The organism is Sulfurimonas sp. HSL3-7, assembly GCF_039645985.1.
Classification (GTDB): Bacteria; Campylobacterota; Campylobacteria; order Campylobacterales; family Sulfurimonadaceae; genus Sulfonitrofixus; species Sulfonitrofixus jiaomeiensis.
In genome coordinates this window covers 1259069-1373114 of record NZ_CP147919.1, presented here as the reverse complement: position 1 = coordinate 1373114, position 114046 = coordinate 1259069, and the positions used below count along the sequence as shown (strand labels likewise).

The 114046-nt window shown below is 49.4% G+C and carries 119 protein-coding genes; 46 read left to right on the top strand and 73 right to left on the bottom strand.

The window, feature by feature from the left end; translation table 11 throughout:
• Positions 1 to 220 precede the first annotated feature (220 nt).
• Positions 221 to 682, top strand: a complete 462-nt coding sequence (locus tag WCY20_RS06925) for an iron-sulfur cluster assembly scaffold protein (protein WP_345978093.1) — start codon at positions 221 to 223, stop codon at positions 680 to 682.
• Positions 675 to 1484, top strand: a complete 810-nt coding sequence (locus WCY20_RS06920; protein ID WP_345978092.1) for an iron-binding protein — start codon at positions 675 to 677, stop codon at positions 1482 to 1484. The genes WCY20_RS06925 and WCY20_RS06920 overlap by 8 nt, the downstream gene beginning before the upstream one ends.
• Positions 1485 to 1570: 86 nt before the next feature.
• Here WCY20_RS06920 and WCY20_RS06915 read toward each other — a convergent pair whose 3' ends face one another.
• The 9 genes from WCY20_RS06915 to WCY20_RS06875 form a co-directional block, all read right to left on the bottom strand.
• On the bottom strand, positions 1571 to 2125 hold the full coding sequence (locus WCY20_RS06915; protein ID WP_345978090.1) for a methyltransferase domain-containing protein: 555 nt from the start codon (positions 2123 to 2125) through the stop codon (positions 1571 to 1573).
• A 162-nt stretch (positions 2126 to 2287) separates the two neighbouring features.
• A complete protein-coding gene (locus WCY20_RS06910) occupies positions 2288 to 2710 on the bottom strand; it encodes a hypothetical protein (protein WP_345978089.1) in 423 nt (140 codons plus the stop codon).
• Positions 2711 to 2984: 274 nt separating this feature from the next.
• Positions 2985 to 3677, bottom strand: coding sequence for a class I SAM-dependent methyltransferase (locus WCY20_RS06905; protein WP_345978088.1), 693 nt, complete (start codon positions 3675 to 3677; stop codon positions 2985 to 2987).
• Positions 3664 to 4284, bottom strand: coding sequence for an ATP phosphoribosyltransferase (hisG, locus tag WCY20_RS06900; protein WP_345978086.1), 621 nt, complete (start codon positions 4282 to 4284; stop codon positions 3664 to 3666). The genes WCY20_RS06905 and hisG overlap by 14 nt, the downstream gene beginning before the upstream one ends.
• Complete coding sequence (locus tag WCY20_RS06895) at positions 4278 to 4889, bottom strand: type III pantothenate kinase (protein ID WP_345978084.1); 612 nt, start codon at positions 4887 to 4889, stop codon at positions 4278 to 4280. The genes hisG and WCY20_RS06895 overlap by 7 nt, the downstream gene beginning before the upstream one ends.
• Positions 4886 to 5206, bottom strand: coding sequence for a hypothetical protein (locus WCY20_RS06890; RefSeq protein ID WP_345978082.1), 321 nt, complete (start codon positions 5204 to 5206; stop codon positions 4886 to 4888). The genes WCY20_RS06895 and WCY20_RS06890 overlap by 4 nt, the downstream gene beginning before the upstream one ends.
• Positions 5207 to 5427: 221 nt before the next feature.
• Positions 5428 to 6243, bottom strand: a complete 816-nt coding sequence (locus WCY20_RS06885) for a tyrosine-type recombinase/integrase (protein WP_345978080.1) — start codon at positions 6241 to 6243, stop codon at positions 5428 to 5430.
• A 3-nt stretch (positions 6244 to 6246) separates the two neighbouring features.
• A complete protein-coding gene (locus WCY20_RS06880; protein ID WP_345978078.1) occupies positions 6247 to 7239 on the bottom strand; it encodes a hypothetical protein in 993 nt (330 codons plus the stop codon).
• A 2-nt stretch (positions 7240 to 7241) separates the two neighbouring features.
• Entirely contained in the window at positions 7242 to 7814 is a 573-nt protein-coding gene (locus WCY20_RS06875) for a hypothetical protein (protein WP_345978076.1), read from the bottom strand.
• Positions 7815 to 7956: 142 nt separating this feature from the next.
• On the opposite strand from WCY20_RS06875, the gene gatC reads away from it, so the two are divergent.
• The 3 genes from gatC (at position 7957) to WCY20_RS06860 (ending at position 9784) form a co-directional block, all read left to right on the top strand.
• Positions 7957 to 8247, top strand: a complete 291-nt coding sequence (gene gatC, locus WCY20_RS06870; RefSeq protein ID WP_345978075.1) for an Asp-tRNA(Asn)/Glu-tRNA(Gln) amidotransferase subunit GatC — start codon at positions 7957 to 7959, stop codon at positions 8245 to 8247.
• A 3-nt stretch (positions 8248 to 8250) separates the two neighbouring features.
• Positions 8251 to 8592 carry a Spx/MgsR family RNA polymerase-binding regulatory protein gene (locus tag WCY20_RS06865; RefSeq protein ID WP_345978073.1) on the top strand — a complete coding sequence of 114 codons (342 nt, stop codon included), beginning with the start codon at positions 8251 to 8253 and terminating at the stop codon, positions 8590 to 8592.
• A 115-nt stretch (positions 8593 to 8707) separates the two neighbouring features.
• Positions 8708 to 9784 carry a type IV pilus twitching motility protein PilT gene (locus tag WCY20_RS06860; protein WP_345978071.1) on the top strand — a complete coding sequence of 359 codons (1077 nt, stop codon included), beginning with the start codon at positions 8708 to 8710 and terminating at the stop codon, positions 9782 to 9784.
• Positions 9785 to 9804: 20 nt separating this feature from the next.
• Here the strand turns inward: WCY20_RS06860 and WCY20_RS06855 are convergent, their stop codons facing one another.
• On the bottom strand, positions 9805 to 10095 hold the full coding sequence (locus WCY20_RS06855) for a DUF3293 domain-containing protein (protein ID WP_345978229.1): 291 nt from the start codon (positions 10093 to 10095) through the stop codon (positions 9805 to 9807).
• Between the two features lie 130 nt (positions 10096 to 10225).
• Entirely contained in the window at positions 10226 to 11578 is a 1353-nt protein-coding gene (locus WCY20_RS06850) for a 3-deoxy-7-phosphoheptulonate synthase class II (RefSeq protein ID WP_345978227.1), read from the bottom strand.
• A 201-nt stretch (positions 11579 to 11779) separates the two neighbouring features.
• Between WCY20_RS06850 and WCY20_RS06845 the strand changes: the two genes are divergently transcribed.
• From WCY20_RS06845 to WCY20_RS06795, 11 genes are all read left to right on the top strand, one after another.
• Positions 11780 to 12445 carry a CvpA family protein gene (locus WCY20_RS06845; protein WP_345978069.1) on the top strand — a complete coding sequence of 222 codons (666 nt, stop codon included), beginning with the start codon at positions 11780 to 11782 and terminating at the stop codon, positions 12443 to 12445.
• 2 nt (positions 12446 to 12447) lie between these two features.
• On the top strand, positions 12448 to 12927 hold the full coding sequence (locus tag WCY20_RS06840; RefSeq protein ID WP_345978067.1) for a Fur family transcriptional regulator: 480 nt from the start codon (positions 12448 to 12450) through the stop codon (positions 12925 to 12927).
• A gap of 20 nt (positions 12928 to 12947) precedes the next feature.
• A complete protein-coding gene (gene lysS / locus WCY20_RS06835; RefSeq protein ID WP_345978065.1) occupies positions 12948 to 14468 on the top strand; it encodes a lysine--tRNA ligase in 1521 nt (506 codons plus the stop codon).
• Positions 14469 to 14522: 54 nt separating this feature from the next.
• Entirely contained in the window at positions 14523 to 15770 is a 1248-nt protein-coding gene (locus WCY20_RS06830) for a serine hydroxymethyltransferase (protein WP_345978063.1), read from the top strand.
• Positions 15770 to 16273 (top strand): DUF1882 domain-containing protein, encoded by a 504-nt coding sequence (locus WCY20_RS06825; RefSeq protein WP_345978061.1) that lies wholly within the window; start codon positions 15770 to 15772, stop codon positions 16271 to 16273. The genes WCY20_RS06830 and WCY20_RS06825 overlap by 1 nt, the downstream gene beginning before the upstream one ends.
• 3 nt (positions 16274 to 16276) lie before the next feature.
• On the top strand, positions 16277 to 17089 hold the full coding sequence (locus WCY20_RS06820; RefSeq protein ID WP_345978059.1) for an SPOR domain-containing protein: 813 nt from the start codon (positions 16277 to 16279) through the stop codon (positions 17087 to 17089).
• A 9-nt stretch (positions 17090 to 17098) separates the two neighbouring features.
• Entirely contained in the window at positions 17099 to 18511 is a 1413-nt protein-coding gene (locus tag WCY20_RS06815) for an anthranilate synthase component I family protein (RefSeq protein ID WP_345978058.1), read from the top strand.
• The gene (locus WCY20_RS06810; protein WP_345978057.1) at positions 18508 to 19299 is read left to right on the top strand and encodes a shikimate dehydrogenase; all 792 of its coding nucleotides are present in this window, start codon (positions 18508 to 18510) and stop codon (positions 19297 to 19299) included. The genes WCY20_RS06815 and WCY20_RS06810 overlap by 4 nt, the downstream gene beginning before the upstream one ends.
• 66 nt (positions 19300 to 19365) lie before the next feature.
• The gene (locus WCY20_RS06805; protein WP_345978055.1) at positions 19366 to 20367 is read left to right on the top strand and encodes an MraY family glycosyltransferase; all 1002 of its coding nucleotides are present in this window, start codon (positions 19366 to 19368) and stop codon (positions 20365 to 20367) included.
• 45 nt (positions 20368 to 20412) lie between these two features.
• On the top strand, positions 20413 to 21117 hold the full coding sequence (locus WCY20_RS06800) for a DNA alkylation repair protein (protein ID WP_345978054.1): 705 nt from the start codon (positions 20413 to 20415) through the stop codon (positions 21115 to 21117).
• A 118-nt stretch (positions 21118 to 21235) separates the two neighbouring features.
• Entirely contained in the window at positions 21236 to 22012 is a 777-nt protein-coding gene (locus WCY20_RS06795; protein ID WP_345978053.1) for an exodeoxyribonuclease III, read from the top strand.
• Between the two features lie 26 nt (positions 22013 to 22038).
• Here WCY20_RS06795 and WCY20_RS06790 read toward each other — a convergent pair whose 3' ends face one another.
• The 8 genes from WCY20_RS06790 to WCY20_RS06755 all read right to left on the bottom strand — a co-directional run bounded on the left by WCY20_RS06790 (position 22039) and on the right by WCY20_RS06755 (position 31720).
• Positions 22039 to 23118 (bottom strand): HAMP domain-containing sensor histidine kinase, encoded by a 1080-nt coding sequence (locus WCY20_RS06790; protein WP_345978052.1) that lies wholly within the window; start codon positions 23116 to 23118, stop codon positions 22039 to 22041.
• 411 nt (positions 23119 to 23529) lie between these two features.
• The gene (mog, locus tag WCY20_RS06785; protein ID WP_345978051.1) at positions 23530 to 24063 is read right to left on the bottom strand and encodes a molybdopterin adenylyltransferase; all 534 of its coding nucleotides are present in this window, start codon (positions 24061 to 24063) and stop codon (positions 23530 to 23532) included.
• Complete coding sequence (gene bioV, locus WCY20_RS06780; protein ID WP_345978050.1) at positions 24056 to 24574, bottom strand: pimelyl-ACP methyl ester esterase BioV; 519 nt, start codon at positions 24572 to 24574, stop codon at positions 24056 to 24058. Before bioV ends, mog begins: the two co-directional genes overlap by 8 nt.
• Entirely contained in the window at positions 24564 to 26210 is a 1647-nt protein-coding gene (locus WCY20_RS06775; protein ID WP_345978048.1) for an AAA family ATPase, read from the bottom strand. The genes bioV and WCY20_RS06775 overlap by 11 nt, the downstream gene beginning before the upstream one ends.
• Positions 26197 to 27447, bottom strand: coding sequence for a tRNA (N(6)-L-threonylcarbamoyladenosine(37)-C(2))-methylthiotransferase MtaB (gene mtaB, locus WCY20_RS06770; protein WP_345978046.1), 1251 nt, complete (start codon positions 27445 to 27447; stop codon positions 26197 to 26199). The genes WCY20_RS06775 and mtaB overlap by 14 nt, the downstream gene beginning before the upstream one ends.
• Entirely contained in the window at positions 27447 to 29153 is a 1707-nt protein-coding gene (locus tag WCY20_RS06765) for a mechanosensitive ion channel domain-containing protein (RefSeq protein WP_345978045.1), read from the bottom strand. The genes mtaB and WCY20_RS06765 overlap by 1 nt, the downstream gene beginning before the upstream one ends.
• On the bottom strand, positions 29140 to 30189 hold the full coding sequence (gene aroB, locus WCY20_RS06760) for a 3-dehydroquinate synthase (protein ID WP_345978043.1): 1050 nt from the start codon (positions 30187 to 30189) through the stop codon (positions 29140 to 29142). Before aroB ends, WCY20_RS06765 begins: the two co-directional genes overlap by 14 nt.
• Before the next feature lie 124 nt (positions 30190 to 30313).
• Positions 30314 to 31720 carry a TrkA C-terminal domain-containing protein gene (locus tag WCY20_RS06755; protein WP_345978042.1) on the bottom strand — a complete coding sequence of 469 codons (1407 nt, stop codon included), beginning with the start codon at positions 31718 to 31720 and terminating at the stop codon, positions 30314 to 30316.
• A 100-nt stretch (positions 31721 to 31820) separates the two neighbouring features.
• Here WCY20_RS06755 and tgt point away from each other — a divergent pair, with 100 nt between their 5' ends.
• The 5 genes from tgt (at position 31821) to WCY20_RS06730 (ending at position 36498) form a co-directional block, all read left to right on the top strand.
• Positions 31821 to 32939, top strand: a complete 1119-nt coding sequence (gene tgt / locus WCY20_RS06750; RefSeq protein WP_345978041.1) for a tRNA guanosine(34) transglycosylase Tgt — start codon at positions 31821 to 31823, stop codon at positions 32937 to 32939.
• Positions 32940 to 32946: 7 nt separating this feature from the next.
• Positions 32947 to 33729: a pyridoxine 5'-phosphate synthase gene (locus tag WCY20_RS06745; protein WP_345978225.1), complete on the top strand. Its 783-nt coding sequence runs from the start codon at positions 32947 to 32949 to the stop codon at positions 33727 to 33729.
• Complete coding sequence (gene pdxA, locus WCY20_RS06740) at positions 33717 to 34643, top strand: 4-hydroxythreonine-4-phosphate dehydrogenase (RefSeq protein ID WP_345978039.1); 927 nt, start codon at positions 33717 to 33719, stop codon at positions 34641 to 34643. The genes WCY20_RS06745 and pdxA overlap by 13 nt, the downstream gene beginning before the upstream one ends.
• A gap of 106 nt (positions 34644 to 34749) precedes the next feature.
• Entirely contained in the window at positions 34750 to 34962 is a 213-nt protein-coding gene (locus WCY20_RS06735) for a hypothetical protein (RefSeq protein WP_345978038.1), read from the top strand.
• 141 nt (positions 34963 to 35103) lie between these two features.
• Positions 35104 to 36498, top strand: coding sequence for a Do family serine endopeptidase (locus WCY20_RS06730; protein ID WP_345978037.1), 1395 nt, complete (start codon positions 35104 to 35106; stop codon positions 36496 to 36498).
• A 155-nt stretch (positions 36499 to 36653) separates the two neighbouring features.
• On the opposite strand, the gene WCY20_RS06725 is transcribed toward WCY20_RS06730, so the two are convergent.
• The 3 genes from WCY20_RS06725 to WCY20_RS06715 are packed head-to-tail and all read right to left on the bottom strand — an operon-like array spanning position 36654 to position 38365.
• On the bottom strand, positions 36654 to 37142 hold the full coding sequence (locus tag WCY20_RS06725) for a phage holin family protein (protein WP_345978036.1): 489 nt from the start codon (positions 37140 to 37142) through the stop codon (positions 36654 to 36656).
• Positions 37143 to 37151: 9 nt separating this feature from the next.
• Positions 37152 to 37430 (bottom strand): hypothetical protein, encoded by a 279-nt coding sequence (locus tag WCY20_RS06720; protein WP_345978035.1) that lies wholly within the window; start codon positions 37428 to 37430, stop codon positions 37152 to 37154.
• A 26-nt stretch (positions 37431 to 37456) separates the two neighbouring features.
• A complete protein-coding gene (locus WCY20_RS06715; protein WP_345978034.1) occupies positions 37457 to 38365 on the bottom strand; it encodes a patatin-like phospholipase family protein in 909 nt (302 codons plus the stop codon).
• A 213-nt stretch (positions 38366 to 38578) separates the two neighbouring features.
• Here WCY20_RS06715 and WCY20_RS06710 point away from each other — a divergent pair, with 213 nt between their 5' ends.
• Positions 38579 to 39475 (top strand): D-hexose-6-phosphate mutarotase, encoded by an 897-nt coding sequence (locus WCY20_RS06710; protein ID WP_345978033.1) that lies wholly within the window; start codon positions 38579 to 38581, stop codon positions 39473 to 39475.
• A gap of 12 nt (positions 39476 to 39487) precedes the next feature.
• Here the strand turns inward: WCY20_RS06710 and WCY20_RS06705 are convergent, their stop codons facing one another.
• The 3 genes from WCY20_RS06705 to WCY20_RS06695 are packed head-to-tail and all read right to left on the bottom strand — an operon-like array spanning position 39488 to position 41204.
• Complete coding sequence (locus WCY20_RS06705) at positions 39488 to 40024, bottom strand: YaeQ family protein (protein WP_345978032.1); 537 nt, start codon at positions 40022 to 40024, stop codon at positions 39488 to 39490.
• A 38-nt stretch (positions 40025 to 40062) separates the two neighbouring features.
• Positions 40063 to 40281, bottom strand: coding sequence for a hypothetical protein (locus WCY20_RS06700; RefSeq protein ID WP_345978030.1), 219 nt, complete (start codon positions 40279 to 40281; stop codon positions 40063 to 40065).
• 8 nt (positions 40282 to 40289) lie between these two features.
• Positions 40290 to 41204 (bottom strand): DUF234 domain-containing protein, encoded by a 915-nt coding sequence (locus tag WCY20_RS06695; protein ID WP_345978028.1) that lies wholly within the window; start codon positions 41202 to 41204, stop codon positions 40290 to 40292.
• Positions 41205 to 41479: 275 nt separating this feature from the next.
• Between WCY20_RS06695 and WCY20_RS06690 the strand changes: the two genes are divergently transcribed.
• A complete protein-coding gene (locus WCY20_RS06690) occupies positions 41480 to 44662 on the top strand; it encodes a glycoside hydrolase family 15 protein (RefSeq protein ID WP_345978026.1) in 3183 nt (1060 codons plus the stop codon).
• 41 nt (positions 44663 to 44703) lie between these two features.
• Positions 44704 to 45684 carry a glucokinase gene (gene glk / locus WCY20_RS06685; protein WP_345978025.1) on the top strand — a complete coding sequence of 327 codons (981 nt, stop codon included), beginning with the start codon at positions 44704 to 44706 and terminating at the stop codon, positions 45682 to 45684.
• 42 nt (positions 45685 to 45726) lie between these two features.
• Here the strand turns inward: glk and WCY20_RS06680 are convergent, their stop codons facing one another.
• Positions 45727 to 46536: a ribonuclease H gene (locus WCY20_RS06680; protein ID WP_345978023.1), complete on the bottom strand. Its 810-nt coding sequence runs from the start codon at positions 46534 to 46536 to the stop codon at positions 45727 to 45729.
• A 116-nt stretch (positions 46537 to 46652) separates the two neighbouring features.
• On the opposite strand from WCY20_RS06680, the gene WCY20_RS06675 reads away from it, so the two are divergent.
• From WCY20_RS06675 to WCY20_RS06665, 3 genes are all read left to right on the top strand, one after another.
• The gene (locus WCY20_RS06675) at positions 46653 to 47414 is read left to right on the top strand and encodes a 2OG-Fe(II) oxygenase (RefSeq protein ID WP_345978022.1); all 762 of its coding nucleotides are present in this window, start codon (positions 46653 to 46655) and stop codon (positions 47412 to 47414) included.
• A gap of 109 nt (positions 47415 to 47523) precedes the next feature.
• Positions 47524 to 47892, top strand: a complete 369-nt coding sequence (locus WCY20_RS06670; protein WP_345978020.1) for a DUF2237 domain-containing protein — start codon at positions 47524 to 47526, stop codon at positions 47890 to 47892.
• A gap of 23 nt (positions 47893 to 47915) precedes the next feature.
• Positions 47916 to 48194, top strand: coding sequence for a GNAT family N-acetyltransferase (locus WCY20_RS06665; RefSeq protein WP_345978018.1), 279 nt, complete (start codon positions 47916 to 47918; stop codon positions 48192 to 48194).
• Positions 48195 to 48234: 40 nt separating this feature from the next.
• Here WCY20_RS06665 and WCY20_RS06660 read toward each other — a convergent pair whose 3' ends face one another.
• Entirely contained in the window at positions 48235 to 48510 is a 276-nt protein-coding gene (locus WCY20_RS06660; RefSeq protein ID WP_345978016.1) for a hypothetical protein, read from the bottom strand.
• A gap of 179 nt (positions 48511 to 48689) precedes the next feature.
• A complete protein-coding gene (locus WCY20_RS06655; RefSeq protein WP_345978015.1) occupies positions 48690 to 50123 on the bottom strand; it encodes a sensor domain-containing diguanylate cyclase in 1434 nt (477 codons plus the stop codon).
• 407 nt (positions 50124 to 50530) lie between these two features.
• Between WCY20_RS06655 and ppk2 the strand changes: the two genes are divergently transcribed.
• Positions 50531 to 51460: a polyphosphate kinase 2 gene (ppk2, locus tag WCY20_RS06650; protein WP_345978013.1), complete on the top strand. Its 930-nt coding sequence runs from the start codon at positions 50531 to 50533 to the stop codon at positions 51458 to 51460.
• A 54-nt stretch (positions 51461 to 51514) separates the two neighbouring features.
• Positions 51515 to 52090 (top strand): hypothetical protein, encoded by a 576-nt coding sequence (locus tag WCY20_RS06645; RefSeq protein WP_345978011.1) that lies wholly within the window; start codon positions 51515 to 51517, stop codon positions 52088 to 52090.
• Positions 52091 to 52143: 53 nt separating this feature from the next.
• Here WCY20_RS06645 and WCY20_RS06640 read toward each other — a convergent pair whose 3' ends face one another.
• Complete coding sequence (locus WCY20_RS06640; protein WP_345978010.1) at positions 52144 to 53550, bottom strand: sensor domain-containing diguanylate cyclase; 1407 nt, start codon at positions 53548 to 53550, stop codon at positions 52144 to 52146.
• 288 nt (positions 53551 to 53838) lie between these two features.
• Between WCY20_RS06640 and WCY20_RS06635 the strand changes: the two genes are divergently transcribed.
• The 5 genes from WCY20_RS06635 (at position 53839) to WCY20_RS06615 (ending at position 56437) form a co-directional block, all read left to right on the top strand.
• A complete protein-coding gene (locus tag WCY20_RS06635; RefSeq protein WP_345978008.1) occupies positions 53839 to 54873 on the top strand; it encodes a transglutaminase-like domain-containing protein in 1035 nt (344 codons plus the stop codon).
• Entirely contained in the window at positions 54870 to 55178 is a 309-nt protein-coding gene (locus tag WCY20_RS06630; protein ID WP_345978006.1) for a hypothetical protein, read from the top strand. The genes WCY20_RS06635 and WCY20_RS06630 overlap by 4 nt, the downstream gene beginning before the upstream one ends.
• A complete protein-coding gene (locus WCY20_RS06625; RefSeq protein WP_345978005.1) occupies positions 55175 to 55453 on the top strand; it encodes a heavy metal-associated domain-containing protein in 279 nt (92 codons plus the stop codon). The genes WCY20_RS06630 and WCY20_RS06625 overlap by 4 nt, the downstream gene beginning before the upstream one ends.
• A gap of 85 nt (positions 55454 to 55538) precedes the next feature.
• Entirely contained in the window at positions 55539 to 55676 is a 138-nt protein-coding gene (locus tag WCY20_RS06620; protein ID WP_345978003.1) for a hypothetical protein, read from the top strand.
• Between the two features lie 374 nt (positions 55677 to 56050).
• The gene (locus tag WCY20_RS06615; RefSeq protein ID WP_345978001.1) at positions 56051 to 56437 is read left to right on the top strand and encodes a cupin domain-containing protein; all 387 of its coding nucleotides are present in this window, start codon (positions 56051 to 56053) and stop codon (positions 56435 to 56437) included.
• Positions 56438 to 56496: 59 nt separating this feature from the next.
• Here WCY20_RS06615 and WCY20_RS06610 read toward each other — a convergent pair whose 3' ends face one another.
• Positions 56497 to 57054: a hypothetical protein gene (locus WCY20_RS06610; RefSeq protein WP_345978000.1), complete on the bottom strand. Its 558-nt coding sequence runs from the start codon at positions 57052 to 57054 to the stop codon at positions 56497 to 56499.
• Between the two features lie 183 nt (positions 57055 to 57237).
• On the opposite strand from WCY20_RS06610, the gene WCY20_RS06605 reads away from it, so the two are divergent.
• Entirely contained in the window at positions 57238 to 57372 is a 135-nt protein-coding gene (locus WCY20_RS06605) for a hypothetical protein (RefSeq protein WP_345977999.1), read from the top strand.
• 133 nt (positions 57373 to 57505) lie between these two features.
• Here the strand turns inward: WCY20_RS06605 and WCY20_RS06600 are convergent, their stop codons facing one another.
• From WCY20_RS06600 to WCY20_RS06565, 8 genes are all read right to left on the bottom strand, one after another.
• The gene (locus WCY20_RS06600) at positions 57506 to 58993 is read right to left on the bottom strand and encodes a DUF2779 domain-containing protein (RefSeq protein ID WP_345978224.1); all 1488 of its coding nucleotides are present in this window, start codon (positions 58991 to 58993) and stop codon (positions 57506 to 57508) included.
• 111 nt (positions 58994 to 59104) lie between these two features.
• Positions 59105 to 59377 carry a hypothetical protein gene (locus tag WCY20_RS06595; RefSeq protein WP_345977997.1) on the bottom strand — a complete coding sequence of 91 codons (273 nt, stop codon included), beginning with the start codon at positions 59375 to 59377 and terminating at the stop codon, positions 59105 to 59107.
• A gap of 129 nt (positions 59378 to 59506) precedes the next feature.
• Positions 59507 to 59950, bottom strand: a complete 444-nt coding sequence (locus WCY20_RS06590; protein ID WP_345977995.1) for a carboxymuconolactone decarboxylase family protein — start codon at positions 59948 to 59950, stop codon at positions 59507 to 59509.
• A gap of 581 nt (positions 59951 to 60531) precedes the next feature.
• Positions 60532 to 61941 (bottom strand): HEPN domain-containing protein, encoded by a 1410-nt coding sequence (locus WCY20_RS06585; protein WP_345977993.1) that lies wholly within the window; start codon positions 61939 to 61941, stop codon positions 60532 to 60534.
• 96 nt (positions 61942 to 62037) lie between these two features.
• Positions 62038 to 62661: a DUF4145 domain-containing protein gene (locus tag WCY20_RS06580; protein ID WP_345977991.1), complete on the bottom strand. Its 624-nt coding sequence runs from the start codon at positions 62659 to 62661 to the stop codon at positions 62038 to 62040.
• Between the two features lie 91 nt (positions 62662 to 62752).
• A complete protein-coding gene (locus WCY20_RS06575; RefSeq protein WP_345977990.1) occupies positions 62753 to 63370 on the bottom strand; it encodes a hypothetical protein in 618 nt (205 codons plus the stop codon).
• An 84-nt stretch (positions 63371 to 63454) separates the two neighbouring features.
• Positions 63455 to 63844, bottom strand: a complete 390-nt coding sequence (locus tag WCY20_RS06570) for a hypothetical protein (protein ID WP_345977989.1) — start codon at positions 63842 to 63844, stop codon at positions 63455 to 63457.
• A gap of 71 nt (positions 63845 to 63915) precedes the next feature.
• Positions 63916 to 64284, bottom strand: coding sequence for a hypothetical protein (locus WCY20_RS06565; protein ID WP_345977988.1), 369 nt, complete (start codon positions 64282 to 64284; stop codon positions 63916 to 63918).
• Between the two features lie 90 nt (positions 64285 to 64374).
• On the opposite strand from WCY20_RS06565, the gene WCY20_RS06560 reads away from it, so the two are divergent.
• Complete coding sequence (locus WCY20_RS06560; protein ID WP_345977986.1) at positions 64375 to 64521, top strand: hypothetical protein; 147 nt, start codon at positions 64375 to 64377, stop codon at positions 64519 to 64521.
• A gap of 128 nt (positions 64522 to 64649) precedes the next feature.
• Here WCY20_RS06560 and WCY20_RS06555 read toward each other — a convergent pair whose 3' ends face one another.
• The 6 genes from WCY20_RS06555 to WCY20_RS06530 all read right to left on the bottom strand — a co-directional run bounded on the left by WCY20_RS06555 (position 64650) and on the right by WCY20_RS06530 (position 70249).
• Entirely contained in the window at positions 64650 to 64967 is a 318-nt protein-coding gene (locus WCY20_RS06555; RefSeq protein ID WP_345977985.1) for a hypothetical protein, read from the bottom strand.
• The gene (locus WCY20_RS06550; RefSeq protein ID WP_345977983.1) at positions 64960 to 65355 is read right to left on the bottom strand and encodes a hypothetical protein; all 396 of its coding nucleotides are present in this window, start codon (positions 65353 to 65355) and stop codon (positions 64960 to 64962) included. The genes WCY20_RS06555 and WCY20_RS06550 overlap by 8 nt, the downstream gene beginning before the upstream one ends.
• Positions 65356 to 65655: 300 nt before the next feature.
• Positions 65656 to 66084: a fumarylacetoacetate hydrolase family protein gene (locus WCY20_RS06545; protein ID WP_345977981.1), complete on the bottom strand. Its 429-nt coding sequence runs from the start codon at positions 66082 to 66084 to the stop codon at positions 65656 to 65658.
• A 27-nt stretch (positions 66085 to 66111) separates the two neighbouring features.
• Positions 66112 to 68481 carry an SMC family ATPase gene (locus WCY20_RS06540; protein ID WP_345977979.1) on the bottom strand — a complete coding sequence of 790 codons (2370 nt, stop codon included), beginning with the start codon at positions 68479 to 68481 and terminating at the stop codon, positions 66112 to 66114.
• Positions 68465 to 69586, bottom strand: a complete 1122-nt coding sequence (locus tag WCY20_RS06535; protein ID WP_345977978.1) for a DNA repair exonuclease — start codon at positions 69584 to 69586, stop codon at positions 68465 to 68467. Before WCY20_RS06535 ends, WCY20_RS06540 begins: the two co-directional genes overlap by 17 nt.
• A 159-nt stretch (positions 69587 to 69745) precedes the next feature.
• Entirely contained in the window at positions 69746 to 70249 is a 504-nt protein-coding gene (locus tag WCY20_RS06530; RefSeq protein ID WP_345977976.1) for a hypothetical protein, read from the bottom strand.
• Positions 70250 to 70576: 327 nt separating this feature from the next.
• On the opposite strand from WCY20_RS06530, the gene WCY20_RS06525 reads away from it, so the two are divergent.
• Positions 70577 to 71368 carry an alpha/beta fold hydrolase gene (locus WCY20_RS06525; RefSeq protein ID WP_345977974.1) on the top strand — a complete coding sequence of 264 codons (792 nt, stop codon included), beginning with the start codon at positions 70577 to 70579 and terminating at the stop codon, positions 71366 to 71368.
• A gap of 64 nt (positions 71369 to 71432) precedes the next feature.
• Here WCY20_RS06525 and WCY20_RS06520 read toward each other — a convergent pair whose 3' ends face one another.
• Entirely contained in the window at positions 71433 to 72041 is a 609-nt protein-coding gene (locus WCY20_RS06520; protein WP_345977973.1) for a fumarylacetoacetate hydrolase family protein, read from the bottom strand.
• A 156-nt stretch (positions 72042 to 72197) separates the two neighbouring features.
• On the bottom strand, positions 72198 to 73073 hold the full coding sequence (locus WCY20_RS06515; protein ID WP_345977971.1) for an AraC family transcriptional regulator: 876 nt from the start codon (positions 73071 to 73073) through the stop codon (positions 72198 to 72200).
• 97 nt (positions 73074 to 73170) lie between these two features.
• Between WCY20_RS06515 and WCY20_RS06510 the strand changes: the two genes are divergently transcribed.
• Complete coding sequence (locus tag WCY20_RS06510) at positions 73171 to 74286, top strand: PLP-dependent aminotransferase family protein (protein WP_345977970.1); 1116 nt, start codon at positions 73171 to 73173, stop codon at positions 74284 to 74286.
• 47 nt (positions 74287 to 74333) lie between these two features.
• Complete coding sequence (locus tag WCY20_RS06505; protein WP_345977968.1) at positions 74334 to 74828, top strand: hypothetical protein; 495 nt, start codon at positions 74334 to 74336, stop codon at positions 74826 to 74828.
• A 219-nt stretch (positions 74829 to 75047) separates the two neighbouring features.
• On the opposite strand, the gene WCY20_RS06500 is transcribed toward WCY20_RS06505, so the two are convergent.
• The 11 genes from WCY20_RS06500 to WCY20_RS06450 all read right to left on the bottom strand — a co-directional run bounded on the left by WCY20_RS06500 (position 75048) and on the right by WCY20_RS06450 (position 86236).
• Positions 75048 to 75647: a hypothetical protein gene (locus tag WCY20_RS06500; RefSeq protein WP_345977967.1), complete on the bottom strand. Its 600-nt coding sequence runs from the start codon at positions 75645 to 75647 to the stop codon at positions 75048 to 75050.
• A 94-nt stretch (positions 75648 to 75741) separates the two neighbouring features.
• The gene (locus WCY20_RS06495; RefSeq protein ID WP_345977966.1) at positions 75742 to 76440 is read right to left on the bottom strand and encodes an LrgB family protein; all 699 of its coding nucleotides are present in this window, start codon (positions 76438 to 76440) and stop codon (positions 75742 to 75744) included.
• On the bottom strand, positions 76437 to 76823 hold the full coding sequence (locus WCY20_RS06490) for a CidA/LrgA family protein (RefSeq protein WP_345977964.1): 387 nt from the start codon (positions 76821 to 76823) through the stop codon (positions 76437 to 76439). Before WCY20_RS06490 ends, WCY20_RS06495 begins: the two co-directional genes overlap by 4 nt.
• A 39-nt stretch (positions 76824 to 76862) precedes the next feature.
• Complete coding sequence (locus tag WCY20_RS06485) at positions 76863 to 78530, bottom strand: GGDEF domain-containing protein (RefSeq protein WP_345977962.1); 1668 nt, start codon at positions 78528 to 78530, stop codon at positions 76863 to 76865.
• Positions 78531 to 78634: 104 nt separating this feature from the next.
• Entirely contained in the window at positions 78635 to 79810 is a 1176-nt protein-coding gene (locus tag WCY20_RS06480) for a hypothetical protein (RefSeq protein ID WP_345977960.1), read from the bottom strand.
• The gene (locus WCY20_RS06475) at positions 79800 to 80471 is read right to left on the bottom strand and encodes an ABC transporter ATP-binding protein (RefSeq protein ID WP_345977958.1); all 672 of its coding nucleotides are present in this window, start codon (positions 80469 to 80471) and stop codon (positions 79800 to 79802) included. The genes WCY20_RS06480 and WCY20_RS06475 overlap by 11 nt, the downstream gene beginning before the upstream one ends.
• Positions 80468 to 81679 carry an FtsX-like permease family protein gene (locus tag WCY20_RS06470; RefSeq protein ID WP_345977957.1) on the bottom strand — a complete coding sequence of 404 codons (1212 nt, stop codon included), beginning with the start codon at positions 81677 to 81679 and terminating at the stop codon, positions 80468 to 80470. Before WCY20_RS06470 ends, WCY20_RS06475 begins: the two co-directional genes overlap by 4 nt.
• Positions 81672 to 82889 carry an FtsX-like permease family protein gene (locus WCY20_RS06465; RefSeq protein ID WP_345977955.1) on the bottom strand — a complete coding sequence of 406 codons (1218 nt, stop codon included), beginning with the start codon at positions 82887 to 82889 and terminating at the stop codon, positions 81672 to 81674. The genes WCY20_RS06470 and WCY20_RS06465 overlap by 8 nt, the downstream gene beginning before the upstream one ends.
• On the bottom strand, positions 82889 to 83617 hold the full coding sequence (locus WCY20_RS06460) for an outer membrane lipoprotein-sorting protein (protein ID WP_345977953.1): 729 nt from the start codon (positions 83615 to 83617) through the stop codon (positions 82889 to 82891). Before WCY20_RS06460 ends, WCY20_RS06465 begins: the two co-directional genes overlap by 1 nt.
• Before the next feature lie 79 nt (positions 83618 to 83696).
• Positions 83697 to 85607 (bottom strand): LapD/MoxY N-terminal periplasmic domain-containing protein, encoded by a 1911-nt coding sequence (locus WCY20_RS06455; protein ID WP_345977952.1) that lies wholly within the window; start codon positions 85605 to 85607, stop codon positions 83697 to 83699.
• Positions 85604 to 86236 carry a transglutaminase-like cysteine peptidase gene (locus WCY20_RS06450; protein WP_345977950.1) on the bottom strand — a complete coding sequence of 211 codons (633 nt, stop codon included), beginning with the start codon at positions 86234 to 86236 and terminating at the stop codon, positions 85604 to 85606. Before WCY20_RS06450 ends, WCY20_RS06455 begins: the two co-directional genes overlap by 4 nt.
• Positions 86237 to 86414: 178 nt before the next feature.
• Here WCY20_RS06450 and WCY20_RS06445 point away from each other — a divergent pair, with 178 nt between their 5' ends.
• The 3 genes from WCY20_RS06445 (at position 86415) to WCY20_RS06435 (ending at position 95051) form a co-directional block, all read left to right on the top strand.
• A complete protein-coding gene (locus tag WCY20_RS06445; RefSeq protein WP_345977949.1) occupies positions 86415 to 92495 on the top strand; it encodes an Ig-like domain-containing protein in 6081 nt (2026 codons plus the stop codon).
• A gap of 480 nt (positions 92496 to 92975) precedes the next feature.
• The gene (locus WCY20_RS06440) at positions 92976 to 93296 is read left to right on the top strand and encodes a hypothetical protein (RefSeq protein ID WP_345977947.1); all 321 of its coding nucleotides are present in this window, start codon (positions 92976 to 92978) and stop codon (positions 93294 to 93296) included.
• A gap of 243 nt (positions 93297 to 93539) precedes the next feature.
• Positions 93540 to 95051 carry a cache domain-containing protein gene (locus tag WCY20_RS06435; protein WP_345977945.1) on the top strand — a complete coding sequence of 504 codons (1512 nt, stop codon included), beginning with the start codon at positions 93540 to 93542 and terminating at the stop codon, positions 95049 to 95051.
• An 88-nt stretch (positions 95052 to 95139) separates the two neighbouring features.
• Here WCY20_RS06435 and WCY20_RS06430 read toward each other — a convergent pair whose 3' ends face one another.
• The 4 genes from WCY20_RS06430 to WCY20_RS06415 are packed head-to-tail and all read right to left on the bottom strand — an operon-like array spanning position 95140 to position 101078.
• Positions 95140 to 95694, bottom strand: coding sequence for a response regulator transcription factor (locus tag WCY20_RS06430; RefSeq protein ID WP_345977944.1), 555 nt, complete (start codon positions 95692 to 95694; stop codon positions 95140 to 95142).
• Positions 95691 to 97025 (bottom strand): HlyD family type I secretion periplasmic adaptor subunit, encoded by a 1335-nt coding sequence (locus WCY20_RS06425; RefSeq protein ID WP_345977943.1) that lies wholly within the window; start codon positions 97023 to 97025, stop codon positions 95691 to 95693. The genes WCY20_RS06430 and WCY20_RS06425 overlap by 4 nt, the downstream gene beginning before the upstream one ends.
• Complete coding sequence (locus WCY20_RS06420; protein WP_345977941.1) at positions 97018 to 99165, bottom strand: type I secretion system permease/ATPase; 2148 nt, start codon at positions 99163 to 99165, stop codon at positions 97018 to 97020. Before WCY20_RS06420 ends, WCY20_RS06425 begins: the two co-directional genes overlap by 8 nt.
• A gap of 2 nt (positions 99166 to 99167) precedes the next feature.
• Entirely contained in the window at positions 99168 to 101078 is a 1911-nt protein-coding gene (locus WCY20_RS06415) for a TolC family outer membrane protein (RefSeq protein ID WP_345977939.1), read from the bottom strand.
• 235 nt (positions 101079 to 101313) lie between these two features.
• Between WCY20_RS06415 and WCY20_RS06410 the strand changes: the two genes are divergently transcribed.
• From WCY20_RS06410 to WCY20_RS06400, 3 genes are all read left to right on the top strand, one after another.
• Complete coding sequence (locus tag WCY20_RS06410; protein ID WP_345977937.1) at positions 101314 to 101721, top strand: tetratricopeptide repeat protein; 408 nt, start codon at positions 101314 to 101316, stop codon at positions 101719 to 101721.
• Positions 101722 to 101814: 93 nt separating this feature from the next.
• A complete protein-coding gene (locus WCY20_RS06405; RefSeq protein WP_345977935.1) occupies positions 101815 to 102027 on the top strand; it encodes a hypothetical protein in 213 nt (70 codons plus the stop codon).
• Between the two features lie 9 nt (positions 102028 to 102036).
• Positions 102037 to 102264 (top strand): hypothetical protein, encoded by a 228-nt coding sequence (locus tag WCY20_RS06400; protein ID WP_345977933.1) that lies wholly within the window; start codon positions 102037 to 102039, stop codon positions 102262 to 102264.
• 160 nt (positions 102265 to 102424) lie between these two features.
• Here the strand turns inward: WCY20_RS06400 and WCY20_RS06395 are convergent, their stop codons facing one another.
• The 6 genes from WCY20_RS06395 to WCY20_RS06370 are packed head-to-tail and all read right to left on the bottom strand — an operon-like array spanning position 102425 to position 105729.
• Positions 102425 to 103105, bottom strand: coding sequence for a tRNA-uridine aminocarboxypropyltransferase (locus WCY20_RS06395; RefSeq protein WP_345977931.1), 681 nt, complete (start codon positions 103103 to 103105; stop codon positions 102425 to 102427).
• Between the two features lie 13 nt (positions 103106 to 103118).
• On the bottom strand, positions 103119 to 103583 hold the full coding sequence (locus WCY20_RS06390; protein WP_345977930.1) for a GyrI-like domain-containing protein: 465 nt from the start codon (positions 103581 to 103583) through the stop codon (positions 103119 to 103121).
• 44 nt (positions 103584 to 103627) lie between these two features.
• On the bottom strand, positions 103628 to 104065 hold the full coding sequence (locus WCY20_RS06385; protein ID WP_345977928.1) for a hypothetical protein: 438 nt from the start codon (positions 104063 to 104065) through the stop codon (positions 103628 to 103630).
• A gap of 3 nt (positions 104066 to 104068) precedes the next feature.
• Entirely contained in the window at positions 104069 to 104704 is a 636-nt protein-coding gene (locus tag WCY20_RS06380; RefSeq protein ID WP_345977927.1) for a hypothetical protein, read from the bottom strand.
• On the bottom strand, positions 104662 to 105261 hold the full coding sequence (locus WCY20_RS06375; protein ID WP_345977925.1) for a hypothetical protein: 600 nt from the start codon (positions 105259 to 105261) through the stop codon (positions 104662 to 104664). Before WCY20_RS06375 ends, WCY20_RS06380 begins: the two co-directional genes overlap by 43 nt.
• Positions 105262 to 105273: 12 nt before the next feature.
• Complete coding sequence (locus tag WCY20_RS06370) at positions 105274 to 105729, bottom strand: hypothetical protein (RefSeq protein ID WP_345977923.1); 456 nt, start codon at positions 105727 to 105729, stop codon at positions 105274 to 105276.
• A 446-nt stretch (positions 105730 to 106175) separates the two neighbouring features.
• Between WCY20_RS06370 and WCY20_RS06365 the strand changes: the two genes are divergently transcribed.
• Complete coding sequence (locus WCY20_RS06365) at positions 106176 to 106463, top strand: hypothetical protein (protein WP_345977921.1); 288 nt, start codon at positions 106176 to 106178, stop codon at positions 106461 to 106463.
• A 25-nt stretch (positions 106464 to 106488) separates the two neighbouring features.
• On the opposite strand, the gene WCY20_RS06360 is transcribed toward WCY20_RS06365, so the two are convergent.
• The 6 genes from WCY20_RS06360 to WCY20_RS06335 form a co-directional block, all read right to left on the bottom strand.
• The gene (locus WCY20_RS06360; protein ID WP_345977919.1) at positions 106489 to 109539 is read right to left on the bottom strand and encodes a hypothetical protein; all 3051 of its coding nucleotides are present in this window, start codon (positions 109537 to 109539) and stop codon (positions 106489 to 106491) included.
• Positions 109540 to 109676: 137 nt separating this feature from the next.
• Positions 109677 to 110435 carry a phosphatase PAP2 family protein gene (locus WCY20_RS06355; RefSeq protein ID WP_345977917.1) on the bottom strand — a complete coding sequence of 253 codons (759 nt, stop codon included), beginning with the start codon at positions 110433 to 110435 and terminating at the stop codon, positions 109677 to 109679.
• 286 nt (positions 110436 to 110721) lie between these two features.
• Entirely contained in the window at positions 110722 to 111252 is a 531-nt protein-coding gene (locus WCY20_RS06350) for a hypothetical protein (protein WP_345977915.1), read from the bottom strand.
• A 90-nt stretch (positions 111253 to 111342) separates the two neighbouring features.
• Positions 111343 to 112908 (bottom strand): SulP family inorganic anion transporter, encoded by a 1566-nt coding sequence (locus tag WCY20_RS06345; protein WP_345977913.1) that lies wholly within the window; start codon positions 112906 to 112908, stop codon positions 111343 to 111345.
• Entirely contained in the window at positions 112898 to 113551 is a 654-nt protein-coding gene (locus WCY20_RS06340; RefSeq protein ID WP_345977911.1) for a carbonic anhydrase, read from the bottom strand. The genes WCY20_RS06345 and WCY20_RS06340 overlap by 11 nt, the downstream gene beginning before the upstream one ends.
• A gap of 163 nt (positions 113552 to 113714) precedes the next feature.
• Positions 113715 to 113987 (bottom strand): hypothetical protein, encoded by a 273-nt coding sequence (locus WCY20_RS06335; RefSeq protein WP_345977910.1) that lies wholly within the window; start codon positions 113985 to 113987, stop codon positions 113715 to 113717.
• Positions 113988 to 114046 lie beyond the last annotated feature (59 nt).

Here is a 114046-nt window from a genome sequence, read left to right as displayed (position 1 = left end):
CTGCAGTAACGATTGACTTTGTGTTTCTCATCTCCTCAGGACGTGAAACCATATTCTTACAATCCGGATTATATCGTTGATCATGAACTTTTTCTTCTCCATAGTTCGACAGAGCTTTTCCAATTTACACTATAAATCGCCTTCTCCGTGCAGATGTGAAAGATATGTGCTAAATTACTAGTAAAATCTAGTAAAATATGGGGATAATAAAGGAAAACATATGGAAAATATTGAAGTACCGGAAGGAATGAACCCCGAAGTATTAAAACATCTGATGGATCCTCAGAATTACGGTAAGCTGGACGATGCAAACGGCATCGGTGTGGCTCATGATGAGAAGACCGGTGAGTTCGTCATTTTCTACATCAAGACCGACAATGACGCCATCAACGATGTCCGATTTGCGACCAACGGCTGCCAGGACACCGTTGTCGTGGGTTCAATGTTTACCGAGATCATCAAAGGCAAAAGTATCGAAGACGGGAAAAAAGCGATCGCACTGCTTGAGCAGAAGATCGGCATTGTGACGCCGCAGCAGCGCATCTGTGCCGAAATGGTCTTTAACGCATTTATCGCCTCGCTCATTAATTTGGAAAACCTCAAACGTGGCGAAAAAGAAGAGATGCATGTCATCAACAGCGAAGAGAGCTGCGAGATTGAAGCAAAGGATGAGAATGAATAAGCTCTACCAGGTAAAACACGAACTGTGGCTCGATATATTGTTTGCCTCATTTGCTGTCGAAAACAGGGAGATCAAAGAGCGCCTCTATGACTTTTCGATGATCGCCTTTCGTCATATGAAATGGCTGGGGGAGTCTCTTCTTGAAAAGGGTGACGATTACAACTATGACCGTTCAAAGACACTGCACAAGAGAGAAAGCAACTTTGAGATCTTTCAATACCTTATCCGGGAGATCAAAGCGGCCCAGGAAGTTTATGAACCCGGCGTCCTGACGGCAAGGATCATCACCGATGAGAACTATCTCATCCAGTACCTTGCCTCTCTGCTCGAAAACAGTGAAAATGATGCCAGAGTCACCGCTTTCGACATGCACCGCACAATGCCTAGTAAGAACCTTGACGCCGTGCAGACCGATGCACTGACCATCTTCCTGTTCGAAGAGTCCTACAAAGAGTATGAACTTATTCTGGTCTATGCCTATATGCAGGCACGTACCGGCGAACTGCTCCATTTCAATGTTTTCCAGGATCTGATTGATGAATCGCATTTCCACCTCAAATCATTCGGGAATATGATGGCGCAGATGGGCATCCTGGCCCTGCCCCGCGAACTGCATGAGATGACCTACAAGGTCACCGACATAGAGAAGTTTGTGATTAACGGTATCCAGGAGGAGGAGAACGCGAAAGAGGAGTGCCGTGCCTTGGCCGAAGCCGTCAATGACACGGAACTTTCACAGTTTTTTGACTTCATCAATTATCAGGAAAACTACCATATTGAGTTGATGAAGAAGCTGCTGTAAAGTAGGCGTTTCACAGCCACTCTTCATTATGAACAGGCTCGAAGATCCCCCTTTACAGAGACAACGATTGTCTGTCTGAGCGATTACTATCTTTTTCTGGCCACGAGAGAAGCGATCTTCACTTTCTCGCCGCTGAGATTGATATCATCTTTTTCTTCATAATAGATAATATCAAGACCGATAAAGGTGTGCAGCAGCTCATTTTTGCGCAGTACAAAGTCCAGGTTCGACGGCTGATGATACGCTTCGCCGTGGGCCACTATAAAGGTCTCGAAGAGGAGCAGACCGCCCTCTTTCAGCGCCTCCTTGATCTGCGGAAAATGACGTCGGTCAAGATAATTGCAATTGACGATAAGGTCATAGGTGTTATAGTCAAGTCTATAGGTATCGAGATCAGTGTCGATCTTGTTGATCGTTGCCATGTTTTTTATTTTAGAGAGGGCATAGTCCGAATAGTCAACGGCATCGACCACAAACCCTTTTTCTGCAAGATAATGGGTATTGCGTCCTGTACCGGCTGCAATATCCAAGGCCCGGCCTACCGTTGCTAAAGGGAGGTATTTTTCAACGATCTTCGCTACTTTGTCCGGCATAGGCATTGTCGTGTACTTCTCATTCCATCTGGATTTGTCTTCTAGCATAAATATCCTTGTTGATAATGGCCAAGATTTTAGCGAAATAGAGACAATTGAATTATTATAGGAAGAGTATCAACCTCTAACAAAAAAGATTTTGCAGAAGATACACACTAAAAGAGTTAAACAGCAGAACATAGGGGGTGTCCTGCTGCAAGTGCGATGGAATTATTCGGCGCCTTCACCAAAGGTGTTGTAGATATATTCCGCCATCTTCTCGTCAGAGACCTTCCCTTCACGCTCTTCGATGTTTTTTAGATTCTCTCTCATGACAGAGTCGTAATAGTGACTCTCAAAACCTTTGCTTCTGAGGTCGACCAGCTTATCAACCAGCTCCTCTTTGGTCAATGTATTCAACGCAGGACCGTAAATGTTTGTCTTCTCTTGCGAAGCGATACCGTGTGTTCCGGCTTCTTCGGATTTAACACCGGGTTCCTCTTTGATCTGCGGGACGCCGTTTGCAGTGGCGCCGTGGCAGTTGGCACAACGGTTTACGTAGATATCCCCCATCTCCTGGGTTGTTTGGGCAGAACAGACGTTTGACACCACCAAAGACGCAATACCGATCATGAATAAACTTGCTTTTTTCATTTCTAACTCCTAAACTTAAATATAATTCATCATATCACGTTATATTTAAAAAAAATCTTATTTTAAATTATATAAATGACTTATATATCACAACCATTATATTTAACAGGAGATGAAAATTTTTATCTGCGGATGTCAGGAATTGAAACTGATGCTGCAGATCAGCTGTTGTAAATTAGATATGTAAGGTCTGATCAGAACAATGGATTGAAGGTGAAATGGCTGAATGTCTTTCGACACTCAGGCTGTAAATGCCATAAGAGGAGAACGTCTCTTACGACTCGTTCGAGAAGATCAAAAGTGCCTTATCATCTCTGTCGTAAAGCGATATTTTCTCATGCTTAATGAGCTTCAGGGCCCGTTTGCGCCGGAAAAACGAGAGCGGATGAAAGTACTGGGTAATCATCTGCTGCTCTTTGGTGTAGCATTCACCCTCGCCCTTTTCAAAATAGGTGAAGATCGTACGCAGTTCATCTTCGTCAAATACGGCATCGACACTCAGAAAGCCATGTTCGTCTTCGGCGTTCATCGTACCCTCGGCAACCGCACTGAAACCGTATTTTGTGTTGATGTCGGCGATAAACAGCCCTTTTGGCTTCAGTACCTTGGCGACATTGTCCAAAAAGGTCTCGAGTTCTTCGGTGTTCATAAAGTTCAGGACATCAAAGACGGCGACAGCCGCATCGTACTGCCCTTTTTCATCGGCGACATCGATGCATTCCGCATTCAGCCCCTTGGCTTTCGCCTCTGCGACCATCACTTCGCTCAGGTCGATCCCCTTCGCCTCGATATTGTCAAAAGCGAGCTGTTCCATCAAACCGCCCCGGCCGCAGCCGATGTCGAGGACCGATTTTACGCCGTAGGCCTCAAGTGTCTGCGCGTAGGAGTCGTGCAGAAACTGGGTGGACTCTTCGATGCCGAGGAGATGCTCTACACGGGCGTACAGTTCGAGATCATTTCGTTTCATTGACAACGTCGTTGATCTTTTCGTAAATATCAAGGATCTCTGATTTTTTCTCAAAGAAACTGTTTTTGTTGGCGATGAGATAGGTCGAAGACTCCATGATCTCTTCGACCACTTCAAGGCCGTTCTGCTTCATGGTCGTTCCGGTTTCGACGATATCGACGATCATGTCGGCAAGCCCGACCAGCGGCGCGAGCTCAATGGAGCCGTAGAGCTTGATCACGTCTGCGGCAATCGCGCGCTCCGCAAAATAGCGCTTGGTAATATTGACCATCTTGGTAGCGACTTTTATCTCTGCCTTGGTAAGGTCAAGTTTCTCGCCCTTACGCATGCCGATAGCCACCTTGCAGACTCCGCGGCGAAGGTCCAGCAGGCGAATAACATCCAGTCCCTGCTCTTCAAGCGTATCAAGCCCTACCACGCCGATATCGGCCGCCTGATGGTAGACATACGTCGCGACGTCCTGGTTGCGCACCAATAAAAAACGAAAGTTCGGTGTTTCTAAGATCAATTTACGATCATCAAAGGCAAACGACTCACCAAAAATCGTCTCAAATATCTCCAGTGTCTCTTGTGCGATGCGCCCTTTAGGCAGTGCAACTGTTAACATCTCATCTCCATCATCTTTTTCATCCCCTTAAACAGCAGTTGTTCATCAACAACCGCCCCAGGAAATATTTTTGCCAACTTTTCGGCATCCCCGCCTGTCAGATAGATCATCTTGTTATGGCGCGTCACTTCGCTGTAGAGCGTGCGAAGAACCCCATAACTGATTGCATCCCGGGAATTTTTCGGCATTTTATCCAAATCAAGCTCAAAATTGAGACTGTAGTCCAGTCTCGGGGAAATATTGGCATAGCTCTCTCGCATCGCCGCAAGACCTGGATAGATGAAACCGCCCTCGAATCTGCCTTCATTCACCAGGTCGACGGTGATGGCGCTTCCAGCGTCAATGACCAGCCCCTCTTCTATCGCTTCACAGGCCATAATACGGTCAACACCCATCGTCTCATAGTAGCTATCCCAATCAATGCAGCTGCGCATATCATGCCAATTGGAGAGTGCGGACAATTTTTTATCCGCCGTAGGGTTGACACTGATATAGTAGACCTCTTCCTTAACGGATGCCGGATCGAACTCCTCCGCCAATACTTTGAATGCATTCTCCCCCTCTAAAAAGTGGTACGAGGTGTTGCCGATATCGCAAAATATCAAATTATTTTCCATTTGGCTTCGCCGAAGGCTTTTTTAGCTTTGGAACAGAGCGGCGCATCGATGATCAATATCCTGTATTTGTAGTTATGCCCGCTGTATGTCACCAGTTTTTGATAGATCTCTTCAAATTTGGCCACATCTTTCATCAACAGACGGCTCTTCTGCGAGACCATAAAAAGTGCTGTATGGTAGCCGTTCATGTCGGTCGCCGAGAAGATGCGGATCTTATTGCGCACATTCAACTCTTTTGGCTGGATCTCGATGAGCTGTTTATAGAGCTTGCCTTTGGACTGCAATTGATCGATCAATGCTTTCATATACTCTCTTTTTGGAATTTCGTGAATCTGAAGCACGTAGTATTACCCTTGAAATCTTTAGAAATTGTGTTGTTATTGTAGTGGATTTTGGGTGAGTTTTGGGTTAGTCAGGTCCTGCCGTACTTTTTCGGCTGGTTTATGGCAGGGATCTGCACGTCTGCTGTCGCTCAGATTTGCTTCTTTGTCTATTGCGTGTTGCGAAAATACGGCGGTAAAAGGGCTCATGCCATCGGATGATGTTTCAAAACGGTCTCTTGGAGGTTCTGTTTCTGTATATGGGTATAGACCTGTGTTGTCAAGAGCGAGGAGTGACCCAAAAGCTCCTGGACGACACGAAGATCCGCACCGCCCAAAATCAGTGCAGTTGCATAGGAGTGACGCAGGACATGGGGCGAGACACCGAGATATTTTTTGGTGATTTTGAAAGCAGAGACGCGGCTTAACCCGCTCGCGGTGTAATTGAGCCAGATCTGCTCTTTTTCAAAGGGCACCTCCTGAAGATAGATCTGCAAAAGTCCCAGCGCCTCTTTTGCCACGGGAATAAGTCGCTCTTTTTCTCCCTTGCCGTGGCGTACCCGCAGCCAGTTGCCGTCAATATCTTCACGGCGCATATTCAAACACTCGCTGATACGCATTCCGGTAGCGTAGAGAAAGAGGATCAATGCCGCATCGCGTTTACCTATCCATGTCGTCTGATCGATACTGCTTATACCGCTTCGTATCTGCTCATAGCTCAAAAACTTAGGAAGATTTTTCGGGATTTTTGCGAGTTTTATCTTTTGGCGATCCGCTACGAACTCACTTCGGAAACAGAAATCGAAAAAGGCGTTGATGGCGGAGAGTTTGCGGTTAAGCGTCCGTTTGTTCTCATACGCAGAGAGTGCATTCAAGGTGCCGGCGGTATCGAGAGCGATCAGCGGTTTTTTTGTCAACTCTTCGATCTGAAGAAGATCGCTTTTATACGCTTCACAACTCTTTTTCGAAAGGGCTTTCGTGACTTGAATATACTCTAGAAAAGCCTCAAGTTCGTTTGACATCGATCACTCGACAGGATAGACCACATCGTTGATATAAAAGGCTTTGTTTCCGACATAGACAAAACCGTCATCGATGTTAAGCTCATATACATTTGATTCGGTAAGATCTTTGCTGAGTTCGATGATGTAGCCCTGTTTTTCAAGCAGGTAGAGTTTATCATCCGTCAAGATCATGCCCAGAAAGTGTGCAAAAGGATATTTCCGTTTCGCTTTCAGCTGAAGCGACGGCGTAAGCGCTATGACCTCACCCTCTTTCGTATTGATCCAGATACCATCATTGCTGAAAATAATATCACGCATCTCATACTTCTCACGACGTTCTTTTTCACTCAATGAAAAGAGACGGTACCCAGTTGCGGCCACCATGACATTGTCGATGACATTGAAATAGATGATATTGTTGAAATTATCTTCGGAGCTGACCAACATCGAACGAAGCACCTGTTTGGTGTCGGAGTTGATAATAACGACCTTGCCGTCAAGTGTCAGATAAAGCACAAGCTCGTTGAGAAAATAAGGATTGACAATACGGGTATCGACGGCTACCGGGGCATTGCCGCTCTCTTTAAAGACCAGCTCTTTTGTTGAGAGTCTGTAGAGTGCCATCTCATTCGTAGCAAACAGAACAGCGATTTTGTCGCCTTTGACGGTAGCACCGGCGATCGTCTTTTTAAGCTCAAGGCGTATTTGTCTGCTTTTGTCATCAATACGCTGCAGCAGAAGCTCGCCGTTGACTTTTGAGGCGATTATCCAGCCGTCACTTTGGCCTATATAGCCATATCCCTCCGGCAGATAGTACTCCTGGAGCCCCTCTTTTGTCAATATCTGACCATTTTCCAAAACGGCACCGTCCGCAGTGGTCCGGACAATCGTCTCTTCCAAAAACGACGACTTCTCCCAGTCACCTTTAACTACTTCGGGCGTATAGTACTCTTTGTTGCTGCATCCGCTGAAGATGACAAGGGCTATAAAAATAAGAGAAGAATAGGCTTTCACTCTTACTTCACCCCGTAATGTGCAAGAGACTGTGCTGATTCGTAGAGAGGCGAGTTGATGTCGATCATGGAGAGCTTTTCTTTAGCTGATGTCACATCCCCTTTTTCCAGTAATAAGACAGCGGCATCGATCAGGGCCAGATCCTTCAGCAGTGCACCGCTCTTTTGCGCATAGTTCTGTAAACCATCGGTGTCTTCTTCGATGGCAGCGAGTTCATATGAAGCCAGGTCGGCGACCGCAAGCGCATCAGAGCTTTGAAGTGTACGGAGCGCTTCCTTATCTTTTGATTTCATCGCTTTTGACAACGACCATACATCGAATAATTTTGGATTAAGTGTTTTTAACTGCTCTTGCGCCGTCTGATCATCGGGATCCGCCATTAAAACATTAAAAGCGGCATTGGATTGATCGATCTTGTTCTGTGTGTAGATATCATAAGCCGAACCGGTACCGATGGCCAAAACTGCAGCCGTTATAAGGCCGATCAGAGGTTTTTTATATTTTTTAACAAAACGTTCTGTCTGAACCGCTTTTTCAAAAAACTGCTCTTCACTGTTGAGCTCGTTTTTAACCATTTCTATATTTTCTTTTAAACTCACTAGTATCATCCTCGTTTAAATTGATGTTATATTATCCAATGCTATATTAAACAGCCCTAATCAGCCCTATAAATAAGCTTTTTTTGTTAGAATAAAGAAAAACAATTCAGGAAAAAATATGCAAGTAGATGACGCACTATTAAAACGTCTGGAAAAACTCTCGTTTTTAACGGTAGCAGATGACAAACGAGAAGAGATAATCGCCCAGCTTAGCGGTATTGTTGATTTTGTTGACAACCTTTCGGAACTTGACACGCAGAATGTTGACGACAACTTTGCGATGACAAATAACGGTACGCTCTTACGTGTGGACAAGCCCTCATGTGACGCAAGCATCAATGACGACATTTTGGAGCATGCGCCGCAAAGCGAAGAGCACTTCTTTGTCGTGCCGAAGATCATCGAGTAGATCATGGTCAAACTCTATGGGATTAAAAACTGTGACAGCGTCAAAAAGGCGGTCAAGTTTTTAAAAGCAAACGAAATTGCTTATGAGCTCATTGATTTTAAAGCAGATCCTGTTGATTGCGCCATTGTCAAGCCTTGGCTTGAGCAGGTGGAGATGAAAACACTGTTCAACACCAGAGGTACGACCTACCGGACACTAAAGTTGAAAGAGTTGAACCTAAATGAAGAAGAGCAGCTTATGTGGCTCTGCAAAGAGAATCTGCTTATCAAACGGCCGGTTCTTGATTATGACGGCAAAATCATGGTCGGATTCGACCAAAAAAGCTATGAAAAGATGTTCGCATAAGCAACTTTTCTATGAAATTAATTTATTTCATAAAGATTTATAATACAATATACAGAGATGAGACCGGTTTCCCAAAAATACCGCTACAGTCTCTAGCATAATCAGGAGTGACTTTATGAGTCAAGCATTAGATATTAGAAAATTATTAAAAAGTGTTGTTGCCTATAAAGCATCGGATCTTCACCTTGTCTCGCGTTCTGAACCTCAGATTCGTATTGACGGCCGTTTGGTCGCACTGAACCTGCCGACGCTCGACGGCAAGATGATCGAAGATATGGCCTACTCACTGTTGACCGAAAAGCAGAAAAAAGAGTTTGAAGAGCATGGCGAACTTGACTTTGCGATCATGCTGCCGGAGATCGGGCGTTTCCGTGCCAACTACTATAAAACGTTAGAAGATCTTGCCTGTGCCTTCCGTATCATTCCTATCGATATTCCGAGTCTTGATGACCTTAACGCAAATCCTGCATTTAAAAAGATCATTCAACGCGAAAAAGGTCTGATCCTTGTCACTGGTCCGACCGGTTCCGGTAAATCGACCACACTGGCGGCGATGCTCAACGAGATCAATGAGACGGAGAACAGACACATCATTACCGTTGAAGACCCGGTCGAGTTCATTCATAACAATAAAAAAAGTCTCTTCTCCCAACGTAATGTCGGTAATGACACCAAAAGTTTCGCCATAGCTCTCAAATATGCGATGCGTCAGGATCCCGATGTCATCCTCATCGGGGAGATGCGTGACCAGGAGACAATCGGTGCAGCATTGACCGCAGCGGAGACAGGTCACCTTGTATTTGGGACACTTCACACCAACTCGGCACCGCAGACGATCAACCGTATTATCGATGTTTTCCCAGGCGAAGTGCAGCCACAAATACGGGCGCAGCTCTCAACATCACTGGTTGCCGTTATTGCGCAGGCGCTGCTGCCGAAGATCGGCGGGGGGCGTATCGCTTCACAGGAATTTATGCTGACAAACCCTGCAATTGCCAACCTTATCCGTGAAGACAAGGTCCACCAGGTCTATTCACAAATGCAATTGAATCAGTCAGAGACCGGTATGGTGACACAGACGCAGCAACTTGTCGAATTTGTACAGAAACGGATTGTAACCAGAAACATAGCTGTCGCTTATTCCAACCGTGCGGATGAGCTTATCCGTATTCTTGAATCTTCCGGGTTATAAACCCAAAGGGCTCATGGGCCCTACCCTTTCCTCTTTTTCTCAACAACCACATTTTTCTCTTCACATGATATATAGCTCAGTGTATAACCTGAATTATAAAAAATCGAATACTGGCTGTATTTTCTGCCAATATCTATGGCATCTTCAAGCGTGATGTCATATACCAGGTAACCCTCTTCACAATGTTCCTCCAGACACCCCCTGGCATCTAAAATCTCGTAATCACTATATAAATCGCTATATAACTTCTGATTCAGCAGCCTGTTCTCTTCTCTTTGCAATTGTTGATTGTGCGGATTGTGTGCTGTAATAATGGCAAATGCTCTGTCAAATAAAAGAGTGTCATTGAAATTTATCAGAAAAAAGGAGAAGGTATTGTACGGGAGAGTTCTACCTCGTAGACATTACGAAGATAGATCTCAGCATAAGAAGGTATCGCTATTAGTGTGTTGCCTCTTTCATTGTGTCTGCGATCAGGAAAGCAAGCTCAAGCGACTGGTCCGCATTGAGGCGCGGGTCACAATGCGTGTGGTAACGTGAAGAGAGGTCTTCATCCGTCACCTGGAACGTTCCGCCGATACACTCCGTAACATCTTTACCCGTCATCTCAAGGTGTACACCGCCGGCGTGCGTTCCCTCGGCTTTATGGACCTGGAAGAATTGTTTCATCTCAGAGAGCACATCATCGACAGGACGCGTCTTATAGTTACTGCTAGATTTGATGGTATTTCCATGCATCGGATCACATGACCAGACCACTTTTTGTCCCTCTTTCTCAACAGCACGGATCAATGCAGGAAGGTGATCCGCAACTTTATCAGCCCCCATTCGGACAATAACATTGAGACGTCCTGCCTCATTTTCAGGATTGAGGATACTGATCATCTTGACCAATTCGTCCGGATCCATCGAAGGGCCAGCTTTGACGCCGATAGGGTTGTTGATGCCGCGCATAAATTCGATGTGCGCACCGTCAAGTTGACGTGTACGGTCACCGATCCATAGCATGTGTGCGGAGACATCATACCAGTCACCTGTCAGGGAATCCTGACGTGTAAATGCCTCTTCATATGGGAGAAGAAGCGCTTCATGCGATGTATAGAAATCCGTCTCTCTGAGTGTACGGTAGGTATTTGATGTCACACCGCAAGCTTCCATGAACTCCAACGATTGCGAAATGCGTGATGCCAACTCTTCATATTTTGACGTCATCTCACCCTGATTTGTAAAGTCAAGGTTCCATTTATGTACCTGATGAAGATCAGCCAGACCACCGCTTGCAAAAGCACGAAGAAGGTTCAGTGTTGCTGTCGACTGGTTGTAGGCCCGGATCATACGATTTGGATCCGGTACACGTGCTTCGGCTGTGAACTCGACACCGTTGATGATGTCACCGCGGTAGCTCGGCAGGGTCACATCGCCGATTGTCTCGGTATCGGAAGAGCGCGGTTTCGCGAACTGACCGCCCATGCGGCCGACTTTGACAACCGGCAAACCGCCTGCAAAAGTCATCACAACCGCCATCTGCATCATCACTTTGAATGTATCACGAATGTTTGTGGCGCTGAATTCCGAGAAACTTTCGGCACAGTCGCCGCCCTGAAGCAGGAACGCCTTGCCGTTGGCGACCTCTCCCAGCTGTTTTTTGAGATTTCGCGCTTCTCCTGCAAATACAAGCGGAGGATAAGAGCTCAATTCTTTCTCAACACGCTTCAGCGCCTCCAAGTCAGGATATATCGGCTGTTGTGTTATTGGTTTTTCTCTCCAACTTGATGGTGTCCAGATACTCATAATATAACCTTGATATTCAATATATTAGTACACTATAATATAGCGCCTCGAATTTTAAAAGAATTATATTACTCAAAAGTTACTAAAAACCCTCTGATTCTGTGAAGTCAACCTGTTTTTATGGCTTGATAAACAGTCTCATTATCTAATTTACAGTTTTGAGCGATATAATACGCGCAAATTAACTACAAAAGACACATCGCCATGGAACTTAATTATTTTGACTTAGTTGTCGGCATCATCATCTTGCTCCTTGGTCTCAAAGGGATCATAAACGGTTTTTTCAAAGAACTTTTCGGTCTTATCGGAATAATAGGCGGGATCTTTGTCGCTTCCCGTTTGGGCGACAGTGTCGGCGGGCTGATCAGCGACACCATTTTCAAATTCGAATCGCAGGCCGCAATAACTTTTGTAGGCTTCATCACAACCTTGATCATTTTTTGGGCGGTGATGATCATTTTAGGCATGCTCTTTACCAAACTTTCCAAGGCAAGCGGTCTCGGTCCTGTAGACAAGGTATTCGGATTTATCGTCGGCAGCGGTAAATTCTTTCTGATCGGCGCCGTCATCGCATATGCCGTCTACAGCATTCAGGCCGTCCGCGTCAATCTTGAACCGATGATGAAGAACAGCCTTCTTTTTCCTGCCATGGTCGCAACAGGCAGCATTATCATGCATATCGATCCTGCAGAGGTCGGCAGCGACATCAACGATACAATAAACGAGGGTGTCCAAACGGCGCAGGAACAGATCGATGAAGCCAAAAAGAGTGTGACGGAACAAGTCGATGAGACACTTGATGAAAGCGCAAAAAAAATCAAACAGAGCGTTAAACAACATATCGAAGATAATATTTCCAAAGGAGAATAGAGATGCCGTCTGAATTTACAGAACGTACCGTTGAGTACGATAAACTCCTGACCGACTTTAAAGCCCTTCTTAAAGAGAAAGCGCTTAAGTTCACCAATCAGCGCGAAAAAATCCTCGAGACCCTTTACTACTCTCAGGAACATCTTACGCCGGAGGCTTTGCATCAGCTTATTAAAGAAAAATACCCTGAGCTCAATGCAGGTATCGCAACAATCTATAGAACCCTTTCCATGCTCGAAGAGAACAATATCGTCTCATCCCTCTCTTTCGGCGTACAAGGCAAAAAATATGAACTCGGCGCTAAAGACCATCATGACCATATGATCTGTACCCGTTGCGGCGAGATCACCGAATTTGTCGACGAAGTGATCGAAGAGCGCCAGCATAAAATAGCAGAGAGCCACGGGTTTAAAATGGAAGACCACTCCATGCAGATCTACGGTATCTGTAAAAAATGTCGAGAAAAATCAGATAATAAATAGAGAAGATCCAGGAGAACTCGTTGAATTTAGAAAACAAATATATACAGCAGCGTATTGAAAAAGCCGACACGCTTCGTGAACTCGGCATCAACCCTTATGACAATGAAAGCAAACGTAACACGACGATGGCGCAATACATCGACGTCAACAGCGATGTCGCCGACATGGAAGATCGACGTGACGAAAAACGTACTTTTACCGTGGCCGGGCGCATCAAGTTTTTCCGTATTATGGGTAAAGCCAGCTTTTTAAAGATCGAAGATGAAAGCGGTATGCTGCAGATCTACGTTGCACGGGACAACCTTCCTGAAGGCTTTTACAACAACGTCTTTAAAAAGAACTTCGAGGTCGGTGACATCATCGAAGTGAGCGGTTACCCTTTTGTGACCAATCAGGGCGAACTCTCTCTGCATGTATCGACGCTTAAACTCTTGACCAAAGCGGTATCCCCGCTGCCTGAAAAGTTTCACGGTATTACCGATAAAGAGCTTCGCTACCGTCAGCGCTACCTTGACCTGATCATGAATGCCGAAGTGCGCCGTACCTTTCATATACGGTCAAAAGTCATCTCGCTGACGCGCCGTTTCTTCGAAGAGAAAGGTTTTCTTGAGGTCGAAACGCCGATGATGCACCCTATCGCAGGCGGGGCCAATGCCAAGCCGTTTGTGACGCATCATAATGCACTCAGTATCGACCGGTACCTTCGTATTGCTCCGGAACTCTATCTCAAACGCCTAATCGTCGGCGGTTTTGAAGCGGTCTTTGAGATCAACCGTAACTTTAGAAACGAAGGGATGGACGCCACACACAATCCGGAGTTCACCTCTATTGAATTCTACTGGGCTTATAAAACCTACAAAGACCTTATCGCGGTCACAAAAGAGTACATCGCCTACCTGTTTGACCATCTGAATCTGCCGACTGTCCTTCCGTATGGAGAGATCGAAGTCGATTACGCAGACTTCAGAGAGATACCTCTGATCGATTCGCTTTCGGAGATCGGCGGCGTTCCAAAAGAGATCGTCAATGACAAAGAGAAGATCATCGCCTACCTTAAAAAGCACAATGTCGAGGTGAACGAGGCGATGAACCTTGGTCAGCTTCAAGGCGAACTTTTTGATGAGTATGTTGAAGAGAAACTGATCAACCCTACTTTCATTACGATGTATCCTGTCGAAATCTCGCCGCTTGCACGCCGTAATAATGAAAACCCGGCATTGACAGACCGTTTTGAGCTCTTCATCGCCGGCCGCGAGATCGCAAATGCCTTCTCTGAGCTTAACGATCCGCTCGACCAGCTGGCGCGTTTCGAAGGGCAGATGGCGGCCAAAGAGAGCGGCGGTGATGAAGAAGCCCATGAGATGGATGCAGACTTTATCAATGCCCTCTCTTACGGTATGGCGCCGACTGCAGGTCAGGGCATCGGTATGGACCGTCTCGTGATGCTTCTTACGAATGAGCACTCCATCCGTGATGTTCTGCTCTTCCCAGCGATGAAACCACTTCAAACAGAAACGGAAAAAGAAGAAAACGAGTTATAACGCGGAACAAGGACATTTTTCTTGCGCCTAACAAACCAATAAAAAGGAACAAAAATGAGTTTTTTACAAGAATTTGACAATGAGATCTACGCTTTTTGCGAAAAAGAGCTTGAACGCCAGACCGATCACCTTGAGATGATCGCGTCAGAGAACTTTACACTGCCGGCAGTAATGGAAGCGATGGGTTCGGTCTTTACGAACAAGTACGCTGAGGGTTACCCGGGAAAACGCTACTATGGTGGCTGTGAGTATGCTGACGGTGTTGAGCAGCTTGCGATCGACCGTGCCTGCAAACTTTTCAACTGTAAGTTTGCGAATGTCCAGCCTCACGCCGGTTCACAGGCCAATGGTGCCGTCTATGCTGCGCTTCTTAAAGCAGGTGATAAGATCCTGGGTATGGACCTTTCACACGGCGGGCACCTGACACACGGTTCAAAGCCATCATTCTCGGGTAAAAACTACTCCAGTTTTACCTACGGTGTCGAACTGGACGGCCGTATCAATTACGAGCGTGTTATGGACATTGCCAAGATCACGCAGCCAAAGATCATTGTCTGTGGTGCTTCTGCTTACGCTCGTGAGATCGACTTCAAAAAGTTCCGTGAGATCGCTGACGAAGTCGGTGCGATCCTTTTTGCCGATATCGCACACATTGCCGGTCTTGTCGCTGCCGGTGAACACCCTAGCCCGTTCCCTTATGCGGATGTTGTGACAACAACGACGCACAAAACATTGGCCGGACCTCGCGGCGGTATGATTTTGACCAATGACGAGGAGATTGCCAAGAAGGTCAACTCTGCAATCTTCCCTGGTCTTCAGGGCGGTCCGCTTGTCCACGTCATGGCGGCCAAAGCGGTCGGTTTCAAATACAATCTTTCACCGGAATGGAAAGAGTATGCTGTCCAGGTTAAAAAGAATGCGGCAGTACTTGCTGATGTCCTTATGAAACGCGGTTACGATGTCGTCTCCGGCGGTACAGACAACCACCTGGTCCTCGTATCGTTTTTAAACAAAGAGTTTTCAGGTAAAGATGCGGATGCGGCACTCGGTAATGCCGGCATCACTGTCAACAAAAACACGGTTCCGGGTGAAACCCGCTCGCCGTTCGTCACATCGGGTATCCGTATCGGTTCTGCGGCACTGACCTCACGCGGTATGAAAGAGAAAGAGTTCGAACTCATTGCCGAACGCATCTGCGATGTTCTTGACAACATCAATGATACGGCGAAACATGCAGCGATCAAAGAAGAGCTTAAAGCGCTGGCACAAAACTTCGTAATCTACAACCAAGCAACTTACTAATGTCCAGTGTGATCTCGCCGTCATTTGCGTTGATTCGAGATCACTACTGGCTCAAACACCCCATTGTCATTGAAAAGATCACGTTTGAAGGCCGCACCTTCTTAAGCAAGTACGAACGTATCGATGCATATCTCAGCGATGAACTGATCCAAAAACATCTCGACAGAAAAATCACGATCGCAACCACAATTCCAAGCGACGCAAACTATTTTGTCATCGATTATAACGGCAGCGAAAAAGAGCTTTTTTACCACAGGGCCGTTAGGATCCTGCGCAGTCAAGGGCTCAATGAGTTTGCAGCCTACGAAAGCAAAACACCTTCCCATCTCCATCTCTATATCGCTTGTGACAACATTTCAGCTCTGAAAAGAGAAGAACTTGGTAAAATAATTTCCGATAAATTGGAAGAAAAGCTCCAAAAGCAGTGGCGTATCTTTCCAAATTCCGCCCTGCCGGAAGCCTATAATATTTTAAATTTGCCATACAATCTCTTTAAAGGTTAACTGATGGAAGAAAAAAACGAGCTCAACGACATTATTCTTAACAAAAGCAGTAAGAGCAACCGTACAAAAAAGGTTCTGCTTACCATTGCGACTTTCTCTATTGTCTTGATCATTGTTGTGGTCATTATGAATCGTTTTACAGCCAAAACAGAGATGTCACTGCCGCATGCGCCAGAAACTGCCAAAGTGGCTCAAGTGGCTGCAGAAGATGTTATTGTAGAACCGGTCTATGAAGCGCCTACCCCAGATGAAGAGAATGCAACTGCCGAAGCGCCGTCAGCTGAGGATGAGACAGTAACGCAGCAGACGGCTGACCAAGCACTTCTCAGTCAGGAAACAGTACCTGTGAAACAAAAAGAGGTGCAAAGCGTCGAAGTCTTTGAAGAACCGCAGATCATTAAAGAGCCTGAATATGTCAAAAGCGCTTCGCCAAAAACAGAGACAAAACCGGCAGCCAAACGAGTAACAAAAGTCGTTCAGACAAAAAAAGAGCCGACCGCAGCCGAAAAACGTCCTTCCGGGAAGTATGACCCGAAAAGCAAACGTGTTCTCAAGACAAAACAAGCCGCAGCCGCTGAGACGGGCAGCTATTTCATCCAGGTAGGTTCTTTTGCCAAATCTTCACCATCACAAGCATTTCTAGACAAGATAACAAATCGCGGTTACACCTACAATATGTTCCATCAATCGAGCAGTAACGGCAAAACCCTGACCAAGGTCCTTATTGGACCGTTTAAGACCGAAGCAGCGGCACGTGAAGCATTGCCTGTCATAAGAAAACGTGTGATGCCAACGGCATTTTTAATCAAACTCTAAAGGGTTATTGTGATCAAAACACAACATTTCATGATCGATCAGTTTGCACCTATCGCGGTGTATGAAAAACTTAAAGAACGTTTCAGCGATGAGATCAGTTTTCTCTTCGAGAGTGCCGGCGGTTCCGAAGGAAATTACTCTATCATCATCATTGGCGCTCGTGAACGTCTGCAGTACAAAGACAATATAACAATGTACACTGATGCGACAGGTTCAGCCGAAATTGTTGCGGAGACCCCTTTCGAGTTTTTAAAAGCATACTATAAGAAAATCGATACCGAGCAATACAAACAGTATGTAAAAGAGCTTGGAATCGGTTACGTAGACGGTTTTATAGGGTACATCGGCTACGATATGGTCAAGGTTTTCGAACCTGTTCTCGCCAGCTATATGGATGCGCTTGAAGATACCATGCATATACCGGATCTTGACCTGGTTCTGCCGAAAATGGTAGCCGTCTATTCGCATAAGACCCATCAGATCACCCTCTTGAGCATGGTTGATGGATTTGACAAGCACTTTGATGAGATTGAGGCTGATCTGAAATCATTGTATCACTATACGCCGCTAAAGCCTTTGGAAGGAAACGATGAAGGCAGCTTCGCTTTCGACAAAGAACAGTTTTTCAATATGGTCGCAAAATCCAAAGAGATGATCAAAAGCGGTGATGTTTTTCAAATTCTGATGACCAACCGTTTTACACAGAACGTGAAGGTTGATCCCTTCTCGTTTTACCGGATCTTGAGAACCAAAAACCCTTCTCCCTATATGTTTCTGATGGAGTTTGAAGCGTTCAGCATTGTCGGTTCCTCTCCGGAAGTGATGGTCCGTCTTACTGAAGGGGAGTTGCTGCTTCGGCCTATTGCGGGTACGCGAAAGCGCGGCAGGACAAAAGAGCTTGACAAAGCGATGGAGGACGAACTGCTTGCCGATCCAAAAGAGCTGGCTGAACACCTCATGCTGATCGACCTTGGACGCAACGACGTCGGCCGTGTTGCAAAAACCGGCAGCGTCAAGGTTGAGGATATGATGCATATCGAACGCTATTCGCATGTTATGCACATCGTTACCGATGTGGTTGCCCAACTGCGTGACGATAAGGACATGTTCGATCTATTTGCCGCCACTTTTACCGCAGGAACAATGACCGGCGCACCAAAGATCCGTGCCATGGAGCTTATCGCTGAATTCGAAGGGTTAAAACGCGGTTTTTACAGCGGTGCCATCGGTTACTTTGGATTTGACGGCAATATGGACACCGCTATTACGATCCGCACCGCACTCGTCAAGCCTGGGCAGGTGATCCTGCAGGCAGGTGCCGGTATAGTTGCCGACTCTGTTGCTGAAATGGAGTATCTGGAGGTCCATAACAAGCTGGGTGCACTGGTAAGTTCGCTGAGAGACCTGAGAGATCCGCAGTGAAGCTCTTTGCCATCTTCGGCGATCCGGTAGCGCATTCGCGTTCGCCGCTTATGCATAACCATGTTTTCAACTCCCTGGGTTTTAAGGGATGTTACACAAGAGTGCATCTTAAAGATGGCAGCAAGCTCAAAGAGACCTTTTTCGCTTTGGGGCTGAGTGGTGCCAATATTACGGTTCCGCACAAAGAGGCGGCCTACAAGGCATGTGACGAGATACGCGGTTTCGCCGGCAAGGTCGGTGTCGTCAACACCATTGTCAATGAAAACGGCAGGCTGATCGGCTACAACACCGATGCCGACGGCTTCATCTACGCCATAAAGCCCTTCGGCAAGATCAACAGCGTTCTGGTTCTGGGTGCGGGGGGCACCTCCAAAGCGCTCTCAACACGTTTCAAAGACGAAGGCATGAAGGTGACGGTGCTCAACCGCTCTGCAGGCCGTCTCGAAGAGTTTAAAGCACACGGTTTTAACACGGCGACATGGGACAGCATCGAGATCAAGCCGTATGATCTCATTGTTAACACCACTTCTGCCGGACTGGAAGACGACAATCTTCCTGCCCCGATAGAAATATTAAAGCCCCTGCTCCAGCAAGCCTCATTCTCAGCCGATGCCATCTACGGGAAGGAGACCCCCTTCCTTAAGCTGTCCAAAGAGCTGGGCATCACCACCAAAGACGGCGCCGATATGCTGCTGGGACAAGGTGTACTTGCCAACAACTTCTTTACAGAGGGCCTCTATGATCTCGAAGCGATCGAACACTACATGAAAGAGAGCTTTCTCTTTTAGTCGTTTCTCTTTTTATTACCGTACCAAGTTAGAATTAATTTATATGAATAAGATATAATCAATATTATGAGTTTAACTGTATATGCGGCAACATTTTTGCTCACTCTGCTATTCATCTATCTTCTGATGCGCAATGCTGAAAAATTGGGACTATTGGATATCCCTAATGAACGCAGTGTTCATCAAAACCCCATACCGAGAGGAGCGGGAATCGGTTTTGTCTCAGCCGTTCTTATCGCCTCTCTGGTTTTTAATTTTTCGCATTTCGTCGAATACTATTATATCTATCTCTCTATATTCATCATTTTTATCGTCGGTGCAATTGATGACAAGCGGGGCGTTACACCGAAAATAAAGTTCCTCTTCATTTTTTTTGCGACAACTATTCTCTATCTGAACGATATCCAGGTATCGTCGCTGGGTAGTTATCTTGGGTATGAGGTCATGCTTCCCCTTATATTAATACTGCCGTTTACTTTTTTTGCGATCGCAGGGTTTACGAATGCTTTTAACCTTCTTGACGGCCTGGATGGCCTCGCAGGGGCTGTCGGCTTGGTCATGCTGGGCGCTTTTTTGGCCATCGGCCTTCTTCACCATGACACGTTGATAATTACGCTCTCTTCATTATTTATCATCGCTGTTTTTACTTTTTTGCTTTTTAACTGGCATCCGGCGATGATATTTATGGGCGACAGCGGTTCATTGACACTTGGGTTTGTTATCTCAATACTGAGTATCCAATCCCTCTCCTATCTGACTCCGGCAGCCGTCCTCTTTATCATCGCCTTGCCGATATTGGACACCTTCATTGTCATGACACGCAGGATCCAACGTGGGATATCACCCTTCCATGCAGACAGGAACCACATGCACCATTTTCTCTATAAAGCCAAGATGGATGTCAAGTTTACGGTTATTTTGATCGTCTATGTTCAAATCGCTTTTTCGATTATCGGGTATCAGTTGAACCAGACGGATAACTTCTTGAACCTTATACTTTTCGGCATACTTTTTTATATCTTTTTAAACCTTCTGGACCAGCGGATCAAGCACCGCCATAAAAGTTAAACACACCATTACTGGTAAATCTGCATCGCTGTTGAGAGGTAAGATATGGAATACCAGGAGATAATCGACCATCTGTATCGTTTGGCGGATCCCAAAACAGCCGAGCAGTCTCAACGGTTCTTTAAAACCGCAGAGGGCGAGTACGGCTTCGGTGACAAGTTCCTTGGAATACGGGTCCCTCTCATCCGTCAAGCGGTCAAGAAGTATGAAACGGCACCGTTTCATACTATAGAAAAACTTTTAATGTCGGCGTATCATGAGGTCCGCCTCTTTGCATTACTCCTGCTGGTCTTTCGCTTTTCGAAAAGCAGTGCAGCTGAACAGGAAGCGATCTATCATCTCTATCTTAACAACACGCGCTACGTAAACAGCTGGGATCTGGTCGACAGTTCGGCCCCTTACATTGTCGGTGTTTTTCTGTATACCAGGGAGAGAGCCGTCTTATACGAACTTGCACGGTCCGACCTGCTTTGGGAACGCAGGATAGCAATTATGGCCACCTTCCACTTCATCCAACATGATCAGTTCACCGATACACTTCGAATCGCCAAGCTGTTGCTCAACGACCCCGAAGAGCTGATCCACAAAGCTGTCGGCTGGATGCTTAGAGAGGTCGGGAAAAGGGATCTGGCCGCCGAAACCGCATTTTTGCAAGAGAACTATCATAAGATGCCCAGAACAATGCTGCGCTACGCCATCGAAAAGTTCAGCATTGAAGAACGCTCAAACTATATGCAGGGAAAGATATAAGCGTTAAAGTGCCCGCATATATCTTTAAAACAGCAGTAACAACAGAGGTAACTGTTCGAATAAGATTGATGATAGTTTCAGAGTGTAAAATACGCCTAACAAAACATCAGGACGACCTATGGCAGAGAGTATCGAGATCATATCATGGAACGTAAACGGAATACGTGCCGTTGCAAACAAGGATGCACTCAAGTGGATCGATGAACGTCAGCCTGACATCTTATGTCTCCAAGAGATCAAAGCACTTCCGGAACAGATTCCAAGCGATCTTTTTGAACTAGAATACACGGCACTGAATGTCAACAGCGCCGAAAGAAAAGGGTACTCGGGTACAGCGACCTTCTCACTCATGGAACCCGAATATACGCATAACAGGCATAATATCGATCTTGAACGTGAAGGACGCATCGTCGAGCAGGACTATGGCGATTTTGTGCTTTTTAATGTCTACTTTCCAAACGGGCAGAAAGACGAAGAGCGTCTTGCACTGAAGATGAAGTTTTATGACGACTTTCTGGCGCACTGCAATGCGCTACGCGACGAAGGAAAATCGGTCATCATCTGCGGCGATGTCAACACCGCGCACAGAGAGATCGACCTTAAAAATCCCAAGGCAAATGCAAAAACTTCGGGATTCCTTCCTCAAGAGCGTGCCTGGATCGACAGGCTGATCGACAACGGCTACATCGATACATTCCGCTACGTCCACGGCGATAAAGAGGATGAGTACAGCTGGTGGTCATACCGTTCAGGCGCACGAACCAAAAATGTGGGATGGCGCATCGACTACTTCTTTATATCGGATGATCTGGCCGAACTCCTGGAAGACGCCTTCATACTTCAGGAGATCACCGGCTCCGATCACTGCCCTGTCGGTATCCGTCTGGCCCTATAATTTTTTATATAATCTGGGAATAATTCCTAGCTTTTCGGTAGCCTGATACGAAAGCATGCCCCTTCGTCGTCATTTCTAAAGCTCAACTCGCCGCCACAATGTTCTTCAATGATCTTCTTGCTCATATAAAGCCCCAAGCCGGTTCCTTTATCCTGCGGTTTTGAACTGAAGTAGGCATCAAATATGTATTCCGTCAGCTCTGCCGGGACCCCACCGCCGTTGTCGCATACCTCTAGAAAGATGTTCATCTCATCGTTAAATGTATGAATCCTGATCTGAGGAGTGCTTACAGCTTTTTCAGCGATAACATCTTCCGCATTTTTCAACAAGTTCAATAGTACCTGCTTAAGTTCATTAGGATAACTGTAAAAAAGTTCACTGCTTTGAAGATTGGTATGGAGCGTGATATTGTTGTCTTCAATATGCTCTTTTATGATCCTTAGCGTTGCCGTGACCACCTCGTCAAATGAGGTACGTTCCTTTGCCCTTGTTATTTTAAAAAAGTCTCTAAAGTCATCAATAGTTGCGGAGAGGTGCTGTGTCATCGTATTGATAGTATCAAGGTTCTTTTGACATGAACTGTAGTCTATCGTGTCAAGATGGATCTTAAGATCCATCTCGGTTGCTGCTGTAGACATAATATGCAGCGGCTGACGCCACTGATGCGCGATCATGCCGACCATTTCACCAACCTGTGCCAGACGGGCCTGGTGCATGAGCTGTGTATCTTTTTCAATATTTTTTGCCACTTCGCTTTTTACCCGTTCTTCCAATGCGCGGTTAAACTCTTTAAGTTCTATACTAAGTTCAATCATCCTCTTTATTTTTCTAAAGTAGGTGTGACCGCTTAAAACCAATATGATCATTGCAACAATCGTCACAAAGGCGATAATGGTGTGCACTTCACCCCCGTAGTAGAGAAATGAACTGCTTAACATCAGCAGGATCGTTACGCTATAAGTAAAAAAAGCATGAAAGACCGATCCAAGGGGTAACGTGGCTCCCCCTGACAAGGTCAATAAAACAGCCATGGTAAAAAAGCTGTAGAGAACCGGTGCGTAGATAAGTGTCAACCAGCTGGTCAACCCCCAAAAAAATGCTGTCATGAATAATGAAAGAATATAGTATTTAAGAAACCTTGCTTTCAATGGGTCATTTTTTTTCGTATAAAACTCAAGTTTCTGCGCCAACAGGATACGGGTTATCATCACTATCGATTGGGCGACATACCACAAAAGAAGAATTGGCATCGGAATATAGTGGTACATGACTGCACAAAAAAGAGTAAAACTCAGAAAATTTCCTAACGGCACACCCTTTTTCATCCCACCTGTCATCATATAGATAAGCTCTGGATAATATTCTAACGATTGAAACTTTGCTGATGTCTCGACAGTGTGCATACAAAAAGACCTTTATGGTTAATACAACAAGTATACAATAGAAAGCGTCTAAAAAAATTATAAATTGTTATAAAAGAGGGAATTAATCTCTCGCGGGAGAGATTAAAGGGGAAATCATTTGTTTTTTGGACGGAAGGCCTTGATGACGTTCTCATTGCACTCAAGGTAAGGACCTTCGATCAAGTCGATGCAGTACGGCACAGCCGGAAAAACAGCATCCAGACACTCACGGATCGATTTCGGTTTACCCGGCAGGTTGATGATGAGCGATTTACCGCGTATACCAGCTGTCTGACGCGAAAGAATCGCCGTCGGGACATACTGCAGTGAGACCTGGCGCATCAATTCGCCGAAGCCCGGCATCATCTTTTCACAGACATTCTCCGTTGCCTCCGGTGTAACGTCACGCAGGGCCGGGCCTGTTCCGCCTGTCGTTACGACAAGGCAGCAGCCTGCTGCATCGCACAGCTCTTTCATCGTCTCTTCAATCTTGCTCTGTTCATCGGGAATGCATCGGTATTCGATCTCAAATTCACTGCTTAGATACGCTTTCATCGTTTCCTGAATCGCCATCCCCGAAATATCCTCATAGATGCCGGCGCTGGCTCTGTCTGAAGCGGTAATAACACCGATCTTAATCTCACTCATACTCTTCTCCTTGTAAAAAATGGTTCGCACCTTTGATCAGATAGACCGTCGCAAAGGGCACAAAAAAGGCATAGGCTGCCTCAACATCGGTTATTCTGTCTTCACTGCCCAGGTAGACCTCTATTTTTGTCCCTCTGGCGGCAACAGAGCGCAGTTCATCATGTTTCCACTCATAACTCAACAGTTCGTCAAGCTCCTCATAACAGTGCTGTGAAAAGAGGACATCCTGCACGCCATGCGGTAGAAAACAGTTCTTTGTAAAATTGGCGATGTAGGCATCACTGCTCTTTTGATAGCCCATGCGCTGTAAGCGTTTGAACTTCTCGCTTTTGCTTTGAAAAAATGCTGGCGAGATGAGCTGCAGGGTATCGATGCGTTTCTCGCTTTTCAAGGTCTCCTTGAACGCTTTGATCGCACCGTAGCTGAAACCGCTGCGTGCATAGGGGCCCTCAGCCAAAAACGCATCAAAAAAATGCGACTCCCCCTGAAGTGCGAAACCGTTATAGTACATCTGCCATCAACTCACCGATTTGATCTTTTGTAATGGACTCTTTACGCATCAGCACCTCTTCGATCGAGATCAGAGCAGGCTCAAACTGGGAGAGACGGCTTTTTGCATCCTGATACAGGCTGTCGAGAATCGCGACATCTTCTTGTTCCGAAGCGACAACACCATTTCCCATGCCGTATAGGTCGACCATCTCCAATGCCATTTTTTTTGCCTGCTTGAGGTCATTCTGCACATTGCTGGCATGCTCATTAAAATGAATATCACAGGCAGCCATACCGCCAAGCAGAACTTTGATATGTGCCTCGATCTCGCTTTGTATCATCGGTGCGTCTATCTGCGGTTTGATCGTCTCCGAGGAGAGCATCACTTTCTCAAAAGGCAGTCCGTATGCATACGCCAAAGCTGCTTTACCTGCTAAATAGCGGGCTCTGAACTGTTTTTGCTGCTTTGATAGAATGGAGAGCTTCTTTTTCCCGTAAGCCACCTTGTCCTTGACGGCATAGAAATGATCCATCTTCACCTGCATTTCATGCTCGCGAAGTGCCATCAACGCAGCCTCATTGACAAGTGCAGCAAGCGAAGCGCCGTTAAAACCGACACTCATTTGAACGATCTCATCCACATTGAGACTGTGCGGCACTTTCGAGAGGTAGGTATTGATGATCGCTTTACGCTCTACCGGTGTCGGCAGTTCCACAAATATGCGTCTGTCGAAACGTCCGGCACGAAGGAGTGCCGCATCCAGAACATCGATCTTATTGGTGGCAGCGACAACGATCACGCCGCTGCTGTCTTCAAAACCGTCCATCTCGGTGAGCAGCTGGTTCAATGTCGCTTCGCGCTCATCGGAACGGTTGCCGTCGCGTTCTTTGCCGACAGCATCGATCTCATCGATAAAGATGATAGAGGGGGAGTTGTTTTTGGCTGCGCTGAAAAGTTCATGCACGCGTTTTGCTCCCATGCCGACATAGATCTGTACAAAAGAGGCCGCACTCTGGTAATAGAAGGGCACCCCCGCCTCCGCGGCAACCGCTTTGGCAATCATCGTTTTGCCGACACCGGGAGGACCGACCAACAGTACCCCTCTCGGCATACGCGCACCGAAGGATTTAAACCGTGACGGATTGCGCAGAAACTCGATGATCTCCTGGAGTTCCTGTTTGACATCAGCTATACCACCTATATCGTCAAAGGTGACATCCGACTCTACCGGTGTGATGACCTGGCTGCTCTCATCCTTGTTCTGAAGTGATGCGAACGGCATGGCTTCGCCCTCTTCGCCGTGCTGTTGTTTCATCCAATAGCGTCCGGCATACGAAAGCAGTCCCAGAACGATAAGAACAAAAACGATGTATACAAGATAAGAGCTCTCTTTGTCCACTTCGACAGCATAGCTTTCCAGCAATTCCGGCGAAACCTGCGTCAATGCAATACGGTAGAGGCCTGTCGGTGTCTTGATGTAAAAATAACCGTCACTCTGAACGATATGCTCTATCTTCTGCTCTGCAATCAGCGATTTGACCTGTTGCAGAGAGGCTTCCTGCGACGTGTCACGCAAAACCGCGAAAGCGACCAGTATAATGATAATAGCGGCAGAGGCAATCAGAATTATACGGTTTTTTTTAGAATCGAGCATAGTTCCCATCCTTTTCGACCCGATACTCCTCTACATTCAGCCAATTGCCGACAAGATCCTGCGTCGACTCGATGATTACCTTGTTAAAAAACTGGTCAAGCCCGTGGAAGCGGCCCTCTTTCTCACTCTCAATCAGTACCTCCAGCGGCAGATGTGCAAACTCTTTTCTGAAGGCAAGGTTGTTTGCGTCAACCAGATCTGTCAACTCTTTTAGACGTTTCTTGGCCACCGCGCCGTTGACTTCGCCTTTCATCGTCGCAGACGGTGTCCCGTCACGTTTGGAGTAGGTAAAGGCATGGACATGGGTAAGCGGGAGACGTTTAAGGTTTTGCATCGCCTCCTGCCAAAGGGCCTCCGTTTCACCGGGATGACCGACAATAAAGTCAGTCCCCAACGCATACCCTTTTTCCCGCAGACGCTGAAAAAGGGCTATATCGCTTTCAAATTTGTTACGGCGGTTCATGATCTTGAGCATGGCCGGCGACGTGTGCTGCAGTGCAATATGAAGGTGCTTTTCAAGCCATGGCTCATCCAAAAGCTCTTCAAAGGCATCGGTGATCTGTATCGGTTCAAGCGAACCCAGGCGGATACGGCGTACACCCCGTATCTGACTCATCTTTTTAAGCAGCGAGGCCAAGGAGCGCTCTTCTCTGTGGCCGTATGAACCGACATTGGTCCCCGTCAGGATAAACTCCCCGAAACCGTTGATCGCCAGCGTTGTGACCTGTTCCAGTATCTTGGCCTCATCCATCGAGCGCGAATCCCCGCGTACATAAGGAATAATACAGTACGAGCAGCGGAAATCACACCCTTCCTGTATCTTGATAAAAGCTCTGGACTTGCCCACAAACTCCTCGACGATCGTATCATCGACAAAGTTCAGATCGCCGAGTTCGTAGAAGCGCTCTTTCTCTTTTAGCAATGTGTTGATCCTGGTCTTCTCCGACTGGCCGAAAACACCGAAGACCTTTTTGTTCTCGAAAAGCGACTCCCCTTTGGTATGCGCACCGCATCCTGTCAGATAGACCTCTGCTCTGGAGCTCTTTTCAATACTGTTGATGTAGCCGCGCACACCGACATCGGCACTGTTGGTCACCGTACAGGAGTTGACGATAATAATATCGGCTTCCGCCTCGTTCTCCGTAATATCAAAATCTTCCAGATTGCTCATCATTACCTGGGAATCAAAAAGATTGGTACGGCAGCCGAAGGTCTTTACATAAACTTTTTTCTTCATCAGATAACCTCATTTTCATTGCTGCCCGGCAGCTGTGGCATTTTTCGCTTGTTCATCGTAAGATTGAGCTGTTGCGTAGGGTAGGCGATCGTAATGTCATCTTCCTGGTTGAACATATCGATGATCTCGGTAGAGATCGTACTGCGCAGTGTCAGCGTCGCATAGGCGTTGGTAAGGTACCAGACACTGACGTTAAGCCCGTTAGGCTCGATAAACGAAAAGATACGCGGCTCGACATTGGTATTTTTAAGGCTGTATTTATGGCGCAGTTTATTGAGCTGTTTACGGGTGATGTCCGTGTAGCCTTTGGAATACTTGCGCGCCGCCTCTTTAGCGATCTGCATCGCTTTTCTGTGGTTGGAATCAAAGGTGATCGTAATATCGATCCCGTCCCAGACCGTCTTGAGCGAATCATGCGAATAACTGGCGATCATCCGGGTAAAGACATAGTTGTTCGGTACGAAGATGATCCGCCCTGCCCGTCTGTTGACATCATACGTCGTCAAGGTAATATCTTCGAGCAGTGTCATTCTTAGCAGGGAGATATCCATGACATCACCCACATACTGCATTCCGTCCATATCGACACGGATCCTGTCGCCGACATGGATCGATCCGCCAAGGACGATCACCAGCCATCCGAGCATCGACATAAACCAGTCCTTCATCGCAATGGCGATACCCGCAGAGGCAAACCCGAGCACGGTGACGAGGTAGGAGACATTCTCGATGTAGTTAAAGAGCAGAATGATCATGATAAGTATAAAGTTACCGAAATTGATCACCTTGTTGGCCATGTAAAAACGGTCGTTTTCCGTAATGTACTTTTTACTCATCATCTTCAGGAAGATAGAGAGCCCGAACAAGAAAAGGATGATCAGACCGATCTTGGTGAGTTTGTAAAGCTGCATCTCGATCTGTTTGTTCACCTTGACTTCGATCTCGTCGATGCGTTTATCATAGATGTTCGCGGTGATCTCCAAGATCTCTCTTGCGTTCGTAAATTTGTCAAGACGCTTGATCGTGTCGCTCAGGGCACTTGCATAATCGCCGTTTTCGTGTATAGCGATGAGACTGTTCAAGATCTCTTTTTTCTTCTCCAGCAGGGAGATAACCTCATTGAGTTCTGTGCCGCGCTTGTTGTAGTCGGCATAGATCTCCTCGAGATGTTTGATAAAAGAAACGGCCGTAAAAATATCGACAGGATTCGAAAGTACCGGAATCTCTTCGATCTCTTCGGGCTGCAGCAGCGCTGCAAAAGCACTTTCACCCTGTTGTTTCTTCAGCAGCTCAAACTGCTGTGAGAGAATCTTCTCTTTGCTGTTAAGGTCTTCCAGTAGCTCTTCGTCATGCGCACTTTTATGACGCTTGCCTGTCAGTTCCTTGATCTCGTCTTGGAGGTTAATGAGGTCTTCACGCACCTGTGCGTAAGCGATATGAGAACTGTAGCTCTTTACCCAGATGTTGTCTTTTGCTAAAAGGTCATCGACTCTCCTGAGCTCTTCCGACTGTTCGGCGATGCTCTCGAGCCTCTTTTCTTGGATAAGACGTTCGTTCTCGGCAATCGATGATTGGATCAGCAGCTCCTGGGCAACGCTGTCGTCATCGCTGCTGTTGCTGTCAACCTCCACTGCTTCGGGCGCTGCCAAAAGTGCTGTCTGCAGCAAGAGAACAGCAAAACAAAGTCGTAGATTAATTAACCGCATAACGCTCCAGTACCTTTTTAATCGTTGACGCATCGATGGCATCGGTGATCTCTACCCCGCCCAGAGATCTTGGAATAATGAACGTTATCGCCGAATCCGCACTCTTTTTATCCAGATAAAATGTCTCGTAAAAACGGTCAACATCTTTGATCGTATAGCTGACCGGCAGATCATAACGCTCCAACAATGTTTTGACACGCTGTGCTTCGTCGCTGCTCATCCATCCGAGTTCAACAGCCGTATCATTGGCCATGACCATCCCGATCGCGACAGCTTCACCATGCAGGAAACCGGTGTAGTCGGTCTCGTTTTCGATCACATGCCCGAAGGTATGACCATAGTTCAGCGCGGCACGAAGCCCTCTCTCTTTTTCATCCTTGGCCACAACCCGGGCTTTGGTCATAACCGACTTTGCGACAGCTTCAGCCAACTGTTTCTCATCACCCAGGTCCGCGGACTCCAACCATGCAAAAAAGTCGGCATCGAAGCAGACAGCCATCTTGATGACTTCAGCAACACCCGCGGCAAACTCACGCTTTGGCAGAGTCTTCAAAAACGAGGCATCGGCGTACACCGCTTTGGGCTGATGGAAAGCCCCCACCAGGTTCTTCCCGTATTTGTTGTTGAAACCTGTCTTGCCGCCGACACTTGCATCGACCTGAGCCAACAGTGTCGTCGGTATCTGAATAAAATCGATACCGCGCTGGTAGATACTGGCGGCGAAGCCGGTCATGTCTCCGATCACTCCTCCGCCAAAGGCGATCAGAAGCGAGTTCCGGTTAAAACGCGCTTCAAACATCCCATCCAGGATCATCTCGATGCTCTGCCAGTTTTTGTACTGTTCACCGTCAGGCACAGTGATGATGTGCAGCTCTTTTGCATTGATCTTTGAGGTTAAATATTCCAGATGAAACGCGGAGACGGTCGGGTTTGTCACAACAGCAACTTTGGTGTCAAAACTGAGCTGAGAAAGCGGGTCAATGATCACTTGATAGGAGAGATCGATCTCTTTTTTGAGGTTGATATCGATGGTCATTTAATGGTCCATTATCTTTATAAATTATAATAAAGATAATACTTTACACCAACTTAAAAAACAGTGAATAAACGGCCTCTGAAAAAAGCTTTTTCCTAAAGTGAAGCAATGTGGAGGCAAGGCCTTAGATCTTGATCGGAATAAAAAGCTGATGATAGCTGTTGAGCTTGTGATAAAGCGACTCGATGTCCGTAGAGAAAAGTGTCGAACCTTTCGCCTGCAATACATTCTCGGTGAAAGGGATACAGTGCAAAAAGTTCTCCCGTCTGGAGAGCTTTCGTATCGGATTGTCGTGATGGAAATTGACATGAATATTTTTGGAGAAGATAGCCGAAAGATTGCGATAATGCTCGACGATCTCATCTTGTTCACTGCTCTCTTCACTTTCATTTTTCAGCAGTTCAAGGTTGTACCCCATCTGCGAGGAGAGGTCAAAAACGGTTGTTGATATCTTTTCAAGGTCCTTATTGTCATTTAGGATCAGCACCGTATCACGGATCTTGGCAACGGAACGTTTTGCCAATGAGAGGATCGGCACATTGGCATCAAAAAGGATCTCCCGCATTTTATCTTTCGCAAACATCTTCGATGAGACCATGATCAAACCGATATCATAGTTTTTGACATCGTTTAAAACGACATCGTCGATATAGCTCTCTTTATAATCCACATCAACAATCACGCGTTCATCACGTTTCTCTTTAATCTTTGTCAAAATCCCGATATCACCCGGATTGCAGACCTTGATGACAAGACGGTTTTTAAAGTATGCATGGACTGCAATCGCTTTCTCCACCAGATGAAGTATCTCTTTTTTGTCCTCTTTAAGCATGTCGACAAAAAGATAGAGATTCGTTCCGAAGGGTTGAGGGAACTGTCCAATTTCACGTTTGATCGCACGGTAGACCGAATTCAATACAGCCGGATCACCGACCAGAAGAAGCTGATCGTTGGGATGGATCATACGCCGTTCTTCAGGCAACAGCAGTTTTCCGTCTCGGTAGATGCCGACGATGCGCCAGTTGTTCTGTTCAATGACACCGATATGACGGTAGACGAAAGAGCTGCCAAACGGTACCAGCACCTCCATGATCTCCCCTTCACCTAGACCGACATTCTGTGCGATGACCGGTACATTAGGCAGGTAGTCGAACATATGCGAGGCAAGGATCTCGTTGGTGTTGACCTGGACAATATTGGAGTCTTCGAGTTTCAAGGCCCAGTGATCGATGACAATGATGCGCAGCTGTTTCTTGGAGATGCGGATATTGGCGATGGTGTTCTCGATGTCCGTAGGGTTTTTCATCGCGATGAAGACCTGGCTGAACTCCATTTTCAACACATTCGAGAGTTTGTAGAGACTTGTCGGATCAAATTCAAAAAATTTAAAACGGGATACCGGCGCATTTTCAAACACTACCGCTTTAGGCTGAATGACATAGTAGATATTGTCTTTGGTAAACGTATCAATAGCCCGCTGGATAAAATGGCGTCCAATCGTACTGTCGCTGATTATCAAGATCTTTTTCATGCGCACCGTGCCCTTTTTTTTCTGATGTGATTGTAGCATATTGCGGGAGCTTGGAAGGAATGTGCTAAAATCACACACTTTATTTTATTTTTGGAGACCCATGGAATTCACCCTTGAAGCCCAAAGCGGTAAGGCGCGTGCCTGTACCATCAAAACAGCACACTCTACAATTACCACGCCGGTTTTTATGCCCGTAGGTACATTAGGTTCTGTTAAAGCACTCGATATGGCGGACATGCATGATCTGCTCGGTGCCGAGATCATTCTAGCCAACACCTACCATATGTATCTCCGTCCTGGAGACGAGACGGTCCACAAGATGGGCAAACTGCATAAATTCACCACCTACCCCAAAAGCTTCCTGACCGACAGCGGCGGGTTTCAGGCCTTCAGTCTCAGCGACATTTCCAAAGCCGACGCCAACGGGATCGAGTTCCGAAGCCATATCGACGGATCCAAACACTATTTTACCCCTGAGAAAGTCATCGACATCCAGCACAACCTCGGTTCGGACATTATGATGATTCTCGACGACCTTGTGGCACTTCCCGCAACGCAGGAACGCATCAAACTCTCTATCGAACGCACAACGGAGTGGGCCAAACAGTCGATCAAATACTTCCGCGAAAAACAGCAAGAAGGGACCGGCTCCGATCAGAACATCTTTGCCATCATCCAGGGCGGTACCGATAAGGCCTTCCGTACCAAATCGGCAACGGAACTGTGCACCCTGGACTATGACGGCTTTGCCATCGGCGGTCTCTCTGTCGGTGAAACCAACGAGGATATGTATGATACGGTCGAGCATACGGTGCAGTATATGCCCGAAGATAAACCGCGCTATCTTATGGGTGTAGGAACACCTGAAGACCTGGTTGAAAACGTCGAACGCGGCATCGACATGTTCGACTGCGTCATGCCGACGCGCAATGCACGCAACGGCACCCTCTTCACCTCGTTCGGCCGCATCAACATCAGGGGAGCAAAATTCAAAGAGGACGCAGCGCCGATCGATCCTGAATGTGATTGTATGACCTGCAAGCGCTATTCGCGTGCCTATATGAACCACCTTTTCCGTTCCCGCGAGATCACCTTTTTTCGTCTTGCGACGATTCACAACCTGCACTACTATCTCACGCTGATGAAGCAGATGCGACAGGCTATTTTAGAGGACAGGTTTCAGGCGTTCAAGGAGGATTTCTATGCCAAACGCAGTTAAGGAACCGATGACACTCGGTGTCAACATCGACCATATCGCCGTCTTGCGCGAAGCACGCAAGATCAACGATCCCGACCCGTTAATGGCGCTTGGCATCTGTGCACAGAACGGGGCGGACCAGATCACCATCCACCTGCGTGAAGACCGCCGCCATATCCATGACAACGACGCCAAAAAGATCATCGCCTCCTCGCCGGTACCGGTCAACCTGGAGTGTTCTATCAATCCCGATATCATCGACATCGTCTGCAAGCTTAAGCCTCACCGCGCCACATTGGTACCCGAGAACCGTGCCGAAGTGACCACCGAAGGCGGTCTGGATGTCATCGGCAAAAGCGATGCCATCAGTGACGCGATTGAGCGTCTGCATGATGCCCAGATCGAGGTCTCCCTCTTTATCGATCCCGCGATCAACGCTGTTGAACAGAGTCATGCCCTCGATGCCGACATGGTCGAGCTGCATACCGGCCACTATGCCAATATCTACGCGATGCTCTACTCCTCTCTTCCCTATTCCCATCATGCCATTGAGGAGCTCGACCTGCCCCGTGACGAGTTAAAATCCAAACTTCAGGAAGCACTCGATGCCATCAAGACAAGTGCATCGCATGCCAGGTCCATACAGCTTGCCGTTGCCGCCGGACACGGCCTTAATTATCAGAATGTCAAGGCGATGGTCGATATCGACACCATTACCGAACTCAATATCGGCCAAAGCATCGTCGCCCGTTCGGTCTTTAGCGGTCTTGCCTCTGCCGTCAAAGAGATGAAAGCACTATGTCAACGCTAACAAGACCTCGCATCGCTGTCAGTGTGGGAGACATCAACGGTGTCGGCATCGAGATTGCACTCAAAGCGCATGAAGAGATCTCAAAAACAGTTCAACCGATCTACTGTATCAACAGAGCCTTGCTTTTAAAAGCCGCAAAACTTTTAAACATGACCATACCGGATGATTTTGAACTCGAAGAGGTGGGCGGGGATATCGATATTGAACCCGGTGTTGTCTCCGAGCGTTCCGGCGAGTTCAGCTACCACTCGTTCCTCAAGGCCGTTGATCTTGCCAAAGAGAAAAAAGTGGACGCTGTCGTCACCCTTCCTATCCATAAAGAGGCGTGGTCACTCGCCGGTATCAAGTACAAAGGCCACACCGATATGCTTCGCGATATCTTTGATCGCGATGCCATCATGATGCTGGGCTGTTCCAAACTCTATGTCGCTCTTTTCACCGAGCACATCCCGCTGCAAGCGGTTGCCAGTTCAGTGACACTTGAGCGTCTCGTCACTTTCCTGGAAGATTTTCATCGCGCCATAGGCGATCAAAAAGTGGCCGTACTCGGTCTTAATCCCCATGCAGGTGACAACGGCGTTTTGGGCAGCGAAGAGACGATCATCTCCGAAGCTATCAAAACGATCAATGTCGCATTGGGAAAAGAGCTCTTCATCGGCCCTCTCGTTCCGGACATTGCATTTACACCGCATTCCAGAGCACAGTACACCTACTTTATAGCGATGTACCACGACCAGGGTCTGGCCCCGCTCAAGGCGCTCTACTTTGACGAAAGTGTCAATATTTCACTCAACCTTCCGATCATCCGTACATCGGTCGATCACGGCACTGCATTTGACATTGCCTATCAAAACCACGCCAATACCCTCAGCTATATCAATGCTATCAACGCTGCCGTCGGACTTTTAAAGTAGTCTTCCGCCTCTTCCACACCGCCTTATAGATATTATATTTTGTGATATCTATGTGACGTCTTTGCTCTATAATAGTATAAATAAATATTATCTTTAGGAATTGACGATGCACAATACACTGGAGTGCGTAACCTATCTGGTTAAAGTGCAACATTCTGTTTTGATCAACAACAAAGAGTGCTGTTACGACGAAATCATCGCGCAGTGCACCGATTTTGACAAAGCCATGAATCTTGCGAATTCGATGAACGGAAAGATAGAAAAACATATTGAGCCGATGAACAATATATTCGAAGAGCCCTGGGAAAGTTATAGCTAAAAGATCTCCTTTTCTGCTCGTTTGCTCTGCACGTTTTATCTCTCTTGACTGTCTGTTAACCCTCCGTTTAACATCAATTTACGTCTTATTTACCTAGAAGATTTATACTTTGTACGTATAATAAAACATTAAAGGTTTACTATGAAAAAAAGTATATTACTTTCAACTGTTTTAACACTGGCACTGAGTGCATCATCCATCACTTTTAACGACGCGCCTGAGGTGACGGTGCGTACGATGCCTGCAAGCAAACAAACTATTCTGTCTTACAATGACGCGATCAAAGAAGCAACGGCCTCTATCGTCTTTATCTCGACCAAAGAAAATACGGCAAGCCAAAGCCCGCAAATACACCCTTTTTTTGAGCAGTTCTTCGGGCAAGGTAGAATTCCAAGAGAGTTCCAGCCGCGTCAGGGACTGGGTTCCGGCGTCATTATCTCGAGTGACGGCTACATTGTTACCAACAATCATGTCATCGACAACGCTGATGAGATTTCGGTAAGTATCAGCGGCGACTCGACCGAGTATGCGGCAAAGGTCATTGGCAAAGACCCGAAATCCGACCTTGCCGTCATCAAGATAGAGACAAAAAAAGAGCTTCATGCCATCTTGATGGGCCACTCCGACACGCTTGAGATCGGCGATGTCGTCTTTGCGATCGGCAACCCTTTCGGTGTCGGACAGAGTGTGACACAGGGGATCATCTCTGCCCAGCATAAGGACAGTGTCGGTATTAATGAGTATGAGAACTTCATCCAGACCGATGCGCCCATCAATCCCGGAAACTCCGGTGGCGCTTTGGTAGACAGCCGGGGCGCTCTCATCGGCATCAACTCTGCCATCATGACCAGAAGCGGCGGCAACAACGGCATCGGTTTTGCCATCGAGGTCGATATGGTGCGAAACATCACCAAACAGCTGATAGAGAGCGGCTCAATAGCCAGAGGGTATCTCGGTGTCTCTATCGCCAACCTCAATAAAGAGTTGCGCAAACTCTACAAAAGTTCCAAAGGGGCAATGATCGTACAGATATCGCCTGACTCACCGGCAGAAAAAGCCGGTTTGCAGCGTGGCGATCTGATCACTGAAATCGACCAGAAGAGCGTTGAAAGTGCAGCCGCCTTGAAAAATATCATAGGAGAATATAAACCGGACACGACGATAACTGTTGTATTTGAAAGAGATGGAAAGGTCAAAACACTCGAGCTCAAACTGGGCGATCTCAGTACAGATCAGCTATATGCCCAGGCAGACACATCACTTCTTGAGGGGGTACAGTTGAGCAACCTTGATGCGCAAACGCGTTACAGCTACCGTATCGCAGATGATATAGAAGGGGTCTTGATCACAGAGGTCGACGTATCGAGTGAAGCGTATGATCAAAATCTACGCCGCGGCGATGTCATCGTCCAGATCGAGAAACATCTCACCCCTGACATCGCGGCGCTAAGCAAGGTACTTAAAAAATACAAAGACAAATACAAGCGCCTCTATATCAATCGCGGCGGACGTATCTTTGTAACCGTTATTAAGTAGGGCCTAACTGCTATCTTTCGACTTTATATCTCAAGGCCCGGCATCCAAAAGTCAAATGCGATCGCCAAAGCGGCATCCGGGCAAAAGTGCACAGAAGGTCTCTGCGTTACGCCTGTCGGCCGACGCAGCCGTCAGTATCAAACTGCTTGACAGCTTTATTGCTTATTTTTTTTTCGTGCTTCAAAGACCATCTCGACAATTGGGAAAATCGACTTAAGTGCTGAGAAGTCCCTGTTAAAAACAGAGCTGATACCGCTGCTCACTTTTGAAAAGCTGTTTCGTATCTCCAAAGCCTCTAGCCTGATCTCTTCAAAATCTTCGGACAGCTCGCTCAAGGCGTAATCACGGATCTCATTGATCGCATCAGCTTCGGCGCCGATCTCCTGTCGCGATGCAAAAACCAAAAAGAGAATGGCAATGACCAGATCAACACCCGACAGTATCAAGGCGGCATGAAAAGGCGACTGTGTCTCCGTCAGATAGAAATAGGCAGCTATATTGACCATTACCAGCGTCGCCAAAATGGCGAGTACGGCGACCGTTACCAGGAGCACCTGACGTCCTGTACGACGCATCTCAAGCTTTAAGAGTGCCTTTTCGCTGCGTACCAGAAGGTTGATCTTCTTCGTTACATCTTTGTTCATCCGACTACCCTACTTCGATAGAAAGATGCGCCCGAAAAGCGCACCCGCAGCGAATATCGCGACAGCCGTTACCGGCGACATGTTCTCATAATCCTCTTTGATCCGCTCCGTTATCTCATGCATTTTGTCATTAAGCTCATCTTCGATCTTGTGCACCCCGTCAACCAGAGCATCAAGTGTTTCATCTTCTTCCAACTCTTGCTGATTGTTTTGAGCGTCCTCTTTTTTGAGGCGTTCGACCTCTTCACGGAGATATTTGATCTCCTCTTCCATGCTCATCTTTGCCATACTTTTTTCCTCCTGCTCCAATTTTATTATACTACATCCGGCAACTGATCTGTCAGCACAAGTGCTTTTACACCCGATCCTGCCGTCCCGCCGTTCAACCTCTTGCCGCAGATCCGGTAGCCGTATTCGATGATCTCGTTTGCGCGGTTGAACTCCATCATACCGCAAAGGTTGCGCGGAATCTCGATCACCATATCCGGCGGATAGGCAGCGAGTTTCATGCGGGCTATCGTCCCCTGCATCGCTTCTATCGACTGGCTGACGATCTCATACATGCCGTACTCCTGCATAATCGTATCGGGTATCGCTATGTTCTGCAAATACTCTTTGATACGGGCTGAAACCGAGCGGTCTATCTCTTTCTTCGGCGGAAAGAGATTCGGCTCTATATCACCCCCAAGGTTGACGGCGATCGTCAGGTCGGTGTTGTCGTCAAAGGTAGGGGCGATGGGGACAGGATTGAGCACCCCGCCGTCGATCAACAGCCGTCCGATATGCTGATGCGGGGTAAAGAAAAGCGGTATCGAGATAGAGGCGCGGACGGCATGCATCAGCGAACCTCTGTTGATCCAGATCTCTTTCTCCTCTTTGACGTCCGAAGCAACCGCCGTGAACTTGATCGGAAGCTCCTCGATCAACGGATCACCGACAAGCTCTCTCATCTTCTCCATCAGGGTCTCACCCGAAACCAGGCCGCCCGATCCCTTGAGGTCAAGCAGTTTTAGCATGTCCAGGGTGTCGATCTTGCGCAGCCATTCGGTGTAGTTGTCCAGCTTGCCGGCAGCATAAAAACCGCCGACCAGTGCCCCCATCGAACAGCCCGAAACCGATTCGATCTTATAACCGTGCTCTTCAAGACATTTGATCACGCCGATATGTGCCATACCTCTTGCACCGCCGCTCCCCAAGACCAGCGAGACTGTTTTTTGTTTCATCGTATACCTTGTTTCTCATCTCTGAATATCGTTGTTTGCTTATAGGGAGGCATTGTGAAATAAAATATCAAACAAAAGTGATACTTCTTGACAATTCACTGTGATCTCTGTCTCTATAATCCGGGTTATTATATCTTCTTTCATTGTCTCTTCTCTTATTCATAAGCACATCTTATTATGAAAAAGACTACAATTTTTATAAAAGGAGTGCCTATGCCAATATCGAAAGAGTACCGTCTGCATGAGATCCCTGATAACCTCTACTTTTATAAGACAGAGAACGGGCTGATCAAGATCGTTATCGACAATGAATATGCTGAAGCTGAGATCTATCTGCACGGTGCGAATTTGACCCATTTTCAGCCCAAAGGCGAAGAGGCGGTCATCTTTAACGGTAAGAAGACGATCTTCGCTGCCTCCAAAACGGTTCATGCCGGCATACCGATCTGCTGGCCTTGGTTTGGCCCACACCCGACGGAGAGTACCAAACCCCAACACGGCTTTGCCCGTGACATGCTCTGGCAGCTCAAAAATACTCGCGTGCTCGGGAGCGGGGAGACGGAGGTCGTCCTCACTCTTATAGAGAATGCACAGAGCCTGGAGTTATGGCCCCACTCTTTCGAGCTTGAACTCACCTTCACCATCGGCAGAAACCTTAGCGTCTCGCACAAGACAACCAACACCTCGAAATTGCCGTTCACGCTTACGCAGGCACTCCACAGCTACTTCTTTATCGGTGACATCGAGTCGGCCGAGGTAAGAGGCGTCGAGGGGACCCCTTTTGTGGACTACGTCGATGGCAGAAAAGAGAAGACAGAAACAGCCTCGCTTCACGTCAGCCGCACGGTCAACCGCGTCTACATCCCGACCCAAGCCACCTGCAGGATCATTGATCCGCTGCTTAAACGCACGATCATCATCGAAAAAGAGGGGAGCGACTCCACCACGATCTGGAACCCATGGCAGGAGAGCGGCATTCATGATCTGCCGGGCGACGCCTACAGGAAGTTCCTCTGCATCGAGACGACCAATGCCCTCTCCGATGCGAAGAGCCTGCAGCCCGGCGAATCCTGTATGATCACACAGAAGGTCTCGGTACAAAAACACTAGCGCCTATAAAGCCTAGGCCTCTTTCCAGACCTCTTCTCTGACTGTCACACAGTTTTCATCGTCCATCAGCGTCAGCTCGCCGTCGCTGATATTGCACTGCAGCCGCATGGTCCGCTGTGAAAGAGCCTCGATGTCGCCTTCGATAGCCAGATGGATGACCGAAAGGTTCTTAAAGCGTCTGAGTGCCTTCTCCGCCTGTTTCCACCACGCCAGAGCGCTCCCCTCCTGATAGGTATAGATCACCACCTTTTCGGAACGCCCGCACGCTTTTCGGATGCGTTTCTCGTCAGGCTGGCCGAGGTCGATCCAGAGATCTATCGCACCGTCCAGCGCCTTGAGCCAGAGGTCAGGCTCGTCCTCCTGCGCGATCCCCTTGCAGAAGGTCAGCCCCTCGTCGGCATTGAGCACGAAAGCTGCCAGCCGGACCATCAGACGCAGGTCGTTTTCAGAGGGGTGCTTGGCCAGAGTCAGCTCATGCTCGGCGTAATAGTGCCTGTCCATATCGGCAATGTTGAGCGAAGCCTTATATATTGTTGCGTTGGCAGCCATCCGATTCCTTGTCGTGGGTAAAGTAATATCTGTTCATCTCAGAGGTCGACCCCGTCCCAGAACTCGTCAAATCCGAGATCGGTCATCGGATCTTTTTCGGAGAGCTTCTGTTCGAGCAGCTTCTTCTCCTCTTTTTCGAAATAGTCGTTGAGCGCTTCGCGCAGCATTGTCGACGGGTCTTTCTGCAAAAGCTCGCCGTAGGCGTTAAGCTTTTCGACGGTCTCGCTGTCCAGCACAAAAGTAATATCGTTGTTCACAGCTGCCTCTAGTACTTCTTGTTGGTATTGACCAGAAGGTCTTTTTTGCCCAGCTCTTCGACAAGGATCCGCAGGTTTTTCAGCGTAAAGAGTCTGACCCCCTCACCCTTCTCTTTTTTCAGCTCGTTTGAAAAGCCGCTTTTGGAGAAGATGAGATAGATGTCGGGGTGCAGCTCCGCTTTGGAACACTGTTCCCTGAGCTTTGTCAGTTCGCTCTTTTTGGCCTTTGATTTGGCGTACCTGCAGCTACCCGCAACGATCCTGCCCGACTTTGTCCTTGCCAGGATATCGATCTCGCCGTTTTTGTCCCAGTAGGAGCCGATCTTCTCTATCGGGTCCTCTTTGAAACTCTTTTTGACAAGCTCCATCACAAGACGCGCATAAATATGGTCGGAGAACTCATGCTGCAGGTGGCTCCAGCGCTCTTTGACCTCGCTGAAGTCTCCCTCTCTGACACCCTTGTAATACGGCGAGACGGCAGAGAACCAGAAACGCATGAAAGGTAGGGTAAATAGAAATTTGTCTGCGACCACCTCCTGCTCGTCAATCGGCTGTTCCTGCGATCTCTCGCGCACAAGCAGGCCGTTGTCGACCAGGAACTTTATGGACGCTTCACCTTCTTCTCTCTCAACACCGGCCCGTTTGAAGGCGGAGAATTCGCGCCGGTCGCCGACGGCTAGCGCGCTGAGCACCGCGTGATGCGTCTTGTTGCTCTGCGTGATCTTCGCAAGGTCGCCGTGGATATAGCGGTAGTTGTTCAACACCTTCTCTTCGATCAGCTCCTCCAAAGGCCTGCTGAGATCGACACTCCAACCCATACCGCCGAATACAGCAAAATATTCGATGGCCTGTTCAAGATCGGCAGCATTGTTTTGAAAACAGAAAGAGCGGAATTGTTCGAGAAGTGTCGGGTATTTTGACATGAAGATAAGACCTTGCTTTATTTTCAACATTATAGCCTAATAGAGCTGCCTCTCTAAATAATTCTGGCTGTATAATCCGGGCCAAAACATGTTGCATTATGAACAACGAACGCAACAGAGACAAATTGATTGAATTTTAGACATTGCGCGTTAAAATTTGCCGATTTTCCCTGTAAAATAGTATAAAACGTTTGATGTAGTATCGATACTCTTTGTAAAAGTGTTCCCGTTATATTCCTGTTCTCAAAAACAGGCAGCTGTAAAGGCACAAACAGATGAATCAAGAACGACACGCTTCGCTTGAACACCATTTTCGTTCGGTTGACAAGATCATCCTCTCCCGACAGGACCCCGTAACAGGACTGCTGCCTGCAAGCACGGCTGTCAATGCCCATGGCGACTATACCGATGCCTGGGTCAGAGACAATGTCTACAGCATACTGAGTGTCTGGGGCCTGGCATTGGCGTACCGCAGACACAACCCCGATCATTATCGCAGCTATCTGCTCTCTCAAAGTGTTGTCAAACTGATGCGGGGACTGCTCAATGCCATGATGCGCCAGGCGGACCGCATCGAAGCCTTTAAAGTTTCGCTCGATCCTACTGATGCCCTGCATGCAAAATACGGTACCGGTACCGGTCTGGCCGTGGTCGGCGATGATGAGTGGGGCCATCTGCAGCTCGATGCCACCTCGCTCTATCTGCTGATGATCGCGCAGATGACCGCTTCGGGTCTGCGTCTCATCTACACCATGGATGAGGTCGATTTTGTACAGAACCTGGTGCACTACATCAGCCGCACCTACTGTACGCCCGACTTCGGTATCTGGGAGCGGGGAAACAAGATCAACCACGGTACGACGGAGATCAACAGCAGCTCGGTAGGTATGGCAAAAGCGGCGCTTGAGGCCATGGACGGTTTTAACCTCTTTGGCAGTGTGGCAAGCCAGAAAGCGGTGATCCATGTCGTTTCCAGCGATATAGCCCGGTCGCGTTTTACACTGCAGGGGCTCCTGCCGCGTGAATCCAACTCCAAAGAGACCGATGCAGCGCTTCTGAGCATCATCGGCTACCCGGGCTATGCGGTCGAAGATGAAAAACTGGTAGCGCGGACTAGAAACAAGATCATCAAGAAACTTGCCGGGCGTTACGGCTGCAAACGCTTTTTGCTCGACGGTCACCAGAGCAGCATCGAAGACAGTACGCGCCTGCATTACGAAGCTTCGGAACTGCGCGAGTTTGAACATATCGAATCGGAGTGGCCGCTCTTTTTCACCTACCTGCTGCTCGATGCCCTGATGCGCGAAGAGTCCGAGGAGATCATACAGTGGCAGGAAAGGCTTAAACCCCTGTTTGTCGAACAGGATGGCGAGCAGCTTCTTCCGGAGCTCTACATCGTTCCCAAAGAGCAGATTGAGGCAGAAAAACTGGATCCGGGAAGCCAGACGCGGATCCCCAATGAAAACCTGCCGCTGGTCTGGGCACAGAGTCTTTATATGCTCTCCGAGATGATCCTTGAAGGACTGCTCCATCCCAACGACATTGATCCGCTTCACCGCCGTAAACGCATCGGCCACAAACGCACCACCCGTCCTCTGGTCTCTTTGCTGGCAGAGAACGATACGGTCAAACAGCGACTGCTTGACCTCGGGATCAACAGCGAAACAATCGAAGAGGTCCAACCGGTGAGGATCATGCATGCCTCCGAGCTTTCCAGGGTGCATACGCTGTTGGGTAAAAACGAAAAACTTGCATTAAGCGGCCGCCCCCTGCTGGTTACGCGTACCGTCACAACGGCACGTTTTCACCTGCTCGAAGGCGAAGAGACCGTTTTTCTCCCCTACTATTTCAATCCGCAGGGATTTTATTTCAGCTACGACAACAAACTGCTGGCTGAACAGTTTCACACCTCTTTAAAATTCCTTGCAAGCCATTGGGACCAGCCGGGCCGGCCCATTATGCCGTTTCTTGTACGTGAAGATATGCTCACGGAGAGTGAACGTGATGTCATACTCCCCCTATTGCACGATATTCAGAACGGTACCTGCGGTTCGGTACCGGTCAAAACCGGTCGGATGCGGCATTTACTGCGGACGGCGGATGCCGAACGTATCGACTATCTTCACGATTTCGAACTCAAGGCGTTCCAACCGCAATCCGCCAGCCGGTCAGTTTTCACCTCTTTCGAAGCAGGTAGTCTGGATGTGCCGTTGACACCGCAGCAGATCCAGCAGCTTGAGAGCAAAGACGATAATGCCTTGATCCGGGTGCTGCAAGAGAGCGATAATCGTCAACGCAGCGCGAACGCACTCGGCCTGTTATGGCAGCGTAACGGTAGCGACTTTACGATCCCATCCGCAGAGACAAACAAAACGCTCTCCACTATTGCGCAGCATCAATATGAGGCGGCGGCGGCCTGCCATGATTGGGCTGTGGTGCGTCATATAGCGAATATTACCGGAAAGTACGATGACAGGCTGGAGGATGCCCTGCTTGATATCGTTATCCGCCAAAAGCGTCTGGCGGTCGGACGGGCATATTCCGAAAAAGCCACCTTTTCCAAACCTCATGACAGCGCTTATATCGTCAAGACCATAGATGCATACTGCGGTCACAATGTCTCCGAGAGCGTGCTGACGCAGGAGATCATACTGCATCTGGGCCATCTTATCCGAACCGAACCTGAACTCTTTACGAACATGCTGACGCTTCGCATCTGGTATTTCGTTCAGCTGCTGGTGGGTCAGATCAACCGCAAGAGAAATCTATCCATGGGCGATGCCTACGAACTGCTTCTGGGTTTGGCTCCGCATGATATTTACGATCACCTCCGCTCCATACTCAGCTCTTTTGCACGGGAGGTCACCCGCCTGGGCGACCAGGAGAACCTTCATGTTTCGGGCGTAGATAGTCTTGATGCCATTCGATCGGTCCCGCCTTCGAACGAACTTTCCAAGTCCGATGACTGGGGCCTCTGGCGCCACTCTGCGGGGATGATAAGCCGTCTCTCCCCGCTCTTCTATCAGGACATATGGCACATGCTGCAGCAATGCAGGGGACTCGTTATCGGCGACAAATACAATGTGCAAAGCCGCATCGGGTCGGAACATACGCTGGCGTCAACTGCAGGCGAGCAAAACTTTGAACGTCAGATCGAGGCACTGCTGCAGAGTATTGACACGCCGGATTACCGTCAGTTGAATATCGAAGCGCTTGAGAGTCTCTCGAGACTCCTCAAACAAAATCCGGACATCAACGTCGACGATGATATCATCCTTGATGTCCTCATAGGGCATGCGGTAAGAATAGCCTGGGAAAAGCACTATGGGGCAGAACATTACGATGAAAAACGCGGACAGGCCTGGGAAACGTTTTACAGGCTCTCTCCGCAGGAGACGGACACGGTCTTTATCGAGGCATTTATGTATCTGCTGACACCGCATCAGCGTACGGCCTAAACATTTAGATAAACTTCTTTCATTAACAAAGGGGAAGCAGTATGATACTAGCGGGCGATATAGGCGGCACCAAGACAAACCTGGCACTCTTCGAATGGGTTGATGACACCCTGGCGGTCAAAGCGCAGCAGCAGTTCGCCAGCCGTAATTTTTCGAGTCTTAATGAGGTCATTTCCGCATTTATACGCCAGAACGCCATGCCGCCGGTCGATGCGGCCTGTTTCGGCATCGCCGGTCCGGTGATCAACGGCTGCTGCCGTACGACCAACCTGCCTTGGGAGATAACCGCTTCGGGGCTTCAGCAGCACCTCGGCATCGACAAAGTACGTCTGATAAACGATCTTGAAGCGACGGCCTACGGCATGCTCTACCTTCCTGATAGCCAGTTTGCGGAGCTAAACCCGGCAGGACGTCCCCTCAACGGCAACCGAGCCGTCATCGCGGCCGGGACAGGGCTGGGAGAAGCCATGCTCCTTCACGACGGCACGCATTACCACCCCATCGGCTCCGAAGGCGGCCACAGCGACTTCGCGCCCGTAACGCCGCAGCAGGACGCCCTCTTACAATGGCTGCGCAACCGCTATACGGACCACGTCAGTTTTGAGCGGGTCCTTTCGGGCCCGGGCATCTATACCCTCTATCAGTTTTTGAATGAGAGCGGTTTTGCGCCGCAGCCCTCTAGCATGCTGGAGATCCCCGAAGGCATAGACCGCAGTGCGATGGTAAGCAAATGCGCGCTCGAGCACAACGACCCGCTCTGCACGGAGACACTGCGCCTCTTCGCAGAGATATACGGCGCCGAAGCGGGAAACCTTGCCTTAAAAAGCATGTCACTCGGCGGGGTCTATATCGGCGGCGGGATCGCCCCGAAGATCCTCCCCTTCATCACCGAACACTTTATGAACAGTTTCGCAGCCAAAGGGCGATTTGAGGAGATGCTTCGCAGCATGCAGGTCAAGGTCGCCCTGGATCCCGATACGGCGCTGCTCGGAGCAGCCCGTTTTGCTCTCGACAAACTGTAAGGGGTAAAGAAAACGCTGAGCGGGTGCCCGGAATCAGCAGTCTCAGCCGGCGCGCATGCTCAGGATCTCTGCCACATCGATGTCGCCCTCATAGCGGACAAACCCCTCGTGTTTCTGCTCGCGGGCATAGACGGTCATCCTGTCGGCCAGCTCATTGCCTTCGAGGCCGGCATGCGCCTTGATGTGCGAAAGCGATACCTCGTGTTTGAGGCGGTTGTAGAGGGCATACGCGCTCTTGATGATCTCCAGGTTCTTGATCTCGCCCCCTTTTTTTGTCCAGCCGTTCTTCTCCCAGCCGACGGCCCAGGTCTTGATGCAGTTGATCGAGTACATGGAGTCGCACCTTATCTCGACCCTGTTCCCCGCTTCACTCTCGTTTTGCGCGATAAGAAGGGATTGGTAAAGGGCGTTGAGTTCGGCCGTATTGTTCGTCCCTCTTCGCTCGTAAAGCCCGTACCAGAGTGCATCGACCCTGCCTTCCCGGTAAAGAGCCACGCCAGAGCCCGATTCACCGGGGTTGGGCGAACAGCCGCCGTCACAGTAGATGGTCACCTCGCCTGTCATTGGCGCCTGCTTCTCCTCTTTTCTGCTCTGCTGAACCGGAGGCGCTTTTCTGAACGCCTGCAGGGCCTTGTAGTTTTTGATGATCTTTTCCTGATTGACCTTCGTCGTGATGCCTTTGAGCAGCACAAAAAGCTCAGCCCGCGCGTCGGATATCTCTTTACCGAGGGCAAGTTCCTGCCACAGTGCTTTCTGGCTGACATCGATGTCAAGCAGCAGGAGCTGGTTCTCGCTTATGTCAGAAGGGTCATCGACGCCTAACGATAAAAAATCCTCGTCTACTCTCTGCATGGATATCCTTCTTTTATTTTGGCGCAATTGTAGCATATCACTGTCGTGCAGAGGGGCATAGTCGCTGCAGGAGCCTACAGATTTCGGTACTATATCACATGGATAATCAAGCGACAGTGAACAATTTTTTTATCGTTGCCTATGAAGCGGGCGCCGAGCAGACACCCGTGCCGACATGGGCCACTAAAAGAGAGAACCCTCTCGCCCTGGACCCGGACATCGGCAACACGGTGCAGAGGGTCGACATAGAGAGCGTGCCGGGGGCCTTCCGGCTTGAAAATCTGCTGACGCAGGAGGAGTGCCGCCGTTTCATCGAGACGACGGAGAGGCTAGGCTATACGGAAGATGCTTCCGTATCACTGCCCAGAAGCGTACGCCATAACGAAAACCTTGTATGGGTAGTGGACGAGACGACCCATGACATCATCTGGGAGCGGTGCAAACGCCTTATGTACGACACCATCGGTATCTTTAACAATAAAATGCCGCTGGGGCTCAACAAACGTTTCCGTTTCTACAAGTACGCCGAAGGCGACTTTTTCAAGCCCCACACGGACGGCAGCTGGCCGGGAAGCCGCGTGGTTGAGAACAAACTCATCGCCAATGCCTACCCGGACCGCTACAGCCAGATGACCTTTCTGATCCTTCTCAATGACGACTTCACAGGCGGTGAAACAGCCTTCTATGTCGACAAAAACGACCCGTCCAGACCCGCCAAAAGGTCCGAAGATGTCAAAATTACCGAGATAAGAACGCCCGCAGGCGGTGCGCTCTGTTTTCCGCACGGCTCACATCCCCTGCACTGCCTGCACAGTTCGGAACCGGTACTTTCGGGTGTCAAGTACATCATCCGCACCGATCTCCTTTTTGAACGCTGACGGCCTGCGTAAACTAAGCATAAAATTAAAAATTCGGGCCAGTCCCTGCATTGGCCTCTAATACAAAAGAGCTTTGTTACAATCTCGCAATTTATGTAAAGGCTTATCTATGTTCGAACCGATCAATGCGCTTGGCGGCCCGCTGGAACCCTGCAGTACAAAACCGCTGACAGGATTTTACAGGGACGGCTCATGCCAGACAGGCAAAGACAATCCCGGCGTGCATGCCGTATGCATCTACGCGACGAAAGAGTTCCTGGAGTACTCCAAAGCGGTCGGTAACGACCTCTCCACGCCGCTGCCGCAGTACAACTTCGCCGGCGTCAAGCCGGGCCAGAGCTGGTGCCTCTCGGGTCCGCGTTTCGTGCAGGCCGTCAAAGACGGCCATGCACCCGGCATCTTCATCCACTCGACCCACCAGGCGATGCTGCAGCTCATCGACCTCGAAACGCTGAAAAAACATGCGCTTGATCTATAAAGGACAGACGAAAGGAGCAACTGATGGAAAACAACTACGAACTGGTACACAACGCAACGGAATGCCAATACGAATACCACATCGAAGGTCATCTGGCGCGTGTCACCTATGAAGAGGAGAACGGTGTTCTGCACCTGACACACACCTTCGTACCCAAAGAGCTGGGCGGACGAGGGATCGCAGGAGCACTGGTCAAGGCTGTGATGGACGATATTGAAAAGAGAGCACTAAAGATGAAGCCGTGCTGCTCCTACATCGTCGCCTACGTCAAAAGACACCCGGAGTGCGAAAAGCTCCTATAACACCGCAGAGCCTTTACACTCCGGTCATCCCTTCGCCATTTTAAAGGCTCTCGGCGCCTTTTTCTGTCAGCATCAGCGAAAAGCCGTCTTCGAGCGTCGTCATGAAACCGCTCGAGATCAACTCGTTCATCGCCGCTTCCAGGACATCATCCTGTTTTTTATCCAGGTTTTTAATGATGTTCTTAAGCACGTCCGTCTTGGTCATGATGTGCCCTGCAACCGCGTTCTGTTTTTTAAACCATTTGACAAACATCTCTTTGACCTCTTCTTTATAGACAGTCTCCAAGGCGTTCTTCTTTGAGGCTCTTCGTTTCATTTCCTGCGGCGATAGTCCGCCTCTCTTCTTGGATGGTGTTTTTCTGTTGTTTGCAGATGGTTTGATAGTTTATCCTTACTGGTGACAATACGTTTTATCGGCGTATTGTACACGAAGCAGATGGAAGAAGAGGTATGACGAAGGGTGTGCAGAGCGTTTTGATGCACATCACCCCTTTCCTATCGCACGACGATCGTGTTCTTTCCTTGTTTCTTCGCTTCATACAACGCATCATCGACCCGTTTGAGCAGCGAATCAATCGTGTCGTGTTCGTTAACGCCCGTCAGACCGAAACTCGCGGTGACCCGCCGGTTTGCCGTCTCATGCAACTGAACATCATTCTCGATGTGCTCCTTGATCTTCTCTGCAATAATGTAGGCGTCTTCGATCCCGGTATCGATCAGCGCGACGATAAACTCTTCCCCGCCCCATCGTGCCATGAGGTCCGTCTCACGGACGTTAATCCGAAGAATCTCTGCAACACGCACCAGCACCCTGTCGCCAACATTGTGCCCAAGGGTGTCATTGACCTGTTTAAAATCATCCAGATCGAAAAAGAGCAGCGTTATGGGGTTTGCTTTGCGCTTGTACAGCAGAAAAAAACGCTGGAACGCTTCGTTAAAGGCACGGCGATTCGGGAGTCGCGTCAAAATATCGTTATTGGCGTGATACTCCAGCTCCCGGTGATGCCCTTTGACCGTCAAAAGAATGATAACGGTGATCAATGCGGTCACCAGCAGCGACAGGATGAGATTCAGATAGAAGGTCTGCGTCACCTCCTCGGTAAACTGCGTCACCTTCGCCTCGACCAGAAGGTAGAGATCGAGTTCCGGGATATACTTGGTATTGAGCAGGTACGGTTCACCGTCAATCTCGTATTTGAGCATGCTCCCCGTCTTGCTTATGATATCTTTTTTAAGGGCATAGAGTTCCGGCACCTCTTTAAGATGTTTGATCGCATCCACACCCCGTTCGTTGAGCACGATCTTGCCTTCCTCGTTGAGAAAAAGTACCTTGAAGTGATACTGCTGGCGGAACCACTTGAGCATATCGTTGATGTAGGAGATCTTCAGCCCGATGCCCGTGGCCCCGATCATGTGGAACTGATCGTCCATGATCTTATGGTTGATGAACATGATCATGGCGGCATCGATATGCGCGTTAAAATCGAGGTTGATCTCGTGGGTGTTCTGAAGCTTCTTAAAGGAGAAGTACCAGGCGTTGTTCGGGTTCTCCTTTTTCACCTTTTCAATAAGGCCGTCCGAGGTATAGTAGTTGCCCGTTTGTTCCGAGACCAGAAAGGTCGTAAACATGCCGTATTTGTTCTTGATGGTCTCGAGGTACTTCGTAATTCTCCCGACATCGACTTCGTTGTTGATCAGCCACTCTTTCAAAAAGGTGTCATGCGCCATCATCGATGAGACCAGGTTGGGCTCGATGATGTGCTTCTGGATCTCCGTGTAGATATTGTCAACCGTCAGCGGGAGGGAGCGTTCGGTAAGCTGTTTCTGCATCGACTGCAGCGAGATGATGTAGTTGATGACGGACAGGCTCACCGACAAGGTCACCAGTAAGAAAGTAATGATCAAGACGGTACGGTAATTTAAGTTCACGGGCGGCTCCCAAAATAAGGCTTCATTATAATGGAGCACGCATAGAACAGCGCTTAAACAAGGCTGTTTTCCATAAGGTCGGAGCCTGTTGCATAGGACCGGTGTCCGGTGGTGCAGCGCATGTGAAACGATCGAAGCACTGTTTTCTGTTTACGATCCGTCCATAAAGAGCATCCAAAGAGGAAACATACAGACCTTGTGTTCAGCGCTTCGCCCGGCAGCGGGTTGGCCATTGGCTTGTCGGGTTCATCATAACTACAACCGATTTCCAGGCCGCCGTCAAAAAGTGACAGAAAGAGCCGTTTTTTTTGACAAATTGAACATTTTTCACTCTTCTTAAGGCGGAGCAGGAATATAATGAAAATATATGACGTGTATAAAAGTCTTTGTATCACAAAAGGGGAACGATGAAAACGATATTTCAGGATCTGGATGATCTCAACAGACACGTAAAGGGCAAAGAGGGCAGAAAGATTCTTAAAGAGCTGGAACAGAACTTTCATCTGCTCAGAACAAAAGAGGGTCTCAAACAGCTAATGCGCAAGAAGAAGAGCGCCAAAATCGTACGCGACATCAAATACGAGCAGGAGCTCAGAGAGCTGCAGGTCGAACTGATCAAGCTCCAGAACTGGGTCTACAAAAACAAAAAACGGGTGATGATCATTTTCGAAGGGCGCGACGCCGCAGGCAAAGGGGGCGCGATTAAACGCTTTACCCAGTACCTCAATCCGAGAAAGTTCAGGGTCGTGGCCCTGCAGAAACCGACCGAAGTCGAAACGGGGCAGTTCTATTTTCAACGCTATTTCCAGCACCTGCCGAATCCGGGTGAAATCACCTTTTTTGACCGAAGCTGGTACAACCGCGCCATCGTCGAACCGGTCTTTGACTTCTGTACACCCGAACAGTACGAAAAGTTCATGCGCGAAGTCCCCGAGATCGAACATGCCATTATCGACGACGGCATCATCGTGATCAAGTTCTGGTTCTCTATCTCGAAAAAGAACCAGCAAAAACGGTTCAAAGAGCGTATGACCAACCCGCTTAAACACTGGAAACTGAGCCCCGTTGACGAAAAAGCGCAGGAAATGTGGGACAAGATCACCTATTACAAAGAGGAGATGTTCAGCCGTACCCATACCGGTTTCGCCCCGTGGATCATTGTCGACAGCAATAACAAAAAAAGGGCACGGCTCGAATCCATACGCTACGTGCTCTCCAAGATCCCTTATGACGGAAAAGAGGATGCCGGAATCGATCTTCACCACAATCCCGAGATCGTTGAACGCTATCACAAACGTACGCATGCAGAGAAGTCCAAATTTGTAAAAAGAGCATAGACAACAGTGCGCTGTCCCCTTTTTATGTGCTAAAATAATTTAAAAAAGCGGTCCATGAAAAAAGAGATTTTCGAGCGGTATGCTCACAGCGACAACGGTAACATCATCATCGACATCAGTGCGGAAAAGGTCGAAGACCTCTATAACGACTTCGACAAGTATGCCCCCTACGTCAAAAAAGAGCTCGACCAGGATCTTGTCGACTACATCATCGACTCGGTCAAAGAGATCGGGCATACGCCCTTCATCATCCGCTTCCGCCTGAGCTCCCCGCTCGAACCCAAGCTGACCTCAAGACTCCAGAGCAGCGTGGGAAACTATTTCCGCTACCTGAGAGAACTCGAGATTGACCGGCTCAAAAGCATGGCGCGCAAGTCCTTCTACCTCTTTCTTATCGGCCTCGCCTTCATCACCGCTTCCATCTGGGTCAATACCCTCTACGACGAGCACATGACGGTCCTGCAGAAGGTCTTTGCCGAAGGGCTCATCGTCGCAGGCTGGGTCTCTTTCTGGGAAGCGACAGCCACCTTCCTCATCGACTGGATCCCTCACCGTAACAAGATCAGGATGTTTGAGCGTATCGCTTCTTCTTCGCTTCATTTCCTTCAAGAGAAAGAAACCTCTGCATAAACTTTATTAGACGGAAAGCGGTTTAAATACCGGAAGGTTCAAATGCAAAGGAGCTAGCTTTCAACCCGGTTGCGCCCCTTGCTCTTTGCACGGTAAAGTGCCTTGTCGACACGTTCCGTCAGGCTCTCCATCGTATCGCCTTCACGGTACTCGGCTATGCCGAAACTGGCGGTCTGGGTACCTATTCTCTCGAATTCCCGGCTCTCGATCTCGGTGCGCAGTTTTTCAGCGGTCTGCACACCCTCGTCGATGCCGGCAAAGGGGGTTATGACCAAAAATTCTTCGCCGCCCCAGCGTCCCGCAGTATCGACCTTACGGGTATTTTCTTTCAGTATCTGTGCGATCTCTTTGAGCACGGTGTCGCCCATCTGGTGACCGTGGCTGTCGTTGACACTTTTAAAGTGGTCGATATCGAGAAGAATGACGCAAAAAGGGGTCTTGTAGCGCACCGACCGCAAGATCTCTTTTGAGAGCTCCTCGTCAAGCTTGACGCGGTTGTAGAGCCTGGTCAGATAGTCCGAGATAGCCAGTTCCTCCACCCGTTTTTTATCGGTGACATCCTCGCCGATCAGACGGTAACCGATCGGTTTGCCGTCGCTATCATCGAAGACCGGCTCGACCGTAGCGTGCATCCAGTACATCCCGCCCTCTTTGTTCCTGTTTCGGAGCTCTCCGCTCCATACCTCTTTATTGCCGACGGTCGACCACATCTCGTTAAAGGTCGCCTTGTCCATACCGCAGTGGTCGATGAGATGCTTCCGCCCGATCAGCTCCTTATTGCTGTAGCCTGAGAGCTCGGTAAAAGCCCTGCTCACATAGCTTATATTGCCGTCAAGATCAAAGGTGCAGACAATGGCATACCGATCAAGCATGGCGTGCTCCTCCTCAAGCTTTCGGCTCTGCCGCTGCAGGGCGCGGCCCGCCTCTTCGCGGCTCAGGTCAAAATAGGCGATGAACGAGACAAGGAAGAGAAATGCAAAAACCACATTGATGATCGATGTCACGTCAAATACCGCGGGTTTCCACTCCCCGTAGCCTTGCAGCATAAATGCCAGAAAATATGCCAGAAAAAGCATGTTCACCACGACCCCCATCTTATACCCCAGCAAAAAGATAGCGATCGGAGAGAAAACGATCAGCCAGTAGAGGGCGTATTCGCGGTTTTCGACGATCACCATTAGAGCGGCGAGCACAAGAAAGGCCAGCAGCAGAACACCGTAGGCCGTGACTTTGATATTGGACGTTTTATGAAAATAGCAGAGCAGTCCCATCAGCAGGATAAAAGCGGCCAGTTCAACGGCCGCAAGTACCTGATAGTCAATAACAATAGCATTGTAGATGCTGAAAAACAGAAGCGTCAAGCTGATTAAAAGTATGGAGACATTGATGATATAGACGCGACGGTACTCCGCGTCGTTGGAGGTGAACCTGAAGCCGTTGGTGACAAACCGTTTCCACATAAATACTGCTCATATTAATTGATATTTACTGCTCGTGTATATTTTCGATCCCATTATAGCAGATAGATCGACGTGAATGCAGACGATGGCGGTGATAGGGAATATTTCGGTTTCCAATGCGTTGTCGCGGGACAGTAGGGTCGCGTCTCCAGCCGACTTTTCAGCCATCCCGCCGATGTTACAGTGAGTCTTGCGCAAACAGCAAGAAGGCAATACGGTACTAGTCTGCATAAGGGCGACTGCGCTTGGCTATAATAAGGTTTTAAATCAATATTCCAAAGGTTTATCATGATGCGACGCGTCTGCGCACTCCTCTTCTCTCTTCTACTCGGCGGCTGCGCTCTCTACGGCGCCGAAGGAAGCCACCGCTACCTTGTGACCCAGCAGTTCGTGATCGACGGGCCCGGACTCAAGCTCTGGGTGCCGCTGCCGCTCGAGAGCGGTTACCAGAAGGCCTCGGACCTTGCCGTCGAGGGAAACTTCGAACGCAAAGCGGTCAACGCCGACAGCACGTACGGCGCGCAGATGCTCCACCTCGCCTTTGCGCCGCAACAGAAGCACAACACGGCGACGGTCCGCTTTACCGTCGAGGTGCATGACCGCAAGGCCGACTTCAACCGCAGCGGTGTGAAGGCGAGCACCGAAGAGCTGGCCCCCTACCGTGCCGGAAGCGAGCATATCCGCATCGACGGCGTGGTCAAAGCGTACGCCGAGAGGATCACCACCGGGGAAACAGACGACCTGCAGAAGGCGCGCCGCATCTACGACTGGACGGTGCAGAACATGTTCCGCGACCCCAAAACGCGGGGCTGCGGGCTGGGTGACGCCTACCAGAGCCTCGAATCGGGCTACCTCGGGGGCAAATGCGCCGACGTGAGCGCCGTCTTCGTCGCCCTGCTGCGCGCCGCGGGCATCCCGGCGCGGGAGGTCTTCGGCATCCGTGTTGCCAAGTCGAAGTACTCCAAAGCCTACGGCGTCAAGAGCGCCGACATCACCACCGCCCAGCACTGCCGCGCGGAGTTCTACATCGAGGGGACCGGATGGATTCCCGCCGACCCGGCGGACGTGACCAAGCTGATCCTCGTCGAGGGGCTCGATCGTGACAGCGAACGGGTCAAGGCGGAGGCCGAGCGGCAGTTCGGCAACTGGGAGATGAACTGGTTCGCCTACAACAGCGCGCGCGACTTCGTACTCACCCCCGCACCGGTGCAGTTCCCGCTGAGCATCTTCTCCTATCCCTATGCCGAACGGGGCGATGAGCCGCTGGACTACTACAGCCCGAAAAACTTTACCTACACTATCACGGTAAAGGAGCTTCCGTGAGAGTCGAATTTCTGGGACTTGGGGCGCTTGCGTCGGCTCTTCTGGCTCTGTCGTGCTGCGGCAGCGCCCTGCTCTTTCTGCTCTTCGGGGTCTCGATGGCCTCTTTCGGCTTCCTCGACCTGCTTGCGCCCTACCAGGTCTGGTTCCAGGGCCTCAGCGTCACCCTGCTGCTGCTCGCCTGGGTCCGCCTCTACCGCCGCCGCGCCTGCGTGCTGAACAACAGACGCACCATCTGGCTGCTCTCGGCCATCTCCGCCGCGCTCATCGCCCTGCTGGCCGTCCCCTACATCGAGTTCGCCGCATGAGACCCCTGCTGCTGCTCGGACTGCCGCTGTGGCTCTGGGGCGAGACCCTGAGCCTCTACGAGGTGCCGAAGATGCACTGCCCGCTCTGCACCGTCGCCGTCAAGAAGAGCCTCAAAGCGCTCGACGGCGTCCACAGGGCCGAAGTGCGCCTCAACACCAAAGAGGCCAGGGTGTGGCACGACGACGCCCTGAGCAATGCGGCCCTCTCCGAGGCGATTTCAAAAACGGGCTACGAGGGTATTCTCGTCTCCCGGGAACCGATCGAAGCACCTTAAGGCCCTCTACTCTCTCTCCTGCATACTTACACTGCGCTAACACTTAACTGTCATACTACCGCATCCAAAAAGAAAAGGAAACAACATGAAAAAGTTTATTACAACACTACTGATGGCAGCGGCTCTGGCATCAAGCGCGTTCGCGCACCACATGGCAGCATATGATGATGCGGGTATCTACATCGATGAAGATTCCCCGCATTTGGACATGGTCTTCTACTAGGCCTTTTTCCAGATCCGATTTGCCGGAGGCAGGATGCTTTCATTCGAAAGCATCTTTCGCCTTTGACACCCCCTTCTTCCATGCAGATCATCTAAAACCACCCCTTCCGATACAAACCATTGCCAATCATAAAATAATTATCTTTTATAATTAACCGAAATACTTAATCGCTATAGAACACTTGCTATGCTAATTTGTAGGTAGGATTACGTGGAAAGTGTTACTTTCTTTTGTGTTTAGTTACTCAAGGGCACTTCTAAAAACCCTAGTTAGTCTCAGAGAGAAGAAAGAGAAAAAATCACACTCCGTTTCGCCTCTTTTTTCCCTGGCATCAGCTAGGGTTTTCAGAGGTGCCCTAATACGAGAGGTGTACAATGCGAATGAACAAAAACGATATCCCCGTCAAGATCGACATACCGGGTGCAAAAGCCAGGCAGCAGGTCGACTTCGGCGACGCTACGGGGTACGGGAAGATCAGCGGGGAGTACTTCTCCCTGGGTGCAGGGGCGGACATTGAACCGCTGTTGAAAGGGCTGGAAGGCGACCTCTGCCAATGCCCGCACTGGGGCCACATACTCGAAGGCCAACTGACGGTGACCTACGCCGACGACTCCAAAGAGATCGTCAAGACAGGCGACATGTTCTACTGGCCGCCGGGGCACACTGTCCGCGCCGACAACGACACCGAACTGGTGCTCTTCAGCCCGCAGCACGAACACAGTATGGTTATGGACCATATGCTTAAGAAGCTTAACGGCTAAAACACTTCTGCCTGCAGCACTTTCGTGCGCAGGCCTCTTGTCAAAAACATTCTTCCTTTCTACGCAAGCACGATGACCAGAAGCATTAACAGACCCAGGCCGGTGGCCAGGAGACTCGGATTGCGGAACTTCGGCACCGTGTAGGCCATGTAAAGCCCCGACGCAAAAACCAGGAACAGCCCCGCTACCGCCAGTATAGAGACGATCTTGAATGTCATGCCGGCTTCGGCACGGTGTATGCGCATGACCTGTGTAAGAACACTCCGTTCCCGGTAGGTCAGCTCTACCGAACGGTTATCTTTGTTGGCAACCAGCGTCACGGCGTAGTGCAGATCGTCCCAACGGAACTTATAGCCGCCTTTTGACTTTTTAAGATACGGATCGCCCTCGGGGACAGGAAGCACTCTCTCAACAAGTGCCTTTTCCGCAACCCCCGAAAGCAGCGCAAGATCCGGTGCAAACGGTTTTTCCAGCGCAACGGTAAAGGTCTGCTTCGCGACATGCCCTTTGACGCCCAGAGTATAGAGCGCCCCGCTGACGATATAGAGCAGTACGGCAGGCAGTACAAAACTTGACAACAGCATATGCAGCTGTACGATCTTTAAACGGCTTATCATGGCTATGGACCTTTGTGAACAACAGCAGCAACATCACCGCCCTCGTCTCTCTGTATTTCCGGTATTGTGACCTATATAACAATAAAACAACCTGTCTGCACGTCATCTGAACAATCATCCATACTTATACTGCGCTAACACTACTCTGTCACAATACCGCATCTCAAAAAAAAAGGATACAACATGAAAAAGTTGATTACAGCACTACTGATCGCCGGAGCTATGGCGGTAAGCGCATCTGCACACCACATGGCGGCTTACGAGGACGCGGGTATCTACATCCCTGAATTCTCACCGCATTTAGATATGGTTTTCTAGGCCATTTTCTAAATTGACTACTCCTTAAATATGGTGCCCTCGCAAGAGAGCACCGGCTCCCCCTGAAACAAAAAAATTATCCTCCAATACAGACCTTCAAACCCATCGTCTCCGCAACAATTCGATTTCGATTTCATCTGAGTACACTTGCTTTCAGTTTCTCCAACACTTTTACCATCGCCAGTGTGTCAAGCTTACAGTACGCCAGCAGAGCATGACGGGTCTTCTCTTTCTCTTCCGGCTCCATGCCTGAAAGCTTGGCAAAGGCGTTCATCGCTTCGCTGCCGTTCTGCACGCCGTCGAGCTCTTTATAGGCGCGTGCCATCTCCGGCACCAGTGCGGGCAGGACGTACTTGATGGAGTAGCTCCCCTGCATCTGCGGCGTGACGTAGTACTGCTTTTGGAAAGGGAGCATCAGGTCGCGCATGTTTTCGTTGATGCGGCGCAGATGGTCTGCCAGTTCTTCATAGTCGGCCGCCAGCTTTTCGATGACCCCCTTCTCGAAGCTCATGTTGTAGGCCAGCACCGTCACATTGTCCGGGATGTCTTCGATCAGCCTCTCTGCGAGCCCGTGCCGCGGGTCACTCCCCTCTTCTGCCAAATACTCTCTGTGCTCCAAAGTGCCGTCTGCGCGTTCTATATGCAGCGAATACTGGAACGGTATCTGCTGATAGGGGCTGACCCCTCTCCACTCGGGGACCGCCTGCTGAAAGCTCTCGAAGTCGAGATGGTAGAGAGGGTACCTCAACGTCTCCAAAAAGGCGTTGATCTTCTCTTTGTCGATCCGGCTCGCCCGGCTTTTCCAGTTCGCCACTTTTTGTCTCTGCGCCGCCGTCATCGGGTAGTCGTCGGGGATATCTTCGATCCTCACGATCCCCTGCCCGTACAGCTCGACCTGCTTCCTGCTGCCGAGGTTGAAGATGTTGAAAACGGAGTAGTCGGGGATCTCCCTCTGCACCTTCCAGCAGTAGTGCAACGCATCGCAGTCGTAGGGGTTTTTGCACTGCTTTCCGATCTCGATGCCGGGCTCGTTCTCGCGGTCGCCCAGACAGGCTTCGAACTCGGCCAGCTTCACCGGCACACCCTCCATCAAGGCATCGACCTCATCGCTGACATCGACGATCGTGAAAAGGCCGTTCAGGTCAAGCTCCTCACCCCGAACGTAGGAGCTGTCGATGTGCACCACATGGCAGTTTTTGACGCTGTACCCCAGACGTTCGAGGACGTAGCGCTGTATGGAGACGTCATGCAGATAGATCTCTTTGACATCGGTGGAGCTTTTGACCTCATAGATCTCCACCCCTTCGGGGGTATTGCACAAAATGTCGGCCATGATGACGATCCCCTCATAGATGAAGGTCGCCTCGTAGATGTACTCCAGCCCCTCGTCAAGCCACCGCTTCGTCGTCCCGGCCATCTTCTTGAAACCGGAAGCATCGTAGGCAACCTCCCGCCCGCCGGGGAAGAGATTGCACGCAAGATCACCGACGATGTTCCCCGTCTCGAACCGCGCCAGCGCCGCCGCATCGGGAGGGGTTAAAATGTCAGGCTTGTACTTTTTCAGCCAGAGTGATTTGGGGCACTGGATGCCGCGGGTGTAGAGGGATTTGGAAAGGGACATCATGTGTTACAGCCTAATATAATAAAATTTAAGATCAATAACCCGGCCCCTTTCTCTTTGTTAAATTACACTAAAATCCAATCTGGTTTGGCGGATAAAGCAAGCACAATACTAGCTCATTGACATATGAGTATATATTGCCCTAAAAGTTTCGTCAATAGCTTTTTTGTGAGCCTCGATTTCTTCATCGCTGGCTTTAGCAACCGCTTCTAATGCCGCCTTAGCCTCTTCGATCTTCAACTCTACGGTTTTGATTTGTTTGTCGAATTCGTTCTTAGCGTCCGCACCGGATGCAGACGCCATCTCTTTCAGCTCCTGCAGTTGTTCTACATACTCATCTAAGATAGCCTGCTTTTCTTGTCGATAGAGTTCCCTGTCGTTCATAACAGTTCCTTTTTTGATTATGTGCGTGCAGTTTAAATTGCACGCCGTCGCTGAATGGTTCTAACGGCTATGTCGACAGGAAAGTGCCGGACACAACCCGGAACCGGGCCTGTCGATTCTTACCAGCCCCTAATCCTCGATGCCCGGCAGATCCGCTACTCCGGGCTCGAGCTGGACCTGCAGGCAGACATTGTTAAGTGCGAAAAGAACGTACTGGGAAACCAGGGAGATTATATCGACGAAGTCCTTTTTACCGAGAATCTCCTTGGTCTGGTTCCATAATTTCGGCGGGAGAGACCGCTCGTTCATAAAGGCGTCAGTCAGTTCAAGAAAGGCGCGCTCCCGCGTGGCAGAGAACGCTGCATAGGAACCGTGTCGAATAGCGTCGAGTTCTGTATCGCTGACGCTAAACTCCCTCCCGACCTTGACGTGGTGTTTCCAGACATACTCGCTGCGATAGAGAACAGCCATGCGCAGGATGACCAGCTCCTGCTCGCGAACCGACAGCCCCATCTTTGCTTTTGACGTCACCCAGTAGTCGAGAAACGGCTCCAATGTGTCCGGGTTATGCATCAGAATGCCGAGGACATTGTACGGGAAGCCCTCTCCCTGGAGGCCCTTCCCGGGAAGCCGCGCCATAATCTTCAAACTTTGGGGGCTCAAATCCTTGGTGGACAAGGGGGCAATGCGAGACTCTGATTCATTTGGGAAAATCATCTTGGACTCCTTGCATGTTCTTTTTCAAGTTTTAAAACAACTCACTGCAAACAAATATACATCAAAATTCAATAGAGGTCAATATAGTAAAATATTTAATGCATAATGTACATCATTGACAAGTGGAAGAAGATGAGACAACACAAAGCCGCCTGCAAATATGACGCATCTCCTGATCGCCCATTTTACGGACAGATGGATATATATTTGGAGACATTGTAGTGAATAATGGTGATGTGCCAAGTCGATGTTCCCGCCGCCGCTCAGTTCGCCCAGCGTCTTGAAGATGGCGATGCGCAGCACGAGGTTGGCGAATGCAGAGGTAAAATGATAGTACTACACTATCACCGGATCTTAAAATTTGACTCTCCCTTTTTTATTCGAAAGTGGAGATTCAACCCCAGAGGTGTAACACCATATTGGTGTACAGAGCCTTGTTAGGTTTCTTTGATTTTCTGTTGAAGTTCATAGCTGTTATCCAAAACTGCTTTAACCTCTGAGTGGGTAAAGCCAAGAAGCTGAAGTAAATGGAGTTGGAAAATTGCTTCCATTCTTTGGCAGAGAAACCATAAGTCTCTACCACTTGTAGCTGTTTCCTCTAAAGACTGATCGTAATGAGTAAGGTAATTCCTTGTATCCACGATGGCTCTAATTAGCTTTCTACGTTCTTTACTTGTTCCAAGAAATTCTTTAAATGGCTCTATTATACTTTTGATTCTTCGGCTAAGATTTACTTCATTGCCATATCGCAATCTTCCAGATAACCAGTCTTGATGCTCTTCCGGGCAATGTTCAATTAGAGTTTCTTTTAGGTCTTCAAAAATTACTTCGTCCATTAATTTCTCATCTGAGATTCTGCGATGATAAGTTTCTAGACCTTGAGCTAGAGATAAGAATTCCCCTTCTAAATATTTATGAGCTCCGGTCTTTGTGGAGAAATACAAATTTAAAGCCGGATCAATTTCTTCATAGGCATCAAGCCAATTATTTACTATACGCTCAGCATCGTCGCAAATTTGCCCAAATCTGAATAGCATTTTGTGCCACATAATTTTCGACTCGATTTTCGTGTATGGCCGGCTTGCATAATACAGAAGTATAGAAACTGGTACCCTTTTCCCTTCTCCAATATCTTTTTGAATTGAATTGGAAGTTGCTGATACATGATCAATACACACTGTCTCATCTATAGCAAAGCCAAGCAAGTTAGTAATCTTATAACTTACTGATATAAAATCATTTAAAGGACGTTCATCTTCTGAACGAAGTTCAAAATATATTTTTTGAGTAATCTTTGCTTCTTTTGTACTTGGAACACCTGGGAGGGTCCATGAAAACGTAATAATAAATTTCATTCCGCAGTTTAAGTTGATCGTAATATCTTCGGGTGGTATATATGTTATTTCTGCTGTTCGCTTTTCATATTGTCGATCAACTTTTATTCCACTCAATCCAACCCACTCGTCGATACCTTCAACTGAGAATTTGAATTTGTTGAATTGTACTAGTTCGTTTTCATCATATGCAACACCAATGAAAGCTTTGTTAGCAACAATAGTAGATTTAGAAATTCCTCCAAAAGAAATATTCTTATTCGTATAGAAGCAATCATCTAGCGTAACTAGTCCATGTTCTTCAATATGTCCAATAATTCTTTCTAGCGTGTCGTTGCCATTGAAAGCTTGATGGATTCTTCCTATACTATCGTCTGTGTCTTCAAACAGGCCAACAACTTCAAGTTTAATGTTTCCGCCATCTGTCACAATGAGTGTACCAGGTATCTGTTTCTCTGGATTATTAGGAAGCCAGAAGTAACCTGATTTTCTAAATTCTTTTTTTATTCTCATTGAACTTTCCTAAAATCTAACGTTTAAAATGAGCAATCAAAAAGCCGCCCGCGGGTTTTTGATTGGTCTCCTTTGGGTTGTTATACACTTTTAGCATTAATTGCCATTGTCTCTTTTTTCTATTCCCTCTTTTTTAGCTTCGGGAAGTGTTTCATATAGGGCTGCAATTTCTTTTGGTTGCGTGATCATTGTATGTGCTATGATATTGATTAAATCAAATAATTTATTTGCTATTTCTTGGTCATCTTTTAAGTCAATTTGTCCGGGATGAACAGCATCGTTTCCAACTACTCGTACTATATCAAGGGCTTTTTGTATGGTCACGGGTAAACCTTTTTTTACCAAGCTCGCAATATCATTATTGATATTCTTACCTTCTTCTCCAAGTTGCTTACAGAGTTTTTGAATAGCTAGTCTTAAAAGAGCCACGGCTCCTCTAGGTGATTTATTGACAATACTAGATGCTTCTAAATAGTCGTCAATGATTTCTTGTTCTAAATCAGTATTGGGTGGTTGTATTCCTGTAGTTTCAGGATAAATCATTTTTTCATTTAACCAAAGAGAGTATTTTTTACAGTGAGAACAATATACGATATTTAAACCATTAACATAAGTGTTAGTGCTATCCCATATATCTCGCCAAATTTGATGTGAATAAGCATGACAATGAGGACAATTAAAACTTTTTGCGTTAAAAGATGGAGGTACTATTTTATGCATTTTACGACCTTTTTATTTTTGTATAACGTTTAAAATGAGCAATCAAAAAGCCGCTCGCGGGTTTTTGATTGGTCTCCTTTGATTTGTTATATCACCCATGTGCTACTTTCTCTTTCGCAATTTGATAAATCTTATTGACTTCTTTTTGAATATTTTCAAAAAAGAATTTTTGATTTAAAAGGACTAAACACTTTTCTTCTATATCAAGTAGTTTGAAATATTTCCCTACTTGTTCTTCTTCAATAGTTTTATGACTTTGAATAATTGGCATAGGATAAAAAACACCAGCCAACGTATTTAAAAGTGCAACATCTATTTTTTCATCAAAATGTTCAAATGTATTACGAATTGATCTATTTTTTAAAGCTGAATCGTCATCCAAATCAAATTCATTTTTTAAATTCTCACTTCTTTGTTTGATGTAATCTTTGATTTCTTTTGGCTGTCTCGAACTTCCATTGTTCCAAAAATAAAATGCCAATGCTCCTGCATGTCCTATGGCTTCTTGAACAGCACCAACTAATTGAATTGAATCTACATTATCATGGGCTAAGAGGTACTCATAAAATTCAAAAGCACGGACAGAACATTCAGCTGTATAGAGGATCGAATAGTAATAGAATATTTTATGAGCAGGTTGTATGCCCATCTTCATTCTTGTCATATGTTTTGCATATTCAATGGTTCTTGAATTAACTTGCGTGTCCAAAAGATATCCTTTTTTTAGATATAACGTTTAAAATGAGCAATCAAAAAGCCGCCCGCGGGTTTTTGATTGGTCTCCTCTGATTTGTTAGGCACGAGAACGCTCCTCTTTTTCGACTTGAAAAACAACAAAAGTACAAATCCAAACCATAATAAGATACAACGATATAACTAAATCAAATGTATACAAAGATTGGATGGTTAAAAAAAGAATAGTGTTAGTGATTACATTCACTAACGTAAACCATTCCATTTTTCTTTTAAGTGTTGAAGGGCCCCAATCATTTGCTAGTTTTGCCCCAAGAAAGGCAGGTAATATCGGCAATGCAATTACGTAAGCGATGTTGATACCTTCAGAGTGATAATATTGATTTTCGATGTAATTTGCGTATCCATTCAGCCATAAAAAGACTACTGCCATACAAGCAGAAGCGATTATAGAAAGTATAAACCATGTTGAAATTTTTATAGCAATCATTTTTAGCCTAACGTTTAAAATGAGCAATCAAAAAGCCGCCCGCGGGTTTTTGATTGGTCTCCAATGATTTGTTATACACTATCATTATCTCTTTCCTGAGAGATAATTCTTTCAGTTATGTTTTTAGAAATATTTTTCATACGCCGGTTAAAATTTTCGTTGAACTCATCCTCGTAATAAAAACTCGGCTTAACAAACCCGTGTTTTTCAAACTCAGGCATTTCAAATAGAAATTTAAGATAGGTTTCTATTACCTCGATTTTTTTCCCTCTTGTTATATCTTTTTTGAATCTTGATACAAATTTTCTAATTTCATCTTCATTATCCGCATCAATTTCATTGTGAAATACAAAAAACATTTTTGCAAATTTGACTTGGTCGTAACCTATTCGATCAATCCAGTATTTAAGCTCGTTCTTTTTCTTTTGCAACTCATCCATAGTTATTGTCCCTAAATGTCCCTCGAGGTTATTTTATCATTCTCTTAACCTAAACGGTTGTTTAGGAAAAATCTTTTTAAAGGAGCCAAAATGGCTAAAAAACCAATGACAAAATCTGATGCAGCTCGAATCCAATCTGCTGAAGATAGAAAATTTGGAGGCGGTGCACCGAAAGGACACTTCAAAAGTAGAGCACAAAGTGCAGCTGACAAAAACTCGTCCAAAGGAGGTAACTAAAATGGCAAAATCAGGCGGGTGTACATCACCAAATGGACCAAGTACAACAGGCAACCCATCAGGCGGAGGTAGAGGCAATTGCCCTCCACGGAGATAATCAGAGCATGAAGACGGTCTTATTGATCGTCTTACATGCATTTGTCAGCCTTCTTCTCAAAAATATCCAAAAACCCATCCTGGTCGAGTTGGAAACTTTCATATTCATACTCTAACTCTGTTTTGTCCAAAGCACAAATACATATATCTTTTTTGTTTCTTAGATGAGAACGCCTTAAAGGTTCTTCATATGCTGAAATGCAATTTTCTATAATTTCGTATTCTAATTTAATTGGATATCTGTCAATTTCTAAATTGTATTTTTCTACCAAATCATCTATGTGATGACCTGCTACAGTACCTAACATGAATATTCCCAAGACGGATGATATTTTTGTCTTTCTATCCATTAGCAGCTACCTTCGAGGTTTCAGCTTTAAAGGCATATGAATAAAGTCCATACATCATTGGTAAAAAAACTATAGTTGCGACCAAAGTGAAGTAATTTCTTTCTAGCAAGATATTCACTGTTTCTCCAAGGGTTTCGATGAGAATGAGTAAGAATATAAATTTCCAAATATCTTGTGAAAGAAACTTTTTTCTGAAAACGTAGCCATAAAAGCCAACTAAGCCAAACAAAGAAATCAAGAATACAAGTGCATCATATCCGTTAGAAAAAATATTTATCTTTGTCTCAAATAAAGTTGCATCATTGAAAATCAAGAAAGGAACAAAAATTATAACGAGCATGTACAAGCCTGCAATCAACCAAAAATAGATTTTCCATAGTGTGTTCAAATTACAAATCCTTCTTTGTATAACTATTTATTAGTGCACATTTTATAGTGGTTACCTTAAATCGGCTCAATAGTTTGACACATATTTTGTATTACTATTTAACAAAATATATCTAATTGAAAGAAAAATGTCCTTTTTTGCAATATGCATAAAAAACTGGCTTGATAAAGATGTTCATTTTAGAACGGAATCGACAATATCCGAACACTTTGTATGACTATTTGGAAGATTCAGGCAATAGTATGCAAAGTGTGCTTCTATTTTTACTGCGCCGTCCACTCTTTTTCGACAAGCAGCCTGTCACCGGCGTAGACCCGCCCGACAAACCAGAGTGCCGTTGATGTGGAGGGTCATGCGGAGGCTTTCGAGGGGCGCATCGAGGAGGACAAAGTCGCTGAGCACCGCCGAGCGGTCGAACCCTTTGGCCCGCTCCCACGGCAGCCCCTTCGCCTTGAGATGGTTCTGTATGTTTGCCTTGGTGAGGTCGAGGCCGAACCCCACCCCATAGAGCCGCCCCGCCTTGACGAGAAAGCAGATCTCCCCCTCGAAACGGCAATCTGCGCTGATGTAGTGCAGCGTATCGCTGACGGCCGAGTTGGGCTTGTTAAAGACCACCATCGACGAGGGGACCTCGTTGCCCAGCTCCTCGATGTGCTCGACATAGTTGCGGCCTATGCAGACCACCTTCGAAGGGGTCATCACGGCATCTCCGCATTTTACTGTTTTCATCTCTCTCCTTTTTGTACCGTCATTTCGCTACAGCTCCACAACCCGCTCGAACATCTCCTTGATCTCGCTCTCGTGCGAGATCAGGAAGATCTGCCGGTACTGTTCTTTGATGGTGTGGAAGGCTTCCATGATCTCGAGGCGGCGCTCTTCGTCCTGCGAGCCGAAGACCTCATCGAAGGCAAGAAAACCCACGCCGCCGCTGCCGCTAAGCTCACTGAGCGTCTTGGAGATGGCAATGCGAAGGACAAGGTTGGCGAGGTCAACTTCGCCGCCGCTGAAACGTTCGATAGGATAGCGTTCACCCTCATCATAGATGAAGAAGTCGAACTCGTTGCTCACCTCGATGTGCTGGTACCTGCCTTTGGTTATGGTCGCGTACATCTCACTGGCGAGCTGGCTGATGCGCGGTGAGATCTTGGCATTGATCTTGTTTTTGAACTCACCCATAAAAAGCTTCAGTTTCTCGTAGTCGTTCTTGTCGTCCAGTTTGGCCTGCAGCTGTGTTCGCTGCCTAGTGTCAGTGTCGATCCTGCTTTGCAGTGTCTTGATGTCGCCCTTGATATTCTCGACGATCTTCTCACCCTCTCTGAGGCTTTTGTTTATCGCCTCTCGGATGAGCTGCTCCTCTTCCGAGCGTTTGGCTTTCGTCATATGCAGTTTTTCATCATACACATGGCTTTTAATAACAGCCTCTTTCTCTTTTATCTGCACATCGTTCTCTTTTATAAGCGCTTCTGTCTTCCTCACCTCATCTTGAAGTGTCGGAATCTCTTTAATGACACTCTCCGTACCTATAAGCTCTCTATACTTGGCTTCAAGACCTTGTTGAGACAGTTCCGCCTCTTTGTGTGCCTTCTCGTCGTAGAAAGCTGCTTTGAGCGCCTCCAAGGCTTCGTTGTTTGCCTTGCCTTTCTCCGTGACACCCTTGAAGGCTTCGTTCTTCTTCAAAAGGCTCTGTTCATCTGAAAGAAGTATCTTGAGTGCGGTTGCTGTCTCATTGGCTGACTTCTCTATGACTGACTTCTCGTCCGAGAGCTTCTGCTTCGTTGCGAGCACTGTTTTCAGTTCGTCCTTATGCCTGTTTATCTGTATGGCGTAACTGCCGTTTATCTCAGATCGCAGCGCGTTGATGACATTGTCGTACTCATCTAAAAGCGGACGGGTACAGGTAGGACAGACGGAACCTCTACCCATACGCTGTATGTTGGCGACTTTTTTCTCTATCTCGGCAACAGCACCTTGAAGTTTCGAGATCTCTGAGCGCAGTGTCTGCTCTTGCAGTTGAATCTGTTCAAGCTCTTCCTGCAACGCTCCGTGTTGAACTTTCAACCCCTGCTCTTTTAGCAGAAGCTCGGGCTTTGTCTGCAGTTTTGCTTCTAACTCTTTGATCTCACTTTGAAACTGCTTGTACTGCTCTCTTAGAACGACCTGCTCTTTTTCAAGTCCCTCTCTGACAAGGATCTTCTCTTTTTGCGCCTGGAACGTCTTGATCTTCTCTTCCAACGCTTTATACTCCGCGATGAGCGGTTTCTCTTTCTCATACTGCGCCGAGAGAGAGTTCAGTCTTTGAAGTTTTGCCGTTGCGACACTCAGGTTCTGCGTCTGATGCGTTTTGTTTTGTGTCAACAGCGTCAGCTCACTCTGCAGACCTCTGTATTCATCTTTCTGCTTTTGCAGTTGTTCCAGCTCTTTAGTCAGTAACGCCAACTCTTTTTGTTTTGCTTCATACTGTTTGGCAATTAAGGCAACCTCTCTGCTCTGCTCTTCCAGACTCCTGGTCAAACCTTCTTGCTGATCCAGTATCTCTTTTTTGGCAGATTCGGTAAGCAGTATCTCACTGAAACTCTTTATGTCTCTGTTGAGATCGGTCAGCATGGAACGGATCTCTATCTCTATCTTGTCGATCTTCTCCAGGCCCAGGAGCTTACGGATGATCTTCTTGCGATCCTCGTTTTTAAGACCGCTCAGCGCCGTCAGCTCTTTCTGCGAGGCAAAGACGGTATGCATAAACGCATCCCTGCTCATACCGACGATCTGCGAGACACGCTTCGTGACCTCTTTGACACCCTCGCTCAACAGGGCATCGTCATCATCGTAGAGGTAGGCCTTGGCAACCTGCGACTTGCCTCTGAGCTCTCTGACGACTTTATAACGCCTAGCGTCTATCTCAAACTCCAGCGCGACACTGACGTTCTCTTTCTCATCCGCTTTGGCGCACTTGAGGTTCTCTTTCTGCCCTCTGACTTCGCCGTAGAGCGCAAAGATGATCGCATCGAAGATGGTGGACTTGCCGCTTCCGTTGCGCCCGATGATACCCGTCAGACCCTCCTCGAACTCAAGCGTGAAACGCTGATATTTTTTATAGTTTTCAAGCGTAATGCTAGAGAGCGTCATCATCACTCTCCTCGTAACGTGCAAAAAGTGCTTTGGCCTTGCCCGCCAATCTCTCCTGCTCCTCTCTGCTCTCGACACTCTCGACAATGTGCGAGACAAAACAGGACTCCAGAGAGACGGACTCGATATCATCAGGGCTTGCACTGCCCTCCGCCGCTTTAAACTCCCGTTTCACCTTGACATGAAGCGCCGTGCCAAAGATCGCAGCGATCTCTTTGTTGGTAATGTCTATAGAGGTGGCAGTGGTAAGGTTTGTCAGCACCACCTCGACCAGGGCATCTTCTATCCCGCTCAGGTCCAGGCCTGCTACCGCCTCTTCGTAATGTTCGGTGTCGATCGTAAAACTGCGCGTCCTGCGCAGGTTGATGGTGTTGAGTTCAACAGAGGGTCCGTTCTCGAAATCGAGCAGTACATACCCCTTCTCTTCCCGCTTGTCACTGCTGCTTGTCCGCTCTGTCGAACCGCTGTAAAAGACATTTTTATGTTTGCCGACGGCGCCGAAACCGTGCCAGTGCCCCAGTGCGACATAATCCATCTTTTCGAAAAGATACTCTTTCTCTTTGGGAAAGACCCACTCGCCGAACTCATGCATAAGGTAGTGCGCGCCGACCGAACAGTGCATCATCAGGATGTTCTTCCTGCCCGCATCGATGCTGGCCTCGACCTGTTCCAGCTCGTCCGGGATTATCCGCTCGTCATTGACATGCGGCAGTGCATGAAAGATGACATCGTCGAATTCCACCTTCTCGTAGTGCTGTTCAAAAACGGGATGGATGTTGTCAAGCGTTCGCAGCGCCTGCAGGATCGGTGAAGAGGTGGAGGTGCGCGGTGTAGAGTGGTTTCCGGCAATGATGATAAAAGGAATTTTGGCCTCTTCAAGGCGTTTGAGCTGCGTCAGGGCAAAGGTGATCGCTCTGTTTGAAGGGCTGGCTCTGTGAAACAGGTCACCCGTATGCATCACATAGTCGGGTCGGGTCTCTACAATGGCATCAATGACATCACTGAAGGCCTTGTAAAAGTCCGCTTCACGTTGGTTGATACCGGCTTCATTCACGACATCCAGGTCGCTGAAGCCGAGGTGGGTGTCGGAAAAATGGATTATTTTCAAATGGCTGTCTTCTTTTGTAATGGTTGATTCTACTTTAAAATACTAAAAATCGGCCTGTTTTCTTCCCGAACCGTGCCATTGCGTTGCAGGTGCTACAGCGACACCCGCCTGCACTATGGAAGATATTATATAACACGGGGAAAGCAGAGAGGGTTCGGGTCATTGCGCAGCGGAATTGTCTGCTGCGGCAAGCTGCCTCAGCTCCTCACGGCGGGGTCCGTTGGCGAGTTTGGAGAGGACGGCGATCGAAATCATGATCAGAGGGATCATCACTTTCCCGCTTGTCAGAAAAAGCACGATCCCGCCGATCGTGATCGCCTCGATGAGAGCCCATACGACAAAAAGGGAGGAGAGGTAGTTGGCGATGAACGGCGGCTGGTCTAAAGGCTCTTTTGCTGTTTCGCGCCGTTTGAATATCGCATCGGAGTTGAGCATTTTTTTGCGCGTCACCGCTGCGGCGGCCAGCAGACCCACGATGTAGAAGATCAGGGCGAATTCGATCATCGTCACCGTCTGGACATCCGTGATCGTGGGCGGGATGGGGGCGTACTGATGGATATAGACGACCACCACCCCGTAGACCACACTTCCCATGACCATCGCCAGATGTATGATGCGATACGCCTTCAGTTTGCTTTGAATCAATGCCGCTGTCTCTGTCATCTGTCACCTTTGATTTTCATTTCAGGGAGTTTACAGCATCTAAACTTAACAATAAACAACCCGACAGAACACGATGGCTGCATAGCGGCTATGGAATATATTATATAACACGCGAAAAAGAGCGCTTGTGCACTGAAGCGCAAGTAAAACCGACCATATAGAAACCGGTATTAACTGACAATAAATATTGATCGGACTATAATTAAAGGTAGTGCGCGGAAAAACGTTCAATCTCTTTTTCAAATACCTTTTCAGCAGACAACAGCGCTGATACCAACAAAGGCAGCCCTTCTCTGTGCGGCGCCTGATCAAGGAGAGAAGATAACGATGACAATAAACAATCATACGGTGGGTTACCGTGATATAGGCGAGGTTAACGCGCCGGCCATTATCATGATACACGGCTTCCCTTTCAACAAGTCCATGTGGAACGAACAGATGGAGGCGCTCAGAGAAGAGTGCCGTGTGGTCGCATACGATGTCCGGGGGCACGGCGAATCCGATGCCGGCGACGAGCCCTTCTCCATTGAGCTTTTCGTACAAGATCTGCTGGCGCTTATGGATGCTTTGAAGATCCGCAGGGCCATGCTCTGCGGTTTCTCCATGGGCGGCTACATCGCCCTGAACGCCATTGTGAACTATCCGGACCGTTTTAATGCACTCGTCTTGAGCGATACCCACTGCATGGCCGATACGCCCGAGAGTAAAGAGAACCGGCTAAAGGCGATCGAGAGCCTCCGGGAGAACGGCATAGAAGCCTATGCCGATGGGAGCATAGAGAAGCTTTTTGCACCGGAATCGTTACGGACAAAGAGAGAAGAGATCGCCGCCGTAAAAGAGATGATACTCAGCACCCCGGAACGGACGGTCGTCAAAACCCTGCACGCGCTTCGCGAACGCGGGGAGACATGCAGCAGACTGCCGGAGATCTCGGTGCCGGTACTTATTCTCGTAGGTGAAAAGGACGCCATCACGCCCCCTTCGGCAGCGGAGCTGATGCATGAAAAGATAGAGAGCTCCCGCCTCTGTGTCATAGAACACGCCGGCCACCTTAGCTGCATGGAGAACCCCGCCGCTTTCATCAATGAACTCAAGCGGTTCGTCGCGGCGGTCTACTAAGTTCAGCCGCTGCCGATAGCGCCTGTTATATGACGCAGGAAAAATTGAGAGACGGTGACCGACTCTACTCTACTCTCCACTCTTTTTCGACAAGCAGCCTCCCGCCCGAATAGACCCGCCCGACAAAGCAGTCGCCTCTGTTGTAGGCAGCGACCCCTTTCGGCGTGCCGCTCATGATGACATCGCCGTCTTCGAGACGCATGAAGCTCTTTATCTCTTCAAGCATGGTCTCGGGCTTGTAGATCATGAGGCCGTAGTCGGCGAACTGGGTCAGTGTGCCGTTGATATGCAGGGTCATCCGAAGGGTCTTTAGGGGTGCATCGAGCACGACGAAGTCGCTGAGCACCGCCGATTTGTCAAACCCCTTCGCCCTCTCCCACGGCAGCCCTTTGGACTTAAGGTGGTTCTGTATATCGGCTTTGGTCAGGTCGAGGCCGAAGCCGACCCCGTAGAACTGCCCTGCTTTTATGAGAAAACAGATCTCCCCTTCGAAACGGCAATCCGCGCTGATATAGTGCAGCGTCGCGCTGACAGCCGAGTTGGGCTTGTTGAAGACCACCATGGAGGATGGGACTTCGTTGCCCAGCTCCTCGATATGCTCGACGTAGTTCCTGCCGATGCAGACCACCTTGGAGGGTGTCATCTCTTCATTACCGCAGCGGACCGTATGCATCTGCTTCCTTTTCATAAAATCAGTCATTATAAGGCCCGCCGACATCGCCGTGAAACGCAGGGCTGCCGTCAACGGGGCGCTTTACTTATCATCCATTATAGAGTTGAACACCTTACAAGCCACTTCTTACGGTCGGTGAGCGGGCCATCGTCCGGACTAGACGACGGTGACGGGGAGGTAAAAGTCGAGGTCGAAGCGTTCGTCGCTGCTGAGGAAGTGGTTCTTGTGGTAGATGACGTAGGGCGGCAGCGTCTTCGCCTCGTAGCCGCTGCCGGGAAGCCAGGTGTGGTAGATATGGCGGATCAGGTTCGGCACCTCGCCGTAGCGCCCCTGAACACTGAAACGCGCGCAGAGCGACGAGGGGATGGTAAAGCTCGAGACGGAGCCCGAGACTTCGAAATCGCCATCGATCTTTATCGCGGCGACATAGGCACACTCGTTCAGCGGTGTGATGGAGGGGTTGTCGTGATGGATACCGATCTGCACCGCATCCTCAATGCCGTGTTCGATCGCAAAGGCGTAGAGACGCTGCCACACTTCACCGATGGAACGGTTGTAGCCGCGGTGGCGCATGTAGGCAACACGCATCGCCGGCATCTTGAGGACCGTCGGCTTAAGGCCTGAAAAGTCCGAGGTGATCCGCGGCGTGTTGTCGGATAGGCGGATGTTCTTTTTGGAAAACTCCCGGTAATACCCCTTCCGCCACCGTGTCGGCGTGACACCGTAGCGCTGGGAGAATGCACGGATAAAGGCAGAGTGCGTGCTGTAGCCGCACTGCTGCGCGATCTGAGAGACCTTCGCGTCACGGTTGGCGAGAAGAAGGTTGGCCGCTTTCTGCAGGCGGATCGACTGGAGGGTGTCGTAGAAGTTGCGTCCCGTCTGCTCCCGGAAGATGCGGTGGAAATGGTAGATGCTCGTGTCGTTCTGCTCCGCCAGCAGTTCCAGGGTGATGGGCGAATCGATATGTTTGTAGATGTAGTAGAGCGCATCATTGACGATCTGGGCATGGTGCTGGCGGGTCTCTGTTTTCATAAACAGTATTTTAGCAAGATCTGCAAACTTTTATGCAAGAAATATTGAAGAAAAAGAGGCGAAATCGGCGTATCATGCGCGCATCAAAGGAGAAAACATGAAACGCCAATTCATCCGGGAGATCCTGGATGTCATCACCAAGGATTCCATCTCATTCGCTGGAGGCCTTCCCGACGCCGAGCTCTTTCCGGTCGAAGCGTTCCGCCGGGCCGCCGATACGGCCATTGCGGATCCCTCGTCCCTTCAGTATTCCCGTTCCCAGGGGTACGGGCCCCTCAGAGACAAGATCGCCCGCCGTTACAGCGACATCGGCTTCGAAACGCATGCCGAAGAGATCCTTATCACCACCGGTTCCCAGCAGGCGATCAACCTGATCGCCATGGGGCTGCTTAAAAACGGCGTGACGGTCGAACTGCCTGCCTATCTCGGTGCCCTCAGCGCCTTCAGGCTTGCCGGTGTGGCCGTCGACGGCATTGCCCTCGAAGAGGACGGCATCGGTATGGAGCACTTTGCCCGCAGCATCGCTTATTCCAAGGCGGCCTATCTCATCCCCGACTTCCAGAACCCGACGGGCATAAGCTACAGTGCAGAAAAACGCCGTGCGATAGCCGAACTCATGCAGCAGGAGGGGGCACTTCTGATCGAAGATGCCGCCTACAGCGAGCTCTTCTTCGACCGCCGTATGCCCGCCATCAGCGCCGATATGCCGCACGATAGTTTCCATCTCGGCTCATTTTCAAAGATTCTCGCACCGGGATTGAGGGTTGGATGGATCCGCGCGAGCGAAGCGAACATTCGCCGTATCATGGCAGTCAAGGAGGCCCTCGACCTTCATACGTCGACGCTTGATCAACGCATTATCGATGCCTACTGGCAGAACAACGGCCTCGAAGGGCATATCGAAACCATACGCCGCAGTTACGAGGCCAAAAAGTGTGTGATGGCAGAGACCCTCCGCACCCTTCTACCCGAGTTTGAATTCAACGAACCGCGGGGCGGCATGTTTATCTACGGAAAGATACCGGGGATCGACACCAAGGCGCTGGTCGGACGCTGCATGGAGCGTGACGTCGCCTTTGTCCCCGGCAGCGAGTTCTACCCCGAGACTGGCGCCCTCGACGAAATACGCTTCAACTTCACCCACACCGACTTCGCCCGGATGCAAAGAGGCGTTACGATCATTGCCGACTGCCTTCGCGAAGGCAGCTGCTAAACCCTCTGCCCCAAAACCGGGGCATACCCTCAACAACGGAAACCGACATGAACACTGCCCTCAAAACGCTCTTAGGACGCTCCGCCATCATCGTAAAGAACTTCGACAGCACCGTCGAAGCGCGAGCCGATCTTCTGCTTATAAAAGCGATCACCACGCTCAAATACGCATTTATCGCCGTGATGATACTCTACCTGGCCGTCTGCATCCTGAGCCTCTCGCACAAGATCGTCTCCTTTACGCTGGCACAGGGCGCCCTCGACTTTCCCTCCATCAAGATGATCCTGACCGACGGGCTTTTTACGCTGATCGTCATCGCGATCGTCAAGACCTTTCTTATCCGAAACAGTTTCGACTATGTTTTGACCCTGCTGGAGATCGGATTCGTGGTCATCATCAGAAAGCTCATCCTTCTCGACACCGTCCCTGAAGAGACAAACCTCATGCTGGCGCTGGGCTTTACCTCCGCCCTCTTCTTCATCCTGATCGTCTATATCCATAACCTCAAACGCCGGTGGGAGAGAGAAGAGAAGCGCTCCTGAAAGGCCGCTTCTCCGCTCAGAGCGGCCCCAGAAACCGCAACAGCAGCCGCCGCGGTATCGTGCTCACCCCGGCGATGGCGTATGTAAAAGCTAAGATGCAGTCGTCAGCTCTACGGCACTGTCCGCTCTTTTTCGATCAGCAATCTTTCGGCCGGTAGTGACAACGTTTGAAGTATCAATCAGTTTGGAGTTAAGCGATAGGATGCATCTTCTTCTCTTTTAAAAATCGGCGATAGAGAGTTTGACCATAAGCGCATCGCCCTCCCGCTCAAAAGAGAGCAGCGAATTGACAGGCCTCTTCTGTTGATGCAGGCAGCGCTGTATGGTGTTCAAAACATGGAAACAACCTGCATTCATCGTTGCAGAGATATAAGCGATCCTGTTCTGTCGCAAACACGCTACCACTTGTGCAACGACAGCATAGTAGACACGCTTGTTAATATGACGCTGTATCATATAGGTGCGCATCAGCTCAATATTGTCGATATAGACGCTGCGTTCTGCTTCGGTCACTGTCGTTGACGCCCGGACCCGTTTGACCATGCCGTCGATGTAGGCATCTGCACTCGCTTCAGCCGTGTTGATGACGGTCTCAATATCGTCATTGTGGCGTTTCAGCTTCTCCAGCAGTACGGCGACTGTCCATTTTCCCTCCGCTGAGGCGTAGCTGTAGACCTCGCCTCCGATATAGGTGTGGTCGATGGCATCAAGCAGTTCAGCCGCACTGAACAGATAGAGGAACTTGTCTTCTTTCTTGGCATCAAACGTGACACCGCGCGACGAAATCAGTACGCTTGGGCCTACATACGCAACCGTCATCTCTGCTCCTAAAATACGTGCAATACATCCAGTGTAATGTATTGAGGTTACATTTTTGAAACCGCTGCAATATATTCAGGTTGCATTTTTGAGACTAGATGACGCCTAACAACTGAAACAGAAGCAGCCACAGTATCGTGCTCACCCCGGCGATGGCGATGGAGAGGCCACTCATCGCCCCCTCCAGCTGACCGTACTCAAAAGCCTTTCCCGTGCCGATGGCGTGGGCGCTTGTACCGAGGGAGACCCCTTTGGCGATGGGGTCGGTGATTTTGAAGACCTTGAAAAGCCAGTCGGCGACAATGGCGCCGAAGGTGCCGGTGATGACGATGGAGAGGACCGTCAGGCCGACCAGCCCATCGAGCATCTCGGAGGCGGCGATGCCGATCGGCGTCGTAATGGAGCGCGGCAGCAAAGATTTCATCAGGGTCAGGTCGAGCCCCGCCATCCAGGCGAAGAGCCAGACCGAGACCAGCGCGGAGAGCGAGCCGATCGCCACGCCAAGCAAAATGGCAAGGGCGTGGCGGCGCAGTTTGTCGTGGTGCTGATAGAGCGGTACGGCGAGGACCACCGTGATGGGGCCGAGCATCTTCATAATGAGGTCGCCGCCGATACGGTAATCGGCATAGGGGATGTTGAAAAGGAGCAGCACCGAAATGATGAGCACCATACTGAAAAGCATCGGGTTGAAGAGTCGCCATGACATCTTCGCCTTGATATAGAGGCCAAGCACACCGGCAAGAAGCGTCAGCAGCAGACCGAAAAGCGGCGTGCTCAGAAGACTCTGCATCATGCTTTCTCCCTCTGTACCAGGCGTTGTACCAGACGCCCCGTCACGGCCATGACGATCACCGTGGAGACGAGCGTCAGCACGATAACGGGGAGATAAAAGCCCTCCATCAGGGTGTAGCTCGCCATCACGCCGACCCCGGCCGGGATAAAGAAGAGCGGCATATAGCCCAACAGAAAAGAGGAGACGTAGCGGATGTCGTCGACCTTGATCCATTTGAGATGAAGCGCCGCCAGAAGCAGCAGCATGCCGATGACGCTGCCGGGAAATCTGGTATCAAGGAGGTGTGACAGCGCTTCTGCCAAAGCGTAAATGGCTAAAATGATCGCAAGCTCTTTAACGATCGTCAGCAGCATCATCCAACCCGACTCAGGCTGTTTTTTCATAACCGGCACCTTCTTCTGGAATTCTGGCGCGATTATATCCTAAGCGCGTAGATGAACGCGATTTTTCCCGTTCTCTTTTGAGTCATAAAGCAGCGAATCGACCGCTCTGTAAAAGGAGTTGAAGTCATCCCCTTCGGTAAAACTTCCCACGCCGACACTGACCGTAACCTTCTCACGGTCTATATAGTTCTGTTGCTCTATGGCCGCACGGACCTTCTCCGCAACAATGGCAGCACTTTCCAGACCGATCTCCGGCAAGATCACGGCAAACTCTTCACCGCCGATACGGCACAGTATATCACTGGTACGTATCTGTGTCTTGACGTCGCTCGCTATCGCACTTAAGACGTAATCGCCGACGCTGTGACCGTAGATATCGTTGATCCTCTTGAAATCATCAATATCGAACATCATCATCGAGAAGGTATGCCCGTAACGCTGGTAGAGTTCGATCTGCTGGTTCATCTTCCGATTGAAATAACGCCGGTTGTAACACTTCGTCAACTCATCCTGCATTGAGATCTCATTGAGACGATGCAGCTCCTCTTTCCAGCGAAGCAGAACACTGTTGTAGCGCTGAATAAAGTATTTGAACTCGTTGAAAAGATGTCCTCTGACGACAATAGGTTCGTCTTTTTGCATCTGCCGCGTAATGTCGATGATCTTTTTGATGACTGCTCGGTATATCAACATGAAACTCAATATCGTCGAGGTCAGGATGAATACGATGAAAAAATAAAGCAGGCTTTTCAGCTGCCTGTATTGATCCAGAAACGGTTTGGGATCAAACCGCATCTTGGCGATCAACAAAAAATCCTCCGAACCCGTTCTTATCGCGTTATAGGCAAGGGCATAAACCGTTTGAAGATTCGGCGCATCTTCATGCAAATAGATGATACTGTCGTTTTGGAACGCAGAGAAAATGGTCTGGCAGCCTGGGTAGTCCGAACAATTCGGAAGCCCGAGATCCTCAAATATCATTGATGCCGCCTGAACGTCGCGCCCTATCATCTGACCCGCGTTTATCCCCTGCGAAAACGCTTTGTTGACCTGCTGCACATATTCGGGTGTGACGATAAACACATCGAGTTTCTTAAGCGCGGGGTAGATCTTGTACAAGCTGGCAAGGTTCTTTTTGGCATAGCTCTCAATCGGAATGACATGCCCTATTGCGACCCAGTAGTTGCCTGCACCTCTTTTAAAATAGTATTTGCGCAGTTCCATAGTGCTGTTTTCGATGGTTATCGCAGATATATGTGAGCCTTTCTTCCCCGCTTTTAATTGCTCTAACACCTGTACATAATACGGAAATGTCTTAAAATCGAAACCGATAAAAAAAGGGTTGGTGCTTTTTTCAACCACCTTCTCCTCATTGATGATATAGGCCTCATAATAGCCGTCAACGTCACTGGTGTTAATGAATCCGGCAAAGTTTGTGAGATTCTCGTCATCCGGATAAAATGCCACATAATCGGCAAGTTCCTGCGCATTTCTCAGCGTAGCTTTTTCATACAGCGAAAACTTCTGTTGAATCCTTTCGAGATTGTTATGCATCTGTTCGCTGATCTCAATAGAGGCATTTTTGATGCCGTTTTCAACATTGGCGTCAATGTTTTTTTGAAGCAGGTGATTAATAGAAAAAGATAGCAGAAGGATACCGGTAAGCGCTGTAAGGACAAAAAAGATATGGAACCTGTGTAATGACATATTAATTCTTTTTATAAATAGATATCTATAACAAGCTTATTTTCATCATAGATGAGATGTCTTTAAAAAGGACTAAAACTATCCAATTAGATTAAAGGGCAGCGCTAAAAGCTTAGCTGCCATTCGAAAAAATAGGTGTTGCCGAATGATCCGAACTCGCTCCCTGCAGGGCCGTTTTGGAGCATGCCCCCGAGCGTAAAGCTGTTGAAGTCGTTGAGGGTGTAGGTCAATGCCGGTGAGACAAAGCGGGAGTTCCGGTCGTTAAAACTCTCAATGTAGAGAAGCGAGCCGTCCAAAAAGAGGTTGAAGGTGTAACTGACGGTTGCCGCCATGTAAAACCTGGAGTAGACAAGGTTGGAGAAGATCTCCGAATCGATGTTGGGCAGGATGTCGTTGTAGGCAAACTTCTCCGAGCTGTAGAGCGCTTCGGCGACAACGGTGATGCCGTTTTCAAAACCGTAATCGGCCCCGACTATACCCTGGAAAAACGCGACACTCTCCTCCTCTGTCGTGTTGCTATCGGCATGATAGCTGGCGACACTGTTGTTTTTGATGTAGGCGCCTTCGCTGCGCACTTCGATACCGGTATCAGCGAGGTTCGCTTCGATCTCATACCCCAGCATCAATGTCTCGTCGGAACGGACCGCATTGGCTGCGACATCACCCAGTTCCAAAAAAGCCTTCAGGCGGGCTGCGTATTTGAAACTGCCGTCCGCCTTTTGACTGGCCACGACCGTCAGGTCCGACGTGCCGGAGAGATGACGTGTATAGGAGAGAGCGGCGACGCCGAAGACTTCATCCGGTTCGAGGCCGTAGGTGTTGCGCGGGTTGAAAAGGTTGGTCGGCGTCCAGATACGCCCTACCCCCATGGTGACGTTTATCAAACCTGCCGTCAGCCGGTTCTCCGCGTCTTCGTACCCGCCGTAGAGACGATACAGCTTGGCGTAGACCGTCCCGCCGCTGTAGTCATGAAAAGAGGTCTGTGTTTTAAACGGGGTGTCGGACTCCAGCTGTTTGGTATAGTCAAAAGAGTCACTCGCGATATAATCATCACCCAGATAGTTCACCCCGTCGCCGATGAAGGTCGCAAAAAAACCGCCGTTGGTGTAGTCGCTGCGCAACCGCAGCCTGTCATAGTTGTAGAGATAGCTCGTATCTGCACCCGGGAAGACGGAGGGCTGGGAGATCGTAAAGTTCGTATTGGTGACGGTATAGTCAAGATCTGCTAAAAGCGGCACTGCTGCTATGGCCAGTAAGACGAGCGCTCTTTTAACTGTCAACGATAGCCCCATCATTCATCTTCACAATACGCCTTACACTTTCGACGACATACTCATCATGCGAGGCAAAGATGATCGTCACCCCCTCTTTCTCGTTTAGCGACCGCATCATCTCCATCAACGCCGTTGAGTTTTTGGAGTCCAGGTTTGCTGTCGGCTCGTCAGCCAGAATGATCTTGGGTTTGGCCGCTACCGCACGGGCCACGGCAACGCGCTGCTGCTGGCCGCCGCTGAGGGTATTGGGTAGCGCGCCCAGCTTGTTGTCTATCTCCAGCATCGAGGCGACTTCCAGCACCCTTTCATTGATCTCTTTTTCACTGAACCCCCGCAGCTTCATGATGAAACTGATGTTCTCGCTTACGGTCAGTACCGGCACAAGATTGTAGGCCTGAAAGACAAAGCCCATCTCGTTGAGCCGCAGCGTCGTCCGCTCCTTCTCATCAAGGAGCGTAATATCCCTGTTGTCGAGGTAGATCGTGCCGCTGTCGACATCGTCGAGCGCACCGATGGCGTTGAGAAGCGTCGTTTTTCCGCACCCGGAGGGGCCGTTGAAGAGGGTGTACTCACCCTTTTCGATGGTCAGGTTTATGTCTCTGAGCGCATGGACCTCCCGGGGTTCGCCCCGGTAGAAATATTTCTGCACATTCTCCAGTTTTATCATGTCTCTGCCTTTATGACCTCGATAGGGTTGAGTGTTTTGATCTTTCTGAGCGGCAACAGGACGCTCAGAAGCGATGCCGCGATGATCGCCAGGAAGGTGTTCGTAAAATAGCTGATCTGCATGTGTGCGTAGATGATCGATTCATACCCGAAACTCTCCAACCCGTCTGCCCAGGCGCTCATGTCGAGGCCGAAGTATTGGAGATAGAGCAGTGCCGCCACCCCCAGCACCGCACCGGTCAGATACCCCAGCAGCCCGACGAAGAGGGCTTCGAGCAGTATCTGCAGGCGGATCAGCCTGAACGGCATGCCGATACCGCGCATGATGCCGAACTCCCGGATACGGTCGAGGATCGAGACATACATTACACCCAGTATCCCGATGAAGACCACCATCATCACGATACCGAAGGTGATGGAGTTAAAGATGACCATCATATCTTCCATCATCTTGAGCATCGGGTTGAGATCCATCAGACTCAGCACGTCGAGCCTCTTGTATCTCTTCTGCAGCTCCTGCTGAAGCGTCTCTGATTTTGTCCGTATCGCGATCTGTGTCGCTTCGTCTTCACCGACGCCCAAAAAGGTGTGCAGCCGCTTGTTGTCGATATAGAGCGCCGTTGCATCAAGCACGATATTGGTCGTCTGCACGATGCCTCTGATCCTCACGGCGATAGCGTTGATGTCGCCGCTGCTGTCCTGCGTCGTGAAGACCACTTTTGAGCCGATGCGTATCTTCAGGGTCTTTGCCAGTTCGCTGCCGATAAGCGCCCCGCGTTTGCCGAAACTGATCTCGCCCTCTTTTAAAAAGTCGCTGAAGGCGCCGAAACGTTCCTCATCGTCCAGGTCGATACCGATGATGCTGGAAAAGGACGATTTGTGCGCCGTTGAGCTGAGCCCCTCGACACTGAAACGCGTGACGACCGATTCGACATCCTGACGGGTCTCAAGTGCGGCTTTGATCTCGTCGGCACCTTTGATGCTGTTTTGCAGGAGTTTGTTGAGGCGGTACTTCGGGTTATAGATGCTGATATCACCGCTGTCACTGCGTATGGTCTTGTCCACCATGTTGATGACCATGCCGTCGTAGATCCCCTCTATGCTGAGCATCATGCTCATGCTCACCGCGATCATGATGATGACCAGCAGCGTACGCCGGAGTCGTAAAAACGCGTTGTTCCATGCCAGTTTGAGGATAACACTATACATGATGTGTCGCCTCTATGGGTTTGAACGCATTGATATAGCTGACGGGGTAGATAATGCTTAGGAAATTGAGCACATAGATCACCGCAATATTCCAGCTGATGGTAAAGAGGTTGAAATCGAAAGGGATCTCGTCCGAAACGATACCGTACTCTTTATAGGTCTCGCTGATCCCCGGGATGATGATGGGGTTGACACTGAAGTAGTAGTTGATGCAGCCGCCTATCGGTCCGGCAAGCAGGATCGCCGCCGTCGAGAGGATAAAGATCTCGTAAAACAGCAGCGCCTGCATGTTGGCGCTTGAAAGACCGATGCAGCGCAGTGTTCCGAACTCTCTGACCCGTGCACTGGCATTGATAAAACTGTAGATCATCACCACAAAGAAGATCACCACAAAAAAGAGCGACATACTGATATATCCGAAGACGCTGTCGACCTCCATCGCCTCGACCATCGACGACATCAGGACCTTCCACGTCACGCTCTCATAGTCGCTGTCCAACGCTTTCGAGATCTCTGCATTGACCGCATCGGCTCTGTTGATGTCATCGAGTTTGATCGTGATATAGGATGCCTTGTTTTGAGCATACATCAGCGTGTCAAAATAGTTCCGGGCAATAAACGACGACGAAGCGTCAAACTCGAAAGAGCCTGTCTTAAAGATACCGCAGAGCCTGAAGATGTCGGCCGCAAACGAGTTGTCGCTGGCACCGCCGACAAAACTGATCTCGTCACCCACGCTGACCTGCAGCTTTTTGACAAGGTCCGCACCGGCGTAGAGACAGTTGCCGCCGTCTTGTGCAAGGTACGCCCCTTCGACGAGCGCCACTTCAAGCTCACTGATGCCCCTCTCTTTGTCAGGATCGACCCCCGCGACCATCGCCGCCGCTGAGTGCTCGGCGGAGGACAAGAGCCCGTAGGTCTCGTAGCGTGAGGTGTACGCGGCGATCCCCGCTATTTTCTCCAGCTTCTTTTCGATCGAGCGGACATCGGTAATAAGATACTCGTTGCCGCCGATATCACGGTACCCTTTTTTATAGATCTCGATGGCACCGGTATAGACTTTAAGCGCATTTTGCAGCATCGAGTTGTGCGAACCGTCCATCATCGCCACATAGACGATAAAGAAGAGCGCGGAGACAAAGGTCAGCACAAAGGTGGTGATAGAGCGCCCTTTGTAAAAGAGGATGTTTTTAAGTGCGAGCCTGAACATCAGCGGGAGAACCTTTTAAGCGCACTTTTTTGAAAGTACTGCTCTGAGATATCACTGTCGTATTTGACCTCTTCCAGGAAGATCTCGGTACGGTTGTTCGGCTTGTCGACCGGCTGGAGTTTCCAGTATGTCGGCATATAGTAGGGGCCGTATTTCTTGACGTTTTCGTAATAAAAGATGCGCACCTCTTTACCGTCTTCGTCATAAAAGATATCTTTTTGGCTGGTGTAGGTCGTGGTATCGATGTAGGAGATGATCTTTCCCCAGACGACGGCAGCGTCCTCTTTGGGCGTTAGTTCCATCGTCACGACCGTCCCCTCTTTGTCAAGGATCCTGGGATCGTAATCGTCGACGATAGAGCTCTGCTTGACCATGTCGTCATTGGTGATGTCCGATCCCATCCAGTTTTGCAGCATCATCGACGGCGGTATCTTGATGATACGTTCGATCTTCGGCACATACTGCCACATCTGGTTGTCCAGGCTTAAAAAGGTAATGCCTTTGTCTTTGGGCGGGTAGATGGTCTTGACAAAACTTTTCTTCGTCCCTTTGGCCCAGGTCTGGATCTTCATTGTCCGTGTATGGCCCATCGACGTAATGGTCATCTTCATCTGCAGATAGATGTTCTGACCGCGGATATTGTTGTCGATCTTCTTCATAATATCATGGGCTTCGTCGCCCATCAGTGCGACAGCAGAAAGCAGCAGTACGAAAAGAGCTTTTTTCATGATTTCACCTTTGTATCAAGGGCATCTCTCTTTCTTCCCTCTGAAGATTGCCGGGGTATTTAGAGATACCCTTAAATTATTATATAACTTCGGTGATATATCCCTGAACAATCGTGATTCCTGCTGCTTTAATCATTGCAAGTTCATCTTCACCGCTGACACCGGTCGCGATGATCCTGATCCCCAGGGAGTCGGCCGCCGTCTGCAGACTGGCCAGAAGCGGCGACTCTTTTGCGATCATATCAAGCAGATAGAGTTTGCTGATCTTGATGAACTCCGGTCTGAACTGTTCAAGGTAGGCAAGGTTCTCGGATTCGGCACTGAACTCGCCGATGCCGAAGCGGTAGCCGTGCGCCTTGATAAGATCAACGTACCGCTTGGCCATTGCCTGTTCATCGGCGATGAAACTCTCAGGCAGCTCGATACAGAAGTCAAGCTGGTGGGTGTTTTCAAACTTCTCAAACTCCTCCTGAAGCGCGGCGAAGGTGCGTTCTTCGAGCAACAGGCTCTTCGCCAGCGAAAAGGTGTAGCGCCCCTGCTTGTCGCTCTCCGTAAAGTTCTGCACCATCAGCTTGATCACCTGCAGATAGATCTCCAGGACTTTGTGCGCCTTGACGGCCGGCGCGATAAACCGCCCGTAGGGGTACTCTTTGCCGCCCTCGTCATGCATAACGATCGTAATGGCCCTGTCATAGATGGTGTCGGTCGATGCGTCGAGGACATTACGGACATGATAGCTGAAACGCTCTTTTTCCAGTGCCGCATTGATGAGCGCTTCCCACTGTGACTGCATAAACTGCACCGGCTCGAGATGGTGATCCTGTGGAGGAAGCCCTTCTTTTACGTCAGCGATATTCTCTATCGCCCTGCGCATAAAGGTCTGATAGCTCTCTTCCGCATTGAAGGCATAGGAGCCTATCAGAAGATCGCAGTCGTCAAGCCTGCACGCCTCGAGCTGTTTCTGGAAGCCTTCATAAACGGCGCGGACGATAATGGCCGCGTCGGCCTCTTTCGAGCCCGGCAACAGAAGCGCAAAACGTGTTTTGGAAAGACGGGCCACCAACCCCTTCGTCGCAAGCGAAGCCTTCTCTATCAAAAAGGTCGCCAGTTCGATCAGCAGCTCTTCAGCCCCCTCCCTGCCCAGCTGCGACTCGGCGATCTCAAGACCGCTGAACTCTGCGATCACGACCACACCCCCGTCGTACTCACCGCTGCCCATCAGCTCCTCCTGGCAGGTCAGCATCAGGTAGTGCTCGTTATAAAGTCGGGGCAGTTTTTCGGTGTAGAGCAGCCTGCGGTTCTGCTCAACTGCGCGGCTTCCCGTCTTGAAACTGTTCTCTGCTTTTTTGACCATCGCGTTCATCGTGACAACGATCTCGCGAAACTCTTTGGTGAACGGCAGCCGCTCCTGGTAGCGGAATTCGTTCCTGCCTATCGCCTCCGCCTGCTTCTGAAGCAGTCGCAGCGGTGCCAGTATGGTGTAGAGCAGCAGATGGAGTGCCGTCAGGCTCGCAAGCGTAAAAAATGCAAAACTTCCGAGCAGCTGTTTGAACGAGTTGTAAAGCATCAAATAGGTATGCGAGTCATCACCCTCCACGCTCAGCGTGCCGATGACCATCCAGCCCGAAGAGACCGGCGCCGCGGCCACAGGGACATCAATACCGACCAGATCGACGAACCACTCCGGAACATCGGGCGAACAGTCATCTCTTACACGCTCATGGATCACCTCTTCATTCCTATTCTTCAAAACGATCCAGCGGTAGTGGCCGCTGTCGAAATTGGCATTGATCATCGTGGCCATGGTGCTCTCATCACCGTTGGCCGCAGCCAGCGAAAGACTCAGCGAGGCGGCCGTGTTCTGCGCATCACTGTAGAGCTGCTGCTCGGCGTTCTCGATCGTCGACGTAAAGTTCTGGACCGTCACCGTGGTGAGGATGATCAGTAAAAAAAGTGATAACAGAAGTGCCAATTGTTTAAAGAGTGTCATAGTTTTTGCCTTTGAATATTATGCAGCAGCACGTCCCACTGCTTGAAACTTTGTTTCCGGTCGACCTTTTCGCCGTAACCGGCCTGTTGCGCGATGTAGAGGTTATCGCCGTTAAAATTGTAGACAGGGAGAAGATCCTTACGCTCGTTTGCCGGGAAGATCCGGTAGTTGAAGTTGTCAAGGACCAAAGGGATAGAATCCGGCGTGGCGAAATAGGTCAAGACCATATGCGGCGCGTTGAACTTTCGCGATCGGACATAGGTGAAGTAGAGCTTGTTGGTATCGATGCCCAGAAACTTCAGTGCAAAATACTTGGCGATCACATAGTCTTCGCAATCGCCGCGGTCGCGTCCGAGAAACTCCAGCGGTGTCGCCCAGTAATCCTTGCTCTTGTAGTTTTTTTCATCGGAAAGATAGGGGACACCGTTGTAGAAGTCGTTGATGATCTCCAGCTGCCGGAGTTCGTCCTGGCCTCTGGCATCGTCCATGATCTTGTTTAGCAGTGCAAACCTGTTTTTGGCAAAAGAGCCGTATTTTGCTTCGATTCTGTCGGTCAAAAGTTCACTGACATAAGGTTCAGCCAAAAGAAGGGTGACACAAAGCGGTACAAAAACGACTCTACTGATCACCCCGGTATCCTTCCCGACTTTTATTTTGCTGGATTATACCATGTCACACGCTCATGTGCATCGCCGCAAAAGAAGTCAGATAAATATTTTTTATATTACTAGTACCTTTGTACAATAGACTTGCCTGACAAAAGTGAGATAGAATCTATAACTTTTATTAATATTAAAAAGGCTTATCATGTCTATACAAATTGGTTATATCGAAAATATCTCCGGTGACGCGACGTTGACATTGGGCAACGGAACAACAGCACAGCTGACAAAAAATATGCAGCTCTCCGAGAGTGATATCATCAGTACGGGTGCAAACGCTCAGGTCGTTATCCGCTTTGCAGACGGCTCTTCCATTACCGTGGGACCGAATCAAAGCGTCGCCCTTGACAAAAGTGTTCATGATGCTCTGGCGCTCGATAGTGACTTGACACAGGCCGAAGTCGATTCGCTCAAGACAATACTCACAGAAGACCCCAACCTCTCTGTATTTGAAGAGACCGCTTCAGGCGAGCCTCTGGCCGTCGGCGGCTCTTCCTTGATCGTCGATGGTTTCGTTCACCATATCGACAACCTCGGCGATGCAGGTTCAAGCATGCTTGCGCAATCCGATTCCGCCAAACAGGGTTTTATGGACGAGGAAGACGATAAATTCGGTCTCGTCGTCGATGACACTTCTGCCGTAATCACCCTCAATGACATATTGACCAACGACACGACGCCGACGATCAGCGGGACCACCAACGACCCGGATGCAGAGATCATTGTCTCTGTCGGCAGCAACGACTATGCAGCCACCAACAACGGCGACGGCACCTGGACGGTGCCGATCACCGGTGCACTGCCTGAAGGGAACACCGCTGTTACGGTTATTGCGACCGACCCTGCCGGCAACACCGCAACCGATACAGCGGTCATCACGGTCGATGCGACGCCCCCTTCTGTCACAGTCGATGACCTGCTTACCAATGACACCACACCGACGATCAGCGGTACCGTTGATGACACAACGGCTTCAATTGTTGTCACCATCGGCGCCAACGACTATGCAGCCACCAACAACGGCGACGGCACCTGGAGTGTACCGGTCACCGGTGCACTGCCTGAGGGTAACACCACTGTTACCGTCACCGCGACCGACCCTGCCGGCAACACCGCAACCGATACAGCGGTCATCACGGTCGATGCGACGCCCCCTTCTGTCACAGTCGATGACCTGCTTACCAATGACACCACACCGACGATCAGCGGTACCGTAGATGACACAACGGCTTCAATTGTTGTTACCGTCGCCGGTTCCGATTATGATGCAACCAATAATGGTGACGGTACCTGGAGTGTGACTGTTCCGGATGAAGATGCTCTGACGCCCGGTGATACGATGATCACCGTCGTCGCTACTGATCCCGCCGGTAATGAATCGACGGCCGCAACGACAACAACCGGCTCGATCGCTGTCGATACGACACCCCCTTCTGTTACGATCAACCCTCTCGTGACCAACGACACGACACCGGCCATCAGCGGAACGACCGACGACGGTGACGCGGATATCATCGTTTCTGTCGGCGGCAACGACTACACCGCGAACAACAACGGTAACGGGACATGGACATTGGACGACGACACAATCGCTGCACTACCTGAAGGTCCGACTTCAGTAACCGTTACCGCGACCGATCCGGCCGGCAACGAGAGTGTCGTAACAGGTGAAATCGTTGTCGATACTGTTTTGAACGACGCTGACAACGACAACGGCGGCAAGGTCGTCAGCATCGACAGCATTACCGAGGACAACGGTGAATTCAATAACGACTTTATCACGAACGACACTACCTTGATCATTCGCGGTACCTATGACAATGAGACCGGTAACGCTCTGGAAGTCACGCTGAACGGCATTGTTGTCCCTGTTGTCATCACGGACAAGCTGTGGGAAGCCAACCTCGAAGGCACCCCGTTGACAGACGGGACCCATTCCGTTGAAGCTACGGTCACCGACGCTGCCGGCAATGTCGTCACGATCGCTAAAGATATTGTCATCGATACAAGCAGCACGGATGACAATGGCAGCGGTACGGGTATCGGCGGGGCCGATGCGACCGTAACACTTGACGAGATCAGCGACAACTATATCAACCTCGAAGAGTCCCAGCAGGGTATCACGGTCACCGGGACGACGACCCTGGTCTCCGGCAATGAAGTCCTTGTCGAACTCGGCGGGAAAACCTACTCGGCAACAGCCGTCGGCGGGAACCTCGACACTCTTGAAAACACCTTCTCGGTGACGATACCGGCCGCAGACCTGGCACTCCTGACAGACGGCACCTATGATGTAACGGCGACGGTCGTAGCCGACAAGGCGGGCAACACGGTCAGCGACACCGAAGATGTGATCGTCGACACCACTGCCTCAAATAACAACGGCAGCGGGACCGGTATCGGCGGTGCCGACGCCACCGTAATGCTGGATGAGATCAGCGACAATTACATCAACCTCGATGAGACCCAGTCCGGAATCACGGTAACCGGCACCACTACCCTGATCGCAGGCAATGAGGTGACCGTCGAGTTGAACGGCAAGAGCTACACGGCCACGGCGACAGGCGGTAATATCGCCGGTACGCCGAACACCTTCTCCGTTGCGATACCGACCGAAGAGCTGACGGTGTTGAACGACGGCACCTACATCGTCACCGCGACCGTCGTCGCAGACGAGGCGGGCAACACGGCAAGCGACACGGAAGATGTCACGGTCGACACCAGCAACTCTGACAACAACGGCAACGGCAACACCCTCGGCGGAGCCGATGCGACGATCACGCTGCATGAGATCAGCAACAACTACATCAACCTGGCCGAGACGACAAGCGATACCCTTGTCGCCATCACCGGTACGACAACGGCTCTCGACGGTTCGGATATCACGATCCGTGTTGACGGCACAGAGTTTGCCGTCGTCCAGGCCAATGGCGGTACCTTCGGTTTTGATATACCGAAAAACACCTTTACAGCCTACCCTGACGGCACCTACACCGTTACGGCAGAGGTCGCTGCCGATGCCGCAGGAAACCTGGTAAGCGATTCGCAGACGGTACTGTTGGATACGACGCTGACCGACATCATTGCCGATGGCGGCGACAACGACAACGGCGGCAACCTTGTCACCATAGACGCCATCGAGGACAACAGCGGGCCGGTCAACTTCAGCGGAGGCAGTGTCACGACCAGCGACAAGACGATCATCATCAAAGGGACCTTCGACAGCGAGCCCGATACCCGGCTTGTCCTCACCATAGACGGCGTCGTCTACACACCGGTCATTCTCGGCAAGGAGTGGACGCTTGACCTCACCTCCCTTCCGATGAGCGCCGAGACCCATACCGTTACGGCGACCATCGTCGATGTGGCCGGCAACAGTGCCGACGTCTCAAAAGATATCATCATCACGCCGGTGACAGGCGTGCTCAACGTCGAGAGTATCACGACTGACACCGGTCTGAGCAGTGCCGACTTCATCACCCAGGACACGACCCTTGTCATTTCGGGGTCGATGGTCGATGCGCAAAACAATACCCTGGAAGTCACTATGGACGGGGTTGTTTACACGGCTGCGGACAGCGAACTGACGGTCAACTCCGACGGCAGCTGGAGCCTTGATCTGACGGCCAACCCGCTTGCGGCTGATGCCACCTATACGCTCAGCGTGACGGAGACCGAAGCCGGCACCGGTACCATTACGACGATCACACAGGCCATCACTACTGATAACAGCGCTCCGGATGACACTAACAATAGTAACGGAGGTAACGTCGTTACTATCGACAGCATCACGGAAGATACAGGCATCGCCGGCGACTTCATTACCAACGATACGTCGCTACTTATTCAGGGTACCTTCGACAATGAGAGCGGTAACCGCCTCTCTCTGACAGTCAACGGCAACCCCTACGACGCGACTGTCGTCGGTAACAGCTGGTCTCTTGACCTGCAGAGCACACCGTTGGCCGACGGCAACTACACGGTTGTCGCAACTGTAACGGACACAGCCGGCAACCAGGTTTCCCAGACGCAGATTATCGACGTCGACACCCGTAGCGACGACGCCGGCGATGCAACCATCCTGCTTGATCCTATCAGTGACAACTATATCAATCTGGACGAAACGACAAGCAGTAATCTGATCGTCATATCCGGTTCGACGACGGCAGCCAACGGCGCTGTCATCAGCATTTATGTCGACGGTACGCTCTTCTCTACGACACTGGCACAGGACGGTCTCTTCAGCATGGACATTCCGAAAGACACCTTTAGCGCCTATCCTGACGGCACCTATATCGTCACTGCCGAGGTCACTGCCGACAGCGCCGGCAATATCGCCTCCGATCAGCAAACGGTCATTCTGGACACCAGTGTAACCGACACCACTGGCGGCAACGGCATTAACGGTGCCGATGCGACGGTCACGCTCGATGCCATCAGCGAATACATCAATTACGCCGATACGCAGCAGGGTATAACGGTCACAGGGACCACGACACTGGTGGCAGGCAATGAGGTCGTTGTCGAAATAAACGGCAAGAGCTACCAGGCCACCGCAACAGGCTCGAACAGCGCCACGACGCCCAACATCTTCAGCGTCACTGTTCCGGCCGCAGATATCGCAGCGCTCAGTGACGGTTCAACGTACATCGTCTCAGCGACTATCGTTGCCGACAAGGCCGGTAACACGGTGACGGATCAGAAGAGCGTCTTAACCGACTTTACCGCACCTGATGTCACGGTCAACGATGTCATTACTACGGACACAACGCCGACAATCACGGGGGCAACCGATGATCCCACTGCCACTATTGTTGTGACAATAGGCAGTACCGACTACACCGCTACCAACAATGGTAATGGGACATGGTCTATGACTGTTCCGGACGCCGACGCACTGACGGATTACACCTATGACATTTCTGTTTCTGCTACCGATGCAGCGGGTAATGAATCGACTGCAACGACGACATCCGGCACGATTACTATCGACCATCTGCCTGAGGCCTTTGACAATAAAGCCGACACACAGACTGATAACGGCAGTACAACTTCAGGCAATGTCATCACGGACAACTACAACGGCTTGACCGATATTCTGGGCGATGGGTCTACAGCGCTCACTTCAATCACCTTCAACGGTACTGTTTACAGTTTTGATGTCAACGGAGAGCTCACCATTGCCGCTGATTATGGGAATATCGTCTTTTATCAAAACGGTGATTACACGTACACCTACAACGGGCCGAGCTCCGTTCTCACCGGTGGCAGTACGATCGCCGAATGGGATAATGTAAGCTTTTATGCCTTCCAGAACAACGACTATCTGCTGAGCGGAGGTATACTGGACCTGGACAATCTTTCCAGCTTTACTGACAATGTTACAGAGAACGCCAAGGGGATCGGCGTAGGCGACGGCGGTTTTTTCTCAAGTGACGCTATTGACGGCACTGAGGCCCTTGTCATGGAGTTCGACCAGAATGTTTCAGATGTCCAATTACATCTCAATGACGACTCTTTTTTCTCTTTCTTTGACAGTGTGACAGTAACAGCTTTCAATGAAGCCGGGGACCTTGTCTATAAAGAGTCTACGTTTGACGTTGTATCATTTTTAGGCTCAGCCGACCAGGCAATACAGGTTGATCCTGTTGGCAATGTGGACTTTAAATATATTGTTATCGAGACCAGCGGATTCGGCGACAAGATCTATTTGGATGAAGTCACTTACACCCTGTCCGATAATCCGACAACCAATCTTGATGTCACCGAAACCTTTACCTATACATTGACGGACAGTGATGGAGACACATCGAGTGCCGATCTGGTTGTTAACGGCAACGACATCATGTTGTATGACGCTGCGGCCCTCTCCAATGATGGTGGTCTGGGAACCGATACACTGATATTAAGCAGCGGTGACGACCTGGATTTCAGCACTATTGCAAATATTCAGAACATGGAGATCCTCGACCTCGCCGGTGCCGATCACGCTGTTTCAAACCTGACCGTTGAAGATATTATCAACATGACAGACATCGACAATGTCCTAAGCATCTACGGCGACAGCGGCGACAATGTCTCTAAACCGGTAGGAAGTACTGAGACATGGATGCAGACAGCGACCGGTGTTGATGACGGCAACGGCCACACGGTCGATGTCTACATCGTCAGCGACGGCATCAACGCCGTCACGGTCAATATCGAGCAGGATATCGTCGTTTCATAATTTTATACGCGTCAGAGGCAAAGCCCCCGACGCTACGCTAACGCTAAGTTCTCTTAGGCAGAGTGCCCACGTGCAGTTAAACCGCACTTTTTTCTTTCAACGATTTGAGGCAAAGCCCCCGACGCTACGCTAACGCTAAGTTCCACCTGAAGGTATTTCCTTTGGTCATCTTCAGCAGAGTGCCCACGTGCAGTTAAACCGCACTTTTTTCTTTCAACGATTTGAGGCAAAGCCCCCGACGCTACGCTAAGGCTGAGTTCTCCTCAAACTCGGCATTTTACGATACAGAATTCAGTTCTATCCTCTATCAGGCTTTAGCCTTTTAAGTGCCTAACTATACAGACTTTATGCCGTGTTCAATTCAATGCTGCCAAGCGTCCTGTATCTCTGAGTACGTCCGTTTATTTCTCTGCTATATAATTTCAATATCATAATGGGTCATCAACTTCATTTCCGACATTACAAAAGGCGCCAATTTTCGTGAAAATCCTATTTTTACTTTTTATCTTCTTAACTACTCTGCATGCCGAAACCCTTGTCGACAGACTGAAAGAAGGCAACATCAGTGGGGTCAAAGAGAGCATCAAAGACACCCGTATGCCCGAGACAAAGGAGCAGGAACGGCTTCGCATATTGACCGACCAGCCCAAACCGGTCGTTGAAGGTGTCGCTATAGAACTCTTCAAGACCGAGATCGACAAGAACACCTCTATCGGCGTGGAATATGCCCCGGAACTCAAACAGGGCGAACTGATCGACAACAAGGAACAGACCACCATCAAGCTCGAACACAAGTTTTAAAAGCCGCTCTCCCCCGGAAACAGTCATCAGGGATTGCCCCAGGCAGCTGTTTTTTTACCGAATACTTTGCCACTGCCAACCCGTAACTGCTTGCCGTTATTTCGAATCTGAATTTTTAGATCAAAAATGTGATAGAATAGATCCGTATGCATTAAATCGTTACTTTATGTTTCTCTTGAACAACGTATACAGCACAAAAGCCGTATGTTGCCGGAGCATCATAAGTAAACACAGGAGAAAAAAATGAAAAAGGTCATTTCCGCGCTGTTTGTTTTCATCTTGGCAAGCTCAGCATGGGCAGCTTCTGCTGCCCAAAACCCGAAGACGGCAGTCCCAAAAACTACGCTCAACACAGCATCGCACTATCTGGATAGCGTGTTGATGAACACCCTGGCATCTCTTAAGATGATTGCCTCTACTCCGGAGGCCAAAAACGGCGACTGGAAAGGGATCAAGCGCTACCTCAAACAGCTTGAAGCGGTTACACCGGGGGTCTATTTCTATGTTTTGCCCGATGGCAACTACTACTCGGTAGCACTCGATTACACCAATCTCAATCTGAGCAACCGGGGTTATTTCCATTCACTGTTTGCCGGCAACCCTATCATGGGTTTTCCGATCTACAGCCGCTCGTCCGGAAAGAAGTCGGCTCTGATGGCTGCGCCTATCGTGACGAATGGCAAGGTGACCGGTGCACTCGGCGCCTCGGTCTTCCTGGACGAACTGCAAGAAAAGCTCAACCGTGAGATTGCCCTGCCCGGGGAGTACACCTGGTTTGTCCTGAACTCCAAGGGGATGATGATGCTTGACAACGACAGTGATTTCATCTTCATGAACGCACTGACGCAGGGGAGCAAGTCTCTGCGTGACGCCGTCACACAAGCCCTCAAAAACGAAAGCGGCCCCGTGCAGTACGAACTCGACAGTCCCCGCCACGGAAATTACCTGAAACTGCCCAACATGGAGTGGTGGATGTTCCTGGCCAAAATAGAGGGGACGAAAGCTGCGACGCCGCCGAAACTGAAACTTTCGCTCGATCGCTTTGTACCCGGACTGCAAAAGCGTTTGAACCAAATCGACGGATCGCTGGCAACATTGATCGAAAAAAGCAAAGTGGATGTCAAAAAACAGAGTGAGATCAGGAAACTCCTCAACACCCTCCTTGACGAAAACCCCGACATTGTCGAAGCCTCTTTTGTCGATACCAAGGGCATTATGCGTATGGTAGAGCCGAGAGAATACAAAAACTTCGAAAATTCGGACATCAGCTCCCAGGAACATGTGAAGGCCATGATGAAAAAACCGGCACCGCTGCTCAGCGACGGATTTACGGCAGTCGAAAATTTTACGGCGGTGGTCGTCTCCCGCCCCCTTTACAACAGCAAAAATGCCTTTGCCGGCTTCGTCAACCTGTTGATCCGTCCCGAACTGCTGGTCGACTCCCTGCTTAAAAAAACCGCCATCCCCGAAGACTATGAACTCTGGATCATGCAGCCCGATGGCATGATCATCTACGATCAGGACAAGTCGGAGATCGGCAGAATGCTCTTCACCGACCCTATCTATGCGGACTACAAAAACCTGCTTAAGCTGAGCAGAAAGATCGTCTCGGCGCCCGCGGGTAAAGGGAGCTACCTCTATCTTGCACCAGAATCCGACGAAAAAGCTATCAAAGAGGCCATCTGGCAGAGTGTCAAACTCAACAACAAAGAATGGCGGGTCGTTCTGGCCTATCGCCCTTATGAGAATAAATAGGCAATTTTAAACCTCAAGTGCCGGAATAAAATTTCCGGTCAGTTTCTGCCTGCGGCCTATCAATGAGCAACAGAAGTGATAAATACGTTTATTTTCGCAGCAGTACGGCCAGCGCCAGACGGTCGCTGACACCGAGCTTCTCATAGATGGAGCTGAGATGCGCCTTGACGGTGCGTTCGGTGATCGCAAGAGCCAAGGCGATCTCTTTGTTGCTCAACCCTTTTTCCAGCTCTTTCGCCACATCCCGCTCACGGACGCTGAGTGATTCCAAAACATCTTCGTTGCTGATTACCGCTTTGGACCCCTGCAGTATGAGTTCCTGCATCAGTTCCGGATAGATCCAGATCGCATCGTTTTCGATAGTGGCGACGGCCTGGCAGAAGTGTGTCTTCTGCATATAACTGTTGCCGTAACCCCTGACCCCTTGCTGCAGCAGCGTTACACCTTCAGTAAAATTCGGCATCGGACTTAAAACGAACACTTTTGCCGACGGGTAATGCATAAGCAGTGAGGCAAAGCTGTCGACATCGGAGACAAAGACCTTCTCTTCGTCCGCATCGATATCCGTAACCCCCTGGTACGCTATTCCTATCTCGTTGAGACGTCTGAAGAGCGACTCATCCTTGCTGAAAAGCTGTATCATCGTTCCCTCAACGCCGCTTGCTGGACTTTGAGTATCGGCTTCAATATAAAATCAAGCACGCTCTTTTTACCGGTAATAATATCCACATTTGCAATCATACCGACAAGTATATCATGTTGTTTGCCTTCAAACTCCAGATGGTTTTTGTCGGTTTTGATACGGACAAGGTAAAAGGTGTTGCCCTCTTCGTCGCTTATCGTATCGGCACTGATCAGGGTCACCTTGCCCTCCAGCGAACCGTAGATCGAAAAATCATAGGCCGTAAACTTGACCATCGCCTTCTGGCCCGGGTAGAGGTAGGCGATGTCGGAGGGCTTGATCTTGGTCTCAATCAAAAGCGTGTCGTTGAACGGGATGATCTCGACAATATCCATACCCGGCTGGATGACCCCGTTGACGGTGTTAACCAACAGGCGCTGGACAACTCCTTTGACCGGAGAACGGACAAGCGTTCGCTTCACCCTGTCCTCGAGCGCTCCCGATGACTCCATGATGCGCGCTATCTCGGCCTGCACCTTGTTGAGCTCCTCTTTGGCGTCATGCCTGAAGTCGATCTCGGCTTCGGCCATTTTGTTTTTAGCCTCTTCGATGGTAGAGCGGGTGCGCGGAATGGCCAGCTTGACGCTGTTCATCTCCCCGCGGATTCCCGAAGCCTGACGCGACAGCTGCAGGAACTCGACCTGCGAGACGATCCCTTTCTCAACAAGCGGTTCGGTGATCTTCACCTCCTGAGAGATAAACGCATAATCATCCTGAAGCTGTCTGTACTTCGACTGTGCTTCGCGCAGCTCCTGTTCGCGCTGCTTGATCTGCTCTTTGAGAATGTTGAGTTTTTTGGCCAACTGTTTCTTGTTGAGTTCATAGAGAGCATGTTCATGCGCCATGAACTTCTCCATCTCTTCATCATGTTTGGCAAGAGACGCCGTCTGGAACACCCTCCCCTCGGCTTCGGCCTCGAGACGTATGGCGTTGGCCTTGAGCTCCAGGTAGCGCAGGTTATTCTCTTCATATGAAGAGGAGAAGGAGGTGTCGTCTATTTTCAGGAGCACCTGCCCTTTTTCAACGATTTCGCCCTCATCCACCAGTATCTCGGAGACGATCCCCCCTTCAAGGTTCTGGATGACCTGAACCTGCTTGGAGGGGATCACCTTTCCTGTTCCGCGAGTGAGTTCATCGATCTCGGCAAAGTAGGCCCACCCGATCAGCCAAAAGACGCTGACAAAGATCGTCCAGATGATGATGCGCGAGGCCGGTGAGTTTTTCTGCAGCACCGCCGATGAGAGCGACGCCATATAGCTCAGGTCGTCGCGGGAATGTCTTTTGTCACGCATTCGAGCCCCCTTTGAGTGCCTGAAGCACCTTCTCTTTTGCCCCGTCCATTACGATCCTGCCGTTGTCTATGATAATCAGTCTCTCCACCAGTGCCATCATTGAAGACTTGTGTGTGACCAGAATAGTCGTCTTGCCTTTTGTCGCTTCGTCGAGACGTTTAAGCAGCAGTGCTTCGGAACTGCTGTCCATCGCATTGCTCGGCTCGTCGAGGATCACCATCGGCGTCTCGGTGATGAAGGCACGGGCGATCCCGACCGCCTGCTTTTGCCCCCCTGAAAGGCCGGCGCCCTGTTCGCCTATCGGCATGTCAAAGCCCTGCGGGTGGTGGTTGACGAACTCGCTGACCAGACCGATGTGCGCCGCTCTCAAAAGTGCGTCGTTGTCGACGCTCGGCTTTTTATAGACGATATTGGCCCGCAGCGAGGTGTTGAAAAGCGCAACCTCCTGGGGAACGTAACTGACCTGTCTTCGCAGATCGGCAGGGTCGATCTGCGAGATATCGATATCGTCGATCAGGACCGAACCGCTCTGAGGCTCGTAAAGTTTGAGCAGCAGCTTCTGGATCGTCGATTTTCCCGACCCGATCTTGCCTATGATGCCGACGCGCTCGCCCGGATTGATCGTGAACGAGACCCCTTTGAGTGCCGACTTCTCCTCCTCCGGATAGCTGAACACGACATCGTTGAAGGTGATCTTGCCCTGCAGGTTGTCGCGGTAAACGAATTGCTTGTCCGCCTCTCTCTCGACAGGAAGCTGCATGATCTGCTCAAGCGAACTGTAGGCGGTTTTTGTCTGCTCGTAGTTTGCCAGCAGGGCGGCGATCTGCCCCATCGGCGAGATGATGCGCGAAGTGAGGATCACCGAAGCGATCAGACCGCCCATCGTGAGCGCCATGTCTTCGATCATATAGACACCGACGATCAGCACGATCACCGTGTTGAGCTGCACCATGAACGAGGTGACGGTCTGGATCGAGGCCGAAAATATCTTGGAGCGGAACCCTTTGTGGGCGATGTCGCCGGTGCTCTCTTCCCAGTTCCACTGCGAATGGCCGTCGGCGCCGAGCACCTTGATGGTCTCAAGGTTCATCAGGCTCTCGATCAATACGCCGTTCTTGTGCGCCGAAGCCTCATAGGTGCTTTCAATGCTACGGCGCAGCGGCTCCTTGACGATCCAGCTGTAGAAGATGATCACCGCAATGACGCCCAGGGGCACCAGAATGATCAGACCGCCGATATAGTAGGCCACGGCCAGGAAAAGAAGGGCGAAAGGGAGGTCGATCAGTGTGGCAATGGTCGAGGAGGTCAAGAAGTTGCGGATGCTCTCAAACTCTTTGAGGTTGTTGGCAAAGGAGCCGACGGACTTCGGACGCACTGCCATCTTGAGGTTCATCACCTTCTCAAACAGAATCGAGGAGATGATGATATCGCTCTTCTTGCCCGCCGTCTCCAGCAGATAGGTACGCAGAAGCTTCAGGACCGTATCGAGCACATAGATGACCAGAATGCCGATGGCCAGTACCCACATCGTCTCGATGGCGTTGTTGGGCACGACGCGGTCATAAACGTTCATCGTAAAGAGCGGCGCCGCTAGAACGAAAAGGTTGATCACAAAGGAGGCGACAATGACATCCCGGTAGATCGAACGCGAATATTTGAGCGAACTCCAGAACCAGTGTTTATGGTCTGTGTTCAGCACCTTCTTGTCGTGCTGTTCGAAGCGGTGCTCTTTTTTGATGAAGTAGGCGTAGCCGATGTAAAGCGATTCCAGTTTTTCAAGGCTGATCCACTGCTCAGCATCAGGCAGCTCCGGGATGATGATCTTGGCGCGGCTGTTCTGCCTGTCGATTTCTTCGAGAACACAGGCGTCACCCTCTTTCAGCAGCAGAATGACCGGAAGGACCAACGAGGAGATCCCATCAAGCGGACGTTCAACCAGTTTGCAACTGAAACCGGCGCGCTTCGCCGCACGCGAAAAGAGTGACTTTGATTTTTCGTTTGAAAAGAGAGAAGGGGTTGACTCGTCCTCTTTAAGAGGCAGACCGTGCGTCAATGCTTCGACACTGAAGGGACGGTGGTGGATCTTGGTAAAGATCACCAGACATGCGAGTAAAGGATCGACCTCTGTATGTTTATGCATCGTTACTGTTCGATCTGCACTTCTTTTGTTGTATTGATGGCTGTTTCGGTCACGTTGCCGTACTGATCACGCTTGATCATCTTCATCTCAATACGGCGGTTAAGTGCACGCCCTTCGGATGTGTTGTTGTCCGCCATCGGTTTAAGCTCGCCCTCGCCGATCACCACGATGCTCTCGGGGCTGACCCCCTCTTTGACCAGGGCTTTTTTGGCACTGTCGGCACGCTGTTCTGAAAGCTTTTGATTGTAGGCATCCGTACCGATATTGTCAGTATGCCCCGCGATCTCGATGATGTATTCATCGTTTTTTATAAGGTCCTTGGCGATCAGCGCAAGATACCGCTTGCCGCCCTCTGAAAGGATCGCCGACTGCGATTCAAAGGTCAGGCTCTCCATGATGACCGGCTTGGAGTCCTCTTTCATATACTCGACGACATCGTCAACCGCAATGTCATCCGAAGAGACTGCAACGACAACCGGCGCGGCTTCCGGCTTTTTGATCGAAAGCGGAGCGTAAGGCCCTTTACAGATATTGTTGATATCGATATTGTTCTCATTTTCGCCGTAAAGATCGATGTTGTCAAACCGGCGCATACTCATCGTCACATTGTCGGGACGTTTTGCACCGATCTTCTCTTCAATATTGGTCTCCAGGGCGAAATTCAAAAGACCGATCGCCTCCAAAATTCTGTAGCGCGCAAAAAGAACATCCGACTCGGCATTTTTGAGCTGTTTTCGCGCATCGTTGTACTCAAGTTCCGCATTCAGAAGGTCGACGATGCTGCGGCGGCCCAGCTGGTACTCCTGCGCATACGACTCCGCCGTTTTCTTGGAATATTCGACATGAAGACGGATACAGCGTGTCTGTCTGAAGGTGATCTGATGTGCCAGCCATGCCAGCTTCAGCTTCTCTTTGACAGCGCGCTGCTGGGCGTTGAAGCTCTCTTTTTGTACTGAAACATACGCCAGGTTCTGCAGACGCGTCGCTTCATCGGTACCGCCGCGGTAAAGGTTGTAATAAAGTTTCAGCAGGCCGCGTGCGTTGTTGTTCGTTCCCTCGTACCCTTGCACATTTTTATTGGTCTCGGCGGCAAGTTCAAGATCGACGCTCGGGTAATAGTTGCCCTTCTCTTTGGTATAGCGTGCTTTCTGGACATGAATGTTTTCGCGTTCTAGCAGCAGTGTCGGATTATTCTGCTGTGCGATTTGCCAAAGCTCTTCAAAGGTATCGGCCGGCAGCGAAGGTGCTGACGGGGTCTCCAGTGATGAAGCGCTGTGCGCCTCCCCGTAAACATGTTCGAAGTTCACAATGGCGTCCTGGTAGTTGTTGACCTGCGCAATATAGTTGGAGTATGCCAGTGCCAGACGCCCTTGCGACTGTTCGACATCCGAACGTCTGCCTGAACCCGCTTCGGTCTTCTCGCGGATCAGACCGTAGATACGTTCATGGTTGTTCACATTCTCCTCAAAAAGGTCCAGCAGCGCTTTTTGACGTAGCACTTCGATGTAGACCTCGCTCGCTCTCAAAGCCAGGGCATTGGCATTTTGAAGCGTGTTGAAACGCGCCGATAGAATACGGCTTTTCTGCTCTGCAATGTCAGCTTCTGTTGCAAACCCTTCAAAAAGGTTTTCCGTAGCGACAATGCCCGCGGTAGTCCGCATCAGATCGGTCTCTGTATCCAATGCGCCGTTATCTGAGTAGGACTTGTCCGTATGCTCATAACCGATATCGCCGCGAATGTCTACATTCGGTTTCCATCCTGATTCAGCTTTGTCCAGATCATAACTGACGGCGCGATAGCTGCCGATATCTTTCTGCATGTTCGGATTTTTGTCAAGCGTCTCTTGGACCATCTCATCCATTGTCAGTGCCAACAACGAAAACGGGAACAGTAAAACCAGTAGTTTATTCATCATCACATCCTTAAATATAAACATTGATTATACATATTGTCACAATCAAATCACATTTTTTCGCCATTAAGCTGTGAAATTCCCGCTTACTGTGTAGTTTTCATACATCTGAAATTTCCAGAATTTATTTTCACTTATTTTAATAATAAATAAACAAAAATTATAAAGCAACTGCCTGTGGTGATAAGTAATAATTATGTTATATTAAATACTATATCCCAGAAAAGGATCAAAAATGAAAAAACTCTTCGTAATGCTATTATTGAGTGCCGGCGTGATAATGGCCAATAATTACAACAAAGGTGTCGACGCCTATAAAAACGGTGACTTCACAACGGCACTTCACTATTGGGAACCTTATGCAAACGAGGGGGACATGAAAGCGCAGTACAACATCGCCAATCTCTACTATAAAGGCAAAGGCGTCGAACAGAACTACAAGAAAGCACTCTACTGGTATCAAAAAGCCTCAGTACAGGAACATGCGAAATCACTGCTGAAGATCGGTCTGATGTACTGCAAAGGTGAAGGGGTGTTGCGATCATTCAAAAAAGCCGTGCCTTATATCCGGTCGGCCTATGAAAACGGCTGCAAAAAAGCGCCCGAAGCATGGAACAAATATGAGCTTTGGAAATACGAGTAGTATTTCCGCCCTCGCCGCCTCTGTTTCCTGCCAATTTTGCAAATCACCCCGATCTTCTACCACTCTTGATCAACTTTCGATAAAATGCCACCTATGAAAATATGGATATCCGAAGAGAATGCCGCCAACCACCGCCTGGTACGGTTCAATTGCGAAGAACACAGCGACTACCGCTATCTCGGCGACCTGAGCGATGCAGAACTCAGTGCCTTTTTTACGGAGATAAAACCCGATATCGACGCCGAAAAAAACCTGAAGCTGATCAAATACTTCGGCTATCTTCATATCTTTGTCATCAAAAAGTGAGGAAATACGATGAGTCTAAAACAGGAATTGATCGATTTTGGATGCGGACCGGAATTTGTTGAGATCGCCTTGGGGTATGCAAAATTCTACAAACCGGAACTCGATATCGAGGCGTTCATCGAGTTTGTCGAAGAGGAGTATGCCAAAGTCGAGGCTGAGGAGCTCAAGAAGCTCGAAGATGAGATGGTCGATGCCTCTTCCCTCTTTGGCGAATTTGAAAGCGAAGAGGAGCTTTAGGAGGCTGTCGGATTAATGCTCAATTGGCTGCAAAATCCATTTTTTGGCCATCTTTTTGACCTGTTTTCGTTAAATAGCTACGGCTATTCGCCTCAAAAGCGTCAAAAACCTGACTCAAAAACTGAATTTTTCGCTTCAATCAGACTAATCCGACAGACTCCTAGCCTCTCTTTTTAAACCGCACGGCATTGATGTGGCTGCTGCGGGAATCAGCGATACACCCTATCTGGTACTGGATCATCGCTTTGAACGGGTCCAGGAAACGTTCAAATGCCTCTTGATCTATACTTTCCGTCTTATGCTCGTTCAACAGCTCCAGAACAGTCAATGTCGACTCTATTGTGGAGAGACAGTACGCTGCAGGCTGTTCTTTGATCTGGAACGCTGAACGTCTGGAGTGGGTAAAACTGAGCTTTGGCAGAGCCTGAAGGTTTCGACTCAGCCGCAACATCTTCACCGAGCAGACCCACGTCGAGTCAATGATGAAGATGACGATCTGCCTGCTGCCGGCATCGATGCGTTCTCTGTTGAGATCATGGCTCTCATCGCCCGGATAAAGAACAAAACAGAGATTGTTCGCATCTTCTATCAAGGCATTGACCGCCTTGTGATGCGTAAAGTCGATATCGATATAAAGTTCTGAATTGGGAAGGGAGAGATGGGTCAGATGGCCCGTGCCGTTTTTGATCTTTTTGAACTCTTTGGGATGCATCAGGATGACAAACTTGGTCCTCGTCTCGATGGGGCGTACATGCGGACACATACATGAACTCACCGGCCGGTAGCAGCGATAGCACTTTGCTCTGACCTCTTCTACCGTATTGCGACGCGATGCTCCCAAGATAGTTCTTCAGTTACTTAATAGCAATGTAGATGGAGATGTCGTCTTTACCCTGATAGATCTCAAAGTCCGTCGTATAGGCACGCTCATGCTCGCCCACCTGTTCAAAATACCCTTCGATGCCGGCCCAGGTGTCTTTAATGCCCACGGGTGAGGCTTCGAGTACCTTGAAGACAAGGTATTTGCCGGCTTTGATCTCGACAAGGTTCAGGTTGGCAGGCTTCTCTTTTGCCGCGGTCTGCAAACCGATAAGCAGGTCGTAATCGCCCATGCTGTCCGACTCGTAGTTATAGTAGACCCCGTAAACAACCAGCGGATCGATCTGTTTCGGTATTGCCGCCATGACGTTGTACTCGAAAAAGTTCTTCCACATGGTCGGGATACTTGCCGTCTCCGGATTGGACTCACGTTCATTATTGGTGCGAAGGCTCATGCCCGCAATGGTTTTGGCACTGACCTGTTCGACTACTGGTTGCATTTTATTCTTCTCTCAAATTTTTTCATATTATACTGCTAAAGAGACTACCTGTTGCTTAGTCTGTCGGTAATAATCTCTTCTTCTTCCGTGATACTCAAAATGTCACACTTTGTGTCAAGTGCATAAGCTGCATCGATGAACGCCTGCCACCACGGCTCATAGCGTACACTGTGATGATCTTCGTTCGCCCCTTCGATGAGGACCGCATAGAGTCTGCGTAGCAGGCTGAAAAAATCGCTTTTAGCGATACGTGTCTCACCTTCGGGCGTATAGATCTCGACTGCATCGCCATGAAAGAGAAAGCCCCTGTCATCCAGATGAAGGTCGCTCTCCCGGGCAACCGGCAGGTAGATACACTGTATGAAGTCCCATTCCCGTACCGTAAAAAAACCGGCCAGCACAGTATCTTCGCTGTGCACTACGGACATATAGTTGTCAAGACCGTCGTACCACGTTATACGGATCTGTTCAGCACGCGTCATGGGCTACATGCCTTCCGGCAGTGCGCTCTTATCGAGCAGCTCTATCTTTTTAAAATCGGCAAGCCATGCGTCAAGCTCTGCGCGAGTCATGACATAGCCCTCTTTTTCATCTGTTCTCCCTTTCCATGAACGCTGAACAATGTAGATGTCATGTTCACCCTCCAGGACCATGTAGAGGCCGAACTGCCCCCTGCTTTTGTCATCTGGCAGTTCTTTGAGCCCCATCAGCACCGCCATCTTCTCTCTGGTGAGCACCGTGTCTGAATAGAGCTCTTCATAATAGAAGCTCTCTTCGTTCAAAGCACGCATCTCCTCTTTCATCATTTTCAAGAGCATGCGCGCATTCATATCGACATCGTCGTTCGCATTGTTGAAGCCCTGAATGATCAGCTTGTCCTGCCAGTTTTCACGGCTCTGGCCGGCAGCGGAAAACTCAATCACGAATCTCCCCTCTTCAAGCTCGCGGTAAAGAGGTTCAAGCGGCCAGTCAAGGGGGAACGGGAACTGCAGGAGCTGATGAAAGATCGGCATCTTCTCAAAGCTGTTTTCAACAGGGATGCTGCGTTTGGAGCGAAAGAGTCCGGAAAAGATCCCCATCACGCTTCTTTGGTCGCACCCAGCTGCATCGACGCGTACCATTTTTTATCCAACGGCGCCACCTGTTCCAAAAAGCGCCAAAGTGCGGCAGGCGTTTCACCCTGCATGGAAAGACCGTAGGAGACCTCGCTGAAGAGCAGCGGCTCATATTCCGTTCCCTGCTCACGCGCACCGTGGATCATCGCCTGCGGGTTAAAATCGAGTTCGATATTGGCATCGAACTGCAGAAAGTCATGGCTGTTATTGGTCAGCACCAGCAGGCCGTACTGTTTCATTGCCAGCAGATCATAACAATCGCTATACTGCTTGTCGTTTTTCAGGTCATAGCTGGCCGTATAGATATGCTCATCGGAGCCGTTCAGACGGAACTGAACATAGCAAAGCGCGATGTTCTCCCCTTTATAGCTGATATTGAAGATGGAAGGTTTAAACTCGCAGGTGATGGCATTATCGGCCAGATATTTCTCGTTTTCATCCGAGAGCTTGACTGCGATAAAAGGGATACTCTGTGTCGTTCCAAGGGGGATCGCCTGGACATAGGAGAGTCTTTCGACCAGATCCTGTAGGTTCTGGGGAAGTTCTGTATTTGGGTTTAACATAATTTTCTCTGCCTATTTATATATATGTGTGCTCTGTGTCGCGAGCCGCTCAAAGTCAACCTCATCCGCCCGGATCTCTTCATTGTAGATCCCTTCGAGTGTATTGATATGGCCGGCCAGGCGGTTAAGAAGGTAAAGGTCGCCGCCTACGCGGTATTTGTCGATCGACTTTCGTATATGCTGCTGCAGGATCTCCAGCGCCTCGGCATCATCATGCACCTTCAGTTGCGCCAATATCTCGCGCACCTCATCGTAGCTCTCTTCACACGCCTGGATAAAATCATATGCGACATCCATCGTCTTCATCGTTGAAAGGGCCTTCTCAAAGGCGAACTGGTTGTAGAGAAGCACCCCTATAAAGTATTCAACATCCGAATCTTCGCGCTCCGAGTAGTCATGCTCCTCATCTTTGAACCATGCGTGCCAGAGCTTGCAGGCTTTGTCGATAAGAATCTCATTTTCAGTCATGGTCTTTCTCCATAAGTTAAGTGCGAAATGATAGCAACTTTTTTCTCTATGGAAATAAGCTGACAAAGTAAATTGATTTTTTAATCCATTTTTATTGTCTTACTGAGGCCGGCTTCCGGATACAAAGAGAGCTGATCAAGAGGCGAGAAAGGTCCGCTCTGACTTGGGGGAGATGAGAGCGTGTTTTCAACGCATCTTGTGCGTAAAGGTACACTCTTCGTAATCGAGATTGATAAATTTGAAGAAAAGGTCGTCGAATTTTTTAAACAGTCTGTACATAAAGACTCTTTTTATTGGCGTTTTCAGATCATAGCCGGGCCGTATTACAAAAGCTGTTCCGGATGATTACACCGGGGTAACGATGCCGCATTAAAATCCGTTCTTCTCCACAATGGACCCACGATCAATACGTATAGTTTTTTATATTTTTAGACAGGGAGGCTGTTATGAAAGCAACTGGAATCTTATTGGCGGCAAGTCTTTTGATGGCGACGCAGGCATTTGCCTGTAGTGAACGTAAACAGAACGTAGCGCCGGGGGTTGGTGCCGGTGTCCTTGTTGCATCAATTGCAGAGATGCACCATTATCGCCGGGACAACACGACATACACCTATGCCCGTCCCCGTGATGTAACCTATATTTACCCGAAACACCGTCTCAAAAAACATCACTGTAGAAAGCATCATATCCGCAATGAGAGAGGGCGCCGCCACGCTTTGCGCAGGCAGAGGTAGCGCAGCTAAGCCGTGTAAGCTTTTCCTAGAAGAGTCCTTTGAGCAGCTTGTTTATCTTTTTGCCGGCCTCTTTCTTGAGCTCTTTTTCGATGAGTTTTGACGCATCGATCGTCACTTTCGGCCGCTCTGCACTGCCTTTGAGCTCCACTTTCAGCGGGTTATTGTTAGCATTGATGTCGAGCTTGGCCTTGATCTGTTTGGTCTTTGAGTTGAGATAGACGTTTTTACCGGTGATCGAGGACTTGTTTGAACGCATATCCAGGTCGGTATAGATATGTTCCTCTCTGATACGGCTGTTGAAAGTCGAGACAAAGTTCTCTTTATAGAGATCCTTCTTACCGTACTGTTTGACCAGGTCCAGCATCTGGTTCTTTGTAAAGTGCCCGTTTCTCGTCTTTGCATGGAACGTGCCGCTCTTTTTCGCCAGATTGTAATCGAGCTTGCCGTCAAGGTTCGAGTCGAATATCTCAGGGTAGATCAGCATTTTGAGCACGCCCAGGGTGTTAAGTTTTGTCATGTCGGCATGGAAGTCATCATTATGCAGCTTCGCATCAATACGGCCGCCGAACAGTTTGGAGTGCGCGCTAAAATCAAGGTCTTTTGCTTTGGAAAGTTCACCGGTTGCGGTCACGGCACCTTTGAGATGCCGCTGCGTCGCAAAGTAGAGCTTGTCCACGTCAGGTATCTCTGCCCTGTAATCTGCGTGCAACGACCCTTTTTCCACATCAAAACGCGCCCGCTTGACCTTTAGACCTGCCAGGTTTGACGCCACATCGATCTTGGTGTCAATACGGTTCTTTGAGAGCACCGATACGGTCTTGGCTGTAAATGTCGTTTTCGGCATCGCCGTAAATTCAAATGCCTTTTCGACCGTTTTGGTGTCCACCCTGCCCTTTGTAACACTGCTGAGTATCTTTCCTGAAAGCTTCCCTTGACGCGCATCATCGATATTGACATCGACATTCAGAAGGCCGTCTGCATAGTGAAGCTGTTCTGTCATATAGAGGATCTTTGCCAGCTGCATGTCGGCGATCTTGGCTTTGAGTGTTCGCGGTGCAAAGGACTCCAGTCTCGCATTAAAACCGGCATCGGCTCCGGCGATCTTGGCTTTGCCTTCAACCGTGAGTGATTTTTCATCCCCTTTAGCTGTTGTTGAAAGCGAAAATGGGCCGCGCAACGGTGCGTTGGTAATCGGTTTGAGGAGTTCAAGCTTCGCTATTGCCAGCTTCAGATCAAGGTCCATCGCCATGGTCTTGGGCTGAATATTCCCTTTTGAGTCGATCTTCGCAAGGTCTGATACAAATGCAGCCGTATACGCAATATCTTTGCCTGCAAGTTTTGCCGATATGTCGCTGGAGAACGCTGTTTTCGGCAGGTCAATCTTATAGCTGTTTTTGAGCACTTTCTCGCTAAACGAGGCTTTTGAAACAGTGGCTTTTACATTTCCCTGCAGATCGTCAGGGTCCAGCTCATCCAATGCAATATCAACATTAAGTTCGCCGTTCGCAAAGGCAGGCTCACCGGCCATAAAGATGAGTTTTTCCAAACGGGCGTTTTTGATCTGTGCCTGAAGTTTTGACGGCTGCATCGCTTTAAGAGCGATGTCATACGTTGTCTGACTTGCCGCGATGTCCGAATGCCCTTTGATCTGCATCGCTTCCTTGTCGCCTCTGATCTGGCCGGCTGTCGCAAAAGGACCGCGAAGCGGTGCCTTGGTCAGCGGTTTGAAAAGCGCCAATTCTTTGATGTTGAGATCATAGGCGATATCGCTTTTCATCGTGCCCGGTTCAAAAGAACCTTTTGAATTGATCTGCGCCAGATTGGAGAGCAGCGCAAGGGTATAATCGATCTCTTTACCTTTCAGATCGGCGCTGAAGCGGGTATTGAAATCCGTTTTCGGCAGTGCTATACTATACGCTTTTTTCATTGTTTTAGGAAAAACTGTACCGCTGCTGACATCGAGTTTTGCACTGCCTTGCAGATTTTGCGGGTCAAGATCTGAGAGGTCCACGTTGAGGTTTACATCGGCCTCGGCATACTTCTCTTCACCGGCAAGGTAGAGCAGCTTCGAGAGTTTTGCATTTTTGACAGTGGCCAACACTTTAGAGGGTTTGAAATGCGACAGTGTAATGTCGTAACGGCTGTCACTTCCGGCGATATCGCTTTTGCCCAGAATGTTCAGTGCGGCTTCATCCCCTTTTACATTTCCCTTCGTGGCAAAAGCGCCGCGCAAAGGTGCATTCGTCAGAGGACGGAGCAAGGCAAGCTCTTTGATATCGAGGTCATAGTCCAGATCCATCTTCATCGGTTGTACAATGACGTTGCCCCCCGAGTTGAGCGTGAGGAGATTTGAGTCGGCTACAGCACTGTAGTCAACCGCGTCACCTTTGAGTTTGGCGACCACCTTGACACCAAAGCGGGTCTGAGGCAGCGTAATGTTGAAGTCACGGCGCATCAGTGCTCTGTCGACTTTGCCGTTTTTGACCAGAAAACTGATATCACCGTCAAAATTGTTAACATCGACACCTTTGATCTCCGTCTGCAACGAGACCCTGGCATCGGCATAAGCCTTTTCGCCTGCCAGGGCCAGCAGCTCATCAAGTCTGGCATTATCAATCGTCGCGATGACCGCTGCCGGATTAAACGATTTCAGCGTGACGTCATAACGGGTCTGTGAAGAGGCAATGTCGCTCTCTCCGGCTATTTTCATCACATCGGCATCACCTTTTGCCGTACCACTGATATGGATCTTGCCCTGAGAACGGCGCTGCAGCAGCGTTTCCAGTTCATTCATCTTTTCAAAAGCTATAGTGTAAACAGCATCAACAGCTTGTGAAAAAGGCGAATAGGTTCCGGAAGCGGCAATGACATTAGAAGGGGTCAGTGCAATTTTGATTTCAAAACTGCTCATATCAAGCGCAAAAGTCTCGATGACCGCCTCTGCATTCAATGAGGTGTTGAGCCTCTCTTGCAAAACAGGCTTGAGGATGCCGTTGCCAAACGGGGTGAAGAGCAGCGTGTAGAGGGCGATCAACAGCACCAATAAAACAGAGAGAACAATTCCGAACCACTTCATAAAAAAACCTTTACGTACTTTTAAGACTGATAAGGACAATTATATTCAAATGCATCTTGATGCTCTCTCAAGCGCGGCAAGTCATGCAGAAACAGACTCAAGATGAAAGTCGTCTCATCTGAAAGGCCGGTGTTGCATTAAAACGCTTTCTCAAGGACCAGTAGCGTATCTCCTCCCTGTGTATCTGTCCGGATGCGGAGCGTACTCTCCTTACCAAGGAAGGCATCGTGCAGCAGTAGGGAAATGAAGTTGCCCAGTGCGGCACCGGCAAGAACATCAGAGGGGTAATGTGCCCCCGCTTCGACGCGCGCCCACGCGGTCAGAACGGCAAATGAGGTTTCGACCGTCTGTGCGGCGTATTTCCACCCCTGTGTCAGCGGCAGCCGGTCGATATTGCGGTTGGCCATCGCCGCATAGGCGAAAGCCGCCGAGCTGTGGCCCGAAGGAAAACTCCGCGTATTGGTCCCGTTGGGACGTTCCCGTTCGCTCTTCTTTTTAAGCCATCCTGTCACGCGATCCGTGGCGACCACCCCGGCATACTCGACCACGATACGCTCGGCCAGCGGCAGCCAGTACTCTTCCCCGTCATAAACCATAAACGTGGTGGCCAGCATCCCGTAACGCGCATAATCCCGGAAATCATCGCTCATCTCGTTAGCTCTCTTTTCCGATCCAAAAACAGGTGCCTCTTCCCGCGCCCAGTCGGATATCTTATCATCAAAGCCCCCCGCAGCAACAGCCACGGCACCCGCTGCCGGAATCCACGTCACCGGATCTGTCGCCGCATTCAGCGCCGCTTCGCGCCACCGCTCCCCGCCCGGCCAGTACGAACCGTGCGTTGAGCACCCGCTATACAGCAAAATAGAAACGATACAGATCGGTAGGATTTTGAGCATCACACTTCCTTACAAGAACTATTATAATCAAATACGTCTCGATGTTATGCTGACAGCGTGAACATAAAGCGTGTTCTTACCTGAAACGATAGTATTTTTGTTATTTTCCAAATACTCTGTTGGGGATTTTTATGTGCAGCCAAGGATGATTATCTTGTTTTGAGAATGAAGAGGATCACAACGTTGCCGTTGTGATCTATTTTAACCTGGTAGTGGAGAGGACCTTTGAAATTGCCGGATTCTGTTTATGCGAACTTCAACAAGCCGAAAGCACGCTGTCCGTTCTCTATCTGCAGCTGCCGCCGCGACCTTTGTTCGGAAGCATATGCCCCTTGATCATGTTCTCTTTGATCTTCTTTTCGACCATATGAGCAGTAAATTCGCGTGTAAATACCTTACGTTGCTCTTTGTCGAGGATGGCGTAGATATCTTCAAATAATTTCGCTTTGGCATTGATAATCGCTTCGGGTGTACTCAGCATGATCTCTCGGAATACCTTCTTGTCGAAAGCGTTTCCTTTGAAAGCGTCAAGCGGCATGGAACGCACCATCATGATCTCCATCTTCTCCTGCTTGAAAGCGTTGATAGCGTCGGTCACCTTCTCTGCCTGCTCGCTGTTTATACCGCTTTTGCTCACGGCCGCGATTACCTTTCGGACAAAATGTCTTTTCCCTTCACCATGCTGTCCCTGGCCCTTCATACCATGGCTCTGTTTGCCTTCGCCGCAAGAAGCGTTGCCGCCCTGGCTGCATGCCATTGCGCTTCCGGCGACCAGGGTGGAAACAAGCACGGTTGCGATCAGAATACGTCTATACATCTTTTTCTCCTAAAGTAGATTGTCTTTAATCATACTCCACTATGATAAACAGAGCAAAAGCAATTGCTCTTCAGCGGATGGTTCTCTTCTCTACCCTCTCTGAACTTTCACCTCCGGCGGAATATAGTTAACCGTTTCGACCGTGATGTTTTTGACTGCCGCCTGCAGAGGGTAGTCACGTATAAACTCCACCACATCGTAGGCGATCGCCTTGGATTTTGAACAGTCAATGATCACTTTCGCGTTTTCGGGAATCGCCTCGAGTGTCTTGATGATGCTCGCTTTATTGAAAAAGGAGACCTCCTCCGCCAGTACGATATGGTGGACATCCCGCCCCTCATCGTTGGTCACGATATCTTTCATATAGTAGGAGTTGCGGTAACTGTGGTGCAGCGTGAAGATAATGCTGGCGACCAGACCGAAAAGCACCCCGGTCAACAGGTCTGTTACCAGCATCATCACGATCGTCACTGTGAACGGGATGAACTGCTCCCACCCCTGACGGTACATCCACTTGAACAGAGAAGGTTTTGCCAGTTTGTAGCCAACCATGAACAAAATGGCCGAAAGCGATGCCAGCGGAATCATGTTCAGCAGCGAGGCGATGGATACAACGCTGATCAGCAGAAAAAAGCCGTGCATTATCGTCGAAAGTTTTGTTTTTGCCCCGAAGGAGATGTTGGCAGAACTTCGGACCACCACCTGCGTGATCGGCAGCCCTCCGATCATTCCCGAGACCATATTGCCCAGCCCCTGCGCCTTAAGCTCACGGTTGGTCGGGGTCACCCGTTTATGTGGGTCGAGTTTGTCCGCCGCCTCGACGGAGAGCAGCGTCTCCAGACTTGCCACGATGGCCAGCACCACGGCGATCTTGTATACCTCAGGATTGCTCAGCTGCGAGAAATCCGGGAAACTGAACTGGCTGATGAATTCGCCCAGACTCGAGACGACCGGCAGCGTAACAATCTGCTCCGGTGTCAGTGTGAAATCCAGCCATCCGTTTTGGAACATATAGTTCATCGCGATCCCGAAAAAGACGACAACGATCGGTCCCTGAAGGATCTCGAAAAGACGGCTCTTTTTTGTCAATACCTTCTCCCAGAGGATCAGGATCGCCAAAGAGGCCAGAGAGATGATGATGGCGCCAGGAGTGAAGAGCTGAAATGCAGTGGAAATGGCAGTAAAAGTGTTCTCGCCGCCTGCCTGCAGAAAGGCCTCGTCTCCGAGGAAACTCGTATCGTAGCCGAGTGCATGGGGGATCTGTTTCAGGATGATCAGCAGACCGATACCCGTCAACAGCCCCGTAATGACCGATGTCGGGAAGAAGTAGGCGATAAACCCCGCCTTCATATACCCCATCGCGATCTGGAAAAGGCCTGCCAGTACCAGTGCTGCCAGAAATGCCTCCCATGAACCCAGAGTCGCGATCCCGCCGAAGACAATGACCGCGAGCCCTGCAGCCGGACCGCTGACGCCGAGTCGCGAACCGCTCGCCATGCCGACGACAATACCGCCGACGATACCGGCGATGATGCCCGAAAAAAGCGGCGCACCCGAGGCCAGTGCAATCCCAAGGCACAGCGGCAAGGCGACGAAAAAGACAATGATACTCGCCGGAAGATCGCTCTTGATCTCCTTGAAAACGCTATTGATCATTTTTCACCTCGCTGAGCGACTTGAAAGCATACTCGTCCGGGTCGTAATACTCGATAGCACCGCTCTCCATGTCATAAATCCAGCCGTGAATATGCAGATTTCCTTCGTCAAGCCGCTGCTTGACATAAGGATAGGTGAGAAGATTTTCGATCTGAGAGACGACGGAGAGCTTTTCGGTGAGCCGCAGTAGCTCCTCTTTCGGGGCCGTCTTTCCCAGTGCCAGGATCGATAGCGCCTTTGCCTTGCTGCCCAATGTGAGCCATTTCTTTGTATGGATGAAGGGTTTCTCGTCAATTTCGCTGTAGAGAGAGGCGATGGCACCGCAATGTGTATGGCCGCAGATAATGATCTCCGAGACCTCCAGCGCGGTGACCGCGTATTCGATCCCCGCCGCGGTCGAATGGTAATCTTCATCCGGGTTGTAGGGAGCGACAAAATTGCCCACATTTCTCAGTACAAAGAGCTCTCCAGGTTCGGTCTGCGTAATAAGATTGGGGATGACCCTGGAATCGGCGCACCCTATAAAGAGCGCACTGGGATTTTGCCCGTGTTCGACCAGGTCCATCAACTCTTTTTCGTGTTTTTTAAAATAACTTTTTTTGAACATCTCATTGCCCACAAGCAGACTGCTTTTTTTTATCATTGGTATCTACCTTTTAAAATAGTATTTTATATAGTGTTTTATATGTGATCGTCCGATCAATACTCTGTACATCTTTGACTGAAATCAAGATGTAATGTGCCTTGCACGCAGTGGCATCAGCAGATACGGTATCTTCGGAACGTTAAAGAATTATGCGGTGAGTTTAGTGTTGCGGCGGTTTATTCAGTGCGAGTTTTTCCTCATTCGAATAGTGAAATGAGACACGCTGAAAAGAGGAGAGTACATCTTTATCGAAATACTGGGGTCTGACGACAAAATGCTTGGACTCGTCGGATGGGTTGGGTTCTTCCGCATCACACGACTCTGAAGCGTCTATGACCATTTCAACTGACTGCGTGACAGGCAGTTCGCCATCGGCAAGCATAGAACTTCCAAGTGCAGAGAAACTCATGGCAAATACAAGCATGATTATCATCAAATATTTCATAGCGAAATGGTAGCCTGCCAAAGTTAACGGCCGGTATCTTTATCCCC

Excerpts from the sequence above, each read along its gene's own strand:
- WCY20_RS06830 (WP_345978063.1), top strand. The coding sequence starts at position 14,523 with ATGAGTTTTTTACAAGAATTTGACAATGAGATCTACGCTTTTTGCGAA.
- WCY20_RS06530 (WP_345977976.1), bottom strand. The coding sequence starts at position 70,249 with ATGACAGAGACAGCGGCATTGATTCAAAGCAAACTGAAGGCGTATCGC.
- WCY20_RS06790 (WP_345978052.1), bottom strand. The coding sequence starts at position 23,118 with ATGACAGCATTTTTTTGGGGGTTGACCAGCTGGTTGACACTTATCTAC.
- mog (WP_345978051.1), bottom strand. The coding sequence starts at position 24,063 with ATGAGTGAGATTAAGATCGGTGTTATTACCGCTTCAGACAGAGCCAGC.
- WCY20_RS06600 (WP_345978224.1), bottom strand. The coding sequence starts at position 58,993 with ATGTCCCTTTCCAAATCCCTCTACACCCGCGGCATCCAGTGCCCCAAA.
- WCY20_RS06475 (WP_345977958.1), bottom strand. The coding sequence starts at position 80,471 with ATGATAAAACTGGAGAATGTGCAGAAATATTTCTACCGGGGCGAACCC.
- WCY20_RS06660 (WP_345978016.1), bottom strand. The coding sequence starts at position 48,510 with ATGAAACGAAGAGCCTCAAAGAAGAACGCCTTGGAGACTGTCTATAAA.
- WCY20_RS06390 (WP_345977930.1), bottom strand. The coding sequence starts at position 103,583 with ATGCAACCAGTAGTCGAACAGGTCAGTGCCAAAACCATTGCGGGCATG.
- WCY20_RS06925 (WP_345978093.1), top strand. The coding sequence starts at position 221 with ATGGAAAATATTGAAGTACCGGAAGGAATGAACCCCGAAGTATTAAAA.
- WCY20_RS06485 (WP_345977962.1), bottom strand. The coding sequence starts at position 78,530 with ATGTCATTACACAGGTTCCATATCTTTTTTGTCCTTACAGCGCTTACC.
- WCY20_RS06860 (WP_345978071.1), top strand. The coding sequence starts at position 8,708 with ATGAGTCAAGCATTAGATATTAGAAAATTATTAAAAAGTGTTGTTGCC.
- tgt (WP_345978041.1), top strand. The coding sequence starts at position 31,821 with ATGGAATTCACCCTTGAAGCCCAAAGCGGTAAGGCGCGTGCCTGTACC.
- WCY20_RS06755 (WP_345978042.1), bottom strand. The coding sequence starts at position 31,720 with ATGAAAAAGATCTTGATAATCAGCGACAGTACGATTGGACGCCATTTT.
- WCY20_RS06605 (WP_345977999.1), top strand. The coding sequence starts at position 57,238 with ATGAAAAAGTTGATTACAGCACTACTGATCGCCGGAGCTATGGCGGTA.
- WCY20_RS06490 (WP_345977964.1), bottom strand. The coding sequence starts at position 76,823 with ATGAAAAAACAGCCTGAGTCGGGTTGGATGATGCTGCTGACGATCGTT.
- WCY20_RS06865 (WP_345978073.1), top strand. The coding sequence starts at position 8,251 with ATGGTCAAACTCTATGGGATTAAAAACTGTGACAGCGTCAAAAAGGCG.
- WCY20_RS06565 (WP_345977988.1), bottom strand. The coding sequence starts at position 64,284 with ATGGATGAGTTGCAAAAGAAAAAGAACGAGCTTAAATACTGGATTGAT.
- WCY20_RS06470 (WP_345977957.1), bottom strand. The coding sequence starts at position 81,679 with ATGTATAGTGTTATCCTCAAACTGGCATGGAACAACGCGTTTTTACGA.
- WCY20_RS06560 (WP_345977986.1), top strand. The coding sequence starts at position 64,375 with ATGGCTAAAAAACCAATGACAAAATCTGATGCAGCTCGAATCCAATCT.
- WCY20_RS06765 (WP_345978045.1), bottom strand. The coding sequence starts at position 29,153 with ATGCGGTTAATTAATCTACGACTTTGTTTTGCTGTTCTCTTGCTGCAG.
- WCY20_RS06620 (WP_345978003.1), top strand. The coding sequence starts at position 55,539 with ATGAAAAAGTTTATTACAACACTACTGATGGCAGCGGCTCTGGCATCA.
- gatC (WP_345978075.1), top strand. The coding sequence starts at position 7,957 with ATGCAAGTAGATGACGCACTATTAAAACGTCTGGAAAAACTCTCGTTT.
- WCY20_RS06355 (WP_345977917.1), bottom strand. The coding sequence starts at position 110,435 with ATGCTCAAAATCCTACCGATCTGTATCGTTTCTATTTTGCTGTATAGC.
- WCY20_RS06540 (WP_345977979.1), bottom strand. The coding sequence starts at position 68,481 with ATGATGACGCTCTCTAGCATTACGCTTGAAAACTATAAAAAATATCAG.
- WCY20_RS06905 (WP_345978088.1), bottom strand. The coding sequence starts at position 3,677 with ATGAAACGAAATGATCTCGAACTGTACGCCCGTGTAGAGCATCTCCTC.
- WCY20_RS06795 (WP_345978053.1), top strand. The coding sequence starts at position 21,236 with ATGGCAGAGAGTATCGAGATCATATCATGGAACGTAAACGGAATACGT.
- WCY20_RS06845 (WP_345978069.1), top strand. The coding sequence starts at position 11,780 with ATGGAACTTAATTATTTTGACTTAGTTGTCGGCATCATCATCTTGCTC.
- WCY20_RS06690 (WP_345978026.1), top strand. The coding sequence starts at position 41,480 with ATGAATCAAGAACGACACGCTTCGCTTGAACACCATTTTCGTTCGGTT.
- WCY20_RS06340 (WP_345977911.1), bottom strand. The coding sequence starts at position 113,551 with ATGATAAAAAAAAGCAGTCTGCTTGTGGGCAATGAGATGTTCAAAAAA.
- WCY20_RS06705 (WP_345978032.1), bottom strand. The coding sequence starts at position 40,024 with ATGGCTGCCAACGCAACAATATATAAGGCTTCGCTCAACATTGCCGAT.
- WCY20_RS06350 (WP_345977915.1), bottom strand. The coding sequence starts at position 111,252 with ATGTATAGACGTATTCTGATCGCAACCGTGCTTGTTTCCACCCTGGTC.
- WCY20_RS06730 (WP_345978037.1), top strand. The coding sequence starts at position 35,104 with ATGAAAAAAAGTATATTACTTTCAACTGTTTTAACACTGGCACTGAGT.
- WCY20_RS06680 (WP_345978023.1), bottom strand. The coding sequence starts at position 46,536 with ATGCAGAGAGTAGACGAGGATTTTTTATCGTTAGGCGTCGATGACCCT.
- WCY20_RS06405 (WP_345977935.1), top strand. The coding sequence starts at position 101,815 with ATGAAAATATGGATATCCGAAGAGAATGCCGCCAACCACCGCCTGGTA.
- WCY20_RS06825 (WP_345978061.1), top strand. The coding sequence starts at position 15,770 with ATGTCCAGTGTGATCTCGCCGTCATTTGCGTTGATTCGAGATCACTAC.
- WCY20_RS06465 (WP_345977955.1), bottom strand. The coding sequence starts at position 82,889 with ATGTTCAGGCTCGCACTTAAAAACATCCTCTTTTACAAAGGGCGCTCT.
- aroB (WP_345978043.1), bottom strand. The coding sequence starts at position 30,189 with ATGACCATCGATATCAACCTCAAAAAAGAGATCGATCTCTCCTATCAA.
- WCY20_RS06725 (WP_345978036.1), bottom strand. The coding sequence starts at position 37,142 with ATGAACAAAGATGTAACGAAGAAGATCAACCTTCTGGTACGCAGCGAA.
- WCY20_RS06385 (WP_345977928.1), bottom strand. The coding sequence starts at position 104,065 with ATGACGCGTGCTGAACAGATCCGTATAACGTGGTACGACGGTCTTGAC.
- WCY20_RS06515 (WP_345977971.1), bottom strand. The coding sequence starts at position 73,073 with ATGAAAACAGAGACCCGCCAGCACCATGCCCAGATCGTCAATGATGCG.
- ppk2 (WP_345978013.1), top strand. The coding sequence starts at position 50,531 with ATGAAAACGATATTTCAGGATCTGGATGATCTCAACAGACACGTAAAG.
- WCY20_RS06375 (WP_345977925.1), bottom strand. The coding sequence starts at position 105,261 with ATGTTAAACCCAAATACAGAACTTCCCCAGAACCTACAGGATCTGGTC.
- WCY20_RS06360 (WP_345977919.1), bottom strand. The coding sequence starts at position 109,539 with ATGAAGTGGTTCGGAATTGTTCTCTCTGTTTTATTGGTGCTGTTGATC.
- pdxA (WP_345978039.1), top strand. The coding sequence starts at position 33,717 with ATGTCAACGCTAACAAGACCTCGCATCGCTGTCAGTGTGGGAGACATC.
- WCY20_RS06710 (WP_345978033.1), top strand. The coding sequence starts at position 38,579 with ATGCCAATATCGAAAGAGTACCGTCTGCATGAGATCCCTGATAACCTC.
- WCY20_RS06430 (WP_345977944.1), bottom strand. The coding sequence starts at position 95,694 with ATGATACAGCTTTTCAGCAAGGATGAGTCGCTCTTCAGACGTCTCAAC.
- WCY20_RS06495 (WP_345977966.1), bottom strand. The coding sequence starts at position 76,440 with ATGATGCAGAGTCTTCTGAGCACGCCGCTTTTCGGTCTGCTGCTGACG.
- WCY20_RS06625 (WP_345978005.1), top strand. The coding sequence starts at position 55,175 with ATGAGACCCCTGCTGCTGCTCGGACTGCCGCTGTGGCTCTGGGGCGAG.
- WCY20_RS06400 (WP_345977933.1), top strand. The coding sequence starts at position 102,037 with ATGAGTCTAAAACAGGAATTGATCGATTTTGGATGCGGACCGGAATTT.
- WCY20_RS06455 (WP_345977952.1), bottom strand. The coding sequence starts at position 85,607 with ATGACACTCTTTAAACAATTGGCACTTCTGTTATCACTTTTTTTACTG.
- WCY20_RS06505 (WP_345977968.1), top strand. The coding sequence starts at position 74,334 with ATGAACACTGCCCTCAAAACGCTCTTAGGACGCTCCGCCATCATCGTA.
- WCY20_RS06365 (WP_345977921.1), top strand. The coding sequence starts at position 106,176 with ATGAAAGCAACTGGAATCTTATTGGCGGCAAGTCTTTTGATGGCGACG.
- WCY20_RS06545 (WP_345977981.1), bottom strand. The coding sequence starts at position 66,084 with ATGAAAACAGTAAAATGCGGAGATGCCGTGATGACCCCTTCGAAGGTG.
- glk (WP_345978025.1), top strand. The coding sequence starts at position 44,704 with ATGATACTAGCGGGCGATATAGGCGGCACCAAGACAAACCTGGCACTC.
- WCY20_RS06415 (WP_345977939.1), bottom strand. The coding sequence starts at position 101,078 with ATGAATAAACTACTGGTTTTACTGTTCCCGTTTTCGTTGTTGGCACTG.
- WCY20_RS06500 (WP_345977967.1), bottom strand. The coding sequence starts at position 75,647 with ATGACGGTTGCGTATGTAGGCCCAAGCGTACTGATTTCGTCGCGCGGT.
- WCY20_RS06735 (WP_345978038.1), top strand. The coding sequence starts at position 34,750 with ATGCACAATACACTGGAGTGCGTAACCTATCTGGTTAAAGTGCAACAT.
- WCY20_RS06665 (WP_345978018.1), top strand. The coding sequence starts at position 47,916 with ATGGAAAACAACTACGAACTGGTACACAACGCAACGGAATGCCAATAC.
- WCY20_RS06610 (WP_345978000.1), bottom strand. The coding sequence starts at position 57,054 with ATGATAAGCCGTTTAAAGATCGTACAGCTGCATATGCTGTTGTCAAGT.
- WCY20_RS06555 (WP_345977985.1), bottom strand. The coding sequence starts at position 64,967 with ATGGATAGAAAGACAAAAATATCATCCGTCTTGGGAATATTCATGTTA.
- WCY20_RS06370 (WP_345977923.1), bottom strand. The coding sequence starts at position 105,729 with ATGACTGAAAATGAGATTCTTATCGACAAAGCCTGCAAGCTCTGGCAC.
- WCY20_RS06885 (WP_345978080.1), bottom strand. The coding sequence starts at position 6,243 with ATGTCAAACGAACTTGAGGCTTTTCTAGAGTATATTCAAGTCACGAAA.
- WCY20_RS06745 (WP_345978225.1), top strand. The coding sequence starts at position 32,947 with ATGACACTCGGTGTCAACATCGACCATATCGCCGTCTTGCGCGAAGCA.
- WCY20_RS06345 (WP_345977913.1), bottom strand. The coding sequence starts at position 112,908 with ATGATCAATAGCGTTTTCAAGGAGATCAAGAGCGATCTTCCGGCGAGT.
- WCY20_RS06425 (WP_345977943.1), bottom strand. The coding sequence starts at position 97,025 with ATGCGTGACAAAAGACATTCCCGCGACGACCTGAGCTATATGGCGTCG.
- WCY20_RS06435 (WP_345977945.1), top strand. The coding sequence starts at position 93,540 with ATGAAAAAGGTCATTTCCGCGCTGTTTGTTTTCATCTTGGCAAGCTCA.
- WCY20_RS06595 (WP_345977997.1), bottom strand. The coding sequence starts at position 59,377 with ATGAACGACAGGGAACTCTATCGACAAGAAAAGCAGGCTATCTTAGAT.
- hisG (WP_345978086.1), bottom strand. The coding sequence starts at position 4,284 with ATGTTAACAGTTGCACTGCCTAAAGGGCGCATCGCACAAGAGACACTG.
- WCY20_RS06875 (WP_345978076.1), bottom strand. The coding sequence starts at position 7,814 with ATGGTTAAAAACGAGCTCAACAGTGAAGAGCAGTTTTTTGAAAAAGCG.
- WCY20_RS06820 (WP_345978059.1), top strand. The coding sequence starts at position 16,277 with ATGGAAGAAAAAAACGAGCTCAACGACATTATTCTTAACAAAAGCAGT.
- WCY20_RS06380 (WP_345977927.1), bottom strand. The coding sequence starts at position 104,704 with ATGGTACGCGTCGATGCAGCTGGGTGCGACCAAAGAAGCGTGATGGGG.
- WCY20_RS06445 (WP_345977949.1), top strand. The coding sequence starts at position 86,415 with ATGTCTATACAAATTGGTTATATCGAAAATATCTCCGGTGACGCGACG.
- WCY20_RS06775 (WP_345978048.1), bottom strand. The coding sequence starts at position 26,210 with ATGCTCGATTCTAAAAAAAACCGTATAATTCTGATTGCCTCTGCCGCT.
- WCY20_RS06420 (WP_345977941.1), bottom strand. The coding sequence starts at position 99,165 with ATGCATAAACATACAGAGGTCGATCCTTTACTCGCATGTCTGGTGATC.
- bioV (WP_345978050.1), bottom strand. The coding sequence starts at position 24,574 with ATGTACTATAACGGTTTCGCACTTCAGGGGGAGTCGCATTTTTTTGAT.
- WCY20_RS06715 (WP_345978034.1), bottom strand. The coding sequence starts at position 38,365 with ATGAAACAAAAAACAGTCTCGCTGGTCTTGGGGAGCGGCGGTGCAAGA.
- WCY20_RS06510 (WP_345977970.1), top strand. The coding sequence starts at position 73,171 with ATGAAACGCCAATTCATCCGGGAGATCCTGGATGTCATCACCAAGGAT.
- WCY20_RS06805 (WP_345978055.1), top strand. The coding sequence starts at position 19,366 with ATGAGTTTAACTGTATATGCGGCAACATTTTTGCTCACTCTGCTATTC.
- WCY20_RS06890 (WP_345978082.1), bottom strand. The coding sequence starts at position 5,206 with ATGAAAGCATTGATCGATCAATTGCAGTCCAAAGGCAAGCTCTATAAA.
- WCY20_RS06645 (WP_345978011.1), top strand. The coding sequence starts at position 51,515 with ATGAAAAAAGAGATTTTCGAGCGGTATGCTCACAGCGACAACGGTAAC.
- WCY20_RS06840 (WP_345978067.1), top strand. The coding sequence starts at position 12,448 with ATGCCGTCTGAATTTACAGAACGTACCGTTGAGTACGATAAACTCCTG.
- WCY20_RS06525 (WP_345977974.1), top strand. The coding sequence starts at position 70,577 with ATGACAATAAACAATCATACGGTGGGTTACCGTGATATAGGCGAGGTT.
- WCY20_RS06720 (WP_345978035.1), bottom strand. The coding sequence starts at position 37,430 with ATGGCAAAGATGAGCATGGAAGAGGAGATCAAATATCTCCGTGAAGAG.
- WCY20_RS06410 (WP_345977937.1), top strand. The coding sequence starts at position 101,314 with ATGAAAAAACTCTTCGTAATGCTATTATTGAGTGCCGGCGTGATAATG.
- mtaB (WP_345978046.1), bottom strand. The coding sequence starts at position 27,447 with ATGAAGAAAAAAGTTTATGTAAAGACCTTCGGCTGCCGTACCAATCTT.
- WCY20_RS06800 (WP_345978054.1), top strand. The coding sequence starts at position 20,413 with ATGGAATACCAGGAGATAATCGACCATCTGTATCGTTTGGCGGATCCC.
- WCY20_RS06915 (WP_345978090.1), bottom strand. The coding sequence starts at position 2,125 with ATGCTAGAAGACAAATCCAGATGGAATGAGAAGTACACGACAATGCCT.
- WCY20_RS06580 (WP_345977991.1), bottom strand. The coding sequence starts at position 62,661 with ATGCATAAAATAGTACCTCCATCTTTTAACGCAAAAAGTTTTAATTGT.
- WCY20_RS06585 (WP_345977993.1), bottom strand. The coding sequence starts at position 61,941 with ATGAGAATAAAAAAAGAATTTAGAAAATCAGGTTACTTCTGGCTTCCT.
- WCY20_RS06670 (WP_345978020.1), top strand. The coding sequence starts at position 47,524 with ATGTTCGAACCGATCAATGCGCTTGGCGGCCCGCTGGAACCCTGCAGT.
- WCY20_RS06910 (WP_345978089.1), bottom strand. The coding sequence starts at position 2,710 with ATGAAAAAAGCAAGTTTATTCATGATCGGTATTGCGTCTTTGGTGGTG.
- WCY20_RS06635 (WP_345978008.1), top strand. The coding sequence starts at position 53,839 with ATGATGCGACGCGTCTGCGCACTCCTCTTCTCTCTTCTACTCGGCGGC.
- WCY20_RS06520 (WP_345977973.1), bottom strand. The coding sequence starts at position 72,041 with ATGCATACGGTCCGCTGCGGTAATGAAGAGATGACACCCTCCAAGGTG.
- WCY20_RS06590 (WP_345977995.1), bottom strand. The coding sequence starts at position 59,950 with ATGCATAACCCGGACACATTGGAGCCGTTTCTCGACTACTGGGTGACG.
- WCY20_RS06640 (WP_345978010.1), bottom strand. The coding sequence starts at position 53,550 with ATGTGGAAACGGTTTGTCACCAACGGCTTCAGGTTCACCTCCAACGAC.
- WCY20_RS06335 (WP_345977910.1), bottom strand. The coding sequence starts at position 113,987 with ATGATAATCATGCTTGTATTTGCCATGAGTTTCTCTGCACTTGGAAGT.
- WCY20_RS06570 (WP_345977989.1), bottom strand. The coding sequence starts at position 63,844 with ATGATTGCTATAAAAATTTCAACATGGTTTATACTTTCTATAATCGCT.
- WCY20_RS06695 (WP_345978028.1), bottom strand. The coding sequence starts at position 41,204 with ATGTCAAAATACCCGACACTTCTCGAACAATTCCGCTCTTTCTGTTTT.
- WCY20_RS06615 (WP_345978001.1), top strand. The coding sequence starts at position 56,051 with ATGCGAATGAACAAAAACGATATCCCCGTCAAGATCGACATACCGGGT.
- WCY20_RS06460 (WP_345977953.1), bottom strand. The coding sequence starts at position 83,617 with ATGAAAAAAGCTCTTTTCGTACTGCTGCTTTCTGCTGTCGCACTGATG.
- WCY20_RS06920 (WP_345978092.1), top strand. The coding sequence starts at position 675 with ATGAATAAGCTCTACCAGGTAAAACACGAACTGTGGCTCGATATATTG.